This is a genomic window from Luteimonas saliphila, from assembly GCF_016774335.1.
GTDB lineage: Bacteria > Pseudomonadota > Gammaproteobacteria > Xanthomonadales > Xanthomonadaceae > Luteimonas > Luteimonas saliphila.
Genome location: NZ_JAETWA010000042.1, coordinates 13121 through 127151 on the forward strand (window position 1 = coordinate 13121; position 114031 = coordinate 127151).

General features: G+C 70.0%; 96 protein-coding genes and 2 tRNA genes (1 of these 98 only partly in view). 56 read left to right on the forward strand and 42 right to left on the reverse strand.

All coding sequences use genetic code 11. The features are described 5' to 3' along the window. Positions 1 to 475 precede the first annotated feature (475 nt). The 9 genes from rpmI to JMO03_RS12770 all read left to right on the forward strand — a co-directional run bounded on the left by rpmI (position 476) and on the right by JMO03_RS12770 (position 7350). Positions 476 to 673 carry a 50S ribosomal protein L35 gene (gene rpmI, locus JMO03_RS12730; RefSeq protein ID WP_024889803.1) on the forward strand — a complete coding sequence of 66 codons (198 nt, stop codon included), beginning with the start codon at positions 476 to 478 and terminating at the stop codon, positions 671 to 673. 13 nt (positions 674 to 686) lie between these two features. Next, on the forward strand, positions 687 to 1046 hold the full coding sequence (gene rplT, locus JMO03_RS12735; RefSeq protein ID WP_202843891.1) for a 50S ribosomal protein L20: 360 nt from the start codon (positions 687 to 689) through the stop codon (positions 1044 to 1046). A gap of 301 nt (positions 1047 to 1347) precedes the next feature. Further along, the gene (gene pheS, locus JMO03_RS12740) at positions 1348 to 2343 is read left to right on the forward strand and encodes a phenylalanine--tRNA ligase subunit alpha (protein WP_202843892.1); all 996 of its coding nucleotides are present in this window, start codon (positions 1348 to 1350) and stop codon (positions 2341 to 2343) included. 98 nt (positions 2344 to 2441) lie between these two features. Then, complete coding sequence (gene pheT / locus JMO03_RS12745) at positions 2442 to 4829, forward strand: phenylalanine--tRNA ligase subunit beta (RefSeq protein ID WP_202843894.1); 2388 nt, start codon at positions 2442 to 2444, stop codon at positions 4827 to 4829. A 19-nt stretch (positions 4830 to 4848) separates the two neighbouring features. After that, positions 4849 to 5151: an integration host factor subunit alpha gene (locus tag JMO03_RS12750; RefSeq protein ID WP_202843895.1), complete on the forward strand. Its 303-nt coding sequence runs from the start codon at positions 4849 to 4851 to the stop codon at positions 5149 to 5151. Then, the gene (locus JMO03_RS12755; RefSeq protein WP_202843896.1) at positions 5144 to 5500 is read left to right on the forward strand and encodes a MerR family transcriptional regulator; all 357 of its coding nucleotides are present in this window, start codon (positions 5144 to 5146) and stop codon (positions 5498 to 5500) included. The genes JMO03_RS12750 and JMO03_RS12755 overlap by 8 nt, the downstream gene beginning before the upstream one ends. Before the next feature lie 87 nt (positions 5501 to 5587). Further along, positions 5588 to 5664 (forward strand) — tRNA-Pro (locus tag JMO03_RS12760). A gap of 109 nt (positions 5665 to 5773) precedes the next feature. Next, positions 5774 to 6244 (forward strand): cupin domain-containing protein, encoded by a 471-nt coding sequence (locus tag JMO03_RS12765; RefSeq protein WP_202843897.1) that lies wholly within the window; start codon positions 5774 to 5776, stop codon positions 6242 to 6244. 41 nt (positions 6245 to 6285) lie between these two features. After that, positions 6286 to 7350 (forward strand): TraB/GumN family protein, encoded by a 1065-nt coding sequence (locus JMO03_RS12770; RefSeq protein ID WP_202843898.1) that lies wholly within the window; start codon positions 6286 to 6288, stop codon positions 7348 to 7350. A 7-nt stretch (positions 7351 to 7357) separates the two neighbouring features. Here JMO03_RS12770 and JMO03_RS12775 read toward each other — a convergent pair whose 3' ends face one another. The 9 genes from JMO03_RS12775 to JMO03_RS12815 form a co-directional block, all read right to left on the reverse strand. Next, a complete protein-coding gene (locus JMO03_RS12775; protein ID WP_202843900.1) occupies positions 7358 to 8410 on the reverse strand; it encodes a diguanylate cyclase in 1053 nt (350 codons plus the stop codon). A 224-nt stretch (positions 8411 to 8634) separates the two neighbouring features. Beyond that, positions 8635 to 10545 (reverse strand): 1-deoxy-D-xylulose-5-phosphate synthase, encoded by a 1911-nt coding sequence (gene dxs, locus JMO03_RS12780; protein WP_202843901.1) that lies wholly within the window; start codon positions 10543 to 10545, stop codon positions 8635 to 8637. Positions 10546 to 10598: 53 nt separating this feature from the next. Further along, a complete protein-coding gene (locus JMO03_RS12785) occupies positions 10599 to 11696 on the reverse strand; it encodes a hypothetical protein (protein ID WP_202843902.1) in 1098 nt (365 codons plus the stop codon). 166 nt (positions 11697 to 11862) lie between these two features. Then, a complete protein-coding gene (locus JMO03_RS12790) occupies positions 11863 to 12531 on the reverse strand; it encodes an HNH endonuclease (protein WP_425491845.1) in 669 nt (222 codons plus the stop codon). Positions 12532 to 12622: 91 nt separating this feature from the next. Further along, on the reverse strand, positions 12623 to 13012 hold the full coding sequence (locus tag JMO03_RS12795) for a hypothetical protein (protein ID WP_202843904.1): 390 nt from the start codon (positions 13010 to 13012) through the stop codon (positions 12623 to 12625). Positions 13013 to 13070: 58 nt separating this feature from the next. Continuing rightward, positions 13071 to 13835 carry a methanethiol S-methyltransferase gene (gene mddA / locus JMO03_RS12800; protein ID WP_202843906.1) on the reverse strand — a complete coding sequence of 255 codons (765 nt, stop codon included), beginning with the start codon at positions 13833 to 13835 and terminating at the stop codon, positions 13071 to 13073. A gap of 164 nt (positions 13836 to 13999) precedes the next feature. Further along, positions 14000 to 15064, reverse strand: a complete 1065-nt coding sequence (locus JMO03_RS21380) for an alpha/beta fold hydrolase (RefSeq protein WP_202843908.1) — start codon at positions 15062 to 15064, stop codon at positions 14000 to 14002. Between the two features lie 79 nt (positions 15065 to 15143). Further along, positions 15144 to 16934 carry an acyl-CoA dehydrogenase C-terminal domain-containing protein gene (locus JMO03_RS12810; RefSeq protein ID WP_202843910.1) on the reverse strand — a complete coding sequence of 597 codons (1791 nt, stop codon included), beginning with the start codon at positions 16932 to 16934 and terminating at the stop codon, positions 15144 to 15146. A gap of 34 nt (positions 16935 to 16968) precedes the next feature. Further along, positions 16969 to 17460, reverse strand: coding sequence for an LEA/WHy family protein (locus JMO03_RS12815; RefSeq protein ID WP_202843913.1), 492 nt, complete (start codon positions 17458 to 17460; stop codon positions 16969 to 16971). 348 nt (positions 17461 to 17808) lie between these two features. Between JMO03_RS12815 and JMO03_RS12820 the strand changes: the two genes are divergently transcribed. Then, positions 17809 to 17884, forward strand: a tRNA-Phe gene (locus JMO03_RS12820). 250 nt (positions 17885 to 18134) lie between these two features. Continuing rightward, entirely contained in the window at positions 18135 to 18344 is a 210-nt protein-coding gene (locus tag JMO03_RS12825; protein ID WP_202843915.1) for a hypothetical protein, read from the forward strand. 25 nt (positions 18345 to 18369) lie between these two features. Here the strand turns inward: JMO03_RS12825 and JMO03_RS12830 are convergent, their stop codons facing one another. Beyond that, the gene (locus tag JMO03_RS12830; RefSeq protein WP_202843917.1) at positions 18370 to 19764 is read right to left on the reverse strand and encodes an FAD/NAD(P)-binding protein; all 1395 of its coding nucleotides are present in this window, start codon (positions 19762 to 19764) and stop codon (positions 18370 to 18372) included. A 165-nt stretch (positions 19765 to 19929) separates the two neighbouring features. On the opposite strand from JMO03_RS12830, the gene JMO03_RS12835 reads away from it, so the two are divergent. Further along, a complete protein-coding gene (locus JMO03_RS12835) occupies positions 19930 to 20394 on the forward strand; it encodes a DUF6491 family protein (RefSeq protein WP_202843919.1) in 465 nt (154 codons plus the stop codon). A 223-nt stretch (positions 20395 to 20617) separates the two neighbouring features. On the opposite strand, the gene JMO03_RS12840 is transcribed toward JMO03_RS12835, so the two are convergent. The 5 genes from JMO03_RS12840 to JMO03_RS12860 form a co-directional block, all read right to left on the reverse strand. Then, entirely contained in the window at positions 20618 to 20899 is a 282-nt protein-coding gene (locus JMO03_RS12840) for an oxidative damage protection protein (protein ID WP_202843921.1), read from the reverse strand. A gap of 109 nt (positions 20900 to 21008) precedes the next feature. Beyond that, positions 21009 to 22079 carry an A/G-specific adenine glycosylase gene (gene mutY, locus JMO03_RS12845; RefSeq protein WP_202843923.1) on the reverse strand — a complete coding sequence of 357 codons (1071 nt, stop codon included), beginning with the start codon at positions 22077 to 22079 and terminating at the stop codon, positions 21009 to 21011. Continuing rightward, complete coding sequence (locus JMO03_RS12850) at positions 22076 to 23374, reverse strand: hypothetical protein (RefSeq protein WP_202843925.1); 1299 nt, start codon at positions 23372 to 23374, stop codon at positions 22076 to 22078. Before JMO03_RS12850 ends, mutY begins: the two co-directional genes overlap by 4 nt. Then, positions 23371 to 24564 carry a signal recognition particle-docking protein FtsY gene (gene ftsY, locus JMO03_RS12855; RefSeq protein WP_202843926.1) on the reverse strand — a complete coding sequence of 398 codons (1194 nt, stop codon included), beginning with the start codon at positions 24562 to 24564 and terminating at the stop codon, positions 23371 to 23373. Before ftsY ends, JMO03_RS12850 begins: the two co-directional genes overlap by 4 nt. A gap of 112 nt (positions 24565 to 24676) precedes the next feature. Next, on the reverse strand, positions 24677 to 25378 hold the full coding sequence (locus tag JMO03_RS12860; protein WP_202844510.1) for a helix-turn-helix domain-containing protein: 702 nt from the start codon (positions 25376 to 25378) through the stop codon (positions 24677 to 24679). 178 nt (positions 25379 to 25556) lie between these two features. Between JMO03_RS12860 and JMO03_RS12865 the strand changes: the two genes are divergently transcribed. The 11 genes from JMO03_RS12865 (at position 25557) to JMO03_RS12915 (ending at position 39170) form a co-directional block, all read left to right on the forward strand. Then, on the forward strand, positions 25557 to 26501 hold the full coding sequence (locus JMO03_RS12865) for a proline racemase family protein (protein ID WP_202843928.1): 945 nt from the start codon (positions 25557 to 25559) through the stop codon (positions 26499 to 26501). A gap of 1 nt (position 26502) precedes the next feature. Next, positions 26503 to 27603: an FAD-dependent oxidoreductase gene (locus tag JMO03_RS12870; RefSeq protein WP_202843930.1), complete on the forward strand. Its 1101-nt coding sequence runs from the start codon at positions 26503 to 26505 to the stop codon at positions 27601 to 27603. Positions 27604 to 27650: 47 nt separating this feature from the next. Further along, positions 27651 to 27848, forward strand: a complete 198-nt coding sequence (locus tag JMO03_RS12875; protein WP_238346193.1) for a 2Fe-2S iron-sulfur cluster-binding protein — start codon at positions 27651 to 27653, stop codon at positions 27846 to 27848. Beyond that, a complete protein-coding gene (locus JMO03_RS12880; protein WP_202843934.1) occupies positions 27841 to 29145 on the forward strand; it encodes an NAD(P)/FAD-dependent oxidoreductase in 1305 nt (434 codons plus the stop codon). Before JMO03_RS12875 ends, JMO03_RS12880 begins: the two co-directional genes overlap by 8 nt. Before the next feature lies 1 nt (position 29146). Then, positions 29147 to 30049, forward strand: a complete 903-nt coding sequence (locus JMO03_RS12885) for a dihydrodipicolinate synthase family protein (RefSeq protein WP_202843935.1) — start codon at positions 29147 to 29149, stop codon at positions 30047 to 30049. 2 nt (positions 30050 to 30051) lie between these two features. After that, complete coding sequence (locus tag JMO03_RS12890) at positions 30052 to 31647, forward strand: aldehyde dehydrogenase family protein (RefSeq protein WP_202843936.1); 1596 nt, start codon at positions 30052 to 30054, stop codon at positions 31645 to 31647. Then, positions 31644 to 32846, forward strand: coding sequence for a M24 family metallopeptidase (locus JMO03_RS12895; RefSeq protein WP_202843937.1), 1203 nt, complete (start codon positions 31644 to 31646; stop codon positions 32844 to 32846). Before JMO03_RS12890 ends, JMO03_RS12895 begins: the two co-directional genes overlap by 4 nt. A 53-nt stretch (positions 32847 to 32899) precedes the next feature. Continuing rightward, the gene (locus tag JMO03_RS12900; protein WP_202843938.1) at positions 32900 to 34471 is read left to right on the forward strand and encodes an APC family permease; all 1572 of its coding nucleotides are present in this window, start codon (positions 32900 to 32902) and stop codon (positions 34469 to 34471) included. Positions 34472 to 34535: 64 nt separating this feature from the next. Continuing rightward, on the forward strand, positions 34536 to 36833 hold the full coding sequence (locus JMO03_RS12905; protein ID WP_238346157.1) for a S9 family peptidase: 2298 nt from the start codon (positions 34536 to 34538) through the stop codon (positions 36831 to 36833). Between the two features lie 28 nt (positions 36834 to 36861). Further along, positions 36862 to 38670, forward strand: a complete 1809-nt coding sequence (locus tag JMO03_RS12910; RefSeq protein WP_202843939.1) for a DUF885 domain-containing protein — start codon at positions 36862 to 36864, stop codon at positions 38668 to 38670. Continuing rightward, positions 38670 to 39170: a YybH family protein gene (locus JMO03_RS12915; RefSeq protein WP_202843940.1), complete on the forward strand. Its 501-nt coding sequence runs from the start codon at positions 38670 to 38672 to the stop codon at positions 39168 to 39170. The genes JMO03_RS12910 and JMO03_RS12915 overlap by 1 nt, the downstream gene beginning before the upstream one ends. A 41-nt stretch (positions 39171 to 39211) precedes the next feature. On the opposite strand, the gene JMO03_RS12920 is transcribed toward JMO03_RS12915, so the two are convergent. After that, positions 39212 to 40282, reverse strand: coding sequence for an alpha/beta fold hydrolase (locus tag JMO03_RS12920; RefSeq protein WP_202843942.1), 1071 nt, complete (start codon positions 40280 to 40282; stop codon positions 39212 to 39214). Positions 40283 to 40762: 480 nt separating this feature from the next. On the opposite strand from JMO03_RS12920, the gene JMO03_RS12925 reads away from it, so the two are divergent. From JMO03_RS12925 to JMO03_RS12935, 3 genes are all read left to right on the forward strand, one after another. Beyond that, positions 40763 to 43690: a TonB-dependent receptor domain-containing protein gene (locus JMO03_RS12925; protein ID WP_202843943.1), complete on the forward strand. Its 2928-nt coding sequence runs from the start codon at positions 40763 to 40765 to the stop codon at positions 43688 to 43690. A 380-nt stretch (positions 43691 to 44070) separates the two neighbouring features. Continuing rightward, positions 44071 to 45684 (forward strand): amidohydrolase family protein, encoded by a 1614-nt coding sequence (locus tag JMO03_RS12930; RefSeq protein WP_202843944.1) that lies wholly within the window; start codon positions 44071 to 44073, stop codon positions 45682 to 45684. A 28-nt stretch (positions 45685 to 45712) separates the two neighbouring features. After that, positions 45713 to 48070: a beta-L-arabinofuranosidase domain-containing protein gene (locus tag JMO03_RS12935; protein WP_425491847.1), complete on the forward strand. Its 2358-nt coding sequence runs from the start codon at positions 45713 to 45715 to the stop codon at positions 48068 to 48070. A 2-nt stretch (positions 48071 to 48072) separates the two neighbouring features. Here the strand turns inward: JMO03_RS12935 and JMO03_RS12940 are convergent, their stop codons facing one another. After that, positions 48073 to 49122 carry an Ldh family oxidoreductase gene (locus JMO03_RS12940; protein ID WP_202843946.1) on the reverse strand — a complete coding sequence of 350 codons (1050 nt, stop codon included), beginning with the start codon at positions 49120 to 49122 and terminating at the stop codon, positions 48073 to 48075. A 110-nt stretch (positions 49123 to 49232) separates the two neighbouring features. Between JMO03_RS12940 and rsmD the strand changes: the two genes are divergently transcribed. From rsmD to JMO03_RS12975, 7 genes are all read left to right on the forward strand, one after another. Then, positions 49233 to 49793: a 16S rRNA (guanine(966)-N(2))-methyltransferase RsmD gene (gene rsmD, locus JMO03_RS12945; RefSeq protein WP_202843947.1), complete on the forward strand. Its 561-nt coding sequence runs from the start codon at positions 49233 to 49235 to the stop codon at positions 49791 to 49793. Between the two features lie 65 nt (positions 49794 to 49858). Further along, positions 49859 to 50362 carry a pantetheine-phosphate adenylyltransferase gene (gene coaD / locus JMO03_RS12950; RefSeq protein ID WP_202843949.1) on the forward strand — a complete coding sequence of 168 codons (504 nt, stop codon included), beginning with the start codon at positions 49859 to 49861 and terminating at the stop codon, positions 50360 to 50362. 37 nt (positions 50363 to 50399) lie between these two features. Beyond that, positions 50400 to 50885 carry a hypothetical protein gene (locus JMO03_RS12955; protein ID WP_202843951.1) on the forward strand — a complete coding sequence of 162 codons (486 nt, stop codon included), beginning with the start codon at positions 50400 to 50402 and terminating at the stop codon, positions 50883 to 50885. Between the two features lie 583 nt (positions 50886 to 51468). Beyond that, positions 51469 to 51723 carry a YfhL family 4Fe-4S dicluster ferredoxin gene (locus tag JMO03_RS12960; protein WP_202843957.1) on the forward strand — a complete coding sequence of 85 codons (255 nt, stop codon included), beginning with the start codon at positions 51469 to 51471 and terminating at the stop codon, positions 51721 to 51723. Further along, positions 51720 to 53462 carry a gamma-glutamyltransferase gene (gene ggt / locus JMO03_RS12965; RefSeq protein WP_202843959.1) on the forward strand — a complete coding sequence of 581 codons (1743 nt, stop codon included), beginning with the start codon at positions 51720 to 51722 and terminating at the stop codon, positions 53460 to 53462. The genes JMO03_RS12960 and ggt overlap by 4 nt, the downstream gene beginning before the upstream one ends. 199 nt (positions 53463 to 53661) lie before the next feature. Then, positions 53662 to 54564 (forward strand): MBL fold metallo-hydrolase, encoded by a 903-nt coding sequence (locus JMO03_RS12970; RefSeq protein WP_202843961.1) that lies wholly within the window; start codon positions 53662 to 53664, stop codon positions 54562 to 54564. Next, entirely contained in the window at positions 54561 to 54962 is a 402-nt protein-coding gene (locus JMO03_RS12975; RefSeq protein ID WP_202843962.1) for an MAPEG family protein, read from the forward strand. The genes JMO03_RS12970 and JMO03_RS12975 overlap by 4 nt, the downstream gene beginning before the upstream one ends. Positions 54963 to 54989: 27 nt before the next feature. On the opposite strand, the gene JMO03_RS12980 is transcribed toward JMO03_RS12975, so the two are convergent. Continuing rightward, positions 54990 to 55373 (reverse strand): helix-turn-helix transcriptional regulator, encoded by a 384-nt coding sequence (locus JMO03_RS12980; RefSeq protein ID WP_202843963.1) that lies wholly within the window; start codon positions 55371 to 55373, stop codon positions 54990 to 54992. Between the two features lie 424 nt (positions 55374 to 55797). Between JMO03_RS12980 and JMO03_RS12985 the strand changes: the two genes are divergently transcribed. Next, the gene (locus JMO03_RS12985; RefSeq protein WP_202843964.1) at positions 55798 to 57567 is read left to right on the forward strand and encodes a glycoside hydrolase family 9 protein; all 1770 of its coding nucleotides are present in this window, start codon (positions 55798 to 55800) and stop codon (positions 57565 to 57567) included. 70 nt (positions 57568 to 57637) lie between these two features. Here JMO03_RS12985 and upp read toward each other — a convergent pair whose 3' ends face one another. Together upp and JMO03_RS12995 are read right to left on the reverse strand one after the other, a co-directional pair. Further along, entirely contained in the window at positions 57638 to 58270 is a 633-nt protein-coding gene (gene upp / locus JMO03_RS12990) for a uracil phosphoribosyltransferase (RefSeq protein WP_202843965.1), read from the reverse strand. 630 nt (positions 58271 to 58900) lie between these two features. Next, positions 58901 to 61729, reverse strand: a complete 2829-nt coding sequence (locus JMO03_RS12995; RefSeq protein WP_202843966.1) for a TonB-dependent receptor — start codon at positions 61727 to 61729, stop codon at positions 58901 to 58903. Between the two features lie 499 nt (positions 61730 to 62228). On the opposite strand from JMO03_RS12995, the gene JMO03_RS13000 reads away from it, so the two are divergent. Genes JMO03_RS13000 through JMO03_RS13010 form a run of 3 tightly spaced genes read left to right on the forward strand, consistent with a single transcriptional unit; the run spans position 62229 to position 65389 of the window. Then, a complete protein-coding gene (locus JMO03_RS13000) occupies positions 62229 to 63356 on the forward strand; it encodes an NHL repeat-containing protein (RefSeq protein ID WP_202843967.1) in 1128 nt (375 codons plus the stop codon). 1 nt (position 63357) lies between these two features. Next, positions 63358 to 64755 carry a purple acid phosphatase family protein gene (locus tag JMO03_RS13005; protein ID WP_202843969.1) on the forward strand — a complete coding sequence of 466 codons (1398 nt, stop codon included), beginning with the start codon at positions 63358 to 63360 and terminating at the stop codon, positions 64753 to 64755. A gap of 4 nt (positions 64756 to 64759) precedes the next feature. Continuing rightward, complete coding sequence (locus tag JMO03_RS13010; protein WP_202843970.1) at positions 64760 to 65389, forward strand: inorganic diphosphatase; 630 nt, start codon at positions 64760 to 64762, stop codon at positions 65387 to 65389. A gap of 21 nt (positions 65390 to 65410) precedes the next feature. Here JMO03_RS13010 and JMO03_RS13015 read toward each other — a convergent pair whose 3' ends face one another. The 13 genes from JMO03_RS13015 to JMO03_RS13075 form a co-directional block, all read right to left on the reverse strand. Then, a complete protein-coding gene (locus JMO03_RS13015) occupies positions 65411 to 66748 on the reverse strand; it encodes a sensor histidine kinase (RefSeq protein ID WP_337926424.1) in 1338 nt (445 codons plus the stop codon). A 2-nt stretch (positions 66749 to 66750) separates the two neighbouring features. After that, positions 66751 to 67413, reverse strand: coding sequence for a response regulator transcription factor (locus JMO03_RS13020; RefSeq protein ID WP_202843971.1), 663 nt, complete (start codon positions 67411 to 67413; stop codon positions 66751 to 66753). Then, positions 67413 to 67742 carry a PepSY domain-containing protein gene (locus JMO03_RS13025; protein ID WP_202843972.1) on the reverse strand — a complete coding sequence of 110 codons (330 nt, stop codon included), beginning with the start codon at positions 67740 to 67742 and terminating at the stop codon, positions 67413 to 67415. The genes JMO03_RS13020 and JMO03_RS13025 overlap by 1 nt, the downstream gene beginning before the upstream one ends. 145 nt (positions 67743 to 67887) lie before the next feature. Further along, positions 67888 to 68172, reverse strand: coding sequence for a hypothetical protein (locus tag JMO03_RS13030; RefSeq protein WP_202843974.1), 285 nt, complete (start codon positions 68170 to 68172; stop codon positions 67888 to 67890). Further along, entirely contained in the window at positions 68133 to 69344 is a 1212-nt protein-coding gene (locus tag JMO03_RS13035; protein WP_202843976.1) for an alkaline phosphatase D family protein, read from the reverse strand. The genes JMO03_RS13030 and JMO03_RS13035 overlap by 40 nt, the downstream gene beginning before the upstream one ends. After that, the gene (locus tag JMO03_RS13040; protein WP_202843978.1) at positions 69341 to 70162 is read right to left on the reverse strand and encodes an inositol monophosphatase family protein; all 822 of its coding nucleotides are present in this window, start codon (positions 70160 to 70162) and stop codon (positions 69341 to 69343) included. Before JMO03_RS13040 ends, JMO03_RS13035 begins: the two co-directional genes overlap by 4 nt. 7 nt (positions 70163 to 70169) lie before the next feature. Next, the gene (locus JMO03_RS13045) at positions 70170 to 71516 is read right to left on the reverse strand and encodes an MFS transporter (RefSeq protein WP_202843980.1); all 1347 of its coding nucleotides are present in this window, start codon (positions 71514 to 71516) and stop codon (positions 70170 to 70172) included. A 70-nt stretch (positions 71517 to 71586) separates the two neighbouring features. Further along, positions 71587 to 73086, reverse strand: a complete 1500-nt coding sequence (locus JMO03_RS13050; RefSeq protein ID WP_202843982.1) for a CoA-acylating methylmalonate-semialdehyde dehydrogenase — start codon at positions 73084 to 73086, stop codon at positions 71587 to 71589. Positions 73087 to 73088: 2 nt separating this feature from the next. After that, the gene (iolB, locus tag JMO03_RS13055; protein WP_202843984.1) at positions 73089 to 73910 is read right to left on the reverse strand and encodes a 5-deoxy-glucuronate isomerase; all 822 of its coding nucleotides are present in this window, start codon (positions 73908 to 73910) and stop codon (positions 73089 to 73091) included. Beyond that, on the reverse strand, positions 73910 to 74800 hold the full coding sequence (gene iolE, locus JMO03_RS13060) for a myo-inosose-2 dehydratase (protein ID WP_202843986.1): 891 nt from the start codon (positions 74798 to 74800) through the stop codon (positions 73910 to 73912). Before iolE ends, iolB begins: the two co-directional genes overlap by 1 nt. Beyond that, complete coding sequence (gene iolD / locus JMO03_RS13065) at positions 74797 to 76647, reverse strand: 3D-(3,5/4)-trihydroxycyclohexane-1,2-dione acylhydrolase (decyclizing) (protein ID WP_202843988.1); 1851 nt, start codon at positions 76645 to 76647, stop codon at positions 74797 to 74799. Before iolD ends, iolE begins: the two co-directional genes overlap by 4 nt. A gap of 1 nt (position 76648) precedes the next feature. Then, on the reverse strand, positions 76649 to 78586 hold the full coding sequence (locus tag JMO03_RS13070) for a bifunctional 5-dehydro-2-deoxygluconokinase/5-dehydro-2-deoxyphosphogluconate aldolase (RefSeq protein WP_202843990.1): 1938 nt from the start codon (positions 78584 to 78586) through the stop codon (positions 76649 to 76651). 83 nt (positions 78587 to 78669) lie between these two features. Then, complete coding sequence (locus JMO03_RS13075; protein WP_202843991.1) at positions 78670 to 79563, reverse strand: MurR/RpiR family transcriptional regulator; 894 nt, start codon at positions 79561 to 79563, stop codon at positions 78670 to 78672. Positions 79564 to 79702: 139 nt separating this feature from the next. Here JMO03_RS13075 and iolG (JMO03_RS13080) point away from each other — a divergent pair, with 139 nt between their 5' ends. Both iolG (JMO03_RS13080) and iolG (JMO03_RS13085) read left to right on the forward strand, forming a co-directional pair. After that, positions 79703 to 80701 (forward strand): inositol 2-dehydrogenase, encoded by a 999-nt coding sequence (gene iolG / locus JMO03_RS13080; protein ID WP_202843993.1) that lies wholly within the window; start codon positions 79703 to 79705, stop codon positions 80699 to 80701. Continuing rightward, positions 80701 to 81678: an inositol 2-dehydrogenase gene (gene iolG / locus JMO03_RS13085; protein ID WP_202843995.1), complete on the forward strand. Its 978-nt coding sequence runs from the start codon at positions 80701 to 80703 to the stop codon at positions 81676 to 81678. Before iolG (JMO03_RS13080) ends, iolG (JMO03_RS13085) begins: the two co-directional genes overlap by 1 nt. A gap of 40 nt (positions 81679 to 81718) precedes the next feature. Here iolG (JMO03_RS13085) and JMO03_RS13090 read toward each other — a convergent pair whose 3' ends face one another. Further along, entirely contained in the window at positions 81719 to 83026 is a 1308-nt protein-coding gene (locus JMO03_RS13090; protein WP_202843997.1) for a histidine-type phosphatase, read from the reverse strand. A 73-nt stretch (positions 83027 to 83099) separates the two neighbouring features. Then, positions 83100 to 85613: a TonB-dependent receptor gene (locus tag JMO03_RS13095; RefSeq protein WP_202843999.1), complete on the reverse strand. Its 2514-nt coding sequence runs from the start codon at positions 85611 to 85613 to the stop codon at positions 83100 to 83102. Positions 85614 to 85876: 263 nt separating this feature from the next. Between JMO03_RS13095 and JMO03_RS13100 the strand changes: the two genes are divergently transcribed. Then, positions 85877 to 87943, forward strand: a complete 2067-nt coding sequence (locus JMO03_RS13100; protein ID WP_273544262.1) for a phytase — start codon at positions 85877 to 85879, stop codon at positions 87941 to 87943. A 48-nt stretch (positions 87944 to 87991) separates the two neighbouring features. Here the strand turns inward: JMO03_RS13100 and JMO03_RS13105 are convergent, their stop codons facing one another. Next, positions 87992 to 89488 (reverse strand): aminotransferase class III-fold pyridoxal phosphate-dependent enzyme, encoded by a 1497-nt coding sequence (locus JMO03_RS13105; protein WP_202844004.1) that lies wholly within the window; start codon positions 89486 to 89488, stop codon positions 87992 to 87994. Positions 89489 to 89674: 186 nt separating this feature from the next. Here JMO03_RS13105 and JMO03_RS13110 point away from each other — a divergent pair, with 186 nt between their 5' ends. The 9 genes from JMO03_RS13110 (at position 89675) to secF (ending at position 100499) form a co-directional block, all read left to right on the forward strand. After that, the gene (locus JMO03_RS13110) at positions 89675 to 90106 is read left to right on the forward strand and encodes an Lrp/AsnC family transcriptional regulator (RefSeq protein WP_202844006.1); all 432 of its coding nucleotides are present in this window, start codon (positions 89675 to 89677) and stop codon (positions 90104 to 90106) included. Between the two features lie 158 nt (positions 90107 to 90264). Further along, a complete protein-coding gene (gene queA / locus JMO03_RS13115) occupies positions 90265 to 91293 on the forward strand; it encodes a tRNA preQ1(34) S-adenosylmethionine ribosyltransferase-isomerase QueA (RefSeq protein ID WP_202844008.1) in 1029 nt (342 codons plus the stop codon). Positions 91294 to 91536: 243 nt separating this feature from the next. Then, complete coding sequence (locus tag JMO03_RS13120; protein WP_202844009.1) at positions 91537 to 92637, forward strand: Fe(3+) ABC transporter substrate-binding protein; 1101 nt, start codon at positions 91537 to 91539, stop codon at positions 92635 to 92637. A gap of 114 nt (positions 92638 to 92751) precedes the next feature. Further along, positions 92752 to 94449, forward strand: a complete 1698-nt coding sequence (locus JMO03_RS13125) for an ABC transporter permease (protein ID WP_202844010.1) — start codon at positions 92752 to 92754, stop codon at positions 94447 to 94449. Then, a complete protein-coding gene (locus JMO03_RS13130) occupies positions 94446 to 95462 on the forward strand; it encodes an ABC transporter ATP-binding protein (protein WP_238346159.1) in 1017 nt (338 codons plus the stop codon). The genes JMO03_RS13125 and JMO03_RS13130 overlap by 4 nt, the downstream gene beginning before the upstream one ends. 432 nt (positions 95463 to 95894) lie before the next feature. Further along, the gene (tgt, locus tag JMO03_RS13135) at positions 95895 to 97022 is read left to right on the forward strand and encodes a tRNA guanosine(34) transglycosylase Tgt (RefSeq protein ID WP_202844013.1); all 1128 of its coding nucleotides are present in this window, start codon (positions 95895 to 95897) and stop codon (positions 97020 to 97022) included. A 117-nt stretch (positions 97023 to 97139) separates the two neighbouring features. Beyond that, entirely contained in the window at positions 97140 to 97484 is a 345-nt protein-coding gene (yajC, locus tag JMO03_RS13140) for a preprotein translocase subunit YajC (RefSeq protein ID WP_202844014.1), read from the forward strand. Positions 97485 to 97627: 143 nt separating this feature from the next. Continuing rightward, positions 97628 to 99514: a protein translocase subunit SecD gene (secD, locus tag JMO03_RS13145; RefSeq protein WP_202844017.1), complete on the forward strand. Its 1887-nt coding sequence runs from the start codon at positions 97628 to 97630 to the stop codon at positions 99512 to 99514. Between the two features lie 19 nt (positions 99515 to 99533). After that, positions 99534 to 100499 (forward strand): protein translocase subunit SecF, encoded by a 966-nt coding sequence (secF, locus tag JMO03_RS13150; RefSeq protein ID WP_202844019.1) that lies wholly within the window; start codon positions 99534 to 99536, stop codon positions 100497 to 100499. Positions 100500 to 100684: 185 nt separating this feature from the next. Here secF and JMO03_RS13155 read toward each other — a convergent pair whose 3' ends face one another. Further along, the gene (locus tag JMO03_RS13155) at positions 100685 to 101518 is read right to left on the reverse strand and encodes an inositol monophosphatase family protein (RefSeq protein ID WP_202844020.1); all 834 of its coding nucleotides are present in this window, start codon (positions 101516 to 101518) and stop codon (positions 100685 to 100687) included. A gap of 86 nt (positions 101519 to 101604) precedes the next feature. Between JMO03_RS13155 and JMO03_RS13160 the strand changes: the two genes are divergently transcribed. From JMO03_RS13160 to JMO03_RS13170, 3 genes are all read left to right on the forward strand, one after another. Next, on the forward strand, positions 101605 to 102390 hold the full coding sequence (locus tag JMO03_RS13160; protein WP_425491849.1) for an RNA methyltransferase: 786 nt from the start codon (positions 101605 to 101607) through the stop codon (positions 102388 to 102390). Between the two features lie 102 nt (positions 102391 to 102492). Continuing rightward, positions 102493 to 103410 carry a phosphate/phosphite/phosphonate ABC transporter substrate-binding protein gene (locus JMO03_RS13165; RefSeq protein ID WP_202844514.1) on the forward strand — a complete coding sequence of 306 codons (918 nt, stop codon included), beginning with the start codon at positions 102493 to 102495 and terminating at the stop codon, positions 103408 to 103410. Then, a complete protein-coding gene (locus JMO03_RS13170) occupies positions 103407 to 105536 on the forward strand; it encodes a putative bifunctional diguanylate cyclase/phosphodiesterase (RefSeq protein ID WP_202844021.1) in 2130 nt (709 codons plus the stop codon). Before JMO03_RS13165 ends, JMO03_RS13170 begins: the two co-directional genes overlap by 4 nt. A 255-nt stretch (positions 105537 to 105791) precedes the next feature. Here the strand turns inward: JMO03_RS13170 and JMO03_RS13175 are convergent, their stop codons facing one another. Both JMO03_RS13175 and JMO03_RS13180 read right to left on the reverse strand, forming a co-directional pair. Beyond that, positions 105792 to 106445 (reverse strand): exopolysaccharide biosynthesis protein, encoded by a 654-nt coding sequence (locus JMO03_RS13175; RefSeq protein ID WP_202844022.1) that lies wholly within the window; start codon positions 106443 to 106445, stop codon positions 105792 to 105794. Beyond that, positions 106435 to 107769, reverse strand: coding sequence for a CNNM domain-containing protein (locus tag JMO03_RS13180; RefSeq protein ID WP_202844023.1), 1335 nt, complete (start codon positions 107767 to 107769; stop codon positions 106435 to 106437). Before JMO03_RS13180 ends, JMO03_RS13175 begins: the two co-directional genes overlap by 11 nt. Positions 107770 to 108026: 257 nt before the next feature. On the opposite strand from JMO03_RS13180, the gene JMO03_RS13185 reads away from it, so the two are divergent. Next, positions 108027 to 108653, forward strand: coding sequence for a DUF47 domain-containing protein (locus JMO03_RS13185; RefSeq protein ID WP_202844024.1), 627 nt, complete (start codon positions 108027 to 108029; stop codon positions 108651 to 108653). A gap of 13 nt (positions 108654 to 108666) precedes the next feature. Continuing rightward, a complete protein-coding gene (locus JMO03_RS13190) occupies positions 108667 to 109794 on the forward strand; it encodes an inorganic phosphate transporter (RefSeq protein WP_202844026.1) in 1128 nt (375 codons plus the stop codon). Between the two features lie 85 nt (positions 109795 to 109879). Here the strand turns inward: JMO03_RS13190 and JMO03_RS13195 are convergent, their stop codons facing one another. Continuing rightward, positions 109880 to 110290, reverse strand: coding sequence for a hypothetical protein (locus tag JMO03_RS13195; RefSeq protein WP_202844029.1), 411 nt, complete (start codon positions 110288 to 110290; stop codon positions 109880 to 109882). Positions 110291 to 110334: 44 nt separating this feature from the next. Here JMO03_RS13195 and JMO03_RS13200 point away from each other — a divergent pair, with 44 nt between their 5' ends. Together JMO03_RS13200 and JMO03_RS13205 are read left to right on the forward strand one after the other, a co-directional pair. Next, positions 110335 to 110691 carry an MGMT family protein gene (locus tag JMO03_RS13200; protein WP_202844031.1) on the forward strand — a complete coding sequence of 119 codons (357 nt, stop codon included), beginning with the start codon at positions 110335 to 110337 and terminating at the stop codon, positions 110689 to 110691. 86 nt (positions 110692 to 110777) lie between these two features. Next, positions 110778 to 111431 carry a rhomboid family intramembrane serine protease gene (locus tag JMO03_RS13205; RefSeq protein WP_202844033.1) on the forward strand — a complete coding sequence of 218 codons (654 nt, stop codon included), beginning with the start codon at positions 110778 to 110780 and terminating at the stop codon, positions 111429 to 111431. A gap of 84 nt (positions 111432 to 111515) precedes the next feature. Here the strand turns inward: JMO03_RS13205 and JMO03_RS13210 are convergent, their stop codons facing one another. Both JMO03_RS13210 and JMO03_RS13215 read right to left on the reverse strand, forming a co-directional pair. Further along, the gene (locus JMO03_RS13210; protein WP_202844035.1) at positions 111516 to 113531 is read right to left on the reverse strand and encodes a M13 family metallopeptidase; all 2016 of its coding nucleotides are present in this window, start codon (positions 113529 to 113531) and stop codon (positions 111516 to 111518) included. A gap of 154 nt (positions 113532 to 113685) precedes the next feature. Then, positions 113686 to 114031, reverse strand: partial view of a M13 family metallopeptidase gene (locus JMO03_RS13215; RefSeq protein ID WP_202844515.1) — the final stretch only. It continues 1724 nt past the right edge of the window; only the last 346 of its 2070 coding nucleotides appear in the window; the start codon falls outside the window, past its right edge — the gene reads right to left on this strand; it ends in the stop codon at positions 113686 to 113688.

Here is a 114031-nt window from a genome sequence, read left to right on the forward strand (position 1 = left end):
CCGCGACCGCCCCTGCGACGGATCACCCAGCCCGATGCGGCACTCGCGGCGAAGCATCGCGTTCGCGGGCCATGGCGCCACGCGACCCAGTGAGCATTCGGTATACCTGGGGGATGCGAGCCATCGCGGCTTAAGCCGCTCCTACAGACTCCCGCACCTGTAGGAGCCGCTTCAGCCGCGCGGCACTGCACGCGGTGCCCGGCGGGCACCGGGCTCCCCCGGCCCCAGCGGACGCTCCCAAAGCCACTGAATTGCAGCAGAAACCGGGAACGGGCATAATGGCCGGCCCGGTTCGCCGGGTGCTGTATGCAAGACCCTAGGACCCGCCCTCGTTTCCTCGTGGAAACAGGGGCTTACAAACCGGTCAGGCAGGATGGAAAGCCCGTTCGCGCGAACGGCTTCGCGGCGTAGCCGCAAGCCTCGAGCCAGGAACGGCGCCCGGGCCAGTACTCGAAACGACCCCAAGGACATCGCAATGCCCAAGATCAAGACGCATCGGGGCGCGGCCAAACGCTTCCGGAAGACCGCTTCCGGCAAGTACAAGGCAGGCCACGCCAACCGCAGCCACATCCTCACCAAGAAGGCGACCAAGCGGAAGCGCAACCTCCGGCAGACGAATCATGTTCGTGCCGAGGACGCGGGCCGTCTGGACCGCATGCTTCCGTATCTCTGAGGAGGGCTGAACAATGGCACGAGTCAAGCGCGGCGTGCAGGCGCGCCGTCGTCACAAGAAGGTTCTCGGCCGCGCGAAGGGCTATTACAACGCCCGTCGCAAGGTCTTCCGCGTCGCCAAGCAGGCGGTCATCAAGGCGGAGCAGTACGCGTACATCGGCCGCAAGCAGAAGAAGCGCAACTTCCGTTCGCTGTGGATCACCCGCATCAACGCGGCGGCCCGCATCAACGGCATGAGCTACAGCCGGTTCATGAACGGCCTGCTCAAGGCCGGCATCACCCTGGACCGCAAGGTGCTGGCGGACATCGCCGTGCACGACGCGGCAGGGTTTGCGGCCCTGACCGAAAAGGCGAAGGGCGCGCTCGCGGCGTAATGCATGTCCCCGTCGCTGCCGGCAGACATGCCGGGCGGACGGCGGGAGACAAGTTGGTACACGCATGGGGAAGGGCGCAAGTCCTTCCCCATTCGTTTTTTCAGGGGTCCGGCCATACCGTGGTTGCCATCTCCGCAGTTGTCATCCCGAGCGAAGCGAGGGATCTGCCGTCCGATCGATGCGGGATCCCCAGATCCCTCGCTTCGCTCGGGATGACAAGGCAGGGAGCTCGGGATGACAAGGCAGTGAGCGGGCCGAGGCTGCCAGGACCGGGGATGGGTTCAAGAACCGAGGACGTTCGATGAGCGGGATCGAATCACTGTCGGAGCAGGCGCTGGCCGACATCGCCGCCGCGCCCACCGCCGACGCGCTGGAGGCGCTGCGGGTCGCGCTGCTCGGCAAGAGCGGCCGTATCACCGCGCAGCTCAAGTCGCTGGGTACGCTGCCCGCCGACCAGCGCAAGGCGGCGGGCGAGGCGATCAACCGCGCGCGCGACGCCGTCGGCGAGGCGCTGGTCGCGCGCAAGGCGGCGCTGGAGGACGCGGAACTCGACGTACGCCTGGCCGGCGAGCACGTCGACGTGACGCTGCCCGGGCGCGACGCCGACCGCGGCGGCGTGCACCCGATCAGCCGCACGATGTCGCGCATGGCCGACATCTTCGGCAGGCTCGGCTACGAATCCGCCGACGGCCCCGAGATCGAGGACGACCACCACAACTTCGAGGCGCTGAACTTCCCGCCGCACCATCCGGCGCGGGCGATGCACGACACCTTCTATTTTGGTGATGGCCGCCTGCTGCGCACGCATACCTCGGGCGTGCAGGTGCGTTACATGGACACGCATCAGCCACCCTTGCGCATGATCGCGCTGGGCAAGGTGTACCGCTCCGACTCTGACCAGACTCATTCGCCGATGTTCCACCAGTGCGAAGGCCTGCTGGTGGACGAGCACTCCACGTTCGCAGACCTCAAGGGCACGCTGGCCGAGTTCGTGCGCGCGTTTTTCGAGCGCGATTTCGAGATGCGCTTTCGCCCGAGCTATTTTCCGTTCGTCGAACCCGGCGCCGAGCTCGACATCGCCTGGCAGCGTCCGGATGGCAGCACGCGCTGGCTGGAAGTGCTGGGCTGCGGCATGGTGCACCCGAACGTGTTGCGCAATTGCGGCATCGACCCGGAGCGCTACACCGGTTTCGCCTTCGGCATGGGGGTCGAGCGCTTGGCGATGTCGCGTTACGGCGTCGACGACCTGCGCGCGTTCTTCGACAACGACCTGAGGTTCCTCAGGCAGTTCGCGTAGTCGGTCAACGTGTCATCCCGAGCGCAGCGAGGGATCTGGCTTCACTCCGCCGGACGCGGGATTCCTCGCTGCGCTCGGAACGACAAGGTGGTGGTGCAATGAAATTCAGCGAGAACTGGCTCCGTACGCACGTGCCCACCGACGCGACCCGCGAGCGGCTGGTCGAGGTGCTGACCGCCATCGGCCTGGAGGTCGAAGAGGTGACCGCGCTGGGCGAGACGCTCGACGGCGTGGTCGTCGCGCGCATCGTCTCGGCCGAGCGCCATCCCGAGGCCGACCGCCTGCAGGTGTGCCAGGTCGATGCCGGCGGCGCGCAGCCGCTGCAGATCGTCTGCGGCGCGCCGAACGCGCGAGCCGGGCTGGTCGCGCCGCTGGCGACCATCGGCGCGACGCTCGGCGCGCTGACGATCAAGGCCGCGAAGCTGCGCGGCGTCGAATCCAGCGGCATGCTGTGCTCGGCGAAGGAGCTGGGCGTCGACGCCGACGCCTCGGGCCTGCTGGAACTGCCCGACAACGCGCCGGTGGGCACGCCCCTGGCCGATTACCTCGGCCTGCCCGACGCCAGTATCGAGATCAAGCTCACTCCCAACCGCGCCGACTGCTTCAGCCTGCGCGGGATCGCCTTCGACGTGGCCGCCGCGGTGGACAGCGAGGTCGCCGCGTACGACGCCACGCCGGTCCCCGCCACCAGCGATGCGCAACTTGCAGTCGAACTGCACGCCGGCGCGGACGCGCCACGCTATGTCGGCCGCGTGATCGAAGGCGTCGACGCGCGTGTGTGCACCCCGGTGTGGATGGCCGAACGTCTGCGCCGCAGCGGCATCCGTCCGCTGAGTTTCCTGGTCGACGTCACCCAGTACGCGATGCTCGAACTCGGCCAGCCGATGCACGCCTTCGACCGCGACCTGCTGCAGGGCCCGGTGGGCGTGCGCCGCGCACGCGCGAACGAAACGCTGACCCTGCTCGACGGCCGCGACGTGGTCCTGGACGAAGAGTTCCTCGCAATCACCGACGCCGACCGTCCGGTCGCGCTGGCCGGGGTGATGGGCGGGTTCGATACCCGGGTCACCGAGGCCACGCGCAACGTGTTCCTGGAGGCCGCGCACTTCGCCCCGGCCGCGATCATCGGCCGCAGCCGCCGGCTCGGCATGCATACCGACGCCGCGCACCGCTTCGAGCGCGGCGTCGACCCGTCGCTGCCGCGCACCGCGATCGAGGTCGCCACCAGGCTGATCGTCGACATCGCCGGCGGTCGGCCGGGGCCGGTGGCGGAGGCGTCGCTGCACGAGCACCTGCCGCAGCCGCAGCCGATCGTGCTGCGCCGCGCGCGCTTGGCGCGCGTGCTCGGGCTCGCCGTGCCCGATGCCGAGGTCGAGCGCATCCTGCGCGCGCTGGGGATGGACGTGGCCGCCGTCGACGCCGGCTGGCGCGTGCTGTCGCCGAGCCGCCGCTTCGACATCGCGATCGAGGAAGACCTGATCGAGGAAGTCGCCCGCATCCACGGCTACGACGCCATCCCGACCACGCTGCCCGGCGCTGCCGCGCGTATCGCCGCCCCCAGCGAAACGCGCGCGGGCGAGGACGAGCTGCGTGCGCAGCTGGTGGCTCGCGGCTACTTCGAGGCGGTGAACTTCGCCTTCGTCGACGAAGCCCTGCTGCGGCGTTGGCAGGCGGTCGAGGGCAGCGTGCCGCTGGCCAACCCGCTCAGTACCGAACTCGGCGTGATGCGCACGCGGTTGCTGCCGGGCCTGGTCGCGGCGCTCGGCCGCAACCTCGCGCGCCAGCAGTCGCGGGTGCGGCTGTTCGAGATCGGCAAGGTGTTCTCCGCCTTCGCGGGGACTGGTGCGCCGTTGGAGACCCAGCGCATCGCCGCGGCGATCCATGGCGATGCCCACGCCGAACAATGGGGCGTGCCTGCGCGTGCCGCCGATTTCCACGACCTCAAGGGCGATCTCGACAGCCTCGCCGCCTGTGCCGGCGCGCGGCTCGACTACCGTCCGTCGCAGGCCGCGCACGGGCACCCGGGACGCAGCGCCGAGGTGTGGCGCGTGGACGGCGAAGCGGAAGAATTGCTCGGCTGGATCGGCGAACTGCATCCGCGCCTGCTGCGCGCGCTGGACCTGGACGGCGCCGTGATCGCCTTCGAACTCGACCTGGCGCCGCTCCAGCGCCGCGCGATCGCGCGGGCGCAGGGCCTGTCGCGGTTCCCGTCCGTCCGCCGGGACATCGCGTTCGTCGCCCCGGACAGCGTGTCCTGGGCCGCCCTGGAGGCGACCATCCGCACCGCCGCGGGCGCGCTGCTGGCCGATGTCCGGCTGTTCGACCGTTATCTCGGAAAGGGGGTCGAGCCGGGATTCAGAAGTCTCGCAACCGGCTTGATTCTGCAGGATAAATCGCGCACTCTCACCGACAGTGACGTGGATGTTGCAGTGGCCGGGGTCATGACCGCATTGCAGGACGCACACGGCGCCAGGATCAGAAGCTGATGGTGCATCGGGGGACAGCGTGGCGTTGACCAAGGCGGAAATGGCCGAGAAGCTTTACGAGGAAGTCGGGCTCAACAAGCGCGAGGCGAAGGAGTTCGTCGACGCGTTCTTCAACGTGCTGCGCGAAGCGCTGGAACAGGGCCGCCAGGTGAAACTCTCCGGCTTCGGCAATTTCGACCTGCGCCGCAAGAACGAACGCCCGGGCCGCAACCCCAAGACCGGGGAGGAGATCCCGATATCCGCGCGCACCGTGGTCACGTTCCGCCCCGGGCAGAAGCTCAAGGAACGCGTGGAAACCTTCGCAGGCACGCGCGATGCTTGATCCCGGCAGCAACCGCGAACTCCCGCCGATCCCGGCCAAGCGCTACTTCACCATCGGCGAGGTCAGCGAGCTGTGCGACGTCAAGCCGCACGTGCTGCGCTACTGGGAAACCGAATTCCCGAGCCTGAGCCCGGTCAAGCGCCGCGGAAACCGCCGCTACTACCAGCGCCACGACGTGCTGATGGTGCGCCAGATCCGCGGCCTGCTCTACGAGCAGGGCTACACCATCGGCGGTGCGCGCCTGCGGCTGGAGGGCGACGGCGCGAAGCAGGAGTCGGCGATGAGCAGCCAGATCGTGCGCCAGGTGCGGATGGAGCTGGAAGAAGTCCTGGCGCTGCTGAAGCGCTAGTCGCGCCCGGCCCAGCCGTCCGCCTGGTGGTTCGGGCGCCGGGCATGCCTGCCGGCCCGTCGGGTCGCGTATAATCGCCAACCAATCCGGGGTATAGCGCAGCCTGGTAGCGCACTTGTCTGGGGGACAAGTGGTCGTCGGTTCAAATCCGGCTACCCCGACCAGATCACCGGAAGCCCGCCGCAAGGCGGGCTTTTTCATGCGTGGCGTTGCGACCCGCTAGCGCCGGGCGGGGGCTCCCGGAATCGCCGCGCGCCGCTACCATGCCGACGCATGGAAGAATCCGAACGCGAACTGATCGCACGCCATGGGCTCGAGCCGCATCCGGAAGGCGGGTACTACCGGCGCGTGCATGCGTCGGCGGTCGAGGTGGAAGTCAACGGTCGGCGCCGGCCGGCGATGACCGCGATCCGCTACCTGCTCGGCGCAGGCGGGCGCAGCGAATGGCATCGCGTGGATGCGGACGAGGCCTGGCACTGGCAGCAGGGCGGCGCGCTGGACCTGCTGCAGTTCGACCCGGTCCGCGGCACGCTGTCGCGCACGCGGCTGGGGCCGCCGTCGGCGGGGGAGGCGCTGTCGTGCATCGTGCCGGCGGGCACGTGGCAGTCGGCGCGCGCCGGCGACGCCTGCGTGCTGGTCGCGTGCACGGTCGCGCCGGGCTTCGTCTGGGAAGGCTTCGAGCTGCTCGACCAGGGCAGCGACCTCGCGCGGGAACTGCAGCGGCTCGACGCGGTCAAGCAATGAGCGTCGACGGCCGCACGCCGTCGAGAACACGGATGCCCTCCATGACTGTTGCCGGTTTGTTGCCGCTCCTGCTGCTGCTCGGTTCCGCAGCCGTCTGCGCGCAGGAGGACGCCACCCCCGTCGAGTCGTCGCCGCAGATAGCGGACCTCGCCGAACCGGCCGCAACGCTCGCCCCGCCCGAGGACGGCCCGCAGATCGTCGATCACGAGACCGTGGTCGTTTCCGGCCTCCTGCCCGGCCCGGGCCTGTGGAAGGTGCGCAAGGACGGGCACGTGCTGTACGTGATGGCCACGGTCTCGCCGCTGCCCAAACGGATGCAGTGGGAATCGGCCGGTCTCGAATCGGTCATCGCGCGCTCGCAGCAGGTGCTGCTGCCGCCGTCGTTCACGCTCGATGCGGGCGTGGGCGTGTTTCGCGGCATGCTGCTGTTGCCGTCGCTGCTCAAGGCGCGTCGCAATCCGGACGGGGCGACGTTGCAGCAGATCGTGCCGCCCGAGCTGTACGCACGCTGGGTGCCGCTCAAGCGACGTTACCTGGGCCGCAACCGCGGCGTCGAGCAGTGGCGGCCGATCTTCGCGGCGCAGGAGCTATACGAGGCGGCGATGGACGACTCCGGACTCGGCCGCGAGGACGTGGTCGACAAGGCGGTCCGGCGCATGGCCAGGCGCCACGACGTCGAACTGCGCGCGGTCAACTACAAGCTGGAAATCGAGAACCCCAAGGCGGTGATCCGCGAGTTCCAGGAGACCACGCTCGCCGACACCGAGTGCTTCGAGAAGACGCTGTCGCGGATCGAAGGCGATCTCGAGCTGATGCGGCAGCGGGCCAATGCCTGGGCCACCGGCGAGGTCGACGCGCTGCGCTCGCTGCCGATCGAGAACCAGTACAGCACCTGCGTCCGCGCGATGACCGAGAACGGGCTGGCGCGCAAGCTTGGCGTCGCCGACCTGCGGCCGCGCCTGGACGCGATGTGGATCGCGGCCGCCGAGGAAACGCTGGCGGCGAACGCGTCCAGCTTCGCGATGCTGCCGCTGTCACTGGTGACCGCGCCCGACGGCTACCTGGCGCGCCTGCAGGGCAGGGGCTACGTGATCGAGTCGCCCTGAGCGGCGCTCAGGATTCGATCCGGTCGCGGCCGCCGCGCTTGGCGCGATACAGCGCGGCATCGGCCTCTTCGATCCACTGTTCCAGGGAATCGTGGCCGCCGTGCGCCGGCGCCATGCCGATGCTCGCGGTGATGCGCGTGTCCCCCAATGCGGCGACGCCGATGCGGCGGATCTCGCGGCGGATCGCCTCGGCGACCAGGCGTGCGTCGCCCGGCGGCGTGGCGTGCAGGACGATGCCGAATTCGTCGCCGCCGTAGCGGCCGGCATCGTCGCTCTCGCGCAGGCCGGCGCGGATCGCGTCGGCCACCGCGCGCAGCACGTCGTCGCCCACGGCGTGGCCGTGGCGATCGTTGGCGAGCTTGAAGTGGTCGATGTCGAGCAGCAGCAGGGTCGCGGGAATGCCTTCGGTCTGTCGCAGGTGCAGCGCCCGGTCGGCCAGCGCCTGCCAGTGCCGGCGCGCGTGCAGTCCGGTCAGCGAATCGGTGCGGCTGAGTTCGTCGAGCAGGCGGTTCTTCTGGCGGATCTGCTGGACCATGCGGTTGCTGGCCAGGCTCACCGCGATGCTGTGGATCAGCAGCATCGGCAGGGACACCAGCATCACCGTCGTGCTGGTGTCCGGGCGCACCGCGAACCCGGTCGCGAGCCCGCCGAGCAGCAGTCCGGCCGCGAACACCGGCAGCGACCACAGCCACAGCCGCGGGATGCCGGTGCTGATCTTGTCCACGGTCACCAGGGTGAACAGCAGCACGCTCGGCAACAGGTTGAACTGCATCATCGCCACCCAGAAGCCGGTCTGGGCCGAGTCCAGCAGCAGGTTGCGCAGTTCGGCGCGATAGGGCGAAGCGTTGCTCCGCGCCACCAGCAGGGCCAGGTGCGGCCACGCCAGGCCGGTGAACGCGCACAGGCTCCAGACCAGCGGCGAGGCGCCGTTCTCGCGCAGCACCGCGGCGATGCACAGCGCACCCAGGCCCATGCCGAGCAGACGGAAGATGTAGGTGCGTTGTGGGAGCCGGTCGAAGCCGTGGGGCGCCCGGCCCGACCGGCCGCTGTTCGTCTGCACGCCACGTCTCCCCGGCGAATGCGGCAAGCGGTGCCGGCGGCAGGCCGGCGTCCCGATGATTCTAGCGGGCGATGTCCGGCGGCGGGCGCCGACGCCGGGCGAGAGCGGATGCGGCCGGCCGGATCGCGACGGCGCCGGATCCACGGACAGACGGGGCGCGCCAGCGGCACGCGTGGTGGCGACCGATGCCGGCGCGAGCGGCCCCGGCAAGCCGCCCGGCATTCTCAGCCCGACGCGCTGAGCCTGGCGGGAGGCTCGCCGGCCTGCGGCCAGCGCCTGACGATCGCATCGCGGATGCCGGTCGCGTCGAGCCCGGCCTCAGCCAGCAGCGCCTCGCGGCTGGCGTGGTGCTGGAACGCATCAGGCAGGCCCAGTTGCAGCACCGGCAGCAGCACGCCTTGCGCCTGCAGCAGCTCGAGCACGCCGGAGCCGGCGCCGCCCATCACCACGTTGTCCTCGAGCGTGACGAAGCCCTCGTGGGTCTGCGCCAGCTCCAGCACCAGCGCACGGTCGAGCGGCTTGACGAAGCGCATGTTGACCACGGTCAGGCCCAGCTCGGCGCCGACCTGCTCCGCCACCGGCACCAGCGCGCCGAAGGCGAGCAGGGCCAGGCGCGCGCCCTGGCGGCGCACCTGCGCCTCGCCGATCGGCAGGGAGTCGAGCGCCTGGCCCGGCGCCACGCCCGGACCGGTGCCGCGCGGGTAGCGCACCGCGGCCGGCCCCCGATGGGCGAAGCCGGTGCTGAGCATCTGCCGGCACTCGCGCTCGTCGGCGGGCGCCATCACCACCATGTTCGGCACGCAGCGCAGGAAGCTCAGGTCGAGGTTGCCGGCGTGGGTCGCGCCGTCCGGGCCGACCACGCCGCCGCGGTCGATCGCGAACAGCACGTCGAGGTCCTGCAGGGCGACGTCGTGCACCAGCTGGTCGTAGCCGCGTTGCAGGAAGGTCGAATAGATCGCCACCACCGGCTTCGCGCCCTCGCAGGCCATGCCCGCGGCCAGCGTCACCGCGTGCTGCTCGGCGATGGCGACGTCGAAATAGCGCTCCGGATACTCCTTGCTGAAGCGCACCAGGCCGGACCCTTCGCGCATCGCCGGAGTGATGGCCAGCAGTGCGGGATCGGCCGCGGCCATGTCGCACAGCCAGTCGCCGAAGACGTCGGTGTAGGTCGGCTTCTTCGCGCCGGCCTTGGCCACCAGGCCCTTGCTCGGATCGAACGGCGCGACCGCGTGGTAGCCGATCTGGTCGCCCTCGGCCAGTTCGTAGCCCTTGCCCTTGGTGGTGATCACGTGCAGCAGCTGCGGACCCTTCAGGCCCTTGAGGGTCTTGAGCGCGCCGACCAGCGCCTTCACGTCGTGGCCGTCGATCGGGCCGGTGTAGTGGAAGCCCATTTCCTCGAACAGCGTGGACGGCACGAACATGCCCTTCCAGTGCTCTTCCCAGCGACGCACGAAGCGCGCGGTGCCGCTGTTGCGCTTGTCGCCGAGGATCTTCTTGCCGCCCTCGCGCAGCGCGTTGAGCGTCGAACTGCTGGTCATGCGGCCGAGCATGCGGGTGACGCCGCCGACCGCTTCGGAAATCGACATGCGGTTGTCGTTGAGGATCACCAGCAGGTCCGGTTCCGGATCCATGCCGCCGGCGTGGTTGAGCGCCTCGTAGGCCATGCCCGCGGTCATCGCGCCGTCGCCGATCACCGCGACCACCCGACGCCCGTTGTCGGTGCGGGCGTTGGCGATGGCCATGCCCAGCGCGGCCGAGATCGAGGTCGAGGAATGGCCGACGCCGAAGGTGTCGTACTCGCTTTCCTCGCGCTTGGGGAACGGTGCCACGCCGCCGGCCTGCTTGACGGTGTGGATGCTGTCGCGGCGGCCGGTGAGGATCTTGTGCGGGTAGGTCTGGTGGCCGACGTCCCAGACGATGCGGTCGTCCGGGCTGTCGTAGCTCCAGTGCAGGGCGGTGGTCAGTTCGACCACGCCCAGGCCGGCACCGAAATGGCCGCCGGACCGGCCGACGGACTCGATCAGGTAGCCGCGCAGTTCATCGGCGATGGCGGGCAGTTCGGCTTCTTCGAACTGGCGCAGCTCGGCCGGGCTGCCGATGCGCGCGAGGCGCGGGTAGCGCGTGGAATCGATCATCCGCGCATTGTAAATCCTGCGCCGGGGGCGCGACGTTCACGCTCCGGCCCGGCTCAGCGGCCGCGCAACCGTCCCAGTAGTCCGCCGGACCGGGGCGGGGCGGCGGGTTCCGCCGGCTGCTCGGGCACCGCCTCGGCGACCCCGGTGGCCAGGTTGGCGTTCACGAAGTCGGCGATTTCCCCGGGCGCGATGCCGCTGGCCTCGGCGATCTCCTCGAGCTTCGCCGGCCCCTTCATCATCGCCGTGGCGATGCGGAAGTGGCGCGGGAACTCGCGCTCGGTCTGCGGCCAGCGGTTGAGCTGGTACTTCGCCCCCGGGTCGTAGCCCGGCAACAGGTGGCCCTGGCCGCTGACCAGGCCGCCGAGCCAGACCAGCCGCAGCAGCGGCTGGGCCGCGCCGGCATCGGCGCTTTCCTGCTCCCACGCGCCCGCCTCCATCGGCTCCAGGTCCTGGCGCGCGACCTCGCCCTCGAAATACTGCATCAGCGGCTTGAGCGCGGACGGCCCATGGTAGGCGCGGGCGTCGGCATCGATCAGCAGGGTGGGCCCGCTGGGGCGACGGTAGCGCAGGCGACCGCGCAGCTCGCCGCTGGTGAGCCAGCCCAGCAGGTTGGCCGAAGTGGCGGCCGCGACCGGCGCGGTAACCGGCTCCGCTTCCGGTTCCGGGGTCGCCGCGGGCCCGGGTGGCGGTCCCGCAATCGGCGCGGTCGGGGATGGCACGGATCCGGGTAGGGGTTCGTCGCCGGCGGCGGGCTCGATCGCCTCGGCGACGGCAGGCGCGGCCGCCTCGGCGACCGGCGCTGCCGGGCTGGCCGCGGCTCGCGGTTCCACCGGAGCCGGCGAGGCCGCGTCGCCGGCGATCTCCTGCAGCAGCGCCGTCAGGGTGTCGACGCTGAACGGCCGCGACAGCCGGAAGTCGGTCTGCGTGCGCATCGCCGAAGTCAGCCCGACCACGCGCTTGCCCGAGGCATGCAGGCGCAGCCAGCTCATCGGTCCGTACATGCTGTCCATGTCGACCACGATGTGGTCGGCCTGGGTTTCGGGCAGCAGCTGCCAGCGTCCGGCCAGGCGCTCGTTGGCTTCGAGGAAGGCCGCCTTGAGCGCGGCTTCAGTGGCTGGATCCATCCCGGCCAGGCCGATGGTCAGGGACATGCGCAGGTTCGCTCGTGGAGGACCGCGCGAGTGTAAACCAGCGGCATCGCGCCCGGTGCCGCGGTCGTGGTGGCGCGCATCGGCCAGCCTCGCGAGGCCGGGAGGGGCGTCGCCGATGCGGGTTCGCGGAGCCGGCGTGGCGCGCGGCACCGGCGCCACGGATCCGCTATTGCGGCAGGCGCCTGCGCTTGGGCAGGTGCGAGGTGAGGAAGGCCATCTGGTCGGCCAGGATGTTGCGGTTGCTCAGGATCAGGTGTTCGATCCAGCTGGGCCGGTACGGCACCGCCAGCAGCGGCATCGACGCCTGTTGCGGAGTGCGTCCGCCCTTGCGCGAGTTGCAGTGGAAGCAGGCGCAGACCACGTTCTCCCAGGTGTCCCTGCCGCCCTTCGACAGCGGCATCACGTGGTCGCGCGTGAGCAACTGGCGGCTGTAGCTCTTGCCGCAGTACATGCACAGGTGCTGGTCGCGGGCGAACAGCGCGGCATTGGTCAGCGCCGGCGTCGGATCGAGCGCATGCGCGCGGACGTGGCCGCGCGCGGCGATGATCGGGTGCAGTTCGAGGATGCTGCGCAATCCGGTCTGGCGGCAGGTGCCGCCATGCACGCTCAGGCAGGGATCGCCCAGGGTCCAGGCCACCGCCTCGCGCGCGTACAGGCAGGCCGCGTCCTGCCAGCTGATCCAGTTGAGCGCGCGGCCGTGGGCATCGAGCGACAGCAGGCGTACCGAGTCGAGGCGCGCGGGCAGGGTGTACGCCGCCATCATGCCGTCGGCGGGGTCCGGTCCCGCGTGGGTCCCGATCCGGTTCAGGCGTCGATTTGCGCTGTCGGCCTCCATCGGAAGCCAAGCTTATACGCAATTGGTGACGTCTTGTGTAGGCGAGGCGCCGCTCGCGCGCGGCCCGCGGAGGAGGGCCGGCGCGATGGCGTCAGGCGCGATCGCTGCCGATGCGCCGGGCATGGTCGATCAGCGCCTCCAGGCTGTTCGAGCCGCCGGCATCCTCGCTGCGCGTCGCGCCGGCGTCGGCCAGGCGGGAATGGACGCTGCCGACGCGGAGCCCGAACAGGTCGAGCGCGGTGAAGAAGGCGGGCTCGTCGCCGCGCAGCAGGGCATGGACGTCTTCGAACTGGTCGTTGGTCATGAACAGCGACGTTCCCGCGTTCGTGAATCGCACGAACTCCGCAGGCAGCGTCGCGACGAAACTGACCGTCGCGCTGCCGCCGGACTCCAGCTGCAGGCGCGCCTGGCGCGTGATCTCGTGCAGGTTGCTGCGAACCACCGAGACCGAGTACGAGGTGATGGGGTCGGAAATGGGCATTGCAGTGACTCCGATGAATTCCGGGGAAGGCCGCGACGACCGCGGACGGCTCGCGGGATTACCGCGACCGCGCCACGGAGCCGACCGGCTCGCGCCGCTTCGGCAACGGCAACAGCATCGGCACCTCGCGCTGGTAGCGGCGGTAGGCCTCGCCGTGCATGGAGAGCAGGTCACGCTCTTCGAGCAGCTTCACCGCGAGCACGATGTAGCCGGTGGTCGCCAGCGCGAACAGCAGATGGCCCTGGCTCATCTGCGGCGTGGCCCAGAACGCGATCAGGAAACCCAGCATCAGCGGATGGCGCACCATGCGGTAGAGCGAACGCGTGACGAAGGGCAGGTGTGCCGCCGTCTTCCCGCGCGCATGCAGCCAGACCTGGCGCAGGCCGAACAGTTCGCAGTGGCTGATCAGGAACGTGCCGACCAGCACCAGCAGCCAGCCGCATGCGGACAGTGCGTAGAGCGTCCAGTACAGCGCGGGCGTGTCGACCTGCCAGACGGGTGCCGGCATCGGCCGCCACCAGGCGAACATCGCCACCAGGGCCAGGCTCGCGCACAGCACGTAGGTGCTGCGTTCGACGTGCTCGGGCACGAAACGCGTCAGCCAGCGCTTGAACGCGGGCCGGGCCATCACGCTGTGCTGGGCGGCGAACAGGCCCAGCAGCGCCGCATTGACCAGCAATGCCGGCAGTAGCGGACCGGCGGGACCGCTGTCGATGTGCTTGGGCACGCCGAGCCCGGCGACGAAACCGATGGCATAGGTGAAGGTCGCCAGGAACACGAGGTAGGAAATGACGCCGTAGAACAGGGCAAGGACGCGGGGCATGGAGGTCTCCGGGGGGCAGGGCCGCGATGCCTGCTGCACGGGGGCGCGGCGTGGCATCGGGTGAGCCGTCATGCTCGCGCGCCCGCGTCCTTCCACCAATGGAAAGATTGTCCCGATCCCGGGTAGAACGCCCACCAGACGGGACGTTTGTCCCGGTCGCAGGCTCAGGCCGGATCGATCAGCTGGTGCGCGTGGGCGTGGGCGATCGCCGCCGCGCGGCTGTGCACGCCCAGCTTCGCGTAGAGGCCGGTGAGCTGGTTGCGCACGGTCTTTTCGGAGATACCCAGGCGCGAGGCGATCTCGGCGTTGCCCAGTCCCTGGCACAGCAGCGGCAGCAGTTCGCGCTCGCGCCGGCTGAATCCGGCGGGCGCACCCGCGGCGGCCGCCTGAACCCCGGTGAACGCGAGCACCGCATCGCGGAAAGCGGTCCACGCCGGCTCCGGCTCGAGCAGCACGTGGTTGCATGAATCCAGTTCCACGAACTCGGCCCCGGGAATACCGCTCGCCAAGCGCACGCCTTCGGAAAACGGCACCACCTGGTCGCGCCGCCCGTGCAGTACCAGGGTAGGCACCCGCACCCGCGCCAGCAGTTCGCGCACGTCGACGTTCGCACGCGCCTCCATCAGCGTCGCACCGATCTCGCCGCGCGTGGTCTTGAGGCAGAGCTCGTTGAGCCAGCCGACCTGCTGCGCATCGCCGGTGGGGATGAAGCGCGAGGTGAACAACTGGCGGAAGGCCGGGTTGCCATGGTCCCAGCCGCTGCGCAGCAGCTCCACCACGGCGCGGTAGAGCCGCGCGGCCTCGGCGTCCTCGCGCCGGTAGGCGCCCACCACGTAGCCACCATAGAGGATCAGGTGCGAAACGCGTTGCGGGTGTCGCACGGCATAGGCCACTGCGGTGGCCGCCCCCTGGCTGATGCCGAGCAGGACGAATGGCCGCTCGATGGCGGCGGCGTCCACCACCTGCTCGAGGTCGTCCAGCCAGCGCTCGGAGGACAGGTCGCCGACCTCGCGGTCGCTCATGCCGCAGCCGCGCTCGTCGTGGCGGATGTAGCGGTAGTGGCCGGCGAGAAAGCGCATCCAGTGGCGCCAGACCGGGCTTTCCCAGTCGTACTGGAGATGGGTCAGCCAGTTCGCGGCCTTGACCAGCGGCAATCCCTGCCCGGACTCGGCCCACGCCAGGCCGATGCCGTCGCCGGTACGCAGGTAGCGGATGCGTTGTTGGCCCATGGTCTGCAGGCTACAACGCAGCCGCGGCCGCGGAGCGGCCCTGCGTCGGCGTGCGCCCGTGGCCGGTCGCCGACGCGGTTCAGGCGTCGAACGCGGCCTCGTCCAGCGCCAGCAGCGGCGCCGGGCCGCTGTCGATCGCGGCCTTGTGCGCGAGCGTGCGCGACAGCAGGCGGGCGAAGTAGAAGCGCGCCGTCTCGCGCTTGGCGTCCTTGAACGCCTGCGGCTGCGACGAGACGTCCGCCGCGGCCACGCTGCGCGCCCACCAGTAGGCCAGCGCGACGTAGCCCGAGTAGAACAGGTAGTCGTACGCGGCCGCGCCGATCTCTTCCGGATCGGACATCGCCCGCTTGCCGATCGAGAGCGTCAGCGCCTGCCATTCGCCGGCCTTCTCGCGCAGCGGCGCCACGAACTCGGCCAGCGCGGCGTTGCCGGCCTGCTCCTCGCAGAACGACTGCACCAGGCCGAGGAACACCTTCAGTCCCGCGCCCTGCAACTGCATGGTCTTGCGCCCCATCAGGTCCAGCGCCTGGATTCCGGTGGTGCCCTCGTACAGCGTGGTGATGCGCGCATCGCGCGCCAGCTGCTCCATGCCGTGCTCGGCGATGTAGCCGTGCCCGCCGTAGCACTGCAGCGCGTGGTAGGTGCACTCCACGCCCCATTCGGTGAGGCAGGCCTTGACGATCGGGGTGAGGAAGCCGAGCAGGTCGTCCGCCTGCTTGCGCTCGGCCTCGCTCGCGCCGTGGGTGGCGATGTCGACCTGCAGCCCGGCGTGGTACGACAACGCGCGCCCGCCTTCGATCAGCGCCTTGCAGGTCAGCAGCATGCGGCGCACGTCGGGCTGGACGATGATCGGATCGGCCGGCTTGCCGGGGAACTTCGCCCCCGACAGCGCGCGCGACTGCAGCCGTTCGCGCGAGTAGCGCAGCGCATTCTGGTACGCGCGCTCGGACAGCCCCAGCCCCTGCATGCCGACGCCGATGCGCGCGGTGTTCATCATGGTGAACATCGCCGCCAGGCCCTTGTGCGGCTGGCCGATGAGGTAGCCCTGGGCGCCATCGAAGTTCATCACGCACGTCGCCGAGGCGTGGATGCCCATCTTGTGCTCCACCGCGCCGCAGCGCAGCGCGTTGCGCGCGCCCTGGGTGCCGTCGCGCGCGACCTGGAACTTGGGCACGATGAACAGCGAGATGCCCTTGCTGCCGGCGGGCGCATCCGGCAGCCGCGCCAGTACCAGGTGCACGATGTTCGGGGTGAGGTCGTGCTCGCCGGCGGTGATGAAGATCTTGGTGCCGGTGATCGAATGGGTGCCGTCGCCGTTCGGCTCGGCGCGTGTCTTGAGCAGGCCGAGGTCGGTGCCGCAATGCGGTTCGGTCAGGCACATGGTGCCGGTCCATTCGCCCGACACCAGCTTCGTCAGGAACACCTCGCGCTGCCATTCCTCGCCGTGGTGCAGCAGCGCGCTGGCGGCACCGTGCGAGAGCAGCGGGAAGTTGCCCCAGGCCAGGTTGGCCGCGTCGATCATTTCCTCCAGCGGCATGCCCAGCACGTGCGGCAGGCCCATGCCGCCGTAGGCGGTGGGCGCGGCCAGGCCGCCCCATCCACCGTCGGAGAACTGCACGTAGGCGTCGCGGAAGCCGGGCGCGGTGGTGACGCTGCCGTCGTCCTTGTCGTAGCGCACGCCGAATTCGTCGCCGACGCGGTTCAACGGCGCCAGCACCGTGTCGCAGAAGCGCGCGGCCTCGTCGAGCACGGCGTCGACGGTCTCGCGACCCGCGTCCTCGAAGCGCAGGTGGCGGAAGCTGGACTCGACGTCGAGCACGTCGAAGAGCGCGAAACGGATGTCGCGCAGCGGTGCGGAGTAGCTGCTCATCGGGAAATGTCGCCTGGAGGAAATCTGTTCGGGATCAGCGCAGCACGCCGGGCAAGCCCGGCACCGGGCTCAGCCGGCTGTCGCGTTCGACCTCGTAATCGCGGACCTTGCCGCGGTCGGTCGGTCCGGCATCGATCGTGCCCTCGATGCGGTAGGCGACACCACGACCGTCGGCGAGACTGCCGGCCAGCAGTACGCGTGCGTTCGCGGACGGATCGAAGGCCACCGTCACCACGTCGGCCGATTCCGGCCCGATCGTCAACGCCGGCTGCGCGGCCAGCGTGCCGGCATCCTGGTCGCCCACCCGCAGCGCGAAGGACACGCGCTCGAAGCGCATCGGGATGCTGCTGTAGTTCTGCAGCCGCAGCTCGATCGACCAGCGGCCGTCGGCCTGCACGGTCAGCTGCTGCAGGCTCGCTGTCGGCTCGGACACGCGGCGCGGGATGCCGCCGCTCGAACAGGCGGCCAGGAACGCCACCAGCAGACCCGCCGACAGGAGCGCCGGCGCACGCCATCCAAGCTTCATGTCGAATCCACTCCCACCACGGACCAGCGCAGGATACTACGACGTATGGACACGTCCGCGTGCCCGGCCTGGCGGCAGGGTGAGGGCGCCTTCAGGCTGTGTCGCTTCCAGCCAGTCGCGCTGCATGGTCCTGCGTTGGTCTGCGCGCTCGACTCTTCGATCTGTCGGCCAGCGTCGCCGTGCCAGGCAGAGCCCCACAGCTGCGCGTCGCGTGGTGGACCTTCCATGCTCCGACTGCAGGTCCGTGCCAGGCTGGGTTTGCCAGTGGCTATGCCGAGGATTGGCTTGCCCCCAGTATCCCGCCCCCGTATCATTGCCGGCTCGCACGGCCCAGCGCCGCAGCGTGCCGGCCGGGTAGCTCAGTTGGTAGAGCAGGGGATTGAAAATCCCCGTGTCGGGGGTTCGATTCCCTCCCCGGCCACCATTTGCGAATCGATCCCCAGGGCGCCGGAAGGCGCCTTTGTCGTTTCCGGGTTCGCGAGCCCGGGATCCGGTGTGGGACTTTTCCTACACGCCATGGCGCCGGCCACCGACGGCGCCCGCCCGGCATCGCGGTCACTGTGTGACGGCCCCGGCAGCGCGCGAGGGAAGATGCCGCTGCACGGATGCCGGCTGCGATTCCACGGGATCGCGGCTCGAGCCGGGGCACCTCCCGATGGTGAAGGTGCCGACGCATGGTTCGCGAGTTGATCGAGATCGAGGCTGCCGATGACGGCTGGTGGGTGCGCAGCGGGGCGGCGTGCCTGCATTGCCTGACCAAGCTGCAGGCGATCGAGCAGGCGCAGGTGCTGGCGGCGCGGCGCTACATGGAAACAGGTTGCCCCACCGGGGTGCGCGTGCCGGTCGCGCATGGTGAGCCGGTGATCGTCGGTACCTGCGGCTGAAGCGGCCTGGCGCGGCGCGCGCCAATCAATCGGGTGGCGTCGGGTCCGTGCCGGACATGGCGTTGGCGATCTGCCTGGCCTGTTCGCGCAACTCGGGGATCGCGATGCTTTCCCACAGTTCGCCGATGCGCAGCGCGCCGATGACGAACAGGTGCGGATTGGGGCGGCCGCGGGTGTCGATGACGTAGCCGCAGTCGCTGCTGGCCAGGCCGATGCCCTGCGGGCCCGGCAATATCCCGCCGCGTGCGCGCAGCGCCTGCAGCAGCGGGTCGGGGCGCAGGTCGATGTTGGTTTCCACGCCGGTGGCGTTGACGATCCAGTCGGCGTGGCGCATGTGTTCGCGCGCGGTGCGGCGCGGGCGGAAATGCACGCAGCTGCCGCCGACGGGGTCGGCGGTGAGCGCGCGCAGCCGGGCGGGGACGATCTCGAGCTGGCAGCGTTCGCGCAGGCCGTCGAGCGTGGCGGCGACCTGCGGCGCGATGCGGTGGCGGTGGATGTCCCAGTAGCGCACGGCGTGGCGCAGGAAGCGGCGGCGCTGGGTATCGTCGAGCGAGCGCCACAGCGCCTGGCCGTGCGGGCGCAGGCGGTCGAAGCTCCATTGCCAGGGTTCGCCCGCCGCGACCGCCGCGGCGACGCGCTGCCGCAGTCGCCGCCAGCGCGGGAGCACGCCCAGCGGCAGCAGGTCGTCGATGCCGCCCTCGTGCTGCGCCCCCGGTCCAGCGTGCGGCAGCGGCGCCAGGCCGTGCCGAGACAGCACCAGGATGCGGCCGTGGTGCCCGCCGTGGGCGAGCGTGAGCGCGACATCGACCATGCTCAGGCCCGAGCCGAGGATGCACACGTCGGCGCCGGGCTCGATGCCGGCGACCGCGGTGTAGTCCCACGAATCGGCGACGCGCGCGCCTTCGTGCAGCAGGTAGGCGGGCAACGGGCGGGCTGCGTTGCCGAGCGCGAGCACGACGTGAGACGCGCGCAGCCGCGCCCCGGAAGCCAGGTGCACGACGTGGCCCGCTTCGGCGCGCTCGATGTCGGTCGCGCGTTCGCGCAGGTGGACCAGGGCGTCGTACCCCGGCAGCGATTCCAGCGTGTGGCGCAGGTAGCGGGCGTAGTCGCGACGCGGGGCGAAGACGTCGGCGAGTCCGGCTTCCGTGCCCTGTCCGTTGCGCGCGAGAAAGCGCACGAAGTGGCCGGGATCCTCGGCGATCGCGCTCATGCGCGAGGCGATCACGTTGAGCAGGTGCTCGGGCTGCGTGGTGGAGTACGCCGCGCCCCGCGCCAGCCGCGTGTCCGGTTCGACGATCGCGATGCGCAACGCGCCGCCTTCCCGCATCAGCAGGCGGATCGCGACCAGGACCCCCGCCGCACCCCCGCCGACGATCACCGCATCGAAGCTGGCGTCACCTGGGTCCTGGGCGGGCGTCATGCGTTCGCGGGGCGGGGCACATGCCGGCATTGTCGCATCCGCGCCCGGCGCCGGCGACGCCGACCCGGCGCTGAACCGGAGATCGCGCAGCGGCCCGGGTGCCGCACCCGCGGGCGCATCATGCGACCCAGGCAGCGGGCGACGGTCCGCGACAGGGAGACGACGATGGATGCCAGGAAACTCACCACGACCACCGCACTCGCGGCGCTGCTGGCGCTGGCCGGCTGCGCGTCCGATGCGGGGCTGCGCGACAGCGAGAAGCTGGCGCTCTACGCCAACCATGCGGGCGAGCCGGTGACGAGCTTCCGCTACTTCGGCAGTCTCAACGGCTGGACCCCGCTGGGCGACAGCGCGCTGGCGGTCTGGACCAGGCCCTCCGAAGCCTGGCTGCTGGAGCTGCAGGGTCGCTGCCAGGACCTGGCGTTCGCCCCGGCGATCGGCCTGACCAACCAGATGGGCCGGGTCCATGCGCGCTTCGACAAGGTGATCGTCCGTGGCGGGGGCGCGATGGGCATGCCCTGCCACATCGGCCAGATCCGGCCGCTCGACGTCAAGGCGATACGCGCCACGGAGAAGGAGCTGCGCGAGGCGAGCGTGGAGGAGCGCGAAGCGGAGGACGGCGCGCGCTGAGCGTTCGTGAGCGTTCGCTCGGCATGCATCGAGTCGCGCAGCGGCCGCCGGTTGTGCGAGGGCTGTGCGCGGGCACGCGCAGGTCGGGTTCACCGGGCCTCCCTTGTAGGAGCGCCTTCAGGCGCGATGCTTTTCGCTGCACGCGTGGCGACGGCCCGAAGATCGAAAAAAGCATCGCGCCTGAAGGCGCTCCTACGGGGGTGAGGTTCCGGCGGTGGTCGCGTCAGGATTCGCCAGCGTCGCGCGGCACGTAGCCCGCCGGCCGGTCCGCGCCGCCGCCGAACAGGAACTTCTGCATCTCCTCCTCGAGGAAGGCGCGGTGCTTGGGGTCCAGCGGCGAGAGGCGGTTCTCGTTGATCAGCATGGTCTGGTGCGCCAGCCACGCCGCCCAGCCGGCCTTGCCGATGTGCGCGAACACGCGCTTGCCCAGCTCGCCGGGCCAGGGCACGAAGTCGAGGCCTTCGGTGTCGCGCTGTTCGTAGTCGCAGAAGACGGTGCGGGCCATGGCATGCGTTCCGGGGGAGGCGGGCCCCCATTGTAGGAGCGCCTTCGGGCGCGATGTTTTTCCTGCATGCGCGGCGACGGCCTGAAAAGCATCGCGCCTGAAGGCGCTGCTACGGGAGGCGGCGTTCCAGCAGGCTGCGGATGGGGGCGGGGATGCCGAGCGAAAGCAGTTCGTCGCGCGCGACCCAGCGCAGGTCGTCGTCGTCGCGTACGCGGGCGGCCAGGACGGCCTCGCGCCATTCCAGCGGCTGGAGGGTCAGGCGGTAGTGGGTGAAGCCATGGGCGATCGGGTCGAGCGCTTCGCCAGTGTCGTAGCCCTCGCCGACGTGGCCACCGAACCAGGCGCGGGCCTGGTCGTGATCGGGATGCTCGGGCAGCGACCACAGCGCGGCCCAGATCCCGGTCGGCGGGCGCCGCTGCAACAGCACGCGGCCTTGCGCATCGTGCAGCAGCAGCGCGAGCGCATGGCGTTCGGGCAGCGGCTTGCCGGGCTTGGGCGTGGGCAGCTCCTCGACCCGGCCGTCGCGCAGCGCCTCGCAGTCGTGCTGCAGCGGGCACAGCATGCAGGCCGGATCGTGGCGGGTGCACAGCGTCGCGCCGAAATCCATCTGCGCCTGGGTGTAGTCGGCCATGCGGCCCGCGGGCACGCCGTACACGTGCGCTTCGGCGATCGTCCACAGGTGTTTCTCGATCGCGGGCATGCCGGGCCAGCCCTCGACGCCGTGGACGCGGCACAGCACGCGCTTGACGTTGCCGTCGAGGATCGGCACGCGCTCGCCAAAGGCCTGCGACAGGATCGCGCCGGCGGTGCTGCGGCCGATGCCGGGCAGCGCGAGCAGCGCATCGAAATCCCCTGGCAGTCCACCGGCGTGCCGCTGCACGCATAGCTTTGCGGCGGCGTGCAGGTTGCGCGCGCGGGCGTAGTAGCCCAGGCCCGACCACAGCGCGAGCACGTCGTCGAGCGGGGCGGCCGCGAGCGCGGGCACGTCGGGCAGGGCTGCGACGAAGCGCTCGAAGTAGGGCACCACCACCCGCACCTGGGTCTGCTGCAGCATGATCTCCGAGAGCCACACGCGGTAGGGCGTGCGCGGGTGCTGCCAGGGCAGGTCGTGGCGGCCGGAGACGTCGAACCACTGCAGCAGGTGCGTCGCGAACGGGTCGCCACCAGGCGTCCTGTTCATGGCGCGGGCGCCGGCGCCGCGGCGGGTCCATCCTCGAACTCGACCACCACGCCTTCGAGCTGCGCACCGGAGATCTCGATGCGCGCGGCCTCGAGCCGCCCGTCGAGCGGAGGCAGCAGGGAGTCGGGCTGCGCCGACGTGGCCCAGGCCACCAGCGCGGGCACGTCGAGGCGGCCGTCGAAGCGCACGTCGTCGCGCTGGGCGCGCAGTGCGAGCGGAGCGGACAGGTCCGGCGCACCGAGGTAGGCAAGCGAGAGTGTCAATGGTTCGCGCGAGCCGCCCAGCGGCGGCGGCAGCGCGGGCCACGCTTCGGGCCAGCGGGCGATGCGGCCATCGAGATCCAGCAGCAGGCGCCGGCCGAAACCAAGGCGGCCGCGAGCGTCGAACGCGGGTACCAGGCCGCCACCGCGCAGCGCCGCGCCGGCCGGGACCAGCGTCCAGTTGCCGTCGTGCGCACGCAGCGGCCCGTGCAGGCCGAGCGAGAACGGCACCGAGGTCTCGCCGGACAGATAACGCCCGCTGGCGCCGAACCTGGCGGGAAGCAGACGGATGCCATCGTTCCAGTGCAGCGCGCCCGACAGCGTGATCCACGCGGGCAACTGCCAGTCGCCTTGCGCAGGCACGACCGCGCCGGCGATGGCGAAGCCGCGACCGCTGGCCGGACGCATCAGTGTGGCGGCCAGATCGAACGGTGCCCGCGTCGACGCATCGAGGTAGCGCCCGGCGCCTTGTGCGCGCAGTGGCTGTTCGGGATGCAGGCGCGGCACCGAGAGGTCGAGCGCTTCGATCCGCCACGTGCCGCCGACGATGCGGCCTTCGCGCACGCGCAGCCCGTCCGACAGCGTCGGCAGGCGACCCTCGCCCGGCGGGCGCGTGGCCAGCCAGTGCTGCAGCGCGGCCACGTCCACGACCGGTTCGTCGAGTTCGATGCGCACGAGATCAAGGGTGTCGCCGAGGCTGCGGATCGTGCTCCAGGGCAGCGCCACCACGAGCCGTCGCGCCTGCAGCAGCGGCCGCTCCGCACCCGGCTCGCGCGCGATCACGTTGCGCACCACGAAGCTGGGCTGCGCGCCGAAGCGCGAGGCCGGGTCGCCCTCGGCGCTGATCTCGAGGTTCATCGATGCGCCGATGCGCGCCAGCACCATCGGCATCACGCGCTCGGGCGGCAATGCCAGCCACACCGCCAGCCACAGCACGACCAGCAGTGCCAGCGGAGCCGCACACAACCACAGCAGCATGCGCGGCCAGCGCCGGCGCGCCCGCGGCGTCCCGGCCGGGCGTGCGGCTGCGTTCACCCGCCGAGCGATTCGGGCAGCAGGGCGTCGACGAAGGCCTGCGCGTCGAACACGCGCAGGTCCTCCGGGCGCTCGCCGATGCCGGCGAAGCGGATCGGGATGCCGAACTCGCGCGCCAGCGCGAACACCACGCCGCCCTTGGCCGTGCCGTCGAGCTTGGTGACCACCAGGCCGGTGACGCCGACCGCGGCATGGAACTGCCGCAGCTGCGACAGCGCGTTCTGGCCGGTGGTGCCGTCGATGACCATCAGCACCTCGTGCGGCGCGGTGGGATCGAGCTTGCCGAGTACGCGCCGGATCTTGCCCAGTTCCGCCATCAGCCCCTGCTGGGTGTGCAGGCGGCCGGCGGTATCGGCGATCAGCACCTGGGTGCCGCGCGCCTTCGCCGCCTGCAATGCATCGAACGCGACCGAGGCCGGGTCGGCATCCTGGCCCTGCGCGATCACCGCCACGTCGTTGCGTTCGCCCCAGGCCTGCAACTGCGCCACCGCGGCTGCGCGGAAGGTGTCGCCGGCGGCGAGCATCAGCGCATGGCCCTCGTCCTTGAAACGACGCGCGAGCTTGCCGATGGTGGTGGTCTTGCCGACGCCGTTGACGCCGACGGTGAGGATCACGAACGGCTTTTTGGCTGCATCGATGCGCAAGGGCTGCGCGACGGGCTGCAGCAGCGCGATCAGGTCCGTGCGCAACGCGGCGAGCAGGGCGCTGGCGTCGGCGAACTCGCGCGCCTTCATCCGCTTGCGCAGGCCTTCAACCAGTTGCGTGGTCGCGGCGACGCCCACGTCGGCGGTCAGCAGCGCGGTCTCGATCTCGTCGAGCAGGTCGTCGTCGAGCTTGGGATTGCGCGAGAACAGGCCGCCGAAGCTGCGCGCGAAGCCGCTGCCGCGCAGGCGTTCGCGCCAGCCGGTCCTGCCGGCAGGCGCCGCGGGGAGGGTGGCGCCGGACTCCGCCGCGGCGGGCGCCGGTGGGCGCTCCGGCTGCGCGGGCGGTGGAGAATCCGCGGCCACGGCATCGGCTCCGGCTGCGGGCGTCGACGCGTCATGGTCGGCGGTGCCGGGCCCGGCAGGCGCGGTCGGGAACGCCGCGGCGAGTTCCTCTGGCCCGTAGCGGGGCCGGGGCCGGGCCGTCTGGTCGTCCGCGTCCCGGCCGGTGTCGGTAGCGGGTGTCTTGCGGCCAAACAGTCGGATCATCGGGCAGGAATCGGATCGGCCGGGCGCAGGGAGTAGCCGGCGGCCGCACATGCTACCACCCGGTCCCGATCCTCCTTGTCGCCGACCGCGCGTGCGCCGGAGCCGGGCGCGGTCAGCGCACCATCGCGCGGTAGTCGCGCGGCGGCATGCCGACCGTGGACTTGAACTGGCGCGCGAACGCGCTCTGGTCGGAGAAGCCGCAGCTGTGGGCGATCTCGGCGATGCTCACGTCCGTGTGCAGCAGGCGCATCGCGGCTTCGATCCGCAGCTTGGTCAGCAACTGCTGCGGCGTGAGCTGGAACACGCGCTTGAACAGGCGCTCGAGCTGGGCGACGGAGACGCCGGCGGTCCGTGCCAGCGCCTGCACCCGCAGCGGCTCGCCGCGGTGCACCTGCATGTGGTCGAGCGTGCGCTGCAGGCGCGCGAACGCGCTGTGCTGGCTGTCCGGCTGTCCCAGGTCCCGGGACACGCCGGTCAGGCCGACGATGTCGCCGTCGATGACGATCGGTTGCTTGAACGTCAGGCACCAGCCGTGGGCCCGGTTCGCGTACAGATGCAGTTCGAGCTGGTTCTCGATGACCTCGCCGGCGAGCACCCGCTGGTCCTGCATCATGTAGGTGCCGGAAAGGCGCGCAGGGAACAGTTCCACCACGGTCTTGCCGATGATGTCGCCGCGCCGTTTCAGGCCGAGTCGTTGCACCAGCGTCTGGTTGACGTGCGTGTACCGGCCGCGGTGGTCCTTGATGAAGAACACGACGTCGGGCAGCGCGTCGAAGATGTTCTGCAGGTCGTCCGGTGGCAATACGACGTCGATGGCGGCGGTTCCCGGTTGTGCTGCATTGCGTCAAGTGTCGTGGGCCTCGCTGGCCCGTTGCGTCCCGTGCTGAAGGGCTCCAGAGCCTTCCTGTCGAGTTCCATTATGCATATTTCCGCACTGGAAGAGTCGAGCTCGTCCTAGCGCCGCGCTCGCCGCGGAGCGGAAGATGGCCGCCATGCAGAAACTCCTCGCCATCGACTCGCACACGGCCGGCGAACCCACGCGAGTGGTGTTGTCCGGCTTCCCCGACCTCGGGCGCGGCAGCCTTGCCGATCGCTGCGCGCTGTTCCGCGAGCGCTTCGACCATTGGCGCAGCGCCGTCGCCTGCGAGCCGCGCGGCTCGGACACCGTGGTCGGTGCGCTGCTGCAGGAACCGGTCGACCCGCGCTGCTGCACGGGGGTGATCTTCTTCAACAACGTCGGCTACCTCGGCATGTGCGGCCACGGCACGATCGGCCTGATCCGGACCCTGGCGCATCTCGGGCGCATCGGCCCGGGCGAGCACCTGATCGAGACGCCGGTGGGCGTGGTCGGCGTCGTCCTGCACGACGACGGCCGGGTGTCGATCGACAACGTCGAAAGCTATCGCGCGCGCGCCGGCGTGGCCGTGGACGTGCCGGGCCATGGCAGCGTGGTCGGCGACGTGGCCTGGGGCGGCAACTGGTTCTTCATCACCGGGCAGTCGCCGGTGCCGCTGGACCTGGCGCACGAGCCCGAGCTGACCGCCTACACGCTGGCGGTGCAGCGGGCGATCGATGCCGCCGGGATCCGCGGCGGGGACAGCGGCGTGATCGACCACGTCGAAGTCAGCGGCCGGGCGCCGGACGGCTCCGGTGCGCGCAACTTCGTGATGTGTCCGGGAGGCGCCTACGACCGCTCGCCCTGCGGCACCGGCACCAGCGCCAAGCTGGCCTGCCTGGCCGCCGACCGGGCGCTGGCCGAGGGCGAGGTGTGGGTGCAGCAGGGCATCCTCGGCAGCGCGTTCGAGTGCAGCTATCGCAAGGGCACCCGGGGGGTGCTGCCGCGCATCACCGGACAGGCCTGGATCACGGCCAGCACCGAGATTCTGATCGACGCCGACGACCCGTTCGCCTGGGGTATCGGCGCGAAGCGCCCCTGACGTGGCCGCGTACGACCTGATCGTCGTCGGCGCCGGCATCGTCGGCGCGCATTGCGCGAGCCTGGCCGTGGCCAGGGGGCGCAAGGTGGCGATCGTGGAATCCGGGCTGGTCGGTGGCGGCGCCACCGCCGCGTCGATGGGTCACCTCGTCGCCATGGACGACGATCCGGCGGAGCTGGCCCTGAGCCACTATTCGCTCGGGCTGTGGGAACGATACGCCGAGCTCGCCGAGGCCGAGTTCAGCCGCTGCGGCACGCTGTGGGTGGCGGCGGACGAGGCGGAGATGCAGGCATTGCCGGCGAAGATTGCGCGCCTGGCGGCTGCCGGCGTGCATGCCGAGGCCGTCGACGCCGCGCGACTGCGACAGCTGGAACCTGCGCTGGCGGGCGATCTCGCCGGTGGCATGCTGGTCGCGCGCGAGTCGGTGGTGTACCCGCCGCGCATCGCCCACTGGCTGGTGGACCGCAGCGTCGCGGCCGGCGCCAGCCTGTACGCGGGCCGCCGCGTGCTGCGCCTGCGCGACGAGGCGGCCGAACTGGACGATGGCGAGATCCTGCACGGACCGGTGCTGGTCGCGGCCGGCGGCGCCAGTGGCGAACTGCTGCCGGAGCTCCCCATGCACGTGCGTCGTGGCCACCTGGTGATCACGGACCGCCACCCGGGCATCGTGCGTCACCAGTTGCTGGAGCTCGGCTACGCCGACAGCGCGCATGGCGACGACGACGTCAGCGTGGCGTTCAACGTGCAACCGCGGCCGACCGGGCAACTGCTGATCGGATCCTCGCGAGAGCGGGACCGGACCGGGCGCGAGGTCGATCTCCCGGTGCTGCGCAGGATGCTCGGGCGCGCGCTGCGCTACCTGCCGGCGCTGCGCGGACTGCAGGCGATTCGCGTGTGGACCGGCCTGCGCCCGTGTACGCGCGACGGGCGCCCATACATCGGCGCGGTCTCCGGGCGCCGGGGAACATGGGTGGCGGCCGGGCACGAGGGTCTGGGCGTCACCACCTCGACCGGCACCGCGCATCTGCTGCTGGACCTGATCGATGGACGCCCGACGGCCATCGATCCCGCGCCGTTCGATCCCGCGAGAGTGCTGGCGTGAGCGCGTCCACGGTCCGCATCACGATCGACGGGCGCAAGCTCGCGGTCATGTCCGGCACCAGCGTGGCCGCCGCGATCGCGCAGGCGGGCGCGCCCGGGCGCCTGTCGTGCAGCGGCCAGCGGCGCGCGCCCGTGTGCGGAATGGGCGTGTGCTTCGAATGCCGGGCGAATGTCGACGGCTGCCCGCAGCAGCGCACCTGCCAGTTGCCGGCGGCCGAGGGCATGGTGGTGCTGACCGATGACTGAGCGCCGCCTGCAGTGCGATGTCGCGATCGTCGGCGCCGGCCCGGCCGGGCTGGCGGCCGCGCAGGCCGCCGCCTCGCACGGCGCGACGGTGCTGGTGGTGGATCCGCAGCCGCAGCCCGGCGGACAGGTCTGGCGCCAGGACGTGGTCCACGGCGCGCCGCTGCCGGCGCAGCGTCTGCGGTCCGCGCTGCATGCGTTTCCCCGTGTGTCGCTGTGCATGCACGCCGAGGTGGTCGCCAATGCCGGCCGCCGGTTGCTGGTGCGCTCCGGCGACAACGCGATCAAGATCGATTACCAGGCGCTGGTGCTGGCCACCGGCGCGCGCGAACTGCTGTTGCCGTTCCCCGGCTGGACCCTGCCCGGCGTCACCGGCGCGGGCGGTGCGCAGGCTCTGGCCAAGCAGGGCTGGCCGGTGCGCGGCAGCCGCGTGGTCGTGGCCGGCAGCGGACCGCTGCTGCTGGCCTCGGCGCGGACGCTGCAGGACCACGGCGCGAAGGTCCTGGGCATCCACGAGCAGGCGGCCCGCAGCGAGGTGACCGCGTTCGCGGCCGGACTCTGGCGCTGGCCGGGCAAGGCGGTGCAGGCGGCGCAGTTGCGGTTCGCCCTGCGCGAGGTGCCGTACCGCACCGGCAGCCATGTGCTGCGCGCGCTCGGCGAAGGCCGGCTGCAGGCCGTGGAACTGCAGGTCGGTGGCCGCCGGGTGACGCTCGATTGCGACCAGCTGGCCTGCGCGTTCGGCCTGGTGCCGAATGTCGAGTTGGCGCAGATGCTCGGTTGCGAGCTGCAGGCCACGGCCACGCATCCACATGTGGTCGTCGACGAGCGCCAGGGCACGAGCGTGGACGGTGTCTATGCGGCCGGCGAGGCCTGCGGTATCGGCGGACTGGACTGCGCGCTGGCGGAGGGCGGGATCGCCGGCCATGCCGCAGCCGGCCACCCCGGGCACGCGCGCGCGTTGCTGCCCCGGCGCCGGCACGCGCGCCGGTTCGCCGCCAGCCTCGCGCGCCGGTTCGCCCTGCGCGATGCGGTGCGCACGACGGCCGAAGCCGACACCACGATCTGCCGGTGCGAGGACGTCAGCTTCGCAGCGCTTGCGCCGATGCGCGACGCGCGCGAGGCCAGGCTGTTGACCCGGTGCGGCATGGGCCCTTGCCAGGGCCGGATCTGCGGTGCCGCGCTTTCCGAACTCGGGCGATTCCCCTGGAGTGGAGTCCGCCTGCCCGTTTTTCCCATTCCGCTGGGGGTGCTCGCGACGTATGACGCCGGTGCCGCCACGGATCCGTTCCCAGGAGTCTGAAATGAGCAAGAGCATGTGGCAGGGCGTCATCCCCGCGATCACCACCCCCTTCGCCGAAGATGGCCAGGTCGATCACGCGTTCCTGGCCAGGCACGCCCTGTGGCAGATCGACGCCGGCTGCATCGGCGTGGTGCCGCTGGGCTCGCTGGGGGAGAGCGCGACGTTGTCGTTCGACGAGAAGGTCGCGATCGTCCGCACCCTGGTGACGGCGCTCGGCCAGCGCGCGCCGGTCATCCCCGGCATCGGCTCGCTTTCGACCGACGAGGCGGTGCGCCTGGCCAGGGCCTGCGAAGCCGAAGGCGCGCGCGGGCTGATGGTCCTGCCGGCCTATGCGTATTCGACCGACTGGAAGGAAACCAGGGCCCACTTCCGCGCGATCGCCAACGCCACCGCGTTGCCGATCCTGGTCTACAACAACCCGATCGCCTACCGGACCGACTTCTCCGCCGCGCAGGTCGCCGAGCTGGCCGACGAGTTTCCGCAGGTCGAGGCGGTCAAGGAATCCTCCGGCGACATCCGCCGCCTGGCCGGGATCCAGGAACTGATCGGCGATCGCCTGGTGCTGATGACCGGCATCGACGACGCCATCGTCGAAGGCATCGCGATGGGCGCGACGGGCTGGATCGCGGGTCAGGTCAACGCCTATCCGCACGAGTCGGTGGCCCTGTTCGACCGTGCCCGCGAAGGCGGCTATGCCGCGGCCAGGGAGCTCTACGACTGGTTCCTGCCGCTGCTGCGCCTGGACACCGTGCCGAAGTTCGTGCAGCTGATCAAGCTCACGCAGCAGTCGGTGGGCTGGGGCAACGAACGCGTGCGCGCGCCGCGTCTGCCGCTGGACGGCGCCGAGCGCGAGGCGGCGCTGCAGATCATCGCGCACGCGGTCGACACGCGCCCGAAGCTGTGAGCATGGCCCGACTGCAACCGGTACTGGTGGCGGGCGCCTGGCGCGAGGCGGTCGAGCCGGCGGGTTCGCTGCAGGCCCGCAGCCCTGTCACCGGCGAGGCGATCGGCGAGCCGTATCCGGTCAGTTCCCGCCGCGAGGTCGAAGAAGCGGTGGCCGCAGCCTGTGCGGTGGCGCAGCGGTTCGCGACCGCCGAACCCGGGCGCATCGCCGGCTTCCTCGAAGCCTATGCGTCCGGCATCGAGCGCCGCGCCGCGGACCTGGTGGCGCTGGCGCACCTGGAAACCGCGTTGCCGGTGTCGCCGCGGCTGCGCGATGTCGAACTGCCGCGAACCACGGGACAGCTGCGCCAGGCCGCGCGCGCGGTGCGCGAGTGGAGCTGGGCGCATCCGGTGATCGACACCGCCGCGGGCCTGCGATCGGCCTACGGGCCGCTGGGCAAGCCGGTGGTGGTGTTCGGTCCGAACAACTTCCCGTTCGCCTTCAACGCCATCGCCGGCAGCGACTTCGCGTCCGCGATCGCCGCGCGCAATCCGGTCATCGCCAAGGTGCATCCGCTGCACCCGGGCACCAGCCGGTTGCTGGGCACGATCGCGCACGAGGCGCTGCTGGCCGCAGGACTGCCGGGCGCGGCCATCCAGTTGCTGTACCACGTCGAACCCGACAGCGCCGCGCTGCTGGTCGGCCAGGCCGCGATCGGCGGCGTCGGCTTCACCGGCGGGCGCGCCGGCGGTCTGGTGCTGAAGGCGCTGGCCGATGCGGCCGGTGTGCCGTTCTACGCCGAGATGTCGAGCATCAACCCGGTGTTCCTGCTCGAGGGCGCGCTCGCCGAGCGCGGTGCGGCGCTGGCCCAGGAGTTCTTCGCCTCGTGCACCATGGGCAGCGGCCAGTTCTGCACCAGTCCCGGGGTGCTGGTGGTGCCGCGTTCGGCCGCGGGCGAGCGCTTCGTCGCCGAAGCCGCGGCCAGGTTCGATGCCGCGCCCGTCCAGGTCCTCTTCTCCGCGGACGGCAAGCGCCACCTCGAGGCTGCGGTCGAGACGCTGCGGGCGGAGGGAGCGGAATTGCGCGCGGGCGCCGCCGATCTGGACCGGCCCGGGTACTGGGTGCAGCCGAAGCTGCTGGAAGTCGACGCCGAGCGTTTCCTCGAGGCGCCACGGGCGCTGCAGGCGGAAGCCTTCGGTCCGGTCGGCCTGATCGTGCGGGTGGCCGATACCGCGCAGGCGCTGGCGGTGGCGGAGGCCTTCGAAGGCAACCTGACCGCGACGCTGTACCGCGCCGCCGACGGTGGCGACGACGCCGCCGCCGCGGCGCTGATGCCGCGGTTGCGGGTCCGGGTCGGGCGCCTGATCGTCGACAGGATGCCGACCGGCGTGGCGGTCAGCCCCGCGCAGAACCATGGCGGACCGTATCCGTCGACCTCGCATCCGGGCTTCACTTCGGTCGGCATGCCCGGCGCGATCCGCCGCTTCGCCGGCCTGCACAGCTACGACAACGTGCCCGACGCGCTGCTGCCGCCGGTGCTGCGCGATGCCAATCCCGGCGACGTGTGGCGGCTGGTCGACGGCCGCTGGACCACGGCCGACGTCGGCGGCGGCGGATGAGCGGGCAGATCGGCCACCTGCGTCCGGAACAGGCGCGGCTGCAGTGCGTGGAGCGGCCCGCGCGCGCCCCGGCGATCGCGGGCGACGAATACCTGCAGCGCATCGAACGCGCACGCGTACTGATGCGCGCGCACGGCATGGATGCGCTGCTGGTGACCGCTGGCCCGTCGCTGCGCTATTTCGCCGGGGTGCCGTGGGGCGCGAGCGAGCGACTGGTGGCGCTGCTGGTCACAGCCTCGGGCATGCCGATGATGGTGTGCCCGGCGTTCGAGGAGGGCTCGCTCGATGCGGTGCTGGCGATCCCGGTCGACAAGCGGCTGTGGGAAGAGCACGAGGATCCGTACGCGCTGGTGGCGCAGGCGATGGCGGAGCGGGGTGCGCGGATCCTGGCGCTGGACCCGCAAGCCGCCTTCGCGGTCCATTGCGGGCTGCGCGCGCACCTGGACGCGGTTGCGATCGGCGACGCCGGCCCGATCGTCGACGGTTGCCGCATGCGCAAGTCGCCGTCCGAGCTGGCACTGATGCAGCAGGCCTGCGACATGACGCTGCAGGTGCAACGGCTGGCGGCGGGCATCGCCCGCGAGGGCATGGGCAGCGACGAGCTGGTGCGCTTCATCGACGAGGCCCATCGCGCGCTGGGCGCCGACGACGGCTCCACCTTCTGCATCGTGCAGTTCGGCGAGGCGACCGCCTATCCGCACGGGATCCCGGGCGCGCAGCGCCTGCGCGAGGGCGACCTGGTGCTGATCGACACCGGATGCACCGTGCAGGGCTACCACTCGGACATCACCCGGACCTGGATCTACGGACGGCCGGACGAGCGGCAGCGCCGCATCTGGGAGATCGAACAGGCGGCGCAGCGCGCCGCGTTCGAGGCGATCCGCCCCGGCGTCGCCTGCGAGGACGTGGACGCGGCCGCGCGCCGGACCCTGGAGGCGGCCGGGCTCGGGCCGGACTACCGCCTGCCCGGGCTGCCACACCGCACCGGCCACGGTTGCGGCCTGGCCATCCACGAGGCGCCGTACCTGGTGCGCGGCAACCGCCAGCCGCTGCAGCCGGGCATGTGCGCGAGCAACGAACCGATGATCGTGGTGCCCGGTCGCTTCGGCGTGCGGCTCGAGGACCACTTCCATGTCACCGAGGGCGGCGCGCAGTGGTTCACGCCGCCTTCGCCGGCGATCGACCGGCCGTTCGTATGAGGCCGACCCGCCGCCGTCCAGTTCCCCGCCAGTTCCTTCCACGCAGGTGATCCATGGCCCCGCCCGGCAAGTTCAAGAAAAGCCTCACCCTGACCGACCTGACCTTCATCGGCCTCGGCTCGATCTTCGGCTCCGGGTGGCTGTTCGCAGCCAGCCACGTCGCCGGGATGGCCGGCCCGGCGGGAATCCTGTCGTGGATCTTCGGCGGCTTCGCGGTCTTCCTGCTGGGCCTGGTCTACTGCGAGCTCGGCGCCGCGCTGCCGCGCGCAGGCGGGGTGGTGCGCTACCCCGAGTACTCGCACGGGCCGCTGCTGGGATCGCTCATGGGATTCATCACCCTGATCGCCTTCTCCAGCCTGATCGCGATCGAGGCGGTCGCCAGCCGCCAGTATGCGGCGGCATGGTTCCCCTGGCTGACGGTGGAAGGCTCCAGCGATCCCACCCCGATCGGCTGGATCGTGCAGTTCGGGCTGCTGGTGCTGTACTTCGCGCTGAACTACTTCAGCGTGAAGAGCTTCGCGATCTCCAACAACATCGTCAGCGTGTTCAAGTTCATGGTGCCGGTGCTGGTGATCGTGCTGCTGCTGGCGCACTTCAACGGCGAGAACATGCAGGTGCACGGCTTCGCGCCGTACGGCATGGCCGGCGTGCAGGCGGCGATCTCCACCGGCGGCATCATCTTCGCCTACCTCGGCCTGACCCCGATCGTGTCGGTCGCCAGCGAGGTGCGCGACCCGCAGCGCACCATCCCGATCGCGCTGATCCTGTCGATCCTGCTGTCGACCGTCATCTACGTGCTGCTGCAGCTGTCGTTCCTCGGCGGAATCCCCACCGGGCAGTTGGCCGACGGCTGGAGCGGCATCGCCGACCTGTACTCGCTGCCCTATCGCGACATCGCCCTGGCGCTCGGCCTGGGCTGGCTGGCGTGGCTGGTGATCGCCGACGCGGTGGTCTCGCCCAGCGGCACCGGCAACATCTACATGAACGCGACGCCGCGCGTGATCTACGGCTGGGCGCGCAGCGGTGGTTTCTTCCCGGCGCTGACCCGGGTGGACGCCAAGTCCGGCATTCCCCGGGCGGCGCTGTGGCTGAGCTTCGCGCTGTCGGTATTCTGGACGCTGCCGTTCCCGTCCTGGGAAAAGCTGATCGGCGTGGTGTCCGCGGCACTGGTGCTCAGCTACGCGGTGGCGCCGGTGACGGTGGCGTCGCTGCGGCGAAGCGCGCCGGACCTGGCGCGCCCGTTCCGGGTGCGCGTGCTGTCGGTGCTCGGGCCGGTGTCGTTCGTGGTCGCGGCGTTGATCGTGTACTGGTCGCGCTGGCAGGTGCTGTCGTGGCTGCTGGGCCTGCAGGTCGCGATGTTCCTGGCCTACGTGCTGTACAAGCTGCCGTCGGCGGCCGGGCGTGCGCGGCTGCGTCGCCAGGTGCAGTGTTCGCTGTGGCTGATCGTGTTCTACCTGCTGGTCATGGTGGTGTCCTACCTGGGCACCTTCGGCGGAATCGGTGCGATCGCCCATCCGTGGGACACGCTGGTCGTGGCGGTGATCTCGTACGGCATCTACGAATGGGCGGTTCGCTCGGGCCTGCGGGCGGAAGAGCTGGCGCTGGAAGAGGACGATGGCGCGTGAGCGCCGATCCGCGGCCCGGCTGCCGGGACATGCCTGCCGCGGGCGCGGGCTGGCGGAGCTGCGCATGAGCAGGCGCATGGCGATGATCGCCGCCGCCGCGCTGCTGGCGTGGGTCGGTGTCGCGCACGCCGCCCCGACCGCCGCCGACTACGAACGTTCGCTGGGTCTGCGCGAGCGCTGGATCGGGCTGACGCGCAACGTGGTGTGGCCGGCGCAGTGGCTGCCGGACCACCGATTCCATTACCGCAAGACGGTCGAAGGCGGTTTCCGGTTCGTGGTCTACGACGCGGCCACGGGCAGTAGGGCCGACGCCTTCGATCATGCGCGCCTGGCCGAGGCGCTGCGCGCCGTGACCGGCATCGCGCACGATCCGCTGCGCCTGCCGTTCGAGCAGATCGCGTTCGACGGCGACGGCGCGGTCACGATGCATCCCGAGGGTGCCGGCGGGCGCGTGCGCTGCGACCTGGAGGCCTATGCGTGCGCGCCGGAACAGGCGCAGGCGCGCAGGCCCCGCGCATTCGGTGTCGTGCGCGACCTGTCCGTCCCGGCCGACAACACGCCCAGGCGATCCCCCGACGGCCGCTGGGAAGCGTTCGCCGATGGCGATCGCATCGTCCTGCGGCGCACGCTGGACGGCAGCCTGCGCAGGCTGGCCGACGCGGGCTCGGCGGAAGCGTTCGACGATCCGGAGAGCATCCAGTGGTCGCCCGACTCCAGGTATCTGGCCTTCTACCGGGTCGTGCCCGGCACCGCGCGCCGCGTCACCCGGGTGGAAACCGCGCCGCCCGGCGGCGGCCAGCCGCAGGTCCGCACCCAGCTCTATCCCAAGCCCGGCGACGCCGTGGATGTCGAGCGCCCGGTGCTGGTCGAGGTCGACAGCGGCCGGGCGACGCTCGTGGACGACGCGCTGTTCGGCAAGCCGTACCGGCTTTCGCCGATCCGCTGGCGGGCCGACGGGCGCGCGTTCGCGTTCGACTACGTGCGCCGCGGCCACCAGCACGTGGCCCTGATCGAGGTGGCGGCGGACAGCGGCGTCGCGCGCGCGATCGCCCGCGAGGACAGCCGCAGCTTCGTCGACATTTCCCGCCCGTATCGCCACGAGTTCGACGACGGCCGTGCCGTGCTGTGGATCTCCGAGCGCGACGGCTGGCGGCATCTGTATCTGCACGACGTGGTCGCGGGCGGGCCGCCGCGGCAGCTGACCCGTGGCGAGTGGGTGGTGCGCGAGGTGCTCGCGGTCGACGAGGCGCGGCGCGTGGTCTGGTTCGCCGCCAGTGGCATGGACCCCGGCAGGGATCCCTATCGTCGGCACCTGTTCCGCGTCGGCCTCGACGGCGGCGAGCCGGTCCGCCTGACCCATGTCGACGCCGACCACGACGTCGCGGTGTCGCCCGACGGCCGCTGGTACGTGGACGTGTACTCGCGCGTGGACGTGCCGCCGGTGATGGAACTGCGCCGCGCCGACGGCACCCTGGTGGCGGAGGTCGAGCGCGGCGACATCGACGCGCTGCTCGCGGCCGGCTGGCGCCCGCCCGAGCCGTTCGTGGCCAAGGGCCGGGATGGCGCCACCGACATCTGGGGGCTGGTGGTGCGCCCGCGCGACCATGATCCGGGCAAGCGCTATCCGGTGATCGAGAACATCTACGCGGGCCCGCACGACTCCTTCGTGCCCGGGACGTTCTGGCCGTTCGGCTACCACAGCGGCGGCGACAAGGCGATCGGCATGCAGGCGCTGGCCGACCTGGGCTTCATCGTCGTGCAGATCGACGGCATGGGCACGGCGAACCGCTCCAAGGCGTTCCACGACGTGGCCTGGAAGAACCTGGGCGACTCGGGCTTTCCCGACCGCATCGCCTGGCACCGCGCGCTGGCCGCGCGGGACCCGTCGTACGACATCACGCGCGTGGGCATCTACGGCGCGTCGGCGGGCGGACAGAGCACGCTCGGCGGACTGCTGTTTCATCCGGAGTTCTATCGGGTCGGCGTCGCCTGGAACGGCTGCTACGACAACCGCATGGACAAGATCAGCTGGAACGAACAGTGGATGGGATGGCCGGTCGACGACAGCTACGCACGCGCGTCGGGCGTGGAGAACGCCCACCGGCTCCAGGGCGCGCTGCTGCTGATCGTCGGCGAACAGGACGAGAACGTCGATCCGGCCTCGACCATGCAGGTGGTCGCGGCGCTGGTCCGCGCAGGAAAGGACTTCGACCTGCTCGCCATTCCCGGCGGCGGCCATGCGGTCGGCCGCTCCACCGGCCCGATCGGGTACGTGCACCGCCGCCAGTTCGATTTCTTCGTCCGCCATCTGCTCGCCGCGCAAACACCGCGCTGGAACACGATGGTCGACGACCACCCATGATCCCCAACGAACCACGCAGGAGGTCCTGATGTCCGCCCTACGCCGTATCCGCCCCGCCTTGTCCGCCCTGGCAGTGACGCTCTCGCTCGCGATCGGGGCGCTCGCACCCGCGTATGCGCAGGATGCCGCCCCGCAGATCGCCGAGCCGGCCAACGCCTCGGAAGCGAAACTCAGGGCGCTGTACACCGACGAGTGGCAGTGGCGGCAGAAGGAGTTCGTGCGCGAGAAGGTCGACGGGCGCTGGCAGGAGGGCGACGGCCTGCCTTCGGTGACGCCGGAGGCCTGGGCGCGCCGCGCCGCCTACTGGAAGCGCGCGCTCGAGGACCTGGACGCGATTCCGGTCGCCGAGCTCTCGCGCGAGGAGCGGGTCAATGCGGCCGTGTTCCGCGCCGCGGTCGAGGCCCACCTCAATGGCGCCCAGTGGCGGACCTACGAAGCGCCGTTCAACAGCGACACGTTCTTCTGGGGCGGGCTGAATCCACGACAGCCGTACCAGACCGAGGCCGACTGGCGGCGCTTCATCGCCCGGCTGGCGGACGTGCCGCGCTACTTCGACGAGAACATCGCCAACATGGAGGCGGGCCTGGCGCGCGGCTGGAGCGTGCCGCGTTCCTCGGTGGAAGGTCGCGACAAGACCATCGAACCCTACACCCTGGACGGCGAGGGAAATCCGTTGCTGGCGACCTTCGATCGCATCCCGGCCACGATCCCGGAGCCGGTGCGCGCGCAACTGCGCGAGGAAGGCCGCAAGGTGGTGCGGGGGCAGGTGGTCCCGGCCTACGCCACGCTGCTGGCGTTCATGCGCGAGCAGTACCTGCCGCGTACGCGCACCACCACGGCCGCCGCCGACCTGCCGGACGGTCGCCGGTTCTACGGCTCGCAGATCCGCGAGTACGTCACCCGCGACATGACCGCGGAGCAGATCCACCAGATCGGGCTCGCCGAGGTCGCGCGGATCAGGGCCGAGATGCAGGCGGTGATGAAACAGGCGCAATTCGAAGGCAGCTTCGCGGAGTTCATCCATTTCCTGCGCACGGATCCGCAGTTCTACGCCAGGACGCCGAAGGAGCTGCTGGCGCACACGGCGTGGATCGCCAAGAAGGTCGACGGTCAGCTCAGGCACGTCGTCGGCACCCTGCCGCGCTACCGCTTCACGATCCTGCCGGTGCCCGACGACATCGCCCCGATCTATACCTCGGGCCGCGGCGGGCTCGACTCGTGCCTGTTCAACACCTACGACCTGCCCTCGCGCCCGCTGTACAACCTGCCCGCGCTGGTGGTGCATGAGTGCGCGCCCGGCCACAGCTTCCAGGCGGCGCTGGCGCTGGAAGCGCCTGCGCGCCCGGACTTCCGCCAGCAGACCTATTTCTCCGGCTACGGCGAGGGCTGGGGGCTGTACACCGAATGGCTCGGCACCCGGATGGGCATCTACGAAACGCCGTACGACGACTTCGGCCGGCTGACCTTCGAGATGTGGCGCGCGGCGCGGCTGGTGATCGACACCGGTCTGCACGAGTACGGCTGGAGCCGGCAGCAGGCGATCGACTATCTCGCCGACAACACCGCGCTCGCGCACCACGACATCGTCAACGAGATCGACCGCTACATCGCGTGGCCGGGGCAGGCGCTGTCCTACTATCTCGGCTACAAGACGATCCGCGACCTGCGCAGCGAGGCCGAGCGCGAACTGGGCGCCGACTTCGACCAGCGCCCGTTCCACGACACCATCCTCAACCTGGGGTCGGTGCCGCTGCCGATGCTGGAGTCGGAGGTTCGAGCCTTCATCCAGGAGGCGAAGGCTGCGAAGGCCGCAACCGCGGGCGCGGCCGGGCGATGATGCGCCCGCGCGCCATGTTCGTGCCGTTCGTGCTGGCGGCGACGCTCGCCGCCGCCACGCCCGTTGCCGGGGCCGAGGACTGGATGCGGCAGGATGCAGCCATCCGCGAGGTGATCGCGGGCATGCAGGACGCCTGGAATCGCGGCGACTTCGAGGGCTACATGGCGGGATTCCAGGATCCCGGCGTGGTGTTCGTGTCCCGCGGCCGGTTCCAGCGGGACTGGCAGGGCACGCTGGACCACTACATCGCCGACTACGGTGGCGCGGCGGCGCGCCGCGGCACGCTGTGCTTCTACGACATCCGCATCGAGCGGCTGGCCGACGACGCCGCGCAACTGGTCAGCCGGTTCCGTCTCGCGCGCGAGGCGGAACCGCAGTACGGCATCAATACCCGGCTGATGCGCCGGCACGGCGGCCGCTGGGTGATCGCGCTCAACCACGTGTCCGCGGTCGACACGCCCGATCCGGCCGACGCCCTGCTCGCGACGGCCTGTCCCTGAGCATCCAGCGCCCGCCATGGCGGCGGGCGCGGGGCCGAGGGTCATTCGCTGCGTGCGAGCAGCGTCTCCAGCTCCTGCTTCCACCACCGCGCCGAGGTATGCGTGCCGTGTCCGCGTGTTTCCGGCGATGCGGGAATCAGCACGTAGCGCGTCGTCTTCATCCGCGGCAGCAGTCGCTCGGGGATGCCCAGCTCCGGCGGGTTGATGAAGTCGTCCGCCGAGTTCACCCAGGTCAGCGGCGCGGTGATGCGTTCGAGCCCCGGCGACGGGTCGTAGTCGCGCGACGCATCGAGCTGGTACAGCCAGTCGTTGGCGTCGCGGCTGCCGATGTCGGCCGCGAAACGCTCCTCCCACCACGCATCGGCCCCGTCGCGGTCGGGATGCGCCGCATGCAGGTTGAGCGGCGCGATGCCCACCAGCACCGACAGCGTGGACGCGGTGCGCAGGCCCAGCAGTGGCTGGGACGCGTAGTCTCCGCCGTTCCAGGCCGGATCGCTGCGGATCGCATCCATCGCCGCGCGCCGCCAGACCCGGTTGCGGTCGCCGATCCGGGTCGGCTGGCAGGCGAGCGGCATCAGCGCCTTCGCGAATTCCGGCCAGGTCTGGCCCCACATGAAGATGTGCATGCAGCCCATCGAGGTGCCGAGGATCAGGTTCAACCGGTCGACGCCCAGCGCCTCGGTCAGGAGCCGATGCTGGATCGCGACCATGTCGTCGTAGTCGTAGCGCGGGAACCGGGCGCGCAGGCCGTCGCTCGGCTTCGAAGAGCCGCCGTGCCCGATGTTGTCCGGCAGGATGATGAAGTAGCGCGACGCATCCAGCGGCTGGCCTGGACCGAACAGTTCATCGGCGAAGCGCGGCTGCAGGAACTGCGCGCCGCTGCCCCCGGTGCCGTGCAGGATCATCACCGCGTTGTCGATGCGGCCGTCGCGGTCGCGCCGCGGCTCGCCGAGCGTGCGGTAGTGGATCCGCACCTGCGGCAGGTGCTCTCCGGAGGCGAAGTCGACATCGTGCAGGACGGCGTCCGCCGCGCGCGGCTCGACGGGTTGCGCGAAAGCGGGGACGCACAGCAGCCAGAGCAGGACTGCGATGGGCGAGGCGGGCGAGGGCATGGCGGGCTCCGTAATCTGGCAGGCGGCAGCATTTATGCGGATATCGTCGTCAGTACTGCCGAAGTCGCCACAAACCACGCCGATCCGGCCGAACCGTGGGCCCCGTAGGCTGCGGGATCAAACGAGGCTCGGTCACCAGCATAACGCTGGATGCCGTGGATGCGTAGCGTCGCTGCGCGTGCGTCGACGGCCGCCCGCCGTTTGCTGTGTCGCACAACGATCATGCGGATTTCCGCATGCAACCTCGGCATTCCGCACAAGACCCGCACGGACGCGGCCGACGAGACTGCCTGTCATGGAAGCGCCATGTGTCCGACCGCGCGGCGGCGGCAACGGAATGCCGGAAACCGCATCCCTCCAGGGCGCGTCGCCGGCCCCGTCGGGCGGTCGGGGGCAGGGGGCGCTGCCATCCATCCAACACCGGGGGTTGTCATGAAGCGTTCGATTCCGCGAAGCGAGCTGTGCCGTCCATCCGCCCGAGTGGCCCGACTGCCTCCGCGGCAGCGGCTGACCGCCGGCCTGTCGCTGGCGCTGCTCGCCAGCGTGTCGCTGGCCGCGCCAGTGGCGGCGCAGGACGAGGCCGGGGACGGGGACGGCCCCGCCGCGACCACGACCACCAGTCTCGACACCATCACCGTCACCGGCTCGCGCCTGATCCGCAAGGACCTCAGCGCGCCCAGCCCGACCACGGTGGTGACGCGCGAGGACATCCAGATGTCCGGCAGCGCGACCATCGAGACGGTGCTCAACGAGTTTCCGCAGCTCGCCGCGGGCAACACCTCCAGCGTCAACAACGGCGGCGGCTCCGGAGTGCTGACCGCGAACCTGCGCGGCCTCGGCGCGACGCGCACGTTGACGCTGGTCAATGGCCGGCGCTTCATGCCGGCCAACTCGGATGGCGTGGTCGACCTGGCCAGCATTCCCGACGCACTGATCGAGAACGTCGAGATCGTCACCGGCGGCGCTTCGGCGGTGTACGGCTCCGACGCGATCGCCGGCGCGGTCAATTTCATCCTGCGCAAGGACTTCAGCGGCGTCGAGGCGACGTACACGCGCGGCGAGACCGCGGAAGGCGACGGCACCTACGACAAGTTCGACATCACCATCGGCGGCAACTTCGCCGACGACAGGGGCAACGCCGTGCTGTCGATCAGCCGTACCGATCGCGAGCCCGTGCTGCAGGGCGGGCGCGAGTTCTCCCGCGTGCCGCTCGATACCATCGGCGGCCAGCTCGTCCCGGGCGGCTCGGGCTCGATCCCGGGAACCCGGATCGGCCTGAGTTCCGGGCAGATGGCGTCGCTGGTCGGGGTGGACCTCACCCCCGGCGGGCCGTGCAGTTCGGTCACCGGCCTGCGCTTCGGCGAAGGCGGCACTCCGCTGGTCTACTGCAACCCGCAGGACGCCTACAATTACGCCGACCTGAACTTCCTGCAGCGGCCGCTGGAGCGTACCCAGGTCACGGCGCTCGCCGACTACGCGATCAACGACGCGGTCGAAGTCTACGGCGAGGCCTACTACTCCAGGACGGAGAGCCGCTACCAGCAGGCGCCGGATTCGTTCACGCCGGTGACGCCGGGCGCGCCGTCCTCGACCCTGCTGGTGCCCAACTACGCCGACAATCCGGTCCTGCTGCCGCGCGTGCGCCAGTTCTTCGCGGACAACGCGCACATCTTCGATCCCGACGGCGACGGCGTGGCGACCATCGTCGGCGCCGGGCGCCGCGCCGACGAGCTCGGCCCGCGCTTCTACACCTACGATCGCGCCAGCTACAACCTGGTCGGCGGCCTGCGCGGGGAGTTCGAGGCAGGTGGCGGGCACTGGTGGCGCTGGGACGCCTTCGTGCAGGAGCAGCGCACCCGCACGGACACCACCAACAACAACCAGATCAACCAGGCGCGCCTGGCGCAGGCCCTGAACGCGACCGTCGACGGCAACGGCGACCTGGTCTGCGTCGACCAGAGCAGGGGATGCGTCCCCGCCAGCATCTTCGGTCTCGGATCGATCAGCCAGGACGCGGCGGCGTTCCTCACGCCGCAGCGCGCCCACTACGAGACCTTCGACCGCACGGTCGCCGGCGCGACCGTCAGCGGCACGATGTTCGACCTGCCCGCGGGCTCGGTGTCGCTGGCGTTCGGCGCCGAGTACCGCAAGGACGAATACGCGTTCCAGCCGAGCCCGATGGACGTTTCCGGCGAGTACGGCGCGGTCTCCGTCTCGCCGATGGCCGGCGAGTACAGCGTCAAGGAACTGTTCGCGGAGTTCCGGGTGCCGCTGCTCAGCGGCGCGGCGTTCGCGAAGGATCTGGCGATCGAGGGCGCCGCGCGCTACTCGGACTATTCCACCATCGGCGGGGTGAACACCTGGAAGCTCGGCGCCGAGTGGGCGCCCAGCGACTGGCTGCGCCTGCGCAGCGCGTACAACGTGGCGATCCGCGCGCCGAACCTCAACGAGCTCTACTCGCCGCAGACGCGCGGCTTCACCGCGGGCGTGGATCCCTGCGTGGCCTCCGCCAACCCGACGCCGGCGCAGCAGCAGCTGTGCATCCAGCAGGGCGTCCCGGCGGCCGACCTGCCGAACTTCTCGCAGGGTTCGGTCGGCTTCGAGCGCACCACCGGCGGCAACCCCGACCTGACCGAGGAGAAGTCCAAGACCTTCACCGCCGGCGCGGTGTTCTCGATCCCCGCGATCGAGGGCCTGAACTTCGCGGTCGACTACTTCCAGGTCGAGGTCGAGGACGCGATCACCAGCCTGGCTGCGAACCAGATGCTGGCCGACTGCTTCAGCCGCCTGGACCCCGCATCGCCCACCTGCCGCGCCATCGTCCGCCTGCCGAACGGGCAGATCGACGACGTGCGTTCGACCCTGCAGAACATCGGGCTGCTCGAGGCCAGCGGCCTCGACTTCCAGGTCGACTACCAGTTCGGCGTGCCGTGGGGCATCGGCGGCAACGACGGCCGGGTATCGTTGCTGCTGCTGACCAGCTGGCTGTTCGAGCGCTCGCTGCAGGTCATCGCCGACCAGGGCGAGGTCGACTGCGCCGGCTACATGGGCGGCGGCTGCGGCGGCGGCACCGGCAACATCATGATCCCGGACCTGAAGGTGAACCTGTCGGCCGGCTACAGCAGCGGGCCGCTGTCGCTGCGCCTGCAGGGCCGCATGATCAACGATTTCGAGCTGCGGTCCGGGATCACCGCCGCGGTGAGCGAATCGCCGCGGGCGTGGTACTTCGACGCCAACGCCAGCTACGAAATCAACGACCACGTGCAGCTGTTCGGTGGCGTGGACAACCTCTTCGACCGCGACCCGCCGGTGCTCGGCACGGCGCTGGCCGGCGACGCCAATACCGATGTCGGCGTGTACGACGTGCTCGGCCGCCGCTATTTCCTCGGCGTGCGGTTGAAGTTCTGAGGGCGGGTCGTCCGGAAGTTTCCAGCGGGCCGCCGGTCGGAAGTCGCTCCCCTCTCCACGGCGGACCCGCTTTTTTCTGGTTCTTCTCCCATGTGAGGGGAGAAATGATCGGCGATGGAGAACTCCCCGGACTTCGGATCGACGCCGTGTCCTGGCGCCCGGGGATCGCTTTCCGCTCGGTCAGGGCATCGTGCCCTGACTCGCGCGCAAGACATCCATGTCTTGCTTGCCGCGATCCCCGGGCGCCAGGACACGGCTCACCGCTGTTCTGGTCGCGATTGCCCGGAACGACCCGGCCCGCAAGCCGGGGTCCAGTTTCCGACAACTTGGCCAGACTCCCTCACATGGGGAAGCGCCTTTTTTTCTGATGAGGAGGTGTCGTGGTTGCATTCCGCTCGGGGGCGTATCCGCTGCTTCTCGCCGCGCTGTTCGTCGTGCCACTGGCGGGACAGGCGGCCGGTTCGGCGGCGGACATCCCCGCCAGGGACGCGGGCGAGGGGCCGTACCCGCGGCTGGTGATCCGCAATGTCGACATCGTCGACGGCACGGGCGCGCCGCTGCAGGGCCCGTTCGACGTGGTCGTCGAGCGCGACCGGATCGCCGAGATCCGCCCGATCGGCGCGCCGGGGGCGATCCAGGCGTCGAAACGCGCGGCGCCGGGCGATCGCGAGATCGACGCCACCGGGTCCACCCTGATGCCGGGCTTCGTCGACACCCATGTCCACCTGCACACCCTGGAGGACGGCCAGGGGGTTCCCCCGGAGTACGTGCTCAAGCTCTGGCTGGCGCACGGCGTCACCACCGTGCGCGAGCTCGGCAGCGGCCGGCCGATCGAGTGGCTGGTCGACGTCAAGCGCCGCAGCGAGCGCAACGAGATCGTCGCGCCCCGGATCGACGTCTACCCGTTCTTCAACGACATCCGGCCCGGGATCGACACCCCCGCGCAGGCGCGCGAGGCCGTGCGCGACGCGCGCCGGCGCGGCGCCGACGGGATCAAGTTCATCGGTTCGATCCACGAGGACGTGCTGTTCGCGGCGCTGGACGAGGCCGAGAAGATCGGCATGCGCACGACCATGCACCATGCGCAGCAACTGGTGGCCTATGCCAATGTGCTCGCGACCGCGGCCAGCGGGCTGGATTCGATGGAGCACTGGTACGGGCTGCCCGAAGCGATGTTCACCGACCGCCGCTTCCAGGACTGGCCGGTCGACTTCAACAATACCGACGAGCAACGGCGCTTCGCCGAGGCGGGCCGTCTCTGGAAGCAGGCCGCGGCACCCGGCTCCGGGCGCTGGAACGCGGTGATGGACGAACTGCTCGGGCGCGGTTTCGGGCTGAGCCCCACGTTCACGGCCTACCTGGCCAGCCGCGACCTGATGCGCATGACCAACGCGAGCTGGCACGCGGAGTACACGATGCCGGCGCTGTGGGACTTCTACCGGCCCAGCCGCAGCCACCACGGCTCCTACTGGTTCGACTGGACCACGGAAAAGGAGATGGACTGGAAGCACAACTACGGCCTGTGGATGCGCTTCGTCAACGAGTACAAGAACCGCGGCGGACTGGTCGGCGTCGGCAGCGACAGCGGGTACATCTACAACCTGTACGGCTTCGGCTACGTGCAGGAGATGGAACTGCTGCGCGAGGCCGGTTTCAGTTCGCTGGAGGTGATCCACGCCGCCACCGGCATGGGTGCCAGGATCATCGGCCGCGAAGACCGCGCCGGGACGCTGCGGGTCGGGCGCAAGGCCGACCTGGTGCTGGTCGGCGGCAATCCCGTGGCCGACCTGAAACTGCTGTTCGGCACCGGCACGATCCGGTTGAACGACGCCACCGGCAAGGTCGAGCGGGTCGGCGGCATCGACTTCACCATCAAGGACGGCGTCGTCTACGACGCGGCGAAGCTGCGCGAGGACGTGCGCCGGATGGTGCATGAGGCCAAGGCCGCGCGCGGCCTTGCGGACGGCCCGATGCCGGTGGTGGACGCGGACTGATGCGATGCACACTGAGGGCGTGACCTGCATGGACACTACGACCGACAGCGGGCGCCGGCGCTTCCTGGCGTGGAGCGCGCTGGCCCTGGCCGCGGGCTGGGCCGGTTTCCCGCAGCGCGTGGCCGCGTTCGCCCCCGACCGCGCGCGCCCGGCGGCGTTCGGGACCGTCCGCCTGCTGCCATCGGTGTTCGCCGATTCCGTGGCCGCCACCCGCGGCTACCTGATGCGGCTGTCCCCCGACCGGCTGCTGCACAACTTCCGCGAGCAGGCCGGGCTGGACCCGAAGGGCGAGGTGTACGGCGGCTGGGAGAGCGACACCATCGCCGGCCATACCCTCGGCCACTACCTCAGCGCGCTTGCGCTGATGCACGCCGGCAGCGACGATCCGGACTGCAGGTCGCGCGTGGACTACATCGTGGCCGAACTGCGGGCCTGCCAGCTCGCCGGCGGCGACGGTTACGTGGCCGGATTCACCCGCAAGCGCGGCGACGGCGGCATCGAGCCCGGTCGCGTCGTGCTCGATGAGATCTCGCGCGGCGACATCCGCGCGCTGCCGTTCGACCTCAACGGCAGCTGGGCGCCGTTCTACACCTGGCACAAGCTTTTCGCCGGGCTGCTCGACGCGCATCGCCACTGCGGCAACGACACGGCGCTGGCGATCGCCGTCGACCTCGGGGACTACCTCGAGCGCAAGCTCGCGCCGCTGGACCACGCGCAGATGCAGCGGATGCTGGACTGCGAGTTCGGCGGCATGGCCGAATCGCTGGCCGAACTGTCGGCGCGTACCGGCCACGACCGCTGGTCGCGGCTCGCCGCGCGCTTCCGCCACGACCGGGTGCTGGACCCGCTGGTGGCGGGCGAGGACCGGCTCAACCGCCTGCACGCGAACACCCAGATCCCCAAGCTGCTCGGGTCCGCGCGCCTGTACGAGATCGAGGGGCGCGCGGAGGACGCCGCAGCGGCGCAGTTCTTCTGGCAGCGCGTGACCGGGCACCACAGCTACGCGATCGGCGGCAATTCCGACCGCGAGTACTTCCAGGCGCCCGATACGATCTCGAAGTACGTCACCGAGCAGACCTGCGAACACTGCAACACGCTCAACATGCTGCGCCTGGGCCGCTACCTCCACGCCTGGTCCGGCGACGCCGGGTACTTCGATTTCCACGAGCGCGCGCTCTACAACCACATCCTGTCGCAGCAGCATCCCGACGGTGGCCGCTACACCTACATGACGCCGCTGATGACCGGCGAGACGCGCAGCTACTCCGATCCCGAGGGCGAATTCTGGTGCTGCGTCGGCACCGGGATGGAGAGCCACGCGCAGTTCTCGCAGGACATCTACTGGTTCGACGGCGACGACCTGGCGGTGAACCTGTACATCCCCTCGACGCTCGACGATCCCGGGCGCGGCCTGTCGCTGCGGATGGAGTCGGAAGTGCCGGACGGCGGGCGGGTGACGCTGCAGGTGTCGGCCTCGAGGCCGGACGGCCTGGCGCGCATCCGCCTGCGGTTCCCTTCGTGGGCGGAGCATGCGCGGGTCGTCCGCAACGGGCGCGCGAGCGACGCGGTGGCGGAGCAGGGCTACGTCACGCTCGACGGCCCGTGGCGCGAAGGCGACCGCGTCGAAATCGAGTTCGGGCTGGCGCTCCGGGTGGAACCCTGCGGCGACGACCCGACCCTGGTTTCGCTGCGCCGCGGCCCCTGCGTGTTGGCCGCCGATCTCGGCCCGGCCAGCGAACCCTGGGACGGCGTCGAGCCGTGGCTGCAGGCCGACCGTATCGAGCAGTCGTTCGGGCCGGTGCAGCCCGGCGGGCGGATGCCGGCGCGCCTGCCCTCGCATCCGCAGGGCCTGGCCTTCGCGCCGTTCCACGCGCTGCACGGACGGCGGCATGCCGTCTATTTCCGCTGCCTGGACGCGGATGCGCGTTCGCGCTGGAAAGCGCACCAGGCCGAGGCGCGCGCGCGGGAGCAGGCGCTGGATCGCGACAGCCTCGATCGCGTGGCGCTCGGCGACGCCGAGAGCGAGCGGGCGCATGCGCTGGAGGCCGGCGGGCGCTCGTATGCGCTGTCCTACCGGCGGCGGGCCGGGCGGGACGTGCGCACCGGGGGATTCGTCGCCTTCACCATGCGCGGCGCGGGCCCGGCGCGCGTGCTGCGGCTGCGCTACTGGGGCGAGGAGCACCGGCGCCGGTTCTCGATCCGGGTCGATGGCGTGCGCATCGCGCACGAGGTGCTCGATGGCGGGCGCGGGAACGATTTCGTGGATGTCGATTACCCGATGCCGCAGTCCCTGCGCGCACCGCCCGCGGACGGCTGGCGCATCCGCATCGAGCCGGACGAGGGCTATTCGGCCGGCCCGATGTTCGGTGCCTGGCTGCTGGGCTGAGTTCAGCCCGGCAGCAGGCGGGCGTCGGGGTCGTCGAGCAGGGTGGTCAGCTCGGCGTGCAGTGTCGCGGGGATCAGTACGCCGTCGGCGAGGCTGCGGGCACGCGCTTCGTAGCGCCGCTGCGAGGGCAGCCGCGCACCGCTCTGGCCGAACGCGGCGAGGAAGGCTTCGGCCCGTGCGAAGTGCACGCCCCTGTCCGCGCCGAGGAACCGCCCGGGATCGAGCGCGAGGATCAGCTCGCCGTGATAAGGCGACGCGCCCGCGCCGTCGTCGTGGCGCAGCGATTCGAGGCTGGTGAGGTCGCCGATCAGCGGTCCGGCGATCAGCTCGATCATCGTCGACAACGCCGAGCCCTTGTGCCCGCCGAAGGTCAGCATGGCGCCACCGTCGACCACCGCCTGCGGGTCGGTGGTCGGGCGACCCTCGGCGTCGATGCCCCAGCCCTCGGGAATCGGCGCGCCCGCGCGGCGGCGCAGTTCGATCTCGCCGCGCGCGACCGCGCTGGTGGCGAAGTCGAAGACATAGGGATGTCCGCCGGGGCGCGGCCAGCCGAAGGCGAGGGGGTTGGTGCCCAGCAGCGGCGCGTGTCCGCCGGCCGGTGCGACCCAGGCATGGCTGGGATTGGTGGCCAGCGCCACCAGGCCTTCGGCGGTCAGTCGCTCGACTTCGGGCCAGAGCGCGGAAAAATGCACGCAGCGGTTGATGGCCATCGCGGCGATGCCGTTGCGCCGCGCCTTGGCGACGAGGTGGGGCAGTCCGGCCTCGAACGCCAGCAGCGAATAGCCGCCCCGGGCGTCGACGCGCACGATCGCGGGCGCCTGGTCGTGGACCACGGGTTCGGCATCGCCGGACACCTTGCCGGCCCGCAACGAGTGCACGCAGACCAGGGTGCGGTACAGGCCGTGCGAGGAGCAGCCGTCGCGCTCGCCGGCGACGATGGTCTCGGTGAGCGTGCGCACGTGCGCGGCGGAGAAGCCTGCCTGGCGCAGGATGGCGGACACGAGTTCGGCGGCCTGCCCGAGCGTGATCCGTACGGATTGCGGTGCGTCCATCGTGGTGCGGGCTGGGGCGGGGAGCCGGGAACTATACGTTGCGCACTGGATGAAGGGACGTCCTGCGCGTGTCGCGCGGGCACTCGCGCCGGCCGTTGCACAATGCGCGCATGAAGACTGCTCCCGGACACGTCCGCATCATCGGCGGCAAGTGGCGCAACACGCGCCTGCAGGTCGGCGACGCGACGGGCCTGCGCCCGACCTCCGACCGCACCCGCGAGACGCTGTTCAACTGGTTGCAGCCGGCGCTGCCCGGCGCGCGCGTGCTCGACTTGTTCGCCGGCAGCGGCGCGCTCGGCTTCGAGGCGCTCTCGCGCGGGGCGCGCGAGGCGCTGCTGCTCGAGCGCGATCCGCGCCAGTGCGAGATGCTGCGCGCGACCGCGGCGCGTTTGCCGGGCGGCGAGGCGGCGACGGTGGTCCAGGCCGATGCGATCGCGTTCCTGCGCGCGCCGCTGCAAGGGCGTTTCGACATCGTGTTCGTCGATCCGCCCTTCGCGGCGGACCTGTGGGAAGGGGTGCTGGCGCAACTGGATGCGTGGACGGCCGGGCGCGCGTGGCTGTACCTCGAGACTCCGCTGCAACGCAGCATCGTACCCGGCGCGGACTGGCGGCTGCATCGCGAGGGCACGACCCGCGAAACGCGCCATGCGCTGTACCGCCGCGCCGGCTGAACGGTGGCGGGCCGCGCTGCTACACTGCGGCCACTTCCGGACACCGACTGCGCCAACGCCACGCCATGAGCCCGGCCCGCACCCGCACCGCGGTCTATCCCGGTACCTTCGACCCGATCACCAATGGCCACATCGATCTGGTCGACCGTGCCGCGCCCCTGTTCGAACGCCTGATCCTGGGCGTGGCGGAGAGCCCCTACAAGCGCCCGACGCTGCCGCTGGAGCTGCGCGTGCGGCTGGCGCGCGAAGCGCTGGCACAGCATCCCAACGTCGAGGTCCATGGCTTCGACTCGCTGCTCGCGCATTTCGTGCGCGAGATGGGCGGCGGCATCCTGCTGCGCGGCCTGCGCGCGGTGTCCGATTTCGAGTACGAGTTCCAGATGGCGAGCATGAACCGCCACCTGATTCCCGAAGTGGAAACCCTGTTCCTGACCCCCGCCGAGCAATACGGCTTCATTTCCTCGTCGCTGGTCCGCGAGATCTCGCGGCTGGGCGGCGACGTGTCCGGTTTCGTCCCGGCCGCCGTGGCCGAGGCCCTGCAGGCCGAGTGGCGACGCGACGCAGGCTGATATCGTCCATCCCCACACCTACCCTCGGAGTAACACCATGAACCTGATGAAGAGCCTGGCGCTGGCGGCCTGCCTGGTGCTGCCGTTGGCGGCATGCAAGAAGGAAGAGGCCGCGCCGGTCGAGCGGGCGCCGGTCGCGGCGCCGACCACCGACGACAAGGCCAGTTGGCACGCCTACCTGAACGACCAGGTGCCGCGGCACATGGAAGGCATCACCAACCAGCCCTTCGTGTACTGGGTGCCCGCCACCGAGAACGCGGAAGATCCGGAGGCGCACAACCGCCTGCTCGACAAGGCCAAGTCGGATGTCGCGCGCGGCATCGTGAAGGGCAACATCCTGGCGTACGCCGGCCTCGATCCGACCAGGACCGCCGACCTGGTGGTGTCCGCGTTCGAGGGCGTCACCCCGAACACGATGAAGGGCGTGCGCGTGGTCTACATCGGCGATACCGCCAATACCGACCGGGTGAAGGCGGCGGTGGAGCCGGCCGGCGTCGAGTACGTCTTCGTCGAAGCCAAGTGACGTGACGGCCCACGCCCGCAGCGCGGGCGTGGCTGCCGGAACGTCATCCCCGCGCAGCGGGGATCCAGAGCGACGTAGCAGTAGTCCCCCACGCCCGCAGCGCGGGCGTGGCTGCCGGAACGTCATCCCCGCGCAGCGGGGATCCAGAGCGACGTAGCAGTAGTCCCCCACGCCCGCAGCGCGGGCGTGGCCGCCGGAACGTCATCCCCGCGCAGCGGGGATCCAGGGACGTCGCCATCGGCCCACGCCCGTAGCGCGGACGTGGCTTCCGGAACGACGTCGCCGTCGTCCCCACGCCCGCGCAGGCGGCCGTGGCGGCCGGAGCGTGATCCCAGCGCACGGGGGGATCCAGGGACGTCGCGGTCCCGATCCACGCCTGCGCGGGCGTGGATGCCGGGGTGGTCATCCCCGCGCAGGCGCGGATTCAGCGACTTTCCCGGACGCTGCCGACACGTGCCTGCGGCGCACTGGCTCCCGCAACAGGCCCCATTCCGACTCCGCGACCGCCGACGCCATCCTCTGCCGCGCACGCCGTTCCGGGAATGGAACGGGGCCACCGTGGCGCAGCGCATACAATGTGAGCATGTCCCTGAAGATCAACGAGCTCTGCGTCAATTGCGACGTCTGCGAGCCGGTCTGCCCGAACAAGGCGATCACGCAGGGGGACACGATCTACGTCATCGACCCGGCGCTGTGCACCGAATGCGTGGGCCATTTCGACGAACCCCAGTGCGTGGCGGTGTGCCCGGTCGAATGCATCGATCCGGATCCGCAACACCCCGAGTCCGAGCCGCAGTTGCTCGCCAAGCTGCGCCGCCTGCAGCAGGAGTCCGCATGAGCCGCAAGTCCTTCGCCGTCCTGTTCGCCTGCCTGCTGTGGGTGGCGCCGCTGTCCGCACGCGAGTCGCGCACGCCTCCCGCGCCGCCGCCCGGCGCCGCCATCGCCTCGGCGCATGCGCTGGCCACCGACGCCGGCTTCGAGACCCTGCGCGCCGGCGGCAACGCCTTCGACGCGGCCATCGCGGTGTCGGCGGTGCTGTCGGTGGTCGAGCCGATCTCGTCGGGACTCGGCGGCGGCGGGTTCTTCCTGCTGCACGATGCGAAGACCGGCAAGGACGTGTTCGTCGACGCGCGCGAGATGGCGCCGGCCGCGGCCACCCAGGAACGCTACCTCACGGCCGACGGCGGGTTCGATCGCGACCGCGCGGTCAACGGCCCCTGGGCGGCGGGCATCCCGGGCTTGCCCGCCGCGTTCGTGCACGTCGCGCAGACCTACGGCAAGCTGCCGCTGCGGACCTCGCTGGCGCCGGCGATCCGCATCGCCCGCGACGGCTTCCCGGTCTATGCGCGCTTCGCCCGCGGCTACCAGCAGCGGCGCGAGGTGATGGAGCGCTATCCCGGCACGCGCGCGGTGTTCCTTGCCGGCGGCGCCGCGCCGAAGGAGGGCGACGTGTTCCGCCAGCCCGAGCTCGCGCGCACCCTGGAGCTGCTGGCCGAGCATGGCTTCGACGGCTTCTACCGCGGCGAGGTGGCGGACAAGCTGGTCGCCGGTGTCAACGCCGAAGGCGGGCAGTGGAGCGGGGAGGAACTGGCCGCGTACACGGTGAAGGAGCGCGAGCCGGTCCGCTTCCGCTACCGCGACTGGGACATCGTCACCGCGCCGCCGCCGTCCTCGGGCGGGATCGCACTGGCGCAGATGCTGCAGATCCTCTCCGGCTGGGACCTGCAGCAGCTCGACGAGCCGCTGCGCGTGCACCTGGTGGCCGAATCGATGCGCCGCGCCTTCCGCGACCGGACCTTCTACCTCGGCGATCCGGACTTCGTGAAGGTGCCGCAACGACTGCTGACCAGTCCCGATTACGCCGCCGGCCTTCGCGCCACGATCAATCCGGCCCGCGCCACGCCCAGCGACCTGCTCTCGGGCGAGCAGACGCCGCTGGAGGACGAGGAAACCACGCACTTCTCGATCATCGACGCCGAAGGCAACCGCGCCGCCGTGACGCAGACGGTGAACCTGCTGTTTGGTTCCGGCCTGGTGCCGCCCGGCACCGGCGTGCTGCTCAACAACGAGATGGACGATTTCGCGCTGAAGCCGGGCACGCCCAACGCCTTCGGCGTGATGGGCTACGACGCCAACGCGCCGGCGCCGGGCAAGCGCATGCTCAGCTCGATGACGCCGACGTTCATGCACTCGCCCGACAAGGTGGCGGTGCTCGGCACGCCAGGCGGCAGCCGCATCATCACCATGGTGCTGCTCGGGATTCTCGGCTACGACACGGGGCTCGACGCGCAGGCCGTGAGCGCGCTGCCGCGCTACCACCAGCAATGGATGCCCGACGTGATCGAAGCCGAAAGCGGTGCGTTCACGCCGCAGGTGGCGCAGTCGCTGCAGGCGCGCGGGCACACCCTGAAGCTGCCGGGCGACGAGGCTGCGGGCGGACGCGGCTCCAGCCACGTCTGGGGCAACCTCCAGACCGTGGAGTGGAACCTGGCCGACAATACGCTGCACGGCGGCAGCGATCCGCGCAACCCGGTCGGCAAGGCGGCGGTGGAGCCTGTAGGCGCAAAGGCGCGTTGAGCGCGTTGCACGCGCGGATGGAGTCCGGCGTGTTGCGACGACGCGTGGGTGGGTATCCTTGCTGGGGGCTGCAGGTCCCGCGAGGCACGGAGCGCTTGCCGGCCGGAGTCGTGCGTAGGTGGAAGCGGCGACACGGGATCCGTGCCGTCGCGGGAATGAAGATGCGTCAGCTCTGCCATCCGGAGTCGGACATCCAGCCATGAAACTGTGGTCGATCGAAGGCAACTCGCAGCGGCTCGACGGCGGCTCGATGTTCGGCAATGCGCCGCGCACGATGTGGACGAAGTGGGCCGAGCCCGATGCGTCCAACCGCATCCGCCTGGCGACGCGCGGCCTGCTGGCGACGCCACTCAACGGCAGGACGGTGTTGTTCGAGACCGGTGTCGGCGCGTTCTTCGCCCCCGACATGCGCGCGCGCTACGGCGTCGCCGAAGACCGGCACGTGCTGCTGGACTCGCTGCGCGCGGCCGGCTTCGACCACACCGACATCGACGTGGTGGTGCTCAGCCACCTGCACTTCGACCATGCCGGCGGCCTGCTCGCGCCGTGGGCGGCGGACACGGCGCCGCAACTGCTGTTCCCCAACGCGACCTTCGTCCTGTCCCGGCGCCACTGGCCGCGCGCGTGCAATCCTCATCCGCGCGACCGCGCCAGTTTCATCCCCGAGTTGCGGGGCCTGCTCGAGGCCAGCGGCCGCATCGAGTTCGTCGACGGCGAGCGCACACCTGCGCTCGGCGACGCGGTGCGCTTCCACTACAGCGACGGCCACACGCCGGGGATGATGCTGGCCGAGATCCTCGGCCCCGACCTGCGCGACGACCAACCGCATGGCGGCGTGGTGTTCTGCGCCGACCTCGTCCCAGGCCTGCCGTGGGTGCACGTGCCGATCACGATGGGCTACGATCGCTGCCCGGAACTGCTGGTCGACGAGAAGCAGGCCTTCCTCGAGGACAAGCTGGCGCGCGACGTGCATCTGTTCCTCACCCATGATCCCGGCATCGCGCTGGCCCAGCTGGCGCGAGACGAGAGGGGCCGGTTCACCGCGATCCACCAGGTCGCGCGGCTGGCAGCGCGCCCGTTGCGCGCGGACGCACAGGCATGATCCCGCGCATCACCCTGCTGTTCGCCTCGCTGCATGTGGTGGTGTACGTCGCGCTGGCGACGCGCGTGGTGCTGCACCGCCGGACGACGCGCATCGGCGTCGGCACCGGCGGCGACGAAGCGCTGGCCCGCAGGGTGCGGGTGCACGGCAATTTCGCCGAGTACGTGCCGCTGGCGCTGCTGATGCTGGCGCTGCTGGAACTGTCCGGCGTGGGTGCCGCGCTGCTGTGGGCGTTCGGCGCGGCCCTGCTTGCCGGGCGCGTGCTGCACGCCATCGGGCTCGGCGGCTCGTCGGGCTATTCGTTCGGCCGCTTCAGCGGCGCGCTGCTGACCTTCGTCGTGTTGCTGGCGATGGCGCTGGTCGGGCTCTGGCGGACGCTCGTGGTCCATACGCTGTAAGCCGCGACGACGGCAGGGACGGCAGGTTCAGCCGCCCGGGCGTTGGCGCCGGGGTCGCTGCGGCGCCTGCGCCTCGAGCACGGTCAGGATCGCCTGCTTGAACTGCTCGTTGCAGGCGCGGAACGCCTCCAGCAGGCGACGTTCCACCGGATCGTCCACGAACTCGGCGTCCGCGGCAGGGATGCCGTCGCTCGGCGCCTGCGGCGCGCCGCGACCCGTCGCCAGCCATTCGTAGGACACGCCGGTCGCCATGGCCAGTTCCGAAAGCCGTTCGGTGGACGGGAATACCCGTCCCTTCGCACTTTCCCAGTTGCCCACCGCGCTGCGGCTGACGCCGAGCGCCCCGGCCAGGTCCGCCTGCGACATGCCGGCGCGCACCCGTGCGGTGCGGATGCGTGTACTGAGCTTCATTCCATGCCTCTTTCCATGGTCCTGCGAGAAGACTACGCGCCCGGGCAAACCCGCTCCGTCAGCAATTCTGACACGTCAATGATACTGACGACGCTTGTCTACCTTCGTTGACAACCAATCACAACCATTTGAATAGAAGGAAGATATATTGAAGTCGTCAGCAATATTGACCACGCAGGCCGGGTTTGACCCATTGCGTGGCCCGGGGACATCGCGGAATGTGGCACCCGTGTGGTCGCGTCGGCTCCACGGATGGATGCCATAGGAGCTATTCCGCAGGGAAACGCTGGAAGCAAGCGTAGGTTCGGCCGGGTCGACGGCTTCGTCGACCCGGTCGGATCGGTCCTCCCCCCGTCGGACCCACCTGCGTGAGATTGCATCCCGCTGCTTGCGCGCATCGCGCGATGCCATGAGCATCGGGAGCATGCTCCACACGCCCCCCACGACCCCCTCCCCATTGCTGCGCGCCCTCGCGCTGGCGGCGTTGCCCCTGCTGTCGCTGTTGGCGAGGCAGGCGACAGGCGGCGACCCCGCCACGCCGGCGATCAGGCTCAACCAGCTCGGATTCCTGCCCGCCGCGGGCAAGCTTGCGGTGGTGGAAAGCGCGGATGCGCGCCGCTTCGAGGTGGTGCGCGACGGGGACGACGCCGTGGTGGTGGTGGGCGACATGGCGCCTGCCGCGGAATGGGCGCCGGCCGGGCGCCGGGTGGCGATCGCCGACCTCACCGGACTGTCCGTGCCGGGCCGTTACCGCTTGCGCGTCGAGGGACTGCCGCCTTCGGATCCATTCCCGGTCGGGCCGGAGGTCTACGCCGCTCTCGCCGACGCGGCGCTCAAGGGTTTCTACTTCAACCGCGCCGGCGCCTCGCTCGAGGCAGCGCACGCCGGCAGGCATGCGCGTGCGGCGGGCCATGCGGACACCGAGGTCGAGATCCACGCTTCCGCAGCCTCGGCCACGCGCCCGGCCGGCAGCGTGATCTCCGCGCCGGGCGGCTGGTACGACGCCGGCGACTACAACAAGTACGTGGTCAATTCCGGGATCACGATGTACACGCTGCTGGCGGCGTGGGAGGACTTCCCCGGCTTCTTCCGCGGCCGCGACGTCGGCATCCCCGAAAGCGGCGATGCGGTGCCCGACCTGCTCGACGAGGCCTGGTGGAACCTGCGCTGGATGTTGGCGATGCAGGATCCGGACGATGGTGGCGTCTACCACAAGCTCACCAACCTGCGCTTCGACGGCGCGGTGATGCCGGGGGCGGCGCGCAAGCGTCGCTACGTGGTGCAGAAGGGCACGGCGGCGGCGCTGGATTTCGCAGCGGTGATGGCCCAGGCCGCGCGCGTGTACGCGGAATTCGAGCCGCAGTTCCCCGGGGTGCCGGCGCGGATGCGCGAAGCGGCCGAGCGCGCGTGGGCGTGGGCGCTGGCGCATCCGGACGTACCCTATCGCCAGCCCGACGACGTGGCGACCGGCGCCTACGGCGACGACAGCTTCGCCGACGAATTCGCCTGGGCGGCGGCGGAACTGTTCCTGCTGACCGGGGATGCGGCGTACCTGCGCGCATTCGAGCGGCACGCGGCCGAACCCGCTGTGCCCTCTTGGGCGCAGGTCGATGCGCTCGGCTGGAGTTCGCTGGCACGCCATCGCGACCGGCTGCCGGACGACGCGACCCGCGAGCGCGTCGCCGCGGCGATCGACGCGCTGGCGGAGCGACTGGCCACCCGTTCGCGCGAAGCCGCGTGGCGCATCGCGATGGGCCCGGAGGATTTCGTCTGGGGCAGCAGCGCGCAGGCACTCAACCAGGCGCTGATGCTGGTGCAGGGCTACCGCCTCACCGCGCGCCGCGACTACTTGGATGCGGCGCAATCGCAGCTGGACTACGTACTCGGGCGCAATCCGCTGGGCGTCTCGTTCGTGACCGGACACGGCCTGCGCACGCCGATGCGCATCCACCATCGCCCCTCGCAGGCGGACGGCATCGTCGAGCCGGTACCGGGACTGCTGTCGGGCGGACCGAACCCGCGCCAGCAGGATCTCGACGAATGCACTGCTGCGGGCGGTTATCCGTCGAAGCTGCCGGCACTGTCGTGGCTCGACCAAGACTGCAGCTATGCCAGCAACGAGATCGCGATCAACTGGAATGCGCCGCTGGTGTACGTGGCCGCGGCGATCCAGGCGCTGACGCCGGCCGAGTGACGCGCCTGTCGCAGCTAGTCCGCACCAGCGGGGCCTGTCGCGATTGGCTGGTCGGCAGCCGCGCGGGGCTTCAGGCCACGCGCGTACCGAAGATCCGGTCGCCGGCGTCGCCCAGCCCGGGCAGGATGTAGCCGCGCTCGTTGAGCCGCTCGTCGATCGCCGCGGTGTACACCTGCACGTCGGGATGTGCGGCCTCCAGCGCACGCAGGCCCTCCGGCGCTGCGACCAGAAAGATGCCCTTGATGCGCCGCGCACCGGCGCGTTTGAGCATGTCGATGGTGGCGATCAGGGTGCCGCCGGTGGCCAGCATCGGGTCGAGGATCAGCGCGTCGCGCTCGTCGAGCCGGCCGGTGAGCCGTTCGAAGTAGGGCACCGGCTGCAGGGTCTCCTCGTCGCGCTGGAGGCCGACCACGCTCACCTTCGCCGCGGGAATCAGTGCCAGCACACCCGGCAGCATGCCCAGGCCCGCGCGCAGGATCGGCACCAGGGTGATCTTGGCGCCGGCGATGCGGCGCACGCTCACCTCACCGGCCCAGCCGGGCATGGTGGCGGGCTCGGTGTCCAGGTCGGCGGTCGCCTCGTAGGCCAGCAGCGTGCCGAGCTCGGTGACCAGCTCGCGGAAGGCCTTGGTACTGAGCGAGGCGTCCCGCAACAGGCCGATCTTGTGCTGCACCAGGGGGTGGCGGACTTCGACGGTTTTCATGGGCGGCGCGGCGATGGGACTGGCGACAGATTAGATCACGGGCTCGCCGGTTGCCTGTCGCCGCCCCAGAAAAAAGGTTCTTCTCCCATGTGAGGGAGAAATGGTCCGCGATGGGGAAGTCCCTGTCGACTTCGGATGGACGCCGCGCCCCGGCGCCCGGGGATCGCTTTCCGCTCGGTCAGGGCATCGTGCCCTGACTCGCGCGCAAGACATCCATGTCTTGCTTGCCGCGATCCCCGGGCGCCGGGACGCGGCTCACCGTTGCTTTGGCCGCGATGGCCCGGTGGCCTGGCCTTCGAAGCCGCGCCAATGGTCGGCCGATGGGCGTTCCGGGTCGGGGGTTGCGGAAAGCAGCGCATGGATGCCCTGCGGCGGCGAGTCAGCCATGGGCGAGCGCGGACGTCTTGCGCGGCACAGCCGCGCGTCCGCGTGAGCGCCCGGCGCGCTGCGCCAAACCGGACCGCGCAGCGGGCTGACCGAGCCGAGGAGCAATCCCCGGCCCGGAACGACCCGAGCCGCAGGCCCGGGGCCGATCTCCTGACAACTTGGCCAGGCTCCCTCACATGGGAGAAGAACCAGAAAAAAGACCCCGCGGGCGCGGGGTCTCTAGGGCTACGCGTTGCGCTGCAATCAGAATTCGTAACGCACGCCCGCCAGCCAGGAGCGGCCGAAGCCTTCGAGCTCCAGCACGCGGCTGCGCTCGCCCTGGAAGCGGACCTGCCGGGTATCGGTGATGTTGTTGACTTCGCCGAACAGTCGCCAGTTGCGCGTCAGTGCGTAGCTGACGGTGAAATCCAGGCTGGACCGGTCGCCCCAGTAGACGTTGAGCTCGGGCGAATCGACGTCGAAGGACTGGATGAACTTGGAACGATGGTTGTAGGCCAGGCGCGCATTCAGGCCGTACTTGTCGTAGGCCAATGCGACGTTGTAGTTGTTGCGCGATGTGCCTGGCAGTTCGGTGCTGCCTTCGCCAAAAGGAAGTTCGGCGCTGGAGTCGGCATAGGTGTAGTTGGTGTAGATGCCGAGGCCGTCGAATGGCGAGGGCAGGAAGTCGAAGGTCTGCTGCCAGGCCAGTTCCAGCCCCAGCACGCGGCCCTTCTCGCCGTTTTCCGGCCGCGTGACCTGGCGGCGCAGGCCGCCGCCGATGTCTTCGCTACTGGTGGCGATGAACAACGGATCGTTGATGCGCTTGTAGAACGCGGCGACAGAAACCAGGCCAAGCGGGCGCAGGTAGCGTTCGTAGGACAGGTCGAGGCTGTGCGCGTAGGCGGCCTTGACGTCGGGGTTGCCTTCGGCGACCGGCGAGGTGTCGAGTTCACCGATCGTGCGGTACGGTACGGTCTGCATGAAGTCCGGGCGGTTCAGTGCAGTCGAGTACGAGGCCCGCACGATGCTGTCCGGATTGAGCTCGTAACGGAAGTGCAGGCTCGGCAACGCGTCTCCGTAGTCGCGGCTGGCGGACTGCAGCGTCGCTTCTTCGGTGTCTTCGTTGAACTCGATGGCCTGGCCTTCGGTGCTGGTGCGCTCGTAGCGCAGGCCGGCGACCATCGTCAACTCGTCCCAGTGGGCATCGAGGCGCACGTAGCCGGCGTGCACGTCCTCGCTGGCGGTGTAATCGCCGGAGATCGAGTCCGGGATCAACCGGACATGGTTGGCACTGGCCTGCAGTGGACCAGCGTAGCGGTTGAAGATGTCGCGGCAGAATCGACGCCCCGCCAGGAAGTAATCGAAGTTGTTCGACGGACCCAGGTCCGAGCACAACATGTCGGACATGGTGATGCCCAGCGCGGCGAAGTCCGCGGCATTGCCGTTGCGGCGGCGCTCGTCGTCGAAGGACTTGTCGCGCAGGCGAGCGCGCAGGCCGAACTTGATGGTGCCGCTGTCGCCAAGGAAGCCCTGGCCGCGTTCTGCATCGACGCGGAAGCCGGTTTCCTTCTCTTCACTGTACTCGTAGCGTTGGTTCAAACGTCGGAACGCAAACCATTCCTCAGGCAGGTTGACGCCGGTGGCCGGTGCGTCGGGTTGGTCGAGGATCGCCCACGTCGGGAAATCGAAATTGGTGTAGTCGTAGTCCATCTGCGGACGCACGCTCGAGCGGAAGATGTACTGGTCGCGTGGCGTGGTCTCCTTGGTGGCCTTGCTGTGCGAAGCCTGCCAGTCGAACTTCCAGTCGTCGCCGGCGAAGTGTTCGCCGCCGAGGTTGAAGGTGCGGATGGTCTTGTCGTAGGTGCGTTCGCGCAGTTCCTTGTCGAAGGTGGCGCGCACGTTGCCGATGGTCTGGGTGGACTCGTCGGTGTGCCGGTCCATCTCGATAATCAGGTTGTCGCGGAACTCGTGGTCCTTGAAGCGTGCGTCGGAAGCGACCATGTAGACGAGATTGCCAGGATCGATGCGGAAATCGAAGCGACCGGTGATGCCCGTGCGTGTGCGCGTGCCTTCATAGTCCTTGATCTCGACCGAGGTCGGCATGATGCGACCGTCGTCGAAACGCTCGTAGGTGGTCTCGACGTTGTCGGTGAAGCGGCCTTGGCGACTGTGCGATGCCGAGAACAGCACGCCGATGTTGTCGTTTGTGCCGAAGCGGTTGCCGATGGTGGCGTTGTAGCGCTCGTTGTCGCCGTCGCCCAGTTCGAAGCGGCCCATTGCCGCGGATGCGCGCAGGGTCATGCCGTCGCGGTCGAGCGCGCTCTGGGTGCGGATGTTGATGTTGCCGGCGATGGCGTCGCCGTCCATGTCCGGGGTGATGGCCTTGGTGACTTCCAGCGCGGCGATCACATCGGACGGGATCGTGTCCAGTTCGACGCCACGCGAGCCGGCGTCGGGGTTGGCCAGTTGCACGCCGTCGATCGAGACGGTGGTGAACTCCTTCGGTGCGCCGCGCATGGTGACGTAGCGGCCTTCGCCCTGGTCGCGTTCGATCGACACGCCCGGGATGCGCTGCGTGGATTCGGCGATGTTGTTGTCCGGGAACTGGCCCAGCAGGTCGGCCGACACCACGTTCATGTAGTTCACCGACGAGCGCTGCTGGTTCAGCGCCATCGCCTGGGCGTCGCGGCTGCCGCGCACGTTGACGCGGTCGAGGTCGGTGGCGTCGCCGATGGCGACCGTGCTGCGCAGCGTGACCTCGATGCTGGCGCCGCGCGATTCGCCGACCACAACTTCGACTTCCTGCGGCTCGTAGCCGATGTAGTCGACCATCAGCCGGTAGCGGCCCGGCGCCACGCCGGTGATACGGAAGCCGCCATCGCGTTGGGTAATGGCCTGGTATCCATCGAGGGTGACGCGGGCGCCGTCGAGGTAGACGCCGCGGGTCGATTCCTTGACGCGACCGATCACGCTGCCGGCAGCGTCATCCTGCGAAACGCTGGTCGCTGACGACTGGGCTTGCGCGGGCAGCGTGGTGGATAAGGCGAGCACGGTGGCGATCGCCGTGGCGATGGCGGAGATTCTTGGATTCATAGCTGAGGAAGACTTCGCTTGGGAGGAGGATGGCCGGCACCCTCCATGGCATGGCGTAACGAAATCTTTCGTCACCAACATTTCACCGTGATGAACATCGATGTCTTGATCGGCAGCACCATGCTGCGGCGGGATGACACGCGTGCGACCGGGTGGTGTCGAATGCGTGACTTGCCCGGTTGTTGTCACATGGATGCAACTATCCGTCGCTAGCTTCCCTGCTTCACCAAGCGGTACTAAGGCGGTGACGCTGGCATTGGGCAAACGTCGCGCCGCACCAGGATGCGAATACATGGGTCGATGCACGAGGATCGTGCGCGACTTGCGGAATCTGCTCGCATCCCCATCATTTTCCTCCCCCTCCAACCGGCTGGCATGGAGGCAGAAGCCACCAGGCAGACACCCCGGTGACGGCCGATGTCAGGGGGATGTCAGCGGTAGGGGAATAGTTTCGTTGGCGTCCCCGGCGACGCGTCGGGAAAGTCCAGCGGAGATAGCGATGAAACCCACGTTAACAGCCAAGGCGGCATTCCACTTTTCCCTGCTCGCCCTTGTCCTCGCAGCATGTAGCGACGCGCCGCCCTCGTCGCCGGTCGAGGCAGTGCCGGCTGAAGCGATCGCGAACGAACGTGAGATCCCGGTGATCGAGGAAGCCTTCCTGACCACGATGACGCCGGAAGACAACATCGACTCGCCCGCGGCATGGGCAGCGCCGGGCGGCGACATCTGGGTGATCGCCACGGCCAAGGCCACCGACGCCCTGGTGGTGTACGACGGCAAGACCGGGGAGACGCTGCGCACGGTCGGCTCGCTCGGCACCGGCCAGGGCCAGTTCGATCGGCCCAACGGCGTGGCGGTGGCCGACGACCTGCTGTTCGTGGTCGAACGCGACAACCATCGCGTCCAGGTGTTGCGGCTGCCGGGCTTCGAGCACGTGTCGACCTTCGCGGCCGCGGACCTCACCAAGCCTTACGGGCTGTGGGTGAACAAGGCCGGCGAGGGCTACGAGGTCTACGTGACCGATGCCTACATGGCCGGCGAGGATGCCGAGGGCGAGGACATCCTGCCCGCATTCTCCGAGCTGGACCGTCGCGTCAAGCGCTTCGCGATGACGCCTTCGGGCAACGGGTTCGACGCCAGGCTGGTGTCGGCGTTCGGCGACACCGGCGAGCAGGGCGCTTTGCGGGTGGTGGAGTCGATCTGGGGCGATGCGGCCAACGACCGCCTGCTGATCGCCGAGGAAGACGAGACCTACGCCAACGAACTGAAGGTCTACGACCTGGCCGGCAACTTCGCCGGGCAGACCATCGGCCGCGACGTGTTCAAGGCGCAGTCGGAAGGGATCATGCTGAAGTCCTGCAATGACGGCAGCGGCTGGTGGATCACCACCGAGCAGGGCAAGGGGCGTACCGTGTTCCATCTGTTCGATCGCGCGACGCTCGCGCATGCCGGCGCCGTGACCGGCAAGTCGGTGGCCAACACCGATGGCATCTGGCTGCATGAAGCGGCGTCGGATCGCTTCCCGCAGGGCGTGCTGTATGCGGTGCACGACGACCAGGGCATGGTGGCGTTCGACTGGAACGACATCGCCACTGCGCTGTCGCTGCCAGCCTGCGAGGCGCGCTGACATGTTGCGCCCCATCCCGTGCGCCACTGCACTGCTGCTGCTGTTGTTGCCAGCGTTCACGGCGCAGGCCGAGGCGCGGCAGGCGACTCGCCATCTCGAACCCAATACGCTGGTGCCGAAGGGCGTGATCCATTACGCCCCGACCGGCTTTCCCGACCGCATCGTCGCCGTCCCGATGCAGGATGCGTCGACGGGGTTCTCGGTGAGCTGGCGCACGGACGCGAAGGTGGACGCGCCGGTGGTCGAGATCGCGATCGCCAGCGAATCCCCGGACCAGTGGGATGGCGACACGCCGCCACGGCGGGTGAAGGCCGTGACGCGTGCGTTGCCGACGGCCAATGGCGCCGCGCACCACCACCATGCCTTGGTGGATGGTCTCCAGCCCGACACCCTGTACGCGTGGCGCGTGCAGGGCGACCGGACCTGGAGCCCGTGGCGGCAACTGCGAACGGCTGCGCCGGCCGGCGCCCCGCTTGAGTTCCTCTACGTTGGAGACACCCAGAACAAGAACGCCAGCCTGACCACGCGGGTCATGTTCGAGGCGGTGCGCCACGCGCCGAAGGCGAACCTCGTATTGTTCGCCGGCGACCTGGTCAGCGAAGCGGTCGACGACGACGAATGGGGCGAGTGGTTCGATGCCACTGGCGCGCTGGCGACGATGGCCTTCGCGCCGGCGCCGGGCAACCACGAGTTTTTCGAGGAGCACGAGGACACGCCGCAGGAACGCCGGGTGCTCGGCGAGCAGTGGAAGGCGCATTTTGCGTTGCCGGGCAATGGCGCCAAGGGCGTCGAGCCGACGACCTACTGGTTCGACTACCAGGGCATCCGCTTCGCGGTGATCGATGGCACGTCCGCGCTCGACCTGGATGCCGCTTCCACGCAGGCCGAATGGCTGGACGGGGTGCTGGCCGGCAATCCGAACCGCTGGAGCATGGTGCTGATCCACCAGCCGTTCCATTCGCCGCGCGGCGAGGAGCGCAACAAGCGCCACCAGGTGTTGCGCGACGAGTTGATGCCGGTGATGGAACGCCATGGGGTCGACCTGGTGTTGCAGGGGCACGACCACCTCTACGGACGTCGCGGCAGCGATGGCGGCGTGCCGCCGGTCTACGTGGTGTCGGTGGCCGGACCCAAGCAGTACCTCGTGTCCGACGATGCGCGCGCCACCATGTCGCCCGTGGGCGAGGACACGCAGCTGTTCCAGGTGCTGCGGCTGGAAGGCAACCGCCTGAGCTACGAGGCCCGCACCGTGACCGGCCGCCTGTACGACGCCTTCACCCTGGTCGACGAGGGCGATGCCGGCAAGCGCATCGAGGAGCAGCGCGAAGGGCGGATCGATGAGCGCCAATGCAGTCGTTCGCGGACGCTCGGCGGGCGCACGGATCGTTGCTGGGAGTGATGGAATGAAGGCCGGACGATTCGCGTTGTGCGCATGGCTCCTGTTGCTCCCGCTGGCGCAGCCGCTGCAGGCGGGAGAATCGATCCGGCATCCGTTCCATGCCAAACAACCGGCGTCTGCTCCCGATGAAGTGCTGCTGGCGGTGGAGATCCCCGCCGGTAGCTTCACCAAGTACGAGATCGGCAAGGAAGATGGGCTGGTCTACGTCGACCGGTTCCAGTCGATGCCGGTGGCGTATCCGGCGAACTACGGCGGCATGCCGCGCACGCTTGCCGGCGATGGCGATACGCTCGACGCGCTGGTGCTGACCCGCGCACCGCTGCATCCTGGCACGCTGATCCGCTTCTGTCCGATCGGTGTGCTGCGGATGCGCGACGATGGCGAGCACGACGAGAAGATCATCGGCGTGCCGGCCGACAGGGTCGATCCCACCTATGCGGGCGTGCGCGACATCCACGATCTGCCGGAGATCGAGCGCGACCGTATCGAAGCGTTCTTCCGCGTCTACAAGGACCTGCCCGCGGGGCGCAACCCGGTGGCGCTCGACGGTTTCGGCGATGCGGCCGAAGCGAAGACGCTGATCGCGGAGGCCCTGCAGCGGTTCATCGACGAGGCGGGGCGCCAGCCGCGCTGAAGCGGTCGCGGACCGGCACCGTCAGGGCGCGCTCCACTCGAAGCGCACCAGCGCACCGCCCAGCGGCGAGGACGACAGCTTCAGTCGGCCGCCCGTGGCTTCGGCGAGTTCGCGCGCGATCGAGAGCCCCAGCCCGCTGCCGGTGCCGGACTCGTCGAGCCTGCCGCCACGCACGATCATGTCCTCGATCCGGTCGGCAGCGAACCCGGGGCCATCGTCCTCGATCGCGATGGTGGTCCATTGCGGTCCGGCATTGCCGGCGATGCGCACCTGGCGCCGGGCGTGCCGCGCCGCGTTCTCCAGTACCGCGCCGAGGATCTCCGAGAGGTCTTCCGCCTGCACCGCGAGGCGGAGGTTGGCGGGGACGTCCACGGTGAACGCGAGTTGCCCGCCCTTGTCGGTGTGCTCGATCACGGTCACCAGGCGTTCGACCACCGCGCGGACCTCGGTGTCGCCGCCGCGCGCGCCGCGGATGGTGGCCGCGCGTGCATGCGCGAGTTCGGCATCGATGGTGCGGCGGATCGCGGCGACGGCACGGTCGAGCCCGTCGGCGGCCTGCCCGGCGCCGACTTCGCGCGCACGGCGGCTTTGCGCGGCGATCGCCGACAGCGGCGTCTTCAGGCCATGGGCGAGGTCGGCCGCGCGATGGCGCGCGAGTTCGAGGTCGCGCTCGCGCGCGTCCGCGAGGGCATTGATCGCGTCGGTGAGCGGCTGGATCTCGCGCAGGCGGGCGCCGGGAAGCCGTGCGCGGGCGCTGTCGCGAAGCAGCGCGAGGTCGCCCCGGATCCGGCCCAGCGGCCGCAACCCCAGCCGCACCTGCAACCAGGCCGCCGCCGCCAGCGCCAGCCACAGCACGGACAGGAACAACGCCAGTTCGCGGCCGAACTCGTCGCGCGCGACCGTCAGCGGCGCGCGATCCTGCGCGAGCTGGACCAGCACGCCGGGTCCGGCGGCGTCCGGCGCGACCCGGCGTTCGAGGACCGACACCTGCTCGCCGTAGGGGCCGTCGGCGTGGCGCAGCGTCCAGTCGTCGGAGGGCGCATGCGTGGGGGCGGGCAGGTCGGCGTCCCACAACGACCGCGATCGCACCGAGCCTGCGGGACTCGACACCTGCCAGTAATAGCCCCCGGCAGGCGTCTGCAGGCGCGGATCCATCGGCATCGGGTCGATCACGGGCACCTGGCCCGGCCCAAGTTCGAGTGCCGCGACCAGCCGCAGGCCGTCGCGGGTGAGCTCGGTTTCCAGCCGGCGCTCGAGATGGCGCTCGAACAGCAGTGTCATGAACAGCCACGCCACGCACAGCGCCAGCAGGATCGCCGCGGCGGCGCCGGCCAGCAGGCGCCAGTGCAGCGAGCGCACGATCAAGGCGCCGTGCCCAGCAGGTAGCCGAAGCCGCGGCGGGTGGTGATCAGCTCGTGGCCGAACTTCCTGCGCAGGCGCGCGACGATCGCTTCGATGGCGTTGGTATCGCCGGTATCGGCGATCCCGTAGAGGTGTTCGGCCAGTTCGCCCGCGGACACCGCGCGTTCGGGGGAATGCGCCAGGTGGTCGAGCAGCCGGAACTCGAGCGGCGACAGGTGCGCGGGGGCGCCGTCGAAGGTCGCGCTCATCCGGGTGGTGTCGAGCCGGAGCCTGCCGACCGAGACGACATTGCTGGTGCGTCCGGCTTCGCGTCGCATCAGTCCGCGTACGCGTGCGATGAGCTCGCCCATCTGGAAGGGTTTGCCCATGTAGTCGTCGGCGCCGGCCTCGATGCCTTCCACCTTCTCGGTCCAGTCGCCGCGGGCGGACAGGACGATCACCGGGAACGCACGGCCCGACGCCCGCCAGCGGCGCAGCACCGAGAGCCCGCCGAGGCCCGGCAGGCCGAGGTCGAGCACGATCGCGTCGTAGTCCTCGGTATCACCGAGGAACCAGGCATCGTTGCCGTCGCCCGCGGCATCGATCACGAAGCCGGCGGCTTCCAGCGCACGCCGCAGATCGGCCTGGATGTCAGGATCGTCCTCGACGATGAGGCAACGCATCAGTCATCCTCGATTTTCCTGACCTCGCCGGTGCGGGCGTTCACGTCCACTTCCAGCACCCGGCCGGAGGCGGCGAGCACCTTCACCTCGTACTCCCAACCGTGCTTGTCGCTGCGGTCGAGTTCCACTTCGATGATATCGCCCGGTACGCGCGCCTGCACGATCTGCAGGATGCGGCCGAGCGGCAGGATCTCGCCACGTTGCAGCAGCGCACGCGCTTCGATCTGGTCGTCGTCGCCGGCATGGGCTTGCGGGAGCGAGAGGCTCGCCACGGCGGCGGCAAGCACCAGCGGGATGGCGACGGAGGCGGTGAGGAGGGTTCTGTTCATGGCGCCCAGCCTGCCGCCGGGCGGCTGACATCCCGCTGACAGCGGTGTTGGCCTTGCCGTCGACACGGACCGGCGATTGCGCGTCGACCTGCCGTGGCCCGGCCCCCAGCCCCAGGGCTGGCTCCCGGGGCACGTGCCGCGGCGGTCATTTCCCGTCGTAATAGGGCGTGTCCGGCCAGCCTTCCGGCGGATCGAAGCCGTAGTAGCCCTCGCCGCGCCTGAACCGCTCCAGGCGCTCCAGCTCGACCGGATCGGATTTGCTGTCCCAGGTGCGGGCGCCATTGGCGAGGTCGTCGGGCGTCAGCACCAGCGGGTCCCACACCGCCTCGCCGAGGTCGTCGTGCAGGGTGTAGATGAGGGTGGGGGTGTCGCCGGTCAGGTCGAAACGCATCAGGCCGACGTTGACGCTGCGCGTCCACACGTCGCGCACGCGTACTTCCGGCGCCTGCCGCGTGTGCTTGGCGGCGGGCAGTTGCGCCAGCGGCGACGAACAGAAGTCGTAGATGTCGTAACCGCCCTGCGCCGAGCGCGGGATGCAGTTGAGCTCGCCCATGTGCGAGTCGCCGGAGATGCAGACCACGCCGCCGATCGCCTCGTCGCGGATGAAGTCGAGATCTCGTTGCGCTCGGTCATGAACACCGCCCACGAGTCGCCGCCCTTCTCGTTCTCCGCCGAAGACCAGCCGCCGCCGATCGCCAGCACCTTGAACGGCGCGGTGCTGGCCTTGAGCTCGCGCTTGAGCCAGGCTTTCTGGGTCGCGCCGAGCATGGTCTTGCCGGCGTTGTCGGGGCGATCGGTCGGATCGCGGTAATAGCGCCCGTCGAGGACGAACAAGTCGACCCCGCCGTAGTGCTGCCTGAAGTAGACGCCGGGATTGCCTGCCTCGCCGTAGGCCGGGTTGGCCCAGAACCGCTTGAAGATCCGCAGCGCGTCGCGCTTGAACGGACTCAGGCCATCGGAATCGTTGTAGCCGAAGTCGTGGTCGTCCCACGTCGCCAGCTGCGGGACCGAACGCAGCAACGGCTCCAGCGACGGCACCACGCGTCCGCGCGCATACAGGTCGGTGATCGCCGCGGGCTGGTCGCTGTCGGCGTAGATGTTGTCGCCGAGCCACAGGAACATGTCGGGCTCCAGCGCCCGCACGGTGTTCCAGATGCGCTGGTCGGGGTCGTACTGGATCCGGCAGCAGGAACCGAATGCGATGCGGAATGCGGCGGCGCCCGCCGGTGCGGTGCGTGCACGATGCGGGATGAACTGGAAGCGGTCTTCCTGCCCGTCGTAGCGCAGGCGGTACCAGTAGGACGTGTCGGGTTGCAGGCCCTCCGCGCGCAGCGTCACGCAGCAATCGTCTTCGGGCGAAGCGGTCATGGACGAGGTCTGCACCACGTGGCGGAACTCGCGATCGGTCGCGACTTCCAGCAGCACGTCGAAGGCGCCGCTGGCGCGGACCCAGACGGTGAGGTGGTTCGGCCCCGGCGCGCCGAGCATCGGACCCTGCAACGCGCGTGGATAGCCCAGTACCCCCGCGATCGCCCTGGGCAATGCGAGGAACAGACCGGCGAGTCCGCCGGCGGCAAGGAAGGTGCGGCGTCCGAACGTCATGCGAGGGGCTCCTCCGGGTACAGCGCGGCATTGAGGGTGTCGATCAGGACGGTGTGGATCGCGCCATTGCTGACGCAGACGTTGCCGCCCTCCAGGTCGAGCGCATCCCCGGTGACCGAGGTGGCGATGCCGCCCGCTTCCTCGACCAGGATCACGCCCGGCGCGACATCCCACGCGTTCGTCGCGCGCTCCCAGTACGCGTCCCAGCGGCCGGCGGCGACGAAGGCCATGTCCACCGCGCAGGCGCCGGTGCGGCGGATGCCGGCCACCCGGTCGCTCAGCAGCGCCATCTCGCGCGCGAATACGGGGTGGTCGGGCTTGTCGGCGAACGGAATGCCGCAGGACAGCACGCTGCGGATCAGGGTGTTGCGCGCAGACACGTGGATGCGCCGGCCATTGAGCCAGGCCCCCTTGCCCTGTTCGGCGACGAACAGCTCGTCCATCACCGGCAGGTAGGTCACGCCGGCGACGACCATGCCATCGCGGGCGAGTGCGACGTTCACGCCCCACAGCGGGCAACCGAACAGGAAATTGGTGGTGCCGTCGAGCGGATCGACGATCCAGCGCTGCGAGGCATCCGTGCCGCCGGCGATGCCGCCTTCCTCGCCGAGGAATGCGTAGGAAGGCTGCGCCGCCGCCAGCATCGAACGCACGGTCTGCTCGGCCTCCTGGTCGGCGATCGAGACCAGATCGGTGGGTCCGGACTTGGTCTGCACGGCGAGCTCCGGCAACTGCGCGAAGCGCCGCAGCAGGCCTCTGCCGGCCGCATGTGCCGCCTCGACCATGGCGGTCAGTTCGCGGGATGCATCGATGGGCATGGTGTCTTCAATCCCTCAGTTTCGTGCGCCACAGGGTCGCCGCGAGCAGCATCGACAGCACCGATGCGCCGATCCAGAACCAGATCACCGGACCGAAATCGTAGCTGCGCACGTCGCCGGCCACGGTCATGCCTTCCTGGATCAGCTTGCCGGACACGTATTCCTGGATGCCTGCGCCGATGTAGCTGAAGATGCCGATCACGCCCATCGCCGCGCCGGCCACGCGCTTGGGCGCGATGTCGACCGCGAACAATCCTCCCAGAGACGTGACCAGGCCGGTGAGCCCGAGGCCGAACAGCACCATGCCGGCGATCAGCACCGGCATGGTGTTGGGGCCGTAGAAGAACAGCAACAATCCGCCGATCTCCAGGACCGCGAACAGCAGGTTCACCGGCGGGCGCCGCGCCTCGAAGAACTTGTCGGAAATGAAGCCGTACGCGATCGCGCCCGCGACCCCCGCCATCGTGCTGATCATCAACACCGTGCCGGCCATCGGCAGCGACAGGCCGCGATCCTCCTGCAGGTAGAGGATGCCCCAGGAATTGATCGCGTAGCGGGTCACGTAGATGGTCGCGGCGGACAGGCAGAGCACCCAGATCGCGGGAATCCTGAGGATCGAAAGTTGCAATCCGAGCACGGACTTGATGTCGGGCCGCGCCTTCTCCGCGTAGAAGTCCTGCTTCCACTCGTTGACCGTGGGCAGGCCCATCGTGCGCGGCCGGTCCCGCACCAGCCAGTACATGCCGGCCGCCGCGAGCACGCCGAACAATGCCGGCACGAAGAAGCCGGATCGCCAGCCCAGCCACGCGACCACCGAGCCCACGCCGATGAAGGTCAGGCCTTCGCCGAGCGAATGCGCCGTGCTCCAGATGCCGTAGGCACGACCGCGCTCCCTGTTGGAGAACCACGCCGTCATCGCCACCACGCCACCGGGCGCGCCGAAGCTCTGGAACCAGCCGTTGAGACCCCAGATGATCACCGCCGTCCACACGGCCGTGGTCAGGCCCATCGCGAAGTTGCACAGCGCGGTCATCAGGAACGCGAACGCGAGGAACCGCCGCATGTTCGCGTGGTCGGCCAGGAAACCGTTGGTCAGCTTGCCGATCGCGTAGGCGTAGTACAGCGCCGATCCGATCATGCCCAGTTCGACCGGGGTGAAGATCCCTTCGTCGATCAGCGGCTTCTTGACCACGCCCAGTGCGAGCCGGCAGGTGTAGATCACGCCATAGCCCAGGGTGATCGCGAGCATCACGCGGAAGCGGTGCCGACGGAACAACCGGTCGATGGTCGCCTGGTCGGCGGTCACCGGCAGGTCGGCTCCGGTCGCGAAGAACCTCGTCAGGGCATTGGCCATCCAGCATTCCCTCCCCAGGGCGTCGTGGCCGGCGCGATCGCGCCGGCGATGTGCAACGGTGCGGCGTGCGTCAGCGCATCGTGGGAATCACGAAACTCTGTTCGACTTCGGCGCCGCCCTTCGGCCAGCGTTGCGTGACCACCTTGGTCCGTGTGTAGAAGCGCACGCCATCCATGCCGTACTGGTTGTGGTCGGCGAATCCCGAACGCTTCCAGCCGCCGAAGCTGTGGTATGCGACAGGCACCGGGATCGGCACGTTGATGCCGACCATGCCGACTTCCACGCGGTCCGCGAACTCGCGCGCGGCGTCGCCGTTGCGGGTGAAGATCGCCACGCCGTTGCCGTACTGGTGCGACGACGGCCATTCCAGCGCCTGCTCGAAACTGTCGGCGCGCATGATCTGCAGCACCGGGCCGAAGATCTCCTCGCGCCAGGTCTGCATGTCCGGCGTGACCCGGTCGAACAGCGTCGGGCCGAGGAAGAACCCGTCTTCGTGGCCCGGCAGCGAGAACCCGCGGCCGTCGACGACCAGTTCCGCGCCTTCATCGACGCCGATCCGGATGTACTGCTCGATCTTCGCCTTGTGCGCGGCGGTGATCACGGGCCCGTAATGCGCATCGGCATCGGTCGACGCGCCGATGCGCAGCGCCGCGATGCCCGCGACCAGCTTCTCGCGCAGTGCGTCGGCGGTCGCCTCGCCCACGGCCACCACCACCGGCAACGCCATGCAGCGCTCGCCGGCCGATCCGTACGCGGCGCCCAGAATGTCGGCGACGGCCTGGTCGAGGTCGGCATCGGGCAGCACGATGCCGTGGTTCTTGGCGCCGCCCATGCACTGCACGCGCTTGCCGTGGGCCGCGCCCTCGCCGTAGACGTACTGCGCGATGTCGGACGAGCCGACGAAGCTGACCGCCTTGATGTCGGGATGGCGCAGGATCGCGTCGACGATCTCCTTGTCGCCGTGCACCACGTTGAGCACGCCGGCGGGCAGGCCGGCCTCGATCATCAGTTCCGCCAGTCGCACCGGGACCGACGGATCGCGTTCGGAGGGCTTGAGGATGAAGGCGTTGCCGCAGGCGATCGCAGGCCCGAACATCCACATCGGGATCATCGCCGGGAAGTTGAACGGCGTGACGCCCGCGACCACGCCCAGCGGCTGCCGCATCGAATACACGTCGATGCCGGGGCCGGCGCCCTGCGTGTATTCGCCCTTGAGCAGATGCGGAATGCCGCAGGCGAACTCGATCACCTCCAGCCCGCGCTGCAGGTCGCCGCGCGAATCCGACAGCACCTTGCCGTGTTCGGCCGACAGCATCGCGGCCAGTTCGTCCATGTTCGCTTCGAGCAGTCGCTTGAACTCGAACATCACCCGCGCGCGGCGCTGCGGATTGACCTTGGCCCACCCGGCTTGTGCGACGACTGCGCCAGCGACCGCGCGATCGAGTTCCGCGGGCGACGCCAGCGACACCTTCGCCTGCACACGGCCGCTGTTGGGATCGAAGACATCGCCATGCCGGCCGGAAGTGCCGGCCACGATGCGGCCGTCGATGAAGTGCTCGATGTCGCGCATGCTCAGGTTCCGGAAGCGGGGGGAGGCGCGACGATCCAGGCGTGCGCGGGATCGTTGCGGAACAGCCAGCGCCGCTCGGGGCCGGCCATCACGTTGAGGTAGTAGAGGTCGTAGCCGTGCGCCGCGCCGACCGGGTGGTAGCCGCGCGGTACAAGCACCACGTCGCCGTCCTCGACCGCGATCGCCTCGTCGAGCGAGCGGTCGTCGCTGTACACGCGCTGGAACGCGAAGCCCTGCCGCGGTTGCGTGCGGTGGTAGTAGGTTTCCTCGAGGAGGGTTTCCTCGCCGGGCGTCGCGGTGTCGTGCTTGTGCGGCGGGTAGCTGGACCAGTGGCCGGCGGGCGTGACCACTTCGACCACCAGCAGGCCTTCGGCAGGTTCGGTTTCCGGCAGGATGTTGCGCACGTACCGCGTGTTCGTGCCGCTGCCCCGGACTTCGCGCGACATGTCGGCATCTTCGATCCGGCGCGGCGATCCGGCGCCTGTGCCCGGCGCGGTGCAGACGGCGAGTTCGACGTCGCCATGCGCGACGACCGTATACGACACGCCGGCCGGCACGTACACCGCGCCCGGCGCCCGGTCCTCGAACGGCGACGCGCGGCCGCCGACGTTGCCGAAGCACTGGCCGCCGGCCACGATGTCCGCGGCGCCGGCGACCAGCACGAGGCAAGCTTCGCGTTCCGCGTCGCCGCCTTCGTGGCATTGTCCATCGGCCAGCTTCACGACCTTGAACCCGACGTGCGACCAGCCGGCGCTCTCCGGCGTCACGTTGAGCACCGAGCCATCGTCTCCGGGTGCGTGCGGGCGGACGCGCAACCGCGACATCAGATCAACCCCGCCTTCGCGGCCTCGGTCTTCAGCGTGCGCAGGCCCAGTTCGGCATACGCTTTCGGTGCGGCGATCGCGGGATCCTGCTCGGCTTCGATCACGATCCAGCCGCTGTAGTCGATGTCGACCAGCGCACGCATCACCGCGCCGTAGTCGATGCCGCCGTCGCCGGGCACGGTGAACATGCCGCCCAGGACGCCGTCGAGGAAGCTCGAGCCGCCTTCTCGCAACCTGCGATAGGTGTCGGCGCGGAAATCCTTGCAATGCACGTGGGCGATGCGCGCAGGATGTTCGCGGATCACCTTCAGGTAGTCGACGCCGCCGAGCGCCGCATGGCCGGTGTCGAGGGTGAAGCCGGCCGACGACCCGGTATGCCGGATGAAGGCATCGACATCGCCGTCGCGCTCGACCACCGTACCCAGGTGGTGGTGGTAGGCGAACTTCAGCCCCTGCGACGCGATGTAGTCGGCCACGTCGGTCAGCCGCGCACCGAACTGCGCCCAGTCGCCCTCGGCGAGCAGCGGCGTGCCGGTCAGCGGGACGCCGCGATCGCCGTGCACGGCGTTGCTGGTCTCGGCGAACACGAACACGCTGCTGCCCATGGCCTTGAGCAATTGCAGGTGCGGCTGCAGCGCGGCGATCTCGGCATCGGCGCCCTGCACCAGCAGCGAACCGCTGTACCAGCCGCCGATCAGGTCAAGGCCGTAGGTATCCAGCAGGGGCTCGAGCACCGCGGCATCGCGCGGGAACTTGCTGCCCAGCTCGACGCCTTCGAAGCCGACGTCGCGGATGTCGGCGAGGATGCTCTCCAGCGGCGTGTCGCCACCGAGCTCGGGCATGTCGTCGTTGGCCCAGGCGATGGGGCTGACGCCGAAGCGGATGCTCATGACAGGTCTCTCTTCATGCGGATGCGTTGTTCGTAGTCGCGGCGCGCGGCGTTGACTCCGGGGCGGTCGGACACTTCGGGGACGGCCACGTCCCACCACCAGCCGCCGGCTTCGGTGGTCTTCAGCGGATCGGTGTCGATGACCACGACGCTGCTGCGGTCGGCGGCGCGTGCGCGCGCCAGCGCGGCGCGCAGTTCGCCAAGGTTCGCGACCTTCGCGCCATGCGCACCGAGGCTGCGCGCGTGCGCGGCGAAATCGATGTCGGGCAACGTCTCGTGGCGCGAGTCCGCCAGCAGGTTGTTGAAGCCGGGGCTGCCGGTGGCCTGCTGCAGGCGGTTGATGCAGCCGAAGCCGCGGTTGTCGAGCAGCACGACGATGAGCTTGTGGCCGAGCATCACCGACGTGGCGAGCTCGGAGTTCATCATCAGGTAGCTGCCGTCGCCGACCATCACCACCACGTCGCGGCCGGGGGCGGCGAGCTTGACGCCGAGGCCGCCGGCGATCTCGTAGCCCATGCACGAGTACCCGTACTCGAGATGGTAACCGTCGCTGCGGGTCGTGCGCCAGAGCTTGTGCAACTCGCCGGGCAGACCCCCGGCCGCGCAGACCACGATGGCGTCGTCGTCGAACGCGGATTGCACCGCGCCGATCACCTGGGCATCGCTGGGCAGCGTGGTGGTGTCGTCTCCGCGCGTGGCGGTATCGAAGGCGGCGTTCCAGGTCGCGATCGCGTTGCGGTCGAGTGCGTCGCCGTTCGAGCGCCAGCCTGCCAGCGCCGCATCGAGTGCTTCCAGGACCGCACGCGCATCGCCCACCACCGGGATCGCGTCGTGCTTGTGCGCGTCGAACGCCTGGACGTTGACCTGGAACAGGCGCGCATCCGGGAACAGGCTGCGCGAACCGGTCGTGAAGTCCTGCAGCCGGGTGCCGATGCCCACCACGAGGTCGGCTTCGCTCGCGGCCGCGTTCGCCGCGCTCGATCCGGTCACGCCGATGGAACCCAGGCTGTTCGGATGGTTCCACGGCAACGCGCCCTTGCCGGCCTGCGTTTCCGCGACGGCCAGCCCGGTGCGTTCCGCGAACGCGGCAAGTGCGTTCTCGGCACCGCTGTAGAGCACGCCGCCACCGGCGATGAGAAAGGGGCGTTCCGCATCGCGCAAGGCCGCGACGAGCGCGTCGAGCTCGCGCGGGTCTGCCGGCTGCCGGCGCGGATGCCAGACGCGGCGCGAGAAGAAGTCCGCCGGGTAGTCGAAGGCTTCCGCCTGCACGTCCTGGCAGAACGCCAGTGTCGCCGGGCCGCAGGTGGCCGGGTCGAGCATCGTCGCCAGTGCCTTCGGCAATGCATCGAGGATCTGTTCGGGACGCACGATGCGGTCGAAGTACCGCGAAACCGGCCGGAAGCAGTCGTTGACCGACACCGTGCCGTCGCCGAAGTCCTCGAGCTGCTGCAGCACCGGATCGGGCCGACGGCTCGCGTAGACATCGCCCGGCAACAGCAGTACCGGAAGCCGGTTGACGTGCGCGAGCGCGGCCGCGGTCACCAGGTTGGTCGCGCCGGGACCGATGGACGTGGTGCAGACCATCGCGCGGCGTCGGCGCATCTGCTTCGCGTAGGCGATGGCGGCATGGGCCATGCCCTGTTCGTTGTGCGCGCGGAACGTCGGCAGCGCGTCGCGCGCAGCGTGCAGCGCCTCGCCCATCGCGGCGACGTTGCCGTGGCCGAAGATCGCCCATGTCCCGGCGAAGTACGGCACTTCCTCGCCGTCGACGACGACCTGCTGCGACGTGAGCCAGAGCACGGTGGCCTGGGCGGCGGTGAGGCGGAGGGTTTGCGGATCGTTGTTCATGTCAGGCAGTCTCGCGGATCGCCTGGGATCGTGCCCGCTGCTTCGCGTCACGCCAGGCGTCGACCAGGATCGAGAAGCGTCGCGCGAGGTCGTCGACCGCGGCGGCGTCGTCGATCCTGCCGGCCAGCCACTGTTCCGCGGCATCGGCGAAGATCGTGCGTCCCACCGCGAAACCCTTGACGATCGGCGCCTGCGCGGTCGCCTCGAACGAGGCGATCAGTTCGTCCTCCGGCGCCGACAGGCCCAGCAGCACCACGCCACGGCAATGCGGATCGTTGCGGACGATGGCGTCCTCGATGTTGCGCCATGCCGTGGCCCGGTCGTCCGGCTCCAGCTTCCACCAGTCGGGACGGATGCCGAGGTCGTAGAGGCGCTGGATCGCGCGTGCGGCGGTATCGTCGGCGACGTCGCCGTTGCGCGAGGCGATGATCTCCACCAGCAACTCGTGGCGGGTCTTGCGCGCGGCGTCCGCGAGGCGCAGCAACTGCCGTTCCTGGCGCTCGCGCAGGTCCTGCGGATCGTCCGGGTGGTAGAAGGCGAGGCACTTGACGACATGGTTCGCCGGCCAGGTCGCGAGTTCCGTCGCCACGTCGGGCGAGGATTCGAATTCGAGCGGGCAGGAGCCGGGCAACTCGATCGGGCGGCCGATCCAGTACGGACAGGAGGCGGCCGCTTCGAGCGCGCGCATGCCGTAACGTCCGTCGAGCAGCACGCCGAACGAGGAGTCGCCCTTCGCGACCCGGTCCACCGCCTGCAGCGCGAGCGACTTGAACCCGGCGATGCGTGCGGGATCGGCGCCGGTCCGGGTGCACAGCGCCTCGAACTGGCTGCGATGGTCCATCGCCAGGACGGTCAGCGCGGGATAGTCGTTCGCGCGCGTGGTCGCCCAGTGCAGGTGCTCCAGCGCAGCGTCCTCGCGCAGCCGGAACGGCCGTTGGCCGCCGTGCAGGAAGGCCTGCAACTCCTCCCACGTGGCCATCGCCGGTGCGCAGCCATGGCGCGACACCACGATCGCGCCGCAGGCGTTGGCCCAGGCGCAGCAGTCCTCCAGCGTCGCATCGCGCAACCAGCCGCGCAGGAACCCGGCCATGAACGCGTCGCCGGCGCCGAGCACGTTGAACACTTCCACCGGGAACCCGCGGCCGACGACGCCGTCGTCGAGCGACGCCGGGATCGCGCCCGGGAACGCACTGCAGCCGGCGGCGCCGCGCTTGCACACGAGCAGGGCGCCGGTGCGTTCGCGGATCGCCCGCAGCGCGGCGAGGGTGTCGATGTGTCCACCGAGGATGTGCACCTCTTCCTCGGTGCCGACGATCAGGTCGCACAGCGGCAACACCTGCTGCAGCCGTTCGGTGACGGCCGCGTCGGCGACGAAGCGGTTCTCGCCCGCGTCCTTCCCGGTCAGGCCCCACAGCACCGGGCGATAGTCGATGTCGAACACGATCCGGCCGCCATTCGCACGCGTGATCGCGCAGGCTTTCATCGATGCGGCGAACACGCCCGGCTGCGACAGGTGGGTGCCGTTGATCAGCACCGCCTTCGTCGAACGGATGAAGTCGGGATCGACGTCGGCCTCGCACAGCGCCATGTCGGCGCAGTTCTCGCGGTAGAAGATCAGCGGGAACGTGTCCGGGTCGCGGATGCCGAGGAGCACCAGCGCGGTCAGCCGTGCCGGATCGTCGACCACGCCGCGAGTGTCCACCCCCTCGCGGGCGAGCTGTTCGCGCACGAAGCGCCCGAAGTGGTCCGCGCCGACGCGCGTCAGCAGGCCGGTCCGCAGGCCCAGGCGCGCGCCGCCGACAGCGGTGTTGGTGGGGCTGCCGCCGACGTACTTGGCGAAGGACTGCATGTCCTCCAGCCGGCCACCGGTCTGTTCGCCATAGAGGTCGATGCTGGAACGCCCGATCGCGATCAGATCCAACCCGTCCGTCCTCGCCATCGCCGATCGTCTCCCGGCCAGGCGGCCCTCGGCCCGGCATTTGTAAAATCTATTCTATTTTTAGACACATGGCAAGATTCATTTCATTTCTTCGCGGTCCGCTTCTTCGCCCCGAGCGTCGAGGCGTTGCGGGTCGTCGTGGCCGTGGAGAACGCATAGGAGATGACCAGCGCCTGGGCGAGGCACATGGACGTGGACAGCGAGCGGAACTTGCGGATCTCGGCCTCCCTGACCTGCAGCACCAGCGACGCCGGCTTGGCGACGGGACTGACCGGGCTGTCGCTGATCGACAGCACCTTGCACTGGGCGTCGACGGCGGCGTCGATCAGGTGCACGGCTTCCTCGGCGTAGGGCTGGTAGCTGACCACCAGCAGCAGGTCGTTGCGGGTGATGCCGTGGATCTGCTGGCGGGTCATGCCGCCGACGCTGTCGATGAACACGGTCTTCTTGTCGACCTGGTGCAGCGAATAGGCGAGGTAGGCGGCCACCGGGAACGAGCGCCGGAAGCCCGCGACGTACACGGTATCCGCCTGCGCGATCAGCTTCACCGCCTCGGTAAGCTGGCGCTTGTCGATGGCGTCGCCGAGGTGCTGCAGTGCCAGCATGTTGCCTTCGACGAACTCGGCCAGCACCTGCGACGGGTCGCTGACGCGCTTGCCGTCGACGGCCTTGCTGAACTCGCGCACGCGTTCGCCGTAGCCCAGCGAGGCGTTGGCCGACAGCAGGCCGTCGCGGAACAGCCGCTGCATCTGGGTGGCGCCGTCGAAGCCGAACGACTTGGCGAAGCGCACGATCGCCGAGGGCTGCACGCCGCAGCGTTCCGACAGCACCGCCAGGGTTTCCAGCGCCACCGCGTTGGGCTCGTCGAGGATGTAGCGCGCGATCTGCTTGAGTCGTTTGCTCAGGCCGTCGTAGCGGGCGAGGATCGCCGCGCGCAGTTCCTCGGCGCTGGCGGGCGGGGTCGGATGTTCGGACATGCGGGCAGCCTCGGTCGGTTCTTCCCTGGGGTCGCAAGGAGTGTCCGGCAAAAAATGGAATGCGACCAGATTTCTGGAAATTCTATTGCATTCCTATCTGGAACACATATTCTATTTGAAATCGCGGCGGGAGGGTCGCATGGATCGGATCGACGTGGCCCTGATCGGGGCTGGCCGCATGGGCCAGGTCCATGGGCCCAATGCCGCGCGCACGCCCGGCCTGCGGCTGCGGTACGTGGTGGACCCGCGTCCGGACGCTGCCGCGGCGCTGGCAGCGGCCACGGGCGCCGAAGCCGCCACGCTGGAACAAGCCCTGGCCGACCCCGGCGTAGGCGCTGTGCTGGTCTGCAGTTCCACCGACCAGCACCTGGCCAACGCGCTGCAGGCGGTGGAAGCGGGCAAGGCGGTGTTCTGCGAGAAACCGATCGACCTCGACCTGCAGAAGGCGCGGGCCGCACAGCCGCGCTTCGAAGGCGCCCGCTTCGTGCTCGGCTTCAACCGGCGCTACGACCCGCATTTCCTGGCGCTCAGGCAGCGCCTGGACGCCGGCGCGGTCGGCCGGCTCGAAAGCCTGCACATCGTCAACCACGACCCGGCCGCGCCGTCGGCGCATTTCATCCCGACCAGTGGCGGCCTGTTCAAGGACTTCACCATCCACGACCTCGACATGGCGCGCTGGATGCTGGGCGAGGAGCCGGTGGAGGTGTTCGCGACCGCGAGCTGCCTGATCGACCCGGAGATCGGCCGCCTCGGCGACGTCGACACCGCGCGCACCGTGCTGAAGACGGCCACCGGGAAGCTCTGCGTGATCTCCAACACCCGCCGCAGCGGCTACGGCTACGACCAGCGGATCGAGGCCTTCGGTTCGCGCGGGATGGCGACCGCGGGCAACGTCTCGCGCGACACCGTGCAGGTGTTCGACGAGAACGGCGCGACGGCGGCGCCGATCGCCTACGCTTTCCCGGAACGCTACGCCGACTCGTACCGTGCGCAGATCGCGCATTTCGCCGAGGTCGCGCGCGGGGCCTCGCCAGCGCGGACGCACTACGCCGACGGCATCGCCGCACTGGTGCTGGCCGAGGCGTGCCAGCAGTCGGTGCGCGAGGGCCGCCCCATCCGTTTGCAGGAGAACCGCTGATGTCGAGAGTCGCATTGATCGGTGCCGGTCGCATCGGCCGCATCCACGCCAGGAACGCCGCGCTGCATCCACGCCTGGAGCTGGCTGCGGTGGTGGATCCGGTCACCGCGTCGGCCGAATCGCTCGCCGGTGAATGGAGCGCGCAAGTGCGCTCGCTGGACGAGGTGCTTGCCGACGACACCATCGCCGGCGTCATCGTCGCCAGCTCGACCGACACGCACTTGGACTACAGCATCCGCGCGGCGCAGGCCGGCAAGGCCGTGTTCTGCGAGAAGCCCATCGACCAGGACCTGCAGCGCGCACGCGGCGCGGCCGATGCGTTGAAGGAGGCGAGATTGTTCCTGGCCTTCAACCGCCGCTTCGACCCCAACTTCCAGGCGCTCAAGGCGCGGCTCGATGGCGGCGCCATCGGCCATGTCGAGAGCCTGCAGATCACCTCGAACGATCCCGCGCCGCCGCCGCCGTCGTACATCGCGGTCTCGGGCGGGCTGTTCAAGGACATGGCGATCCACGACTTCGACATGGCGCGCTGGCTGCTGGGCGAGGAGGTCGCCGAAGTCTGGGCGGTGGGCAGTTGCCTGGTCGATCCCGAGATCGGCAGGCTCGGCGACGTCGATACCGCGCGCTCGGTGCTGAAGACGGCGTCGGGCAAGCTCTGCGTGATCTCCAACACCCGCCGCAGCGGCTACGGCTACGACCAGCGCATCGAGGCCTACGCCTCGGCCGGCATGGTGCGCACCGACAACGTGCTCGAAAGCACCGTGCAGGTGTTCGACGAGAACGGCGCCGCCGGCGACCGGCTGCAGAACTTCTTCCTCGATCGCTACGCCGAGGCGTATCGCCGCGAGATGGACCACTTCGTCGAGATCCTCGACGGCGCCACGCCATCGGTCGGTTACGCCGACGGCGTCGCGGCGCTGGCGCTGGCCGAAGCGGCGACGCGGTCTTCGAAGACCGGCGAGGTGGTCAGGCTCTGAAGGTATGGGCCGCTGCGGTCGCGGCGGCCCTCGCGCGAGGTCAACGCACGATGCGCGAGCGCAATGCCGCGGCGAAATCCTCGTAGCGGCACACGGTCGTGTCGGCCGACAGCGCGCATAGCGGCTGTGCCATGTAGTTGAAGTACGGGGGATTTTCTGCGTCGAGCGGCGTCAGCCCGCGCAACTGCCGCGTGCCTTGTGCCAGGTAGAAGACGCGTACGAAACGCGCGCCAGCGGGGTCGCGCAGCAACTCGAACCCGATCGCACCGCCCACCGCGGCGTCGTCCGGCGCGTAACCCGGCACGTGCCAGTGCAGGTCGAGCGCGCCACCGACGTTGGAGGCGTTCGTGTCGTGGCCGACCAGGATGTCGAGCTTCGGCGCATCGTCGCGTTCGAACGTCGCCAGCACGCGCTCCAGGATCGGGGTGGCGCCGCGACTGGCGATGTACGGCGTGCGGTAGAGCAGGTCGAACTCCGCGGCGTGGATCTGCGACAGCAGCTCGATGTCGGCTCCGGTCGCGCGACCCCAGCCGACCTGCTCCATCGGCTTGCCCTCGACATATTCCAGCAGCAGCGTATGCGCGGCGGTGCCGCCGGCGTCCAGCGGACCCCTGAACTTCACGCGCTTGCCGGAACCGGTATCGGCCCAGGCATTGGGCCAGGTCGACAGCCGGCAGTCCGGCGCGAGTCCGGCTGACGCGCAGGCTGGCGGCGAACAGCAGTCGAGGATCGCGTCGAGACGGGCGAATGCCTCGGCCAGCGTCGGCATGGCGTGGTCGAGGTCGCCGTCGACGCGCGCCATCACCGCCGCGCGCGCAGCCGCGGCATCGTGTTCGACCAGGCCCAGATCGATCGACTGGAAGATCGGATCGTCGCGATGGCCAGGCGAATGCTGCACGACCACGCCACAACCCGGGGCGAAGCCCTCCAGGAAACCGCGTGCGCTTTCGCGGGTCCGCTGGTCGGTGTTGGCGCGCACCGCGATGGCGCCCTCGTCGGGGCAACCTTCGGGCGGCAGCAGTCGGCGCACCGCGAGCGCCTGCCGCTGCCATCGGCCGAGCAGCACCGTGCCTGCATGGCCGTGCGCGGTCAGGTGTCCGGCGGGCACGTCCCATCCCGCCCATGGCTGGCGGGCCAGTCCTTCCGCGATCGGCGGCATGCGTGTCGGCGGGCGTACGCCATGCCGCATCAGCATCACGACGCGTTCGAGCGTGAACGCCTGGTCGCTGACGGCGTGCGCACCGCTCGTTCGCGACGGGTCGGTGTGCGCACAGGACGCGACGAGCAGCACCAGGCTCGTCGTCCGGGCCGGGTGCCAGGCGGATCGGGCGAGGACATGGCGCTTCATCGCGGAATTCCAAAGAACAGCGGCGGCCATGGGCCGCCGCTGGAGGCGAGGTCAGGCTTCGTCGATGCAGTGATCAGAACTTGAACTGCACGCCCATGCGCGCCGACCAGCCGTACATCTCCTGCTCCATCGTCCGCTCGCGGCGGCCGACGTAGGCGCGCATCGCCGCGTCGTTGAGGTTGGAACCCTCCAGGAACACCGACCAGCGCGGATTGATCTCGTAGCCGAACTTGATGTCCCATTGCTTCAGCGAGTCCCAGTAGATGTCCTCCTCGGGATCGTCCTCGCTGGCCTCGTTGAGCATCGCAGAGCGATAGGTGTAGGCCAGCCGCGCCGAGAAGCCGTACTTCTCGTAGCTCAGCTGGGCCGACGCCACGCGGTCGGACTGGCTGATCAAGGGAACCGTGTCGCTGCGCGCCGGCAGTCCTTCGGCTTCCGAATCGACGAAGGTGATGTTGCCGCCGACGCTGAAACCGTCGAAGGGTGAGGGCAGGAAGCCAAGTTCGTACTGGGCGTTGAGCTCGATGCCGGACACCTTCGCCTTCTCGGCATTGTCCCAGGTGCCGACCTCGGCGCCGGTGAGCGGCAACCCGCCGAACACACCGTCCTGGTCGGTGCGGGTGACGGCATAGATGGGGTTGCTGATGTCCTTGTAGAACACCGCGGCCGAGAGCACGCCGCGGTTGCCGACGTAGTACTCGACGGACAGGTCGAGGTTGGTCGAGTACAGCGGATCCAGGTCCGGGTTGCCCATCGTGACTTCGGGTTCGAGACTCCCGGCGCCCTGGATCTCGACGAACGGGGCGATCGACTCGTAGTTGGGCCGCCCGATCGCACGGGTCACCGCGCCGCGGACGACCAGGTTGTCGCCGGCATCCCAGCGGATGTTCACGCCGGGGAAGAGGTCGGTGTAGCTGCGCGATCCGAACACGTTGAACGGCTGGTCGATCGAGGAGGTCTCCACGTCGAAGGCATGCGCGGCGTACGATCCCTTCGTGTGCTCGATGCGCAGGCCCGGGATGACGGTGACGTTGCCGAACCACAGCCGTGCCATCGCGTAGGCGGCGGTGATGGTCTCCTCGATCCGGAAGTCCGTCGCCAGGGTCGCGCTGAGCGTGCCTTCGGCGTCTTCCTCGAATTCCCCCGGGTTGGCGTTGAAGTAGGCGTCCGCACGCGGTCCGCTGACCAGCGGCCCGAGCCGGTATCGGCTACCGAACACGCTGTCGACCGTGTTTCCGGCGACATCGGCCATCGTCAGGTCGCCATCGTCGTATTCCCAGGCGCGACCGTCCACGTCGTTGTCCTTGTCGCGGCGCAGGTACTTCACGCCGACCTGCAGGTCTGAGCCGTCGCCACCGAACGGCATGACGTAGTCGGCGCGGAACTGGTACAGGTCTTCCACCGCCCGCCGCGACTCGGGTTCGAAGAAGTCGGGTTCGAAATTGGCGGGGTCGAACGCGGCGTCGTCGGCGAACGAGAAGTCGTAGCTGCGCGGGCCGATCGAGTAGCTGCCGGAGACGTCTTCGGCCACGAAGCCCCATTCGTCGCGGCGCGGATCGCGCTTGTTGGCCCGGGAATAGGTCGCCTCGAGCTCGAGCCTGTTGTCGCCGAAGCGGAACTCGCCGCCGGTCGAGGCGGTGAAGCTGGTGGTGGTTTCCTCGCGCGTGCGGATCGCGCGGATCGCCTCGGCGCCCTCGAACGTGCCGCTGGTGGCGGAGCCGGGCGCGATGCCGTCCTCGTCCAGCTCGACGGCGAACGCGTCGCGCGTTTCCTGGTCCTGGTACTTCGAGTACATGAAGCGCAGGAACACCGAAGCGTTCTCGCTGGCCTTCCAGTCGAAGTTGGCGACTGCGCCGGTGCGCTGGCGGTGGGTGTTGTACTGCCGCACCTCCAGGCCTTCTGGGACCTGATTGCCGTCGATCTCGATCCAGCCGCCCGGGTTCTGCACGTTCTGCGAGCCGATCTTGCGGTCGGAGCGGTTGACCGCCAGCACCGCGCCGAACTGCCTGTCGGCGCCGAACACGCTGCCGAACGACGCATCGTACTCGTACGGGTTCTCGCCGTTGATGTCGTAGCGGCCGTAGGCGGCGCGCGCCGAACCGAAGGTGCGGTTGCGGTCGAACGCCGACACGGTTTCGATGTTCACCTGTCCCGCGATCGCGTTCGCATCCATGTCCGGCGTGAGCGTCTTGGAGACGGTCACGCCACCGATCAACGCCGACGGGATGTCGTCGAGCTTGACCTGCCGGCTTTCCGGTTCCGGCGCCGCGGCCGTCTGGCCGTTGAGCGTCACGTTGAGCAGGTCGGGCGAGACGCCGCGTACCGTGAGGTATCGGCCTTCGCCCTGGTCGTTGACCGTGGTCACGCCGGGCAGTCGGCGCACGGCCTCGGCCACGTTCTGGTCGGGCAGGCGGCCGACGTCGTCGGCGCGGATCGCATCGACCTGGCCATCGGCGCTGCGCTTGTCGTCGATCGCCAGGCGATCGGCGGCACGACGGCCGGTGACCACGATCGCATCCAGGTCGGTGGCTTCCGACGCCTGGCGCGTGTCGCCCGTCGATTCCTGTGCCGACGCGATGGATGGCAATACCGCGCACTGGCAGAGCACCAATGCCTTGAAAAGGGCACTTCGACGCAAGGTCCGCATGTTCTGTCCCTCCCGAGGACGAGTCGGCTGCCGGTGTTTGCGAAGGACGCGAAGGCAGCGCGTGGGCGGAGATTACGAACAAACATTCCATATTTCAAGAGAAATAGAATTTTTCTTGCAAATTGTACTCGGGCCGCGTTAGCTTGGACGCCAACCAGGCTCTGCATCGAGCGCGCCCACGCGCCGGATCTCCGGGAGGAATCATGAAAAATCATCTACTTATCGCCCTTGCTTGCGTATCCGTGGCGATGGCGTCGGCGTGTTCGTCGGATGCTGCGCAGCAGCAGGTGCCGACCGTCGAGGCCCACGCGGCGACTGCGCCGACGACCTCGGGAGAAATCGGCAGCGCCGCGCTGGTCCATGCCGTCGACTCCGCAGGCGAACCCCGGATCGTCGCGACCGCTGCGCTGGGCGGACTCGAGCTGTATTCGCTGGCGGGCAAGCGGCTCGGCGCCACGCCGGCAGGCGAGGTGGTGGGCGTGGATGCGGCCAGCGGTGTCCCCGTCGGTGGGACCGACGCGACGATCGTGGCCGCCATCGACGGCGACGGCCACCGCCTGCGGTTGTTCCGCTTCGCCGATGATGCGTTGACCGAGGTCGGCGCGCGCGAGATCCCGCTGGGCTTCGCGGGCGAGGGGATCTGCCTGTACCGGCACCCGCTCGATGGCGCGCTGCATGCCTTCATCGTCGGCGATGGCGGTGAAGTCGATCAGCAGGTGATCCACGGCACGGCCGACGGCAGGCTCGACGCGCGGCAGGTGCGGCGGATCGGCGTACCCTCGCCGTTGAAGCAGTGCGTCGTCGATGCGCGCGCCGGCCACGTCTATGCCTCGGAGGAAGCCGTCGGCATCTGGCGCTTCAATGCCGATCCGGAAGCCGACGTGTCCGCCGTGCTGGTCGATTCCCCGAGGGGCCACATCGCAGAAGAGGTCGGCGGGCTGGCGATCCACGACGGCGGCGAAGGCGCACGCTGGTTGCTGGCGTCGAACGCATCCGCGGGCACGTTGAACGTCTACGACCTGGAACGCGACGCGGCCTTCATCGGCAGCGCGACGGTGTCGGGACGCGGCGCCGCCGAACCCCTCGGCGAACCGGGCCCGCTGTACGCGGCCAGTACCGCGATCGGCGGGCATTATCCGAACGGGGTGTTGCTGGTCGTCGACGAGGACGGCCCCGACGTCAAGCTCGTGTCGATGACGACGCTCGCACGGGCGCTCGGCGTTGCCGCGGGAACCGCGCCCGGAGAAGCACGCGAAGCGGCCAAGCCGACGGTCGCCGTGGTCGTTGCGGTCGCCGAAACGTTGCCGGTCGACAGCTTCGGCGACGCCGCCGACGACCCCGCGATCTGGGTGCATCCGACCCAGCCGGAGAAGAGCCTCGTCATCGCCACCGACAAGAAGGCGGGCCTGTACGTGTACGACATGCAGGGCCGACGGCGGCAGTTCCTGGCCGACGGCAAGATGAACAACGTGGATCTGCGCGATGGTTTCAGGCTGGGCGACCGCGAGGTCACCCTGGTCACGGCCAGCAACCGCACCGACAAGAGCATCGCGATCTACCGGCTCGATGCCGACACGGGCGAGCTGGTCGACATCGCCGATGGCCGGCAGCCTACCGGCCTGCACGATCCCTACGGCCTGTGCATGTTCCGCAGCCCGCGCAACGGCAACACGTATGTCTTCGTCAACGGCGACGACACCGCGAAGAAGCAGTGGCGGCTGGTCGACGCCGGCGGTGGCCGCGTGCGCACCGAACTGGTACGGGAACTGGCGTTCGATTCGCAGACCGAAGGCTGCGTCGCCGACGACGCGTCGGCCACGCTGTACGTGGGCGAGGAGGACGTGGCCTTGTGGAAGCTGCCGGCCGAGCCCGATGGCGGCGACGAGATGACCGCGGTCGACCGCGTCGACGCCAATCCCGCGATCCGGGACGACATCGAGGGCATGGGGCTGTACCACCTCGGCGATGGCCGCGGCTACATCGTCGCCTCGAGCCAGGGCAACGATACCTACGCGGTGTATCGACTCGAGGGCAGCCAGGAATACCTCGGGTCGTTCGCCGTGGCCGGCGATCCGGTCCGCGGCATCGACGGCATTTCCGAAACCGACGGTCTGGAGGTCAGCAGCGGCAACCTCGGCCCCGGTTTCGAGCACGGGGCCTTCGTCGCGCAGGACGGGCGCAACGTCATGCCGGTGGAGAACCAGAACTACAAGATCGTGCCGTGGAAGGCGATCGCCGAGGCGCTGGGCCTGGAAATGCGCAGCCCCTGAGTCGGCGTCGCCTGCCGCAATCGGGCAGGCGACGGCGCCGGTTCCCGATCAGGCCGCTTCCGCCGCTTCCTGCCGCGGTCCCTCGCGCAGCGCCTTGCCCACCATCGACACCAGCAGTTCGAGTTCGTCGGACTGGGTGTCGAAGCGCGGGGTGAAGCGCAGCGAATTGGCGCCGCCGTGGATCACGCCGATGCCGCGCTCGCGCAGCCATTCCTCGGTGGAGCCCGCGCCGTAGCATTTGTACTGCGGCGCCAGTTCGCACGAGAACAGCAGCCCGGTGCCTTGCACCCCGGTGACCAGGCCGCCGAGTTCGGCCTTCAGCGCCTCGAGCCTGGCGACCGCTTCCCTGCCGCGCTCGCGGATGTTGGCGCGCAGCTGCGGCGTGATGGCATCGAGCACCGCGCAGGCCACGTCGAGCGCGCGCGGGTTGGTGGTCATGGTGTTGCCGTAGATGCCGCTGCGGTAGAGGTTCGCGGCGCGCTCGGTGACGGCCAGCACCGACAGCGGGTACTGGCCGGCGTTGAGCGCCTTGGAGTAGGTCTCCATGTCCGGCGCTTCGCAACCTTCGAAGCCCGGGTAGTCGACGATCGACAGCACGCCATGCGCGCGCAGGCCGGCCTGGATCGAATCGACCAGCAGCAGCGAGCCGTGCGCCTTCGTCAGTTCGCGCGCGGCATCGTAGAACGCGCGCGGCAGCGCCCGGCCCGGATCGCCTTCGCCCATCACCGGCTCGAGGAACACCGCCTCGACGAACCAGCCGTTGGCGTCGGCCTCGGCGAACGCGCGTTGCAGCGCCGCGACGTCGTAGGGTTCGATCGCGATCAGCGAATCCTCGCCGCGGAAGCTGGCGAGGTGCTTCAGGTAGGCCTTGCGGCTGGAATCGGAGTACAGCGCCGGGCGTTCGGTGCGGCCGTGGAAGCTGCCCTTGACCACGATGCGCTTGACGGTGGCGCCGGCATGCTTCGCGCCCGGATCGGTCGCCAGCTTGGTGCCGACATCGGCGATGCGCGCGGCCAGGCCCACCGCTTCCGAACCCGAGTTCAGGCACAAAAAGCGCGCGAACGGGCACTGGCCGCGGGTGTGGCCGATCTCACGGCGCATGGCGCGGTCGAAGCGCAGCTGCGACAGGCCCGGCGTCATCACGTTGGCCATCGCCTGCGGTTTGGCCATCGCGTCGAGCACCGCCTGCGGCGCGTGGCCGAAGCCGAGCATGCCGTAGCCGCCCGAATCGTGGACCACCGCGCCCTTGAGGGTGACGATCCACGGCCCGCGCGCGGTGAGCGCGAGATAGGGATTCACCGCGTCGCCGGGGTAGAAATTCACGTAGCCGGCCTGCACGGCCTCGATCTGGGCGGTTTCGTCGAGGTCGAGGAGATCGGCGAACTCGTCCTGCACGCGCGCGTATTCCGCGGCGGCGGCGTCGATCGCGGCGCGAAGCTCGGGATGGGTCGCGGCAAGACGCTCGATCGTGGCGTCGTCGAGGCCGCGGGTGCGGCGCTGGCCGCTGTGTGCGCGCAGCGGGGCGAGGGCGTCGATCACGGGCATCGTGCGTTCTCCTGGGAGGCGACCTCGCGTCCGCCAGCCGGGCGGAGGAGGTCGCGGGTGACGGGTCCGGTCCGCGGGCACGGTCGGCGAAGCCCCTATTATCTCGATCCTGTCGGCACAAGGTAGGGTCGATTTGCGCAGAATATCGTACGATTTCGTCGAATCGACGAGCCGATTGCGCAGATCATGAAAATCACCCCTGCCGACGCCCAGCTCCTGTCCGCCCTGCGCGAGAACGCGCGCGCGTCGATCGCCGAGATCGCTCGCCGGCTCGGGTTGTCGCGGACCACGGTACAGAGCCGGATCGAACGGCTCGAGCGCGAGGACGTGATCCGCGGCTACACCGTGCGCGTCAACGAGGAGGTCGAGCGCGGCCACATCCGCGCCCACATCCTGATCACCGTGCTGCCCAAGCAGATGCCCGCGGTGGTACAGGCGCTGCGCGGCATGCCCGAGGTGCGCAGCCTGCATTCGGTCAGCGGCGCGCACGACCTGGTGGCGATGGGCGTGGTGCCGGCGGTCGCCGACATGGACGATCTGACCGACCGGATCGGCGCGATCGAAGGGGTGGAGCGGACCACGTCCGCGGTCATCCTGTCGACCAAGTTCGAGCGCTAGGGCGGGTTCCGGCCCGCCATTACGAGGGCTCGGCCTGTCACAAGGCCATGGGAACCGAGCCCGATGGCGGGCGGGCCCGCCATCACGAAGTCCCGGCCCCAGCGCATCGCGATCGGGACCAGGGCGATGGTGGCGCGGGGCCACCCTACAATCCGGCGATGAAGAAATCGGATTTCCACTACCACCTGCCGCCCGAACTGATCGCGCAGGCGCCACTGCCGGAGCGTTCTGCCAGCCGGATGCTCGTGGTGCCGCCCGGCGACGCGCCCCTGGTCGATGCCCAGGTGCGCGAGCTCGGCGACTGGCTGCACCCCGGCGACCTGCTGGTGTTCAACGACACCCGGGTGATCCCGGCGCGGCTGTTCGGGCAGAAGGACACCGGCGGCCGGGTCGAGATCCTGATCGAGCGCCTGTTGCCGGGCAACGAGGCGCGTGCCCAGGTCGGCGCCAGCAAGCCACCGAAGCCGGGTGGTCGCATCGCGCTCGATGCCGGTGGCGAGGCGCAGGTGCTGGGCCGCGACGGCGAGTTCTACCACCTGCGCTTCCAGGTCGACGGCGCGCTGGAGTCCTGGCTGCTCGAGGCCGGCCGCCTGCCGCTGCCGCCCTACATCCGCCGCGAGCCCGGGCGCGACGATGCCGAGCGCTACCAGACCGTGTTCGCGCGCGAGATCGGCGCGGTCGCGGCGCCGACCGCGGGGCTGCATTTCGACGACGCGCTGCTCGCGACACTGCGTGGACGCGGGGTCGCGTTCGGGCACGTCACCCTGCACGTGGGCGCCGGTACCTTCCAGCCGGTGCGCGAGGACGACCTGCATGCCCACCGCATGCACAGCGAGTGGCTCAACGTCGGTGCCGGACTGGTCGCCCAGGTCCGGCGCACGCGCGAGGCCGGGGGCCGCGTGGTCGCGGTGGGCACCACCGTTGTGCGCGCGCTCGAGAGTGCGATGCGGGACGGCGAATTGCATCCGTTCGCCGGCGAAACCCGGATCTTCATCTTCCCCGGCTACCGCATCCGCAGCGTCGATGCGCTGCTGACCAATTTCCACCTGCCCGAATCGACCCTGCTGATGCTGGTGTCCGCCTTCGCCGGCCGCGCGCGGATCCTGGCCGCCTACGCCCACGCGGTGCGCGAGCGCTACCGGTTCTTCTCCTATGGCGACGCGATGCTGCTGTTCCCGCAGCCATGACCCAACGAGATGTAGGAGCGCCTTCAGGCGCGATCGCTTTTTGAATCGCTCTTGACGGGTGGCGTTCTGGAAAGCGTCCTGGAAAGCATCGCGCCTGAAGGCGCTCCTACAGCTGCGACTGTGGAAACGCGCGCCCTGGCCGCATCTGGCCAGGTGAGTATAATTCTCATTTCCGCTCCAGCCGCCGTGGTTTCTGGCAACGCCCGAGCCGGCTACCCCCGACTGACACAGGAGTCTTTCTTGATGCGACCCTTCGCCCGAGCCGCCCGCCTGTCGCGGACGAGCCTGCCTGCTTCGCTGCTGTTGTCCGGCATCGCGCTGTTGTTCGCCGCCTGCGGCCAGCAGGATCGACAGGCGACCGGCGCCGCTGCGGAGTCCAGCCCCCCCGCTGGCGAGGTCACCCTCTACACCACCCGCGAACCGGGCCTGATCCAGCCGCTGCTCGATGCATTCACCGCGCAGACCGGCACCCGGGTCAACACCGTGTTCGTGCGCGACGGCCTGCTCGAGCGGGTGCGCGCGGAAGGGCAGCGTTCGCCGGCGGACGTGCTGATGACCGTCGATACCGGCAACCTGCTCGACCTGGTCGACGCCGGCCAGACCCGGCCGGTGGAATCGCAGGTGCTGGCCGACGCCGTTCCCGCGCATCTGCGCGGCGCCGACGGCCAGTGGTTCGCGCTCTCGTTGCGCGACCGCATCCTCTACGCCGACAAGGACCTCGCGCTCGACGGCTTCACCTACGAGCAACTCGCCGATCCGAAGTGGAAGGGCAAGGTCTGCATCCGTTCGGGGCAGCACCCGTACAACACCAGCCTGATCGCGGCGATGATCGCCCACCACGGCGCCGAGGCCACCGAGACCTGGCTGCGCGGGGTCAAGGCCAACCTGGCGCGCAAGGCCGCCGGCGGCGACCGCGACGTGGCGCGCGACATCCTCGCCGGCATCTGCGAGATCGGCATCGCCAACGCCTACTACGTCGGCCGCATGAAGAACGAACCCGAGGGCAGCGAGCAGCGCCAGTGGGGCGATGCGATCCAGGTGGTCCGCCCGACCTTCGCCATCGACGGCGGCGGCACCCACGTCAACATCAGCGGCGCGGCCATGGCGCTGCATGCGCCCAATAGCGACAACGCGGTGAAGCTGCTGGAGTACCTGGTTTCCGACCAGGCGCAGAGCCTGTACGCGAAGGCGAACTACGAGTACCCGGTGAAGGCCGGCGTCGAACTCGACCCGGTCGTCGCCAGCTTCGGGCCGATGCAGGTCGACGCGCTGCCGCTGGCGCGGATCGCCGAACACCGCCGCCAGGCCAGCGAGCTGGTCGACCGGGTCGGGTTCGACAACTGACAGCGCGGGAATGGGGAATCGGGAATCGGGAATCGGCGAGGGACAGGACGCCGCGTGCGTGCCGGTGTCGAACCGGTGCCGGCTGATCGCGATTCCGCTCGGAGCCGCCAGGGGATGACCGCCGCTGCCAGTGCGTTGGCCATGGCTGCCGTGCGTTCGCGCGCGCGGCCCGATGGCTGGCTGCTCGCCGCGCTGGCGATCGCCGCCATTGCGCTGCTGCCGCTGCTGGCGCTGGCCTGGACCGCCGCCGAGGGCAGCGACGCCTGGCCGCACATCGTGGCCAACGTGCTGCCGCAGGCGGCACGCAATACGCTGTGGCTGCTGCTGGGCGTGGGCGTGTTGGCCGTGGCGATCGGTACCGGCGCCGCGTGGCTGGTGACGGCCTACGATTTCCCCGGTCGCGCGGTGATGGCGTGGGCGCTGCTGCTGCCGCTGGCGGTGCCCACCTACATCGTCGCCTACGCCTACCTCGACCTGCTGCACCCGCTGGGCCCGGTGCAGGGCGCGATCCGTGGCGTGCTCGGATACGAAGGCCCGCGCGAGTTCCGGCTGCCCGACATCCGCGGCCTGCCCGGTTGCATCGTGCTGCTCGGGCTGGTGCTGTATCCCTACGTCTACATCACCACGCGCGCGATGTTCATGACCCAGGCGGCAGGCCTGCTGGAAGCCGCGCGTACGCTCGGCGCTGGGCGCGCGGCGCTGCTGTGGCGGGTGGCCCTGCCGCTCGCGCGGCCGGCGATCGCGGTGGGCGCGGCGCTGGCGCTGCTGGAGACGCTCGGCGACATCGGCGCCTCGGAATTCCTTGGCGTGCAGACGCTCACCGTGTCCGTCTACACCACCTGGGTGACGCGCAGCGACCTGCCGGGCGCGGCGCAGATCGCGCTGTCGATGCTGGTGGTGGTGATCGCGGTGATCGCACTGGAACGTTTCGGGCGCCGGCGCGCGGGTTATGCCAGCGCGATGCGCCCGCGGCCGATGCAGCCGCAGCCGCTGCGAGGCGTCGCGGGCTGGGTCGCGCTGGCGCTGGTGGCGTTGCCGGTCGCGCTCGGCTTCGTCGCGCCGGCCACGCACCTGGCGATCGAGAGCTGGCTGCGCATCGCCGACGGCGCCGGCGTTTCGCCGATGCTGTGGCGCAGTACCTGGAACACCTTGCGGGTCGCGCTGCTGGCCACGGCCGCAACGCTTGGCGCCGGCCTCGTGCTCGCCTGGGCGCTGCGGCTGGCGCAGGCGCGGCGCCGCACCCGGCTGGCTTCGGCCGCCCTGCGCGTCGGCGGCCTGGGCTATGCGGTGCCGGGCACGGTGCTGGCGATCGGCCTGCTCGCGCCGCTGGCCTGGTTCGACGACGGTGCCAACGTGCTGATGCGCGCCGCCGGCCTCGAGCCGCGGATGCTGCTGATGGGCTCGCTCGGCGCGCTGGTGCTGGCGTACGTGCTGCGTTTCCTGGTGATCGCCGCCGGCGGCATCGAGGCGGGCTTCTCGCGGATCGCGCCATCGCTGGACCAGGCCGCGCGCGGACTCGGCGCCGCGCCGGGCACGGTGCTCGGACGCGTGCACCTGCCGCTGCTGCGGCCGGCCATCGCCGCCGCCGCGCTGCTGGTGTTCGTCGACGCGATGAAGGAACTGCCGGCGACGCTGCTGCTGCGCCCGTTGAACTTCGAGACGCTGGCGACCTGGCTGTACGCCGATGCCGCGCGCGGCGCCTACGAGGAGGGCGCGGTGGCCGCGCTGCTGATCGTGCTGGCCGGCCTGCTGCCGGTGATCCTGCTGGCGCGCACCGGGTTGGAGTACGGACACGAGGTCGCGCCGGCATGAGCGAGGCCATGCTCCGGCTAGACGACATCCGCGTGGCCTACCCGGGCCCCGGTGGCGAGCGCACCGTGGTCGACCACCTGTCGTTGTCGCTGGCCAGGGGCACGATCGGCTGCCTGCTCGGCGCCTCCGGCTGCGGCAAGACCACGGTGCTGCGCGCGATCGCGGGATTCGAGCCGCTGCGCGCGGGCCGCATCGAGCTCGACGGACATGTCCTGTCGACCACCGCGGCCACGCTGCCGCCGGAGCGGCGCGGGATCGGCATGATGTTCCAGGACTACGCGCTGTTCCCGCACCTGGACGTCGCCGGCAACGTCGGCTTCGGGCTCGCCGCGCAGCCGCGTAACGTCCGCGATGCGCGGATCGCCGAGGTACTGGCGCTGGTCGGTCTGCCCGATCGCGCCGGCGCGTATCCGCACGAGTTGTCCGGTGGCCAGCAGCAGCGCGTGGCGCTCGCGCGCGCGCTGGCGCCGTCGCCGTCGCTGCTGCTGCTCGACGAGCCGTTCTCCAACCTCGACATCGACACCCGCGAACGCCTCGCCGCCGAGTTGCGCGCGATCCTCCACCGCACCGGTACCACCGCGCTGCTGGTCACCCACGACCAGGCCGAGGCGTTCGCCATGGCCGATGCGATCGGGGTGATGGACCGCGGCCGGATCCTGCAGTGGGCCGACGCGCAAACCCTGTACCGGGCACCGGCGGACCGCTTCGTCGCCGGCTTCGTCGGCCGCGGTTGCGTGCTGCCGGCGGCGGCGCTGGGCCTGCCGGGCGGCGGCGACGTGCTGCTGCGGCCGGACCAACTGGTGCCGGACGACAATGGCGCGCTCCGCGCGGAAGTGCTTGCGACGATATTCCGTGGTCCGCAGCACGTCCTGCTGCTGCGCCTGCCGGAGGGCGAGGTGGCCGAGGTCGACGTGTCCGGGCACGCGATCCCTGCTCCCGGCACGACGCTCGCGCTGCGCCTGGCCGATGCGCCGCTGGTGGCGTTCCGGCGGCGGGAGGGGGATGCGTTGTAGCGTCGGCCATCGGCGGACTCGCCACCAGGGACGTCGCCTTTCGACCCGCTGCCAGCCGGGCTTCAGGCAATCGGCGAGTCGTGTCGTCTCGGCTACGTCCTCGGCGATTGGAGGCACACGGTCCCAGGTTGCAGCGTCATGACCTCCCGGGATACGGCACTCTCAGGGTCACGTCCCCCCGGTGTAGCGTCAGGCGGCGTCATGTCGCGACCAGTGCGATGTCATCCAGAACGCAGTGAGGGATCTGGCTCTGCGTCGCCGCAAAGAAGATCCCTCGCTGCGCTCGGGATGACAAACCATTAGGCTCTCGCCGGTCGCGCTCGCGGTCGCAGTCTCCGGTCGCCAGTCGCCAGTCGCCAGTCGCCAGCACTCCCCATTCCCCATTCCCCATTCCCCATTCCCCATTCCCCATTCCCCATTCCCGGCTCTTCCATGTCCCGCATGCAGTTCCAGCTCCTGTCCACCGACGGCGCCGCGCGCCGCGGCCGGCTCTCGTTTCCGCGCGGAACGGTGGAGACGCCGGCGTTCATGCCGGTCGGCACCTACGGCACGGTCAAGGGCATGCTGCCGGAGCAGGTGCGTGCGCTGGGGGCGCAGATCATCCTCGGCAACACCTTCCACCTGTTCCTGCGGCCGGGGTTGGAGGTGATCGAGGCGCACGGCGGGCTGCACGGTTTCGCGCGCTGGGACGGGCCGATCCTCACCGATTCGGGCGGGTTCCAGGTGTTCTCGCTGGCACACCGGCGCAAGATCACCGAGGCCGGTGTGACCTTCGCCGCGCCCACCGACGGCTCGAAGGTGTTCCTCGGCCCCGAGGAGTCGATGCACATCCAGAAGGTGCTCGGCTCGGACGTGGTGATGATCTTCGACGAATGCCCGCCGGTGCAGGTCGATGGCCAGCCGGTGGACCGGGGCGTGGTCGAGCGGTCGATGGAACTGTCGCTGCGCTGGGCCGAGCGATCGAAGAAGGCCCACGAGGGCAACGACGCGGCGCTGTTCGGGATCGTCCAGGGCGGCGTGCACCAGGCGTTGCGCACGCGCTCGGCCGAAGGATTGAAGGCGATCGGCTTCGACGGCTATGCGATCGGCGGCCTCGCCGTCGGCGAGACCGAGGCCGAGCGCAACGCCATGCTCGAACACACCTGCCCGCAACTGCCCGATGACCGGCCGCGCTACCTGATGGGCGTGGGTCGGCCGGAGGACCTGGTGGAAGCGGTCGCCCGCGGCGTCGACATGTTCGACTGCGTGATGCCGACCCGCAATGCCCGCAACGGCCACTACTTCACCTCCACCGGCGTGGTCCGCGTGCGCAACGCGCAGTACGGGAACGACATGCGGCCGATCGAGGAGGGCTGCGGATGCCCGGCCTGCACCGGCGGCTACAGCCGCGCCTATCTGCGCCACCTCGACCGCTGCAACGAGATGCTCGGCCCGATCCTGGGGACCCTGCACAACCTCTGGTACTACCAGAAGCTGATGGCCGACATGCGCGAGGCGATCGGGCAGGGAACCTTCGCCGCCTTCCGCGAGTCCTTCCACGCGGCCCGTCTGGCGCGATAGGACCCGCTCCGGGCGGGTTTTCCCGCTTCAGAGGCGCCGGGCCCGGCGCCCGACGGCGCCCCGCGCCGGGGCCGTGGCATAATTCCCGGCTATTTTCCGCGACATGGAACCGAACCGATGACCCTGCTCGACCTGCTGATCGCCCCGGCCCACGCCCAGGCCGCCGCCGGCGCCGCCCCCCAGGGCGGTGGACTGAGCTTCCTGATCATGCCGATCGTGCTGATCGCGATCATGTACTTCCTGATGATCCGTCCGCAGATGAAGCGCCAGAAGGAACACCGCGGCATGCTCGAGAAGCTCGCGGTCGGCGACGAGGTGATCACCAACGGCGGTATCGCCGGCGTGGTGCGCTCGATGGGCGAGAGCTTCATCACCGTGGAGATCGCCGACCGCGTCGAGATCCGCGTACAGAAGGGCGCGATCGCCAACGTGCTGCCCAAGGGCACGCTCAAGGCGGCCTGACCGCGACGGTGGCGCGATGCGGCCGGCGTGAGCCGGCCCCGCGACGCCGGGCGACCGCACCGATCCTCCTGTCCCGGTTCCGGGGCGGGCACGGGGGCGAGGCCTGAGGGCCGGTGCCTCCCCCTTCGCAGACGATACCCGCAATGCTCGACTTTCCCCGCTGGAAATACGCCCTCATCCTGGTCGTGGTGCTGCTCAGCGCGCTGTACGCCGTGCCGAACCTCTACCAGAAGGATCCCTCGGTGCAGGTGACCAGGAACCGCCCGGCGGCGGTCGTCGACGAGGCGCTGGTCGCGCGGGTGCAGGGCATCCTGGAGCAAGCCGGCGTCCAGGCGAGATCGGTCGAGCTCGAAGGCGAGCAACTGCTGGTGCGCCTGCCCGACGCTACCACCCAGACCCGTGCTGCCGATGCGCTGCGGCCTGCGCTGGGTGAGGACTACTCCGCGGCGCTGAACCTGGTGCCGACCACGCCGGCGTGGCTGGAATCGCTCGGCGCCAGGCCGATGTCGCTCGGCCTCGACCTGCAGGGCGGCGTGCACTTCATGATGCAGGTCGACCAGAAGGCGGCGCTGGAGAAGCGCGTCGATGCCTACGCCGACGCGATCCGCACCGCCCTGCGCGAGGCGCGGATCGGCTACACCGGCGCCGAACGCCGCCCGGACAACACCGTACAGGTGGTGCTGTCCGATGCCGCCGATGCCACGCGCGCGCGCGGCGAGATCCTCACCGCCCTGGGCGGCCTGAGCCAGACCGCGGCGCTCGGCACCGGCGCACCGACCCTCGACGTCGAAGGCAACCGCATCACCGTGCGCCTGTCCGAGTCGGAGATCGCGCGCATCGCCAGCGACGCGATCGAGCAGAACCGCAATGTCATCGCCAACCGCATCAACGCGATCGGCGTGGCCGAGCCGGTGCTGCAGCGCCAGGGCGAGGACCGCCTGGTCATCCAGTTGCCGGGCCTGCAGGACACCGCCGAGGCCAAGCGCCTGATCGGCGCGACCGCCACGCTCGAGTTCCGCGCCGTCACCGGCGACGAGCTGCAGGCGGCCGCGGCGCTGGCCGACAACAGCATCCCGGCCGGCTCGCGCATCTACTACGACCAGAACGGCCAGCCGCTGCTGCTCTCGCGCCGGCTGCTGGTGTCGGGCGACGAACTGGTCAACGCGCAGCCGCAGACCGATCAGCAGACCGGCCTGCCGGCGGTGAGCATCACGCTCAACGCCGCCGGCGGCAAGCGCATGCTCGACCACACCCTGGAGAACGTCGGCAACCGCCTCGGTATCGTCTACGTCGAGCGGATCCCGACGGTGGCGGTGGTGAACGGCGAGGAGGTACGCTCGGCGCGTACGGTCGAGCGCGTGATCAGCTCGTCGACGATCCGCGGCGTATTCGGCAAGGACTTCCAGACCACCGGCCTGAGCCGCGAGGAAGCCGCCTCGCTGGCCAAGCAGCTCAAGGCAGGCGCGCTGGCCGCGCCGATGGATTTCGTCGAGGAGAACGTGATCGGCCCGACGCTCGGCGCCGAGAACGTGGCGCGCGGCACCCAGGCGGTGATGTACGCGTTCGTGTTCACCCTGCTGTTCTTCGCGATCTACTACCGCATGTTCGGCCTGATCACCTGCGTGGCGCTGTTGCTCAACCTGCTGATGGTGGTGGCGGTGATGAGCCTGTTCGGCGCGACCATGACACTTCCGGGTTTCGCCGGCCTGGCGCTGTCGATCGGCATGTCGGTCGACGCCAACGTGCTGATCAACGAACGCATCCGCGAGGAATTGCGTGCCGGACTGCCACCACGCACCGCGATCGCGACCGGCTACGACAAGGCGTCGGGCACGATCTTCGACTCGAACATGACCGCGCTGCTGGCCGGCATCGCGCTGTACGCCTTCGGCACCGGACCGCTGCGCGGCTTCGCGGTGACGATGGTCATCGGCATCCTCACCTCGGTGTTCACCGCGGTCACCGTGTCGCGCGGCGTCGCCATGCTGATCTACGGCGGCCGCCGCAAACTCAAGTCGATCGCCATCTGAGCGCGCGGAGACCAAGACCATGAAACTGTTCCCGCTGACGCTGATTCCCGCCGATACCCGCATCGACTTCATGCGCTGGCGGTTCGCCACCATCGCCTTCATGCTGCTGCTGATGGTCGCGTCGGTCGTGCTGGTCGCGACCAAGGGCTTCAACTACGCGCTCGACTTCACCGGCGGTACCTCCGTGGAACTGGTGTTCGAGCAGCCGGCGGACGTCGACGCGGTACGCGGACGGCTCGAGGCGGCAGGCTATCCCGGCGCCCAGGTCCAGACCATGGGTACCGCCAGCGACCTGATGATCAGGCTGCAGCCCAAGGATGGCGGCACCGGCGCCGAGGCGATCGACCGCACCGCCGCCGACGTGCTGCGCGCCGCGTCGACCGAGGGCAACGCCGCCACCATCAAGGGGCGCTCGTACGTCGGTCCGCAGGTCGGCCAGGACCTGGCGCGCAAGGGCGTCTACGCGATCGTGTTCGTGGTGCTGGGCTTCCTGATCTACATCGCGTTCCGCTTCGAGTGGAAGTTCGCGGTGTCGGCGATCATCACCACCCTGGGCGACGTGCTGATCGTCGCCGGCTGGTTCTCGCTGGCCGGCCGCGAGTTCGACCTCACCCTGCTCGCCGGCCTGCTGACGGTGATGGGCTTCTCGATCAACGACACCATCGTGGTGTTCGACCGCGTTCGCGAGAACTTCCGCGGCATGCGCGCCGACCCGCTGGAGGTGCTCAACACCTCGATCAACCAGACCCTGTCGCGCACGATCATCACCTCGGTGGTGGCGTTCCTGACGGTGCTGGCGCTGTACCTGTACGGCGGCGGCTCGCTGGAGGGCATGTCCGAGGCGATGATGATCGGCATCGCGATCGGCACGGCATCGTCGATCCTGGTTGCCTGTCCGCTGCTGACGCTGGGCGTGCTGCGCGTGACCAAGCAGGACCTGCTGCCCAAGGCGCGCGACGAGGCGGCGCTGGCGCGGCGGCCGTGATTGGTGGTAATTCGTGATTGGTGATTCGTGAGAGCAGGAAGGCCGCGCATTGCGCGGCCTTCCTGCTTTTCGTAGGAGCGCCTTCGGGCGCGATACCCGCGGCGGCGAGGCAATCAGGTGACCAGGGATCGGGGCGCCGACAGGGTCGCGCCTGAAGGCGCTCCTACAGTCCAAGCCGGATGGAGTCAGGCGAAGGCGGCCGCGTACCCGGACGCCACGATCGCCTTCTGCAAAGCGTCGGTGATCTTGATGTTGCCGGCGATGAGCTGGCGGCCGGCCGCCGCGCCCGGAATGTGCATGGGGCCGGTCGCGCCGCCCTTGAAGTCGATGACGCGGCCACCGGCCTCGCGCACCAGCAGCACGCCGGCGGCGATGTCCCAGGACTGCACGCCGGCCTCGAAATAGGCGTCGCAGCGCCCCGCGGCGACCCAGGCCAGGTCGAGCGCGGCCGAACCGGTGCGGCGCACGTCCTCGGCGTCCTGCAACAACACCTTGATGCAGTCCAGATGGGCGTCGACCCGCTTGCGTTCGCGCGGCGGGAAGCCGGTGGCCAGCATCGTGCCGGCCAGGTCCTTGCGCTCGGCGACACGGATGCGCTTGTCGTTGAGCTGCGCGCCGGCGCCGCGGCTGGCGATGAACAGCTCGTTGCGCAGCGGGTCGAACACCACCGCGTGCAACGGCTCGGGCCCCTCGCACAGCGCGATCGAGACGCACCAGTGCGGGATGCCGTGCAGGTAGTTGCTGGTGCCGTCGAGCGGGTCGATCACCCAGGTATGGCGGCTGGGGCCGCGGCTGCCCTTCTGCGCGCCGCCTTCCTCGCCGAGCACGGCGTAGTCGGGGTTGGCCCGCCGCAGTTCCTTGATGATCGCTTCCTCGGCCAGCCCGTCGACCTCGCTGGCATAGTCCAGCCGGTCCTTCTCGACCACGTTCAGCGCGTCCAGCCGGTACATGTGCCGCAACAGCACGTTGCCCCCGGCGCGCGCGGCCTTGACCATGATGTTGACGGCAGGGGCGAGCATTGCGGACTCCGTGGCGCGGGCGGGTTTCGGCGGGTGGCAAAGAACGGTCCGGCGCTGGGCCGGGCGCGCAGTTTACCATCCGCGCCATGAGCGAACTCCTGCACGCCGCCGGCCGCATCCGCATCGTCCTGGTCGGCACCCAGCACCCGGGCAACATCGGCTCGGCCGCGCGCGCGATCAAGACCATGGGCCTGCAGCGGCTGGTGCTGGTGGCGCCGGAGCGCTTCCCGCACGCCGATGCGGTGGCGATGGCGGCCGGGGCAGGCGACGTGCTCGACGCCGCGCCGCAGGCGCAGACCCTGGCCGAAGCGGTCGCCGACTGCCGGCTGGTGCTGGGCTGCACCGCGCGCAGCCGCAGGATCGCGCTGGAGGAACTGCTGCCGCGCGAGGCCGGTGCGCGCGCCGTGGCGACCGCGGCGCAGGGCACGCAGGTGGCACTGGTGTTCGGACGCGAGCGCACCGGGCTCGACAACGACGAACTGCAGCTGTGCCACGCCGCGGTGACGATCCCCGCCGATCCGGCTTACAGCTCGCTCAACCTGGCCGCCGCGGTGCAGGTGTTGTGCTACGAGCTGCGGCTGGCGATGCTGGGCCTGCAGGACCTGGCGCCCGCGACCGGGGCGGGCGCCGCGCCCGCGCAGGCGGGCGACCTGCCCGCCAGCCATGCCGAACTCGAAGGATTCTTCGCCCAGCTGGGCGATACGCTCGACGCGATCGATTTCCACAAGGGCCGGGCGCCCGAGTCGGCGATGCGCAAGCTGCGGCGGATCTTCATGCGCAGCCGGCTCGACGACCGCGACGTGCGGCTGCTGCGCGGCGTGCTGGCCGACGCCCAGCGCATGGCCCGGTTGGCGTCGGGCGGCCACGACTGACCGGGCGTCATCGCGTGCGCGCGGTGCGCGCGCTACCGGCCCCCCGGGTTTTCCGCTAGGCTCGCCGCCGTGCCCGCCCTGAACTGGAACCGCCCCTTGCCCGTGTCGTTCTCCGGTTTCGGTCGCCTGCCGTGGCTGCTGGCGCTGTGCCTGGCGCTGCTGACGCCGGCCCGGGCGGACGACGGCGTGCTGGTGCTCGGCCGGATCAGCGACAACCCCCAGGCGCACTACGAACAGCTCAAGCCGCTGCTGGACTACGTCGTGCCGCGGCTGGCGGACGTCGGCATCCGCGAAGGTCGCGTGCTGATGGCGCGCGACGTGCAGCAGATGCAGAGTTACCTGCGACGCGGCCGGGTCGACTGGGTCACCGAAACCGCGGGCACCGCGATGGCGCTGGCCGAGCGCGCGGGCGCAGAACCGCTGCTGATGACCGAGCGCGACGGGGTGGCCAGCTACCGCACGCTGTATTTCGTGCGCGCCGACAGCCCGGTGCGCTCGCTGGCCGAGCTGCGCGGTCGCAGCATCGCCTTCCAGAACCGTTTTTCCACCAGTTCCTACTACGTGCCGGCCATCGAACTGCTCGACAGCGGGTTGCGACTGGAGGTGCTGCTGTCGCCGCTGGACCGTCCCGGGCCCGATTCGGTCGGCTACGTGTTCGGCCGTTCCGAGCTCAACGTGTCGTCCTGGGTGCACAAGGGTCTGGTGGACGCCGGGGCGATGAGCAACCTCGACTGGATCAACCCACAGCGCGTGCCGCCGTCGTACCGCGAGGACTTCCGGATCCTGCGCGAGACGCCGGACTTCCCGAGGGCGCTGGAGATGGTCCGGGGCGGCCTCGATCCGCGCGTGCGCGAGCGCCTGCGCGAAGTGCTGGCCGGCGCAGCCGACGATCCGGATGCGCGCGAAGCGCTGCTGCGGTTCTTCAAGACCACCCGCTTCGTGCCGATCGACGCGCAGACCGGCCAGGCGCTCGAGCAGTTGCGCCGCGGCGTCTCCCGGGTGACGCGGGAGGTCGAATGAAGCGGCGCCTGGGCCTGCGCGGGCGTTTCGCGTTGCTCGCGGCCGCCGCGCTGCTGGTGTCGCTGGCGCTGGTGGCGCTGGTGCTGCAGCGCCAGGACGCCATGCACCGCGAGATGCGGCAGCTCAGCCTGCAGGCGATCCACGAGTTCTCGTCCAGGCGGCTGCTGTCCAACGGCGAGGCCGCGACCCTGCAACTGGCCGACTCGCTGGTCAATCCGCTGTACTACTTCGACCTCGACGCGATCGGTGCTGCGGTGCGCAACGTGCTGCGCCAGCCCGACGTCAGCTATGTCATCGTCTACGACAACCAGGGCCAGATCATCCACGACGGCAGCCCGGACATCTCGACCTATGGCCAGGCGATGACCGATCCGTTCGCGTTCGAGGTGCTCTCGCTGAGCGAGGCGCACGTACAGTCGAGCGACACCCTGGTGGATGTCGCCGCGCCGATCCTGATCGGCGACCAGAGACTGGGTGGCGTCCGCGTCGGCTATTCGCTGGCCGCGGTCAAGGCCGACGAACAGCAGGTCGGCGGGCTCATGGCCGGACGCCTGGGCGAGATGGGGCGCAGCCAGCTGCTGTGGCTGGGGCTGCTGCTGGCGGGCATGGTCGCGCTGCTTGTTGCGATCGGCTACGTGCTGCAGCGGGCGCTGGTCTCGCCGGTGCGGCAGCTGGCCGATGCCGCGCGCCAGATCGAGGCCGGCAACTTCGAGGCGGACGTGCCCGCCAGCCGGCGCGACGACGAGATGGGCGACCTCATGCGGGCATTCGCGCACATGCGCGACAGCATCGTGCGCCACGACCGCGACATCCGCCGCATGGCCTATACCGACGCGCTGACCGGTCTGTCGAACAGGCTCGCGTTCCGCGAACTGCTCGACCAGCGCGTGGCCGAGGGCCATGGCACGGCGCGGCAGCTGGCGCTGCTGTTCGCCGACATCGACGATTTCAAGCGGGTCAACGACACCATCGGCCACGACGCGGGCGACGAGGTGCTGATGCAGTTCTCCAGCCGAATCCGCGAGGTGATCGAACTGCATGGCGGGACCGGCGCGGAGCTGGCGCGGTTCGGCGGCGACGAATTCGTGATCCTGCTGCAGGGCGGCGACGGTGGCGACGACATCCGCATGCGCGCAGAGCGCCTGGCCGAATCGCTGGTGTGCGAGCTGGGCAGACCGATCGCGGTCCATGGCCGCCAGGTCTTCCTCGGCATCTCGATTGGTATCGCGCTGTTCCCGGACGACGCCACGGACGTCTCGTCGCTGATGAAGAACGGCGACATCGCGATGTACCAGGCCAAGGTGGCCGGCAAGAACTGCCACCGCTTCTACAGCCGGGTGATGGACCAGGCGGTCGAGCGTCGGGTGCGCATGGAGCAGGACCTGCGCGGCGCCTGGGAGCGTGGTGAGCTGAGCGTGGCCTACCAGCCGGTCTACCGGCTCGAAGACGGCAGGCTCGCCGGCGCCGAGGCGCTGCTGCGCTGGCGGCATCCCGAACACGGGCCGGTCGCGCCTTCGCTGTTCATCGACGTGGCCGAGCAGAGCGGCCTGATCGAGGTCATCGGCCCGCAGGTGTTGCGCGCGGCGTGCATGGACGCGCGCGGCTGGCAGCGCGACTTTCCCGCGGCGCGCGGTCTGTTCGTCTCGGTCAACGTCTCTGCGCGGCAGTTGCGGACCGGCGACCTGGCCGCGCAGGTCGAGGCGGTGCTGCGCGAAACCGGACTGGCGCCGCAGCACCTGCACGTCGAGCTGACCGAAACGGCGGTGATCGGCGACGAGGCCCGGGTGAGCAGTCTGCTGGCGCGGCTTCGCAACGCCGGGGTGAAGGTCTGGCTCGACGATTTCGGCACCGGTTTCTCGGGCTTGAGCCACCTGCGCCGGGTGCCGGTGGATGGGGTCAAGATCGACCGCAGCTTCATCGCCGACGTGCTGCGCGATCCGGACGACCTGGCGCTCACCACCGCGATCATCGCGATGGCGCATTCGCTCGGCATCCACGTGGTCGCCGAGGGCGTGGAGAAGGAGGGCCAGTACGCGCTCCTGCGCGAGCGCGGCTGCGACATGGCGCAGGGCTTCTGGCTGGGCCACCCGATGCACAACCAGGAGTTCACCCGCCTGATCGCGTAGCGCGCCGCACGATCAGGCGCGCATGTCGTCGACGAACGCCGCCGTGAACGGGAAACGACGAGGTTCGCGCATCCGCATCCGCCGGGTGGCTCCGTAGGGCAGGCTCCGGTTGTCGCGGGACCCATCAGATTCGCCCTCTGCAGCCGTCGGCTTGTCCGCCCAGGGGATTGCGCCCACCACTCCCGAGGGACGCACGATGTGATGGTTCCCGTGACGGCGCGCAGCCAGAGGCCTTGGCCTGCCGCGGGCGTCCCGCTACGCGAACAGGCCGCCGACCCACTGGGTGGCGGCCGTCGCCAGCGCCCCGCTGAGGACACCGAACACCACGATCGCGGCGATGCCCGCGCCCCAGCACAGCAGCATCAGCCCGCCATCGCGCTCGAGCAGGGCGAAGGCATAGGTCAGCAGCAGCCCGCCGAACAGGTAGTTGGTGAACGGAATCGGCAGCGCCAGCAGGATGCCGAGCAGCACCAGCAGCAGGCCGGTGAACATGGACGCGGCGCGGTGGTCGATCATGCCGGTCAGGCGTGGCTTGACCAACTTCTCGAGCCGGCCCAGCCACGGCCCCAGCATGCGATCGAAGGCCTGCAGACTGGCGCGGCGCGGACCGCGACGGGCGATGAACCGCGGCAGCCAGAGCTTGCGCATGCCGACCAGCAGGTGCACGCCGACCAGCACCGTGAGCGGCCCGCCGATCGCGCCGCCGACGCCCGGGATCGGGATGAAGGCGGGCAGGGTGGACACGAACAGCAGCATCCCGAACACCTGCCGGCTGAGTCCGGCGAGGATGTCCTCCAGCCGCAGGTGGTCCTCGGGATCGCCGGTGGCGAGGGCGTCGAACAGCTCGCGCGTGCCGAGCGTCCCCGTCGGCGCGCGCCGCGTGGACGCCGCCGGATCGTCAGCGGTCATGGCCCACGCCATCCCCGAGGCGCTGCAGCAGCAGCTTGTCGATGCGTGGCCCGTCCAGGTCGACCACCTCGATCCGCCAGCCGTTCCAGTCGAAATGCTCGCCCACATGCGGGATCCGCCCGAACTGCGCGATCACCATCCCGGCCGCAGTGTGGTAATCGTGCTCGTCCTCGGCCGGCAGCGTCCCGCCGCCGAGCAGTTCGCGCGCCGTCTCGACCGAAATGCCGCCATCCACCAGCAGGGAGCCGTCGTCGCGGGTGGTGATCTGCGGGATCGAATCGGGGCCGTCGCCGCTGAGCTGGTTGCGGCCGATGACCGCCTCCATCACGTCGTTGACGGTCACCAGGCCGGTCACGTCCCCGTACTCGTCCACAACCAGCGCCAGCGACTGCTGTTCCTCGCGCAGGATCTCCAGCAGCTTCAGCGCCGGGGTCGACTCGGACACGAACAGCGGCTCGCGCAGGTACTTGAACAGGTCGAACTCGCGTTCCTCGAGGCGGTCGATCAGCGACTTGATCTCGAGCACGCCGGCCACTTCCGCGTCGCTGCCGCGATACACCGGATAGCGCGAGAACGGCGTGGCGCGCATCGTCGCGAGGTTCTCCTCGAAACCCTCGGCGATGTCGAGCCAGGCGATCCTCGTGCGCGGCGTCATCAGGCTGGCCGCGCTGCGGTCGCCCAGGCGCAGCACGCGGTTCATCATGTTGCGCTCGTCGGCGTCGATCACGCCCTGCTCGTGGCTTTCGCTCACCAGCAGGCGGATCTCCTCCTCGGTCACGTTCGCGGCCTGGCTGTGGTTGAGCCGCAACAGCCGCAGCAGGCCGCGCACCGACGCGCTGAGCAGCCACACGGCCGGGGTCGCGATCCGCGACAGTCCGTGCATCGGCGGCGCGACGAAGGCGGCCAGCCGCTCCGGCGCCAGCAGCGCCAGGCGCTTGGGCAGCAGTTCGCCGAGCACGATGGTGAGGTAGGTGATCAGGCCGATCGCCAGGACCGTGCCGACCACCTGGGCGACGCTGCCCTCGAAGAACGGCATCCTGGCCCCCATGGCGGGGAACCACTCCAGCACCCGGATGCCGATCGCGGCGCCGATGGCGTCGCCGCCGAACATGCCGGTCAGGATCCCGATCAGGGTGATCCCCACCTGCACGGTCGAGAGGAAGCGCTCGGGGTGCTCGGCCAGCTCCAGGGCCTTGCTCGCACCACGGTGACCGGGTGCCAGTTGCCTGAGGCGCTGCTTGCGCGAGGTGACCACCGACATTTCCGACAGCGCGAAGAACGCGTTGCAGGCGATCAGCACCAGGACGATGACCAGCTCGATCACGACCGCGCCCCTTGCCGGGGGCGGCCGCGACCGGGGTCGGGCGGGGGACGTCGGCCGCCGGCGGGCGGTCGGGGGGGCGGTCTAGGGTCGTCGTCCATGGGGCGGCGGCGCGTCGCAGGCGCGGCAGGCGATCATAACATTCCGCCCCGGCCGGACCTGCAGCGGCCCGGTGGTTGCGTCGGATTGGCGACAGGTGTCACCGAACCGTCATAATTCCGGCCCGATGGCCGTCCACCCCGCGACGGCGGGACTTCCCGATGTTCTCCTTGCAAACCATCTTCGGACAGGGCAACCAGTTCTACACCCTGCTGGAGGAGGCCGCGGTGGCGGCCCATGACAGCGCCAGGGCGCTGCACGAGATGCTGCGCCAGGCGGACCGGCAGCCGGCGCTGGACGCCTTCAAGCTGGCCCGCCTGCGCGAGCGCGAGGCCTCGGACAAGATCAGCCAGGCGCTGGTGGACAGCTTCATCACCCCGATCGAGCGCGAGGACATCGAGGCGCTGGGCTCGGCGCTGTACAAGATCCCCAAGCAGATCGAGAAGTTCGCCGACCGCTACTCGCTGGCCACCCAGCACCTGGAACACATCGACTTCGCCCCGCGCGCGGCCATGCTCGAGCAGGCCTCGGAGGTGGTGGTGCAGATGGTCCGCACGTTGCGCACCATGAAGCTGGAGCCGATGAAGGCGCTCAACGACCGCCTGCGCTCGCTGGAGAACGAGGCCGACCGGCTGATGCTCGAGCTGTACCGCGACATCTATTCGGGCAAGCTCGATCCGCTGCAGATGTTCCTGCTCAAGGAATTCTTCGAGATCCTGGAAAAGGCGATCGACCGCTGCCGCGAAGCCGGCGTGGTCGCCTTCGAAATCGTGCTCAAGAACTCCTGACCGGGCCGCGCCGATGCTGACCCTGGTCCTGATCGTGGTGTTCACCGCGCTGGTGTTCGAGTACATCAACGGCTTCCACGACACCGCCAACTCGATCGCGACCGTGGTCGCGACCAAGGTGCTCTCGCCGATGCAGGCGGTGGGCATGGCCGCGTTCATGAACCTCATCGGCGCGCTCGCCGGCACCGCGGTGGCCAAGACGATCTCCTCGGGCCTGATCGATGCCGGGGTGATCGAGGTCGGCTCGCAGCTGATCCTGTGCGCGCTGGTCGGCGGCATAACCTGGAACCTGATCACCTGGTGGTTCGGCCTGCCGTCCTCGTCCTCGCACGCGCTGATCGGCGGCCTGCTCGGCGCCGCCCTGGCCGCGGCGGCCAACGATTTCGGCGTGGTGATCTGGTCCGAGCCGACCGAGCCGCTCTACCGCAGCGCCGGCGTGCTGTGGAAGGTGATCGTGCCGATGGTGTCCTCGCCGGTGCTGGGATTCGTCGCCGGTTTCCTGATGATGGGCGTGCTGTTCTTCGTGATCTCGATGATGATGCGCGGCGGCGGCTGGCTGGCGCGCCTGGCGCGGCCGCGCTGGGTCAACGGCTTCTTCGGCAAGGCGCAGATCGTCAGCGCGGCCACGATGGGTTTCGCGCATGGCATGAACGACGCGCAGAAGACCATGGGCATCGTCGCCCTGACCCTGGTCAGCGCCCAGGCCGCCGGCACGCTGGACGTGCTGCCGGCCTGGCTGGCGTTCCTGCATCCCTCCGAGGCCGCGCTGGCCGAGGGCGACATCGACACCTGGATCAAGGTCACCTGCGCGCTGGTGATGGCCGCCGGCACCGCCGCCGGCGGCTGGCGCATCATCAAGACCCTCGGCCACAAGCTGGTCAAGCTGCACCCGATCCACGGCTTCGCCGCCGAGACCAGCGCCGCATCGGTGATCCTGGCCGCGTCGTCGCTGGGCATCCCGGTCTCGACCACGCACAACATCTCGTCGGCGATCATGGGCGTGGGTACCGCCAAGCGCCTGAACGCGATCAAGTGGAGCGTGGTACACAAGATGATCTGGGCGTGGATCCTGACGATCCCGATGTCCGGCGGGATCGCCTACCTGCTGTTCCGGCTGATGCAGAACATGGGGTGGGCGTGAGGGGTCGTGATTGGTGATTCGAAAAAGCGGGATGCCGGGCAGCTGCTTTTTCGAATCACCAATCACCAATCCACGAATCACCGCTTCACAACAGATCGCCTTCCGCCGAAAGCGCGCGCTCCAGGCGGTCGCCCATGCCGCCGACCTCCAGCAGGACGCGGCCGATCTCGGAGGCGGTGAGGCCCTCGTAGGGACGGTTCTCGCACAGCTGCAGGTAGGGCACGCCGTCGAGTTCGCCGATCGCGAGGTAACCCACGCGCGTATTCCAGTTGAAGGCCAGGGCGCGGCGCGCATCGATGCCGGTGATCGGCGCGATCACGGTGCTGGTGCGCAGGTAGTTGCGGCCATCGTCGTCCTGCAGCTCCGACAGGAAGATCGCCTGGTGGCGGCGGCCGCCGTCGAGCGAGAGTTCGACGCAGACCACGTACGGTTCCTGCATGGTGACGCGGAACTCCCCGGCAAGAAGGTGGCGGCGGATCTGTTCGAAATTCTGCATGGCGCTGGGATCGCAGGGGCGGGGAGGGGATATCCTAGTCGCCGATGGCCGCCCTGTCTGCCGATGCTTCCGCCGTGGCGCGGATCCTGGCCACGATCCGCGACGTGCCGCACGGCGCGGTGGCCGGATACGGCCAGATCGCGCGGCGCGCGGGGCTGCCCGGGCGGGCGCGGATGGTGGCGCGGCTGCTGGCCGGCAACGACGATCCGACCCTGCCGTGGCACCGGATCCTGCGCAGCGACGGCCGGATCGCCTTCCCGCCCGGATCGAAAGGCTATCTTGAGCAGGCACGACGGCTGCGCGCGGAGGGCGTCGCGGTGGTGAACGGGCGGGTGCGCATGCCGCGCCTGGAAGCCGACGACCTCGACGCCGCGCTCTGGGGGCCGCTGGGGAAGCCCTGAGAACGTTCTGCCGTCTTGCAAGACGCGCGGCGTCGACCGGGCCCTCGCGCTTCCGCCGTTATCATGGGCGCAGTGCAGGAGCGCCGATGTTCACCAACCTTCCCCCCGTCACCAAGGCCTTGTTGATCGCCAACTGCGCAGTGTTCGTGCTGCAACTCGTGCTGGGACCGGCGCTGAACGCGCTGATGCTGTGGCCGTGGCTGCCCGCCGAACTCGCGCCGTATGCGCCGCATGGCTTCATGCCGTGGCAGCTGCTCACGCATGGCTTCATGCACAGTCCCAGCAACATCGCCCACCTGCTGTTCAACATGCTGGCGCTGCTGATGTTCGGCGCGCAGCTCGAATACGCGTGGGGCCAGCGCCGCTTCCTCACCTATTTCCTGGTCTGCGTGGTCGGCGCGGGCCTGTGCCAGCTGGCGGTGGTGTCCTGGGGCGTGCGCAACGGCGGCGGCGTGTATCCCACGGTGGGCGCGTCGGGCGGCGTGTTCGGCCTGCTGCTCGCCTACGGCATGCTGTTCCCGAACCAGCGGGTGATGCTGCTGATCCCGCCGGTGCCGATGAAGGCGCGCACCCTGGTGATCGTGTACGGGCTGATCGAACTGGTGCTCGGCATCACCGGCACCCAGTCCGGCGTGGCGCACTTCGCGCACCTGGGCGGGATGCTGTTCGGCTGGCTGCTGATCCGGCACTGGCGCGGGCAGCCGCCGTTCGGCGGGCGCCGCGTGCGCCGCGTCCTGTAGGAGCGCCTTCAGGCGCGAACGGTTTCCAGCGCCTCGGTCGCCGGGGGAAAAGCATCGCGCCTGAAGGCGCTCCTACTGTGGCGCCTACCGCCAGAGCGCCACCTGCTCCTCGGGCTTGCGCATCATCGAGTTGCCGGCCTTGCACTTGAAGGTCTCGGCGAACGCCGGCATGTTGACCAGCGGTCCGTTCGCGCGCCACTGTCCCGGCGCCTGCACGCGCGTGGCCGCGGCCTGGACCGCCGTCTCGGTCGACACCTGCTCGCGCCACAGCGCCGCCCAGGCGCGGAAGAACGACTCGCGGCCTGCGTTGTCGAGTTCGGGTTGCGCGTTCGCCAGCGCGTCGAACGCCAGCTCGACCGCGGCCAGGTCTGCGGCGTTCTCGTCGCGGGTGAGGCTGCCGTTGACCTTGAGCCCGGTGGTCGACGGGTAGTCGTAGTTCGAGTACTGCGCGGCAAGCTGGTTGGCGCGCATGCCGAAGGCCGCCTCGTCGGCAGGCGTCCACCAGCTGCGGATGCTGCCGGAGGCGTCGACCATCTGGCCCCTGCCGTCGATCGCGCGGCTGAGTTCGTGGCCGACCAGGGCGCCGAAGCTGCCGTACTGCGCGGCGGTGTCCTGCTCCATGTCCAGCACCGGCGCCTGCAGCGCCGCGGCCGAGACGATCAGCCGGTTGTGGGCGAGGTCGTAGGCCAGCGCCGGCTCGTGCGGCCGCACGTCCCAGCGCCGCTGCGCGTTGCCGGCGCCGATGCGGCGCATTTCCTCGCGGTGGTGCCAGGTCGAGGCGATCAGCATGTTGCTGCCGAAGCTGGTGCGTCCCATCGGCTGCACGGTGTAGTCGATGTCTCGCCGCGGCGCGCCGATCTCGATGCTCAGCTTCTCCAGCTTGGCGCTGGCCTCGGCGCGGGCCGCGTCGGAGATCCAGGCGTTGCGTTCGATCGCACGGGCGAGGGCGGCGCGCACGTCGTTGGCGATCGTCTCGGCGCGCGAACGCGTGGTGTCGGGCAGGTAGCGCGCCACGTACTCGCGCGCCAGCATCGGACCAGCCGCGCGGTTGATCGCGTCGAGCACCTGCACGTCGCGCAGCGGCGGCGCGGTCTGCCCGCGCAGCACCCGTCCGGCGAATGCGAAATGCGCGTCGCGGAAATCCTTCGACAGGTAGGGTGCCATCGCGTTGCCGATCTGGTAACGCAGGTAGACCTTCCACTGCGCCGGTTTGAGCGTGCGCACGAGCTCGTCGACCTGGGTGAAGTAGTCGGGGTGGGCCATCGAGACGCTGTCGTCGCTCACCCCCTGCGCCTGGAGGAAGTCGCCCAGCTGCAGGTTGCGGAACTGCTTGGCCAGGCCTTCGGTGGGCACCAGGGCGTAGTTCTCGCGCGGATCGCGCAGCGCGGTGATCGGCCGCGAGGCGCGCGCGATCCGGGTCTCCAGGTCGATCACCTGCGCCATCTCCGCCTTCAGCTGATCGGGCGGCGTGCCGGTGAGCGCGAGGATCTTCTCCACGTACTCGGTGTAGCGGCCGAGCAGGGCACGGGTGTCGGCGTCCTCTCGGGTGTAGTAGGCCGGATCGGGCAGCGCCAGGCCGCCCTGCGAGAAGTAGCCGACGTGGCGGTCGAGGTCGGCCAGGTCGAGGTCCGCGGTGAAATTGAACACCACCGGGATGCCGACCTGGTGCAGCGCGGCGATCGACGGGGCGATGTCCTTGCTGCGCTTGATCGCATTGATGCGCGAGAGCAGGGTGGCGAGCGGCTGCGCGCCGTCGCGTTCCAGCGCGGCCTCGTCGATGCCGCTCACCCAGAAGTCGCCGAGCAGCTTCTGCACGTCGTTCTGCGGGTTCAGCACCGCGTCGTCGAGCAGGGCGCGCTGCTGCAACAGGGCGCGCTGTTGCATGTGCCCGAGGGCCGACACGGTGCCGCTGCCGCTGACGATGGTGTTGGCCGTCAACCAGTCCTTGTTGACGAAGCTGTAGAAGTCGCTGCAGGCGGTGACCGCCGGGGCCGCCGGCGTGCTGGCGCGGCGCTTGCGCTGGGCGTCGGCATCGTGGGACGCCAGGGTCAGGACGAGGCTGGCGGCGAGGGCAACGGCGAGCGGCTTGTGAATCGGCATCGAGCGGGTCCGGGACGGGAATCGGAAGCCCGGGATTCTAGCAAGCCGCCCGGGGCGGCTTTCACCCGGCCGATGCGACGCACGACGGAACCGTCCTGCCTGAACGAAGAAGCCCGGCACGCGCCGGACTTCTTCGGGACGGGTAGCGGTGGTGCTACCAGATCACGACCTGGCGGTCGCCATCGCGCACCATCGCGTCGCCGGGCTTGCAACCGAACGCCGCGGCGAATGCCGGCAGGTTCGAGGGCGCGCCGACCGCCCGGAACTGCGCCAGCGCGTGTTCGTCGGTGACCAGGCGCTTGCTCAGTTCCTCCGGGGTGAAGTTGCGGCGCCACACCGTGGCCCAGTTCAGGAAGAAGCGCTGGTCGCGGCTCAGGCCGTCGGTCATCGGATCGGGAGTGCCGGCGGTGGCCTCCTTCATCGCATCGTAGGCCATGGCCAGGCCGCCCAGGTCGCCGATGTTCTCGCCCAGCGTATGGGTGCCGTTGAGTGCGCGGCCA

What these genes read in the sequence shown, in the direction of transcription:
- rpmI (WP_024889803.1), top strand. Translation starts at nt 476, where the DNA reads ATGCCCAAGATCAAGACGCATCGGGGCGCGGCCAAACGCTTCCGGAAG.
- rplT (WP_202843891.1), top strand. Translation starts at nt 687, where the DNA reads ATGGCACGAGTCAAGCGCGGCGTGCAGGCGCGCCGTCGTCACAAGAAG.
- pheS (WP_202843892.1), top strand. Translation starts at nt 1,348, where the DNA reads ATGAGCGGGATCGAATCACTGTCGGAGCAGGCGCTGGCCGACATCGCC.
- pheT (WP_202843894.1), top strand. Translation starts at nt 2,442, where the DNA reads ATGAAATTCAGCGAGAACTGGCTCCGTACGCACGTGCCCACCGACGCG.
- JMO03_RS12755 (WP_202843896.1), top strand. Translation starts at nt 5,144, where the DNA reads ATGCTTGATCCCGGCAGCAACCGCGAACTCCCGCCGATCCCGGCCAAG.
- JMO03_RS12765 (WP_202843897.1), top strand. Translation starts at nt 5,774, where the DNA reads ATGGAAGAATCCGAACGCGAACTGATCGCACGCCATGGGCTCGAGCCG.
- JMO03_RS12770 (WP_202843898.1), top strand. Translation starts at nt 6,286, where the DNA reads ATGACTGTTGCCGGTTTGTTGCCGCTCCTGCTGCTGCTCGGTTCCGCA.
- dxs (WP_202843901.1), bottom strand. Translation starts at nt 10,545, where the DNA reads ATGATCGATTCCACGCGCTACCCGCGCCTCGCGCGCATCGGCAGCCCG.
- JMO03_RS12785 (WP_202843902.1), bottom strand. Translation starts at nt 11,696, where the DNA reads ATGTCCCTGACCATCGGCCTGGCCGGGATGGATCCAGCCACTGAAGCC.
- JMO03_RS12790 (WP_425491845.1), bottom strand. Translation starts at nt 12,531, where the DNA reads ATGGAGGCCGACAGCGCAAATCGACGCCTGAACCGGATCGGGACCCAC.
- JMO03_RS12795 (WP_202843904.1), bottom strand. Translation starts at nt 13,012, where the DNA reads ATGCCCATTTCCGACCCCATCACCTCGTACTCGGTCTCGGTGGTTCGC.
- mddA (WP_202843906.1), bottom strand. Translation starts at nt 13,835, where the DNA reads ATGCCCCGCGTCCTTGCCCTGTTCTACGGCGTCATTTCCTACCTCGTG.
- JMO03_RS21380 (WP_202843908.1), bottom strand. Translation starts at nt 15,064, where the DNA reads ATGGGCCAACAACGCATCCGCTACCTGCGTACCGGCGACGGCATCGGC.
- JMO03_RS12810 (WP_202843910.1), bottom strand. Translation starts at nt 16,934, where the DNA reads ATGAGCAGCTACTCCGCACCGCTGCGCGACATCCGTTTCGCGCTCTTC.
- JMO03_RS12815 (WP_202843913.1), bottom strand. Translation starts at nt 17,460, where the DNA reads ATGAAGCTTGGATGGCGTGCGCCGGCGCTCCTGTCGGCGGGTCTGCTG.
- JMO03_RS12825 (WP_202843915.1), top strand. Translation starts at nt 18,135, where the DNA reads ATGGTTCGCGAGTTGATCGAGATCGAGGCTGCCGATGACGGCTGGTGG.
- JMO03_RS12830 (WP_202843917.1), bottom strand. Translation starts at nt 19,764, where the DNA reads ATGACGCCCGCCCAGGACCCAGGTGACGCCAGCTTCGATGCGGTGATC.
- JMO03_RS12835 (WP_202843919.1), top strand. Translation starts at nt 19,930, where the DNA reads ATGGATGCCAGGAAACTCACCACGACCACCGCACTCGCGGCGCTGCTG.
- JMO03_RS12840 (WP_202843921.1), bottom strand. Translation starts at nt 20,899, where the DNA reads ATGGCCCGCACCGTCTTCTGCGACTACGAACAGCGCGACACCGAAGGC.
- mutY (WP_202843923.1), bottom strand. Translation starts at nt 22,079, where the DNA reads ATGAACAGGACGCCTGGTGGCGACCCGTTCGCGACGCACCTGCTGCAG.
- ftsY (WP_202843926.1), bottom strand. Translation starts at nt 24,564, where the DNA reads ATGATCCGACTGTTTGGCCGCAAGACACCCGCTACCGACACCGGCCGG.
- JMO03_RS12865 (WP_202843928.1), top strand. Translation starts at nt 25,557, where the DNA reads ATGCAGAAACTCCTCGCCATCGACTCGCACACGGCCGGCGAACCCACG.
- JMO03_RS12875 (WP_238346193.1), top strand. Translation starts at nt 27,651, where the DNA reads ATGTCCGGCACCAGCGTGGCCGCCGCGATCGCGCAGGCGGGCGCGCCC.
- JMO03_RS12880 (WP_202843934.1), top strand. Translation starts at nt 27,841, where the DNA reads ATGACTGAGCGCCGCCTGCAGTGCGATGTCGCGATCGTCGGCGCCGGC.
- JMO03_RS12885 (WP_202843935.1), top strand. Translation starts at nt 29,147, where the DNA reads ATGAGCAAGAGCATGTGGCAGGGCGTCATCCCCGCGATCACCACCCCC.
- JMO03_RS12890 (WP_202843936.1), top strand. Translation starts at nt 30,052, where the DNA reads ATGGCCCGACTGCAACCGGTACTGGTGGCGGGCGCCTGGCGCGAGGCG.
- JMO03_RS12895 (WP_202843937.1), top strand. Translation starts at nt 31,644, where the DNA reads ATGAGCGGGCAGATCGGCCACCTGCGTCCGGAACAGGCGCGGCTGCAG.
- JMO03_RS12900 (WP_202843938.1), top strand. Translation starts at nt 32,900, where the DNA reads ATGGCCCCGCCCGGCAAGTTCAAGAAAAGCCTCACCCTGACCGACCTG.
- JMO03_RS12905 (WP_238346157.1), top strand. Translation starts at nt 34,536, where the DNA reads ATGAGCAGGCGCATGGCGATGATCGCCGCCGCCGCGCTGCTGGCGTGG.
- JMO03_RS12910 (WP_202843939.1), top strand. Translation starts at nt 36,862, where the DNA reads ATGTCCGCCCTACGCCGTATCCGCCCCGCCTTGTCCGCCCTGGCAGTG.
- JMO03_RS12915 (WP_202843940.1), top strand. Translation starts at nt 38,670, where the DNA reads ATGCGCCCGCGCGCCATGTTCGTGCCGTTCGTGCTGGCGGCGACGCTC.
- JMO03_RS12920 (WP_202843942.1), bottom strand. Translation starts at nt 40,282, where the DNA reads ATGCCCTCGCCCGCCTCGCCCATCGCAGTCCTGCTCTGGCTGCTGTGC.
- JMO03_RS12935 (WP_425491847.1), top strand. Translation starts at nt 45,713, where the DNA reads ATGGACACTACGACCGACAGCGGGCGCCGGCGCTTCCTGGCGTGGAGC.
- JMO03_RS12940 (WP_202843946.1), bottom strand. Translation starts at nt 49,122, where the DNA reads ATGGACGCACCGCAATCCGTACGGATCACGCTCGGGCAGGCCGCCGAA.
- rsmD (WP_202843947.1), top strand. Translation starts at nt 49,233, where the DNA reads ATGAAGACTGCTCCCGGACACGTCCGCATCATCGGCGGCAAGTGGCGC.
- coaD (WP_202843949.1), top strand. Translation starts at nt 49,859, where the DNA reads ATGAGCCCGGCCCGCACCCGCACCGCGGTCTATCCCGGTACCTTCGAC.
- JMO03_RS12955 (WP_202843951.1), top strand. Translation starts at nt 50,400, where the DNA reads ATGAACCTGATGAAGAGCCTGGCGCTGGCGGCCTGCCTGGTGCTGCCG.
- JMO03_RS12960 (WP_202843957.1), top strand. Translation starts at nt 51,469, where the DNA reads ATGTCCCTGAAGATCAACGAGCTCTGCGTCAATTGCGACGTCTGCGAG.
- ggt (WP_202843959.1), top strand. Translation starts at nt 51,720, where the DNA reads ATGAGCCGCAAGTCCTTCGCCGTCCTGTTCGCCTGCCTGCTGTGGGTG.
- JMO03_RS12970 (WP_202843961.1), top strand. Translation starts at nt 53,662, where the DNA reads ATGAAACTGTGGTCGATCGAAGGCAACTCGCAGCGGCTCGACGGCGGC.
- JMO03_RS12975 (WP_202843962.1), top strand. Translation starts at nt 54,561, where the DNA reads ATGATCCCGCGCATCACCCTGCTGTTCGCCTCGCTGCATGTGGTGGTG.
- JMO03_RS12980 (WP_202843963.1), bottom strand. Translation starts at nt 55,373, where the DNA reads ATGAAGCTCAGTACACGCATCCGCACCGCACGGGTGCGCGCCGGCATG.
- JMO03_RS12985 (WP_202843964.1), top strand. Translation starts at nt 55,798, where the DNA reads ATGCTCCACACGCCCCCCACGACCCCCTCCCCATTGCTGCGCGCCCTC.
- upp (WP_202843965.1), bottom strand. Translation starts at nt 58,270, where the DNA reads ATGAAAACCGTCGAAGTCCGCCACCCCCTGGTGCAGCACAAGATCGGC.
- JMO03_RS12995 (WP_202843966.1), bottom strand. Translation starts at nt 61,729, where the DNA reads ATGAATCCAAGAATCTCCGCCATCGCCACGGCGATCGCCACCGTGCTC.
- JMO03_RS13000 (WP_202843967.1), top strand. Translation starts at nt 62,229, where the DNA reads ATGAAACCCACGTTAACAGCCAAGGCGGCATTCCACTTTTCCCTGCTC.
- JMO03_RS13005 (WP_202843969.1), top strand. Translation starts at nt 63,358, where the DNA reads ATGTTGCGCCCCATCCCGTGCGCCACTGCACTGCTGCTGCTGTTGTTG.
- JMO03_RS13010 (WP_202843970.1), top strand. Translation starts at nt 64,760, where the DNA reads ATGAAGGCCGGACGATTCGCGTTGTGCGCATGGCTCCTGTTGCTCCCG.
- JMO03_RS13020 (WP_202843971.1), bottom strand. Translation starts at nt 67,413, where the DNA reads ATGCGTTGCCTCATCGTCGAGGACGATCCTGACATCCAGGCCGATCTG.
- JMO03_RS13025 (WP_202843972.1), bottom strand. Translation starts at nt 67,742, where the DNA reads ATGAACAGAACCCTCCTCACCGCCTCCGTCGCCATCCCGCTGGTGCTT.
- JMO03_RS13035 (WP_202843976.1), bottom strand. Translation starts at nt 69,344, where the DNA reads ATGACGTTCGGACGCCGCACCTTCCTTGCCGCCGGCGGACTCGCCGGT.
- JMO03_RS13040 (WP_202843978.1), bottom strand. Translation starts at nt 70,162, where the DNA reads ATGCCCATCGATGCATCCCGCGAACTGACCGCCATGGTCGAGGCGGCA.
- JMO03_RS13045 (WP_202843980.1), bottom strand. Translation starts at nt 71,516, where the DNA reads ATGGCCAATGCCCTGACGAGGTTCTTCGCGACCGGAGCCGACCTGCCG.
- JMO03_RS13050 (WP_202843982.1), bottom strand. Translation starts at nt 73,086, where the DNA reads ATGCGCGACATCGAGCACTTCATCGACGGCCGCATCGTGGCCGGCACT.
- iolB (WP_202843984.1), bottom strand. Translation starts at nt 73,910, where the DNA reads ATGTCGCGGTTGCGCGTCCGCCCGCACGCACCCGGAGACGATGGCTCG.
- iolE (WP_202843986.1), bottom strand. Translation starts at nt 74,800, where the DNA reads ATGAGCATCCGCTTCGGCGTCAGCCCCATCGCCTGGGCCAACGACGAC.
- iolD (WP_202843988.1), bottom strand. Translation starts at nt 76,647, where the DNA reads ATGAACAACGATCCGCAAACCCTCCGCCTCACCGCCGCCCAGGCCACC.
- JMO03_RS13070 (WP_202843990.1), bottom strand. Translation starts at nt 78,586, where the DNA reads ATGGCGAGGACGGACGGGTTGGATCTGATCGCGATCGGGCGTTCCAGC.
- JMO03_RS13075 (WP_202843991.1), bottom strand. Translation starts at nt 79,563, where the DNA reads ATGTCCGAACATCCGACCCCGCCCGCCAGCGCCGAGGAACTGCGCGCG.
- iolG (WP_202843993.1), top strand. Translation starts at nt 79,703, where the DNA reads ATGGATCGGATCGACGTGGCCCTGATCGGGGCTGGCCGCATGGGCCAG.
- iolG (WP_202843995.1), top strand. Translation starts at nt 80,701, where the DNA reads ATGTCGAGAGTCGCATTGATCGGTGCCGGTCGCATCGGCCGCATCCAC.
- JMO03_RS13090 (WP_202843997.1), bottom strand. Translation starts at nt 83,026, where the DNA reads ATGAAGCGCCATGTCCTCGCCCGATCCGCCTGGCACCCGGCCCGGACG.
- JMO03_RS13100 (WP_273544262.1), top strand. Translation starts at nt 85,877, where the DNA reads ATGAAAAATCATCTACTTATCGCCCTTGCTTGCGTATCCGTGGCGATG.
- JMO03_RS13105 (WP_202844004.1), bottom strand. Translation starts at nt 89,488, where the DNA reads ATGCCCGTGATCGACGCCCTCGCCCCGCTGCGCGCACACAGCGGCCAG.
- JMO03_RS13110 (WP_202844006.1), top strand. Translation starts at nt 89,675, where the DNA reads ATGAAAATCACCCCTGCCGACGCCCAGCTCCTGTCCGCCCTGCGCGAG.
- queA (WP_202844008.1), top strand. Translation starts at nt 90,265, where the DNA reads ATGAAGAAATCGGATTTCCACTACCACCTGCCGCCCGAACTGATCGCG.
- JMO03_RS13120 (WP_202844009.1), top strand. Translation starts at nt 91,537, where the DNA reads ATGCGACCCTTCGCCCGAGCCGCCCGCCTGTCGCGGACGAGCCTGCCT.
- JMO03_RS13125 (WP_202844010.1), top strand. Translation starts at nt 92,752, where the DNA reads ATGACCGCCGCTGCCAGTGCGTTGGCCATGGCTGCCGTGCGTTCGCGC.
- JMO03_RS13130 (WP_238346159.1), top strand. Translation starts at nt 94,446, where the DNA reads ATGAGCGAGGCCATGCTCCGGCTAGACGACATCCGCGTGGCCTACCCG.
- tgt (WP_202844013.1), top strand. Translation starts at nt 95,895, where the DNA reads ATGTCCCGCATGCAGTTCCAGCTCCTGTCCACCGACGGCGCCGCGCGC.
- yajC (WP_202844014.1), top strand. Translation starts at nt 97,140, where the DNA reads ATGACCCTGCTCGACCTGCTGATCGCCCCGGCCCACGCCCAGGCCGCC.
- secD (WP_202844017.1), top strand. Translation starts at nt 97,628, where the DNA reads ATGCTCGACTTTCCCCGCTGGAAATACGCCCTCATCCTGGTCGTGGTG.
- secF (WP_202844019.1), top strand. Translation starts at nt 99,534, where the DNA reads ATGAAACTGTTCCCGCTGACGCTGATTCCCGCCGATACCCGCATCGAC.
- JMO03_RS13155 (WP_202844020.1), bottom strand. Translation starts at nt 101,518, where the DNA reads ATGCTCGCCCCTGCCGTCAACATCATGGTCAAGGCCGCGCGCGCCGGG.
- JMO03_RS13160 (WP_425491849.1), top strand. Translation starts at nt 101,605, where the DNA reads ATGAGCGAACTCCTGCACGCCGCCGGCCGCATCCGCATCGTCCTGGTC.
- JMO03_RS13170 (WP_202844021.1), top strand. Translation starts at nt 103,407, where the DNA reads ATGAAGCGGCGCCTGGGCCTGCGCGGGCGTTTCGCGTTGCTCGCGGCC.
- JMO03_RS13175 (WP_202844022.1), bottom strand. Translation starts at nt 106,445, where the DNA reads ATGACCGCTGACGATCCGGCGGCGTCCACGCGGCGCGCGCCGACGGGG.
- JMO03_RS13185 (WP_202844024.1), top strand. Translation starts at nt 108,027, where the DNA reads ATGTTCTCCTTGCAAACCATCTTCGGACAGGGCAACCAGTTCTACACC.
- JMO03_RS13190 (WP_202844026.1), top strand. Translation starts at nt 108,667, where the DNA reads ATGCTGACCCTGGTCCTGATCGTGGTGTTCACCGCGCTGGTGTTCGAG.
- JMO03_RS13195 (WP_202844029.1), bottom strand. Translation starts at nt 110,290, where the DNA reads ATGCAGAATTTCGAACAGATCCGCCGCCACCTTCTTGCCGGGGAGTTC.
- JMO03_RS13200 (WP_202844031.1), top strand. Translation starts at nt 110,335, where the DNA reads ATGGCCGCCCTGTCTGCCGATGCTTCCGCCGTGGCGCGGATCCTGGCC.
- JMO03_RS13205 (WP_202844033.1), top strand. Translation starts at nt 110,778, where the DNA reads ATGTTCACCAACCTTCCCCCCGTCACCAAGGCCTTGTTGATCGCCAAC.
- JMO03_RS13210 (WP_202844035.1), bottom strand. Translation starts at nt 113,531, where the DNA reads ATGCCGATTCACAAGCCGCTCGCCGTTGCCCTCGCCGCCAGCCTCGTC.